This is a genomic window from Afipia sp. GW822-FHT04G07 (genome assembly GCF_058800765.1).
The window spans coordinates 1-113,378 of record NZ_JBXAMP010000001.1 but is presented as its reverse complement, the minus strand read 5'-3'; the positions used below and the strand labels follow the sequence as shown (position 1 = coordinate 113,378).

At 59.4% G+C, this 113,378-nt stretch carries 111 protein-coding genes and 4 pseudogenes (1 of these 115 running past the window's edge); 21 read left to right on the top strand and 94 right to left on the bottom strand.

Going from position 1 to position 113,378, the window contains the following annotated elements; translation table 11 throughout:
* Together AC1RKJ_RS00575 and AC1RKJ_RS00570 are read right to left on the bottom strand one after the other, a co-directional pair.
* On the bottom strand, positions 1–1,679 hold the 5' portion of the coding sequence (locus tag AC1RKJ_RS00575) for a circularly permuted type 2 ATP-grasp protein (RefSeq protein WP_492788976.1). 829 nt of this gene lie to the left of the window's left edge; only the first 1,679 of its 2,508 coding nucleotides appear in the window; its start codon is at positions 1,677–1,679; its stop codon lies off the left edge, out of view.
* Positions 1,680–1,730: 51 nt separating this feature from the next.
* A complete protein-coding gene (locus AC1RKJ_RS00570; RefSeq protein ID WP_492788975.1) occupies positions 1,731–5,054 on the bottom strand; it encodes a transglutaminase family protein in 3,324 nt (1,107 codons plus the stop codon).
* Positions 5,055–5,368: 314 nt separating this feature from the next.
* On the opposite strand from AC1RKJ_RS00570, the gene cynS reads away from it, so the two are divergent.
* The gene (cynS, locus tag AC1RKJ_RS00565; protein ID WP_492788974.1) at positions 5,369–5,857 is read left to right on the top strand and encodes a cyanase; all 489 of its coding nucleotides are present in this window, start codon (positions 5,369–5,371) and stop codon (positions 5,855–5,857) included.
* Between the two features lie 3 nt (positions 5,858–5,860).
* Here the strand turns inward: cynS and otnK are convergent, their stop codons facing one another.
* From otnK to ltnD, 3 genes are read right to left on the bottom strand one after another with little or no spacing between them, the layout of a single operon-like run.
* Positions 5,861–7,135, bottom strand: coding sequence for a 3-oxo-tetronate kinase (otnK, locus tag AC1RKJ_RS00560; protein WP_492788973.1), 1,275 nt, complete (start codon positions 7,133–7,135; stop codon positions 5,861–5,863).
* The gene (gene otnI, locus AC1RKJ_RS00555; RefSeq protein ID WP_492788972.1) at positions 7,132–7,929 is read right to left on the bottom strand and encodes a 2-oxo-tetronate isomerase; all 798 of its coding nucleotides are present in this window, start codon (positions 7,927–7,929) and stop codon (positions 7,132–7,134) included. Before otnI ends, otnK begins: the two co-directional genes overlap by 4 nt.
* 37 nt (positions 7,930–7,966) lie before the next feature.
* The gene (ltnD, locus tag AC1RKJ_RS00550; RefSeq protein ID WP_492788971.1) at positions 7,967–8,866 is read right to left on the bottom strand and encodes an L-threonate dehydrogenase; all 900 of its coding nucleotides are present in this window, start codon (positions 8,864–8,866) and stop codon (positions 7,967–7,969) included.
* Positions 8,867–9,004: 138 nt separating this feature from the next.
* Between ltnD and otnC the strand changes: the two genes are divergently transcribed.
* The 3 genes from otnC to AC1RKJ_RS00535 all read left to right on the top strand — a co-directional run bounded on the left by otnC (position 9,005) and on the right by AC1RKJ_RS00535 (position 11,615).
* Positions 9,005–9,661, top strand: a complete 657-nt coding sequence (gene otnC / locus AC1RKJ_RS00545) for a 3-oxo-tetronate 4-phosphate decarboxylase (RefSeq protein WP_492788970.1) — start codon at positions 9,005–9,007, stop codon at positions 9,659–9,661.
* 240 nt (positions 9,662–9,901) lie between these two features.
* Complete coding sequence (locus tag AC1RKJ_RS00540) at positions 9,902–11,182, top strand: PQQ-dependent sugar dehydrogenase (protein ID WP_492788969.1); 1,281 nt, start codon at positions 9,902–9,904, stop codon at positions 11,180–11,182.
* 103 nt (positions 11,183–11,285) lie between these two features.
* Complete coding sequence (locus AC1RKJ_RS00535) at positions 11,286–11,615, top strand: c-type cytochrome (protein WP_492792607.1); 330 nt, start codon at positions 11,286–11,288, stop codon at positions 11,613–11,615.
* A gap of 18 nt (positions 11,616–11,633) precedes the next feature.
* Here AC1RKJ_RS00535 and pip read toward each other — a convergent pair whose 3' ends face one another.
* The 12 genes from pip to pstS form a co-directional block, all read right to left on the bottom strand.
* Complete coding sequence (gene pip, locus AC1RKJ_RS00530; RefSeq protein ID WP_492788968.1) at positions 11,634–12,629, bottom strand: prolyl aminopeptidase; 996 nt, start codon at positions 12,627–12,629, stop codon at positions 11,634–11,636.
* Complete coding sequence (gene pqqE / locus AC1RKJ_RS00525) at positions 12,619–13,836, bottom strand: pyrroloquinoline quinone biosynthesis protein PqqE (RefSeq protein WP_492788967.1); 1,218 nt, start codon at positions 13,834–13,836, stop codon at positions 12,619–12,621. Before pqqE ends, pip begins: the two co-directional genes overlap by 11 nt.
* Complete coding sequence (gene pqqD / locus AC1RKJ_RS00520; protein WP_492788966.1) at positions 13,833–14,147, bottom strand: pyrroloquinoline quinone biosynthesis peptide chaperone PqqD; 315 nt, start codon at positions 14,145–14,147, stop codon at positions 13,833–13,835. The genes pqqE and pqqD overlap by 4 nt, the downstream gene beginning before the upstream one ends.
* A complete protein-coding gene (gene pqqC, locus AC1RKJ_RS00515; RefSeq protein WP_492788965.1) occupies positions 14,147–14,911 on the bottom strand; it encodes a pyrroloquinoline-quinone synthase PqqC in 765 nt (254 codons plus the stop codon). Before pqqC ends, pqqD begins: the two co-directional genes overlap by 1 nt.
* Positions 14,908–15,834, bottom strand: a complete 927-nt coding sequence (gene pqqB / locus AC1RKJ_RS00510) for a pyrroloquinoline quinone biosynthesis protein PqqB (protein WP_492788964.1) — start codon at positions 15,832–15,834, stop codon at positions 14,908–14,910. Before pqqB ends, pqqC begins: the two co-directional genes overlap by 4 nt.
* A 149-nt stretch (positions 15,835–15,983) precedes the next feature.
* A complete protein-coding gene (gene pqqA / locus AC1RKJ_RS00505) occupies positions 15,984–16,064 on the bottom strand; it encodes a pyrroloquinoline quinone precursor peptide PqqA (RefSeq protein ID WP_009031067.1) in 81 nt (26 codons plus the stop codon).
* A gap of 149 nt (positions 16,065–16,213) precedes the next feature.
* Complete coding sequence (phoB, locus tag AC1RKJ_RS00500) at positions 16,214–16,915, bottom strand: phosphate regulon transcriptional regulator PhoB (RefSeq protein ID WP_492788963.1); 702 nt, start codon at positions 16,913–16,915, stop codon at positions 16,214–16,216.
* Positions 16,916–16,945: 30 nt separating this feature from the next.
* Positions 16,946–17,662 (bottom strand): phosphate signaling complex protein PhoU, encoded by a 717-nt coding sequence (gene phoU / locus AC1RKJ_RS00495; protein ID WP_492788962.1) that lies wholly within the window; start codon positions 17,660–17,662, stop codon positions 16,946–16,948.
* 26 nt (positions 17,663–17,688) lie between these two features.
* Positions 17,689–18,516 carry a phosphate ABC transporter ATP-binding protein PstB gene (pstB, locus tag AC1RKJ_RS00490; RefSeq protein WP_492788961.1) on the bottom strand — a complete coding sequence of 276 codons (828 nt, stop codon included), beginning with the start codon at positions 18,514–18,516 and terminating at the stop codon, positions 17,689–17,691.
* Positions 18,513–19,358 (bottom strand): phosphate ABC transporter permease PstA, encoded by an 846-nt coding sequence (pstA, locus tag AC1RKJ_RS00485; RefSeq protein WP_492788960.1) that lies wholly within the window; start codon positions 19,356–19,358, stop codon positions 18,513–18,515. The genes pstB and pstA overlap by 4 nt, the downstream gene beginning before the upstream one ends.
* Before the next feature lie 61 nt (positions 19,359–19,419).
* Complete coding sequence (pstC, locus tag AC1RKJ_RS00480) at positions 19,420–20,409, bottom strand: phosphate ABC transporter permease subunit PstC (protein ID WP_492788959.1); 990 nt, start codon at positions 20,407–20,409, stop codon at positions 19,420–19,422.
* Between the two features lie 127 nt (positions 20,410–20,536).
* Entirely contained in the window at positions 20,537–21,547 is a 1,011-nt protein-coding gene (gene pstS, locus AC1RKJ_RS00475; protein ID WP_492788958.1) for a phosphate ABC transporter substrate-binding protein PstS, read from the bottom strand.
* Positions 21,548–21,965: 418 nt separating this feature from the next.
* On the opposite strand from pstS, the pseudogene AC1RKJ_RS00470 reads away from it, so the two are divergent.
* Positions 21,966–22,702: pseudogene (locus AC1RKJ_RS00470) on the top strand (SDR family oxidoreductase).
* A 69-nt stretch (positions 22,703–22,771) separates the two neighbouring features.
* Here the strand turns inward: AC1RKJ_RS00470 and fdhF are convergent.
* From fdhF to AC1RKJ_RS00450, 4 genes are all read right to left on the bottom strand, one after another.
* Positions 22,772–25,537: a formate dehydrogenase subunit alpha gene (gene fdhF, locus AC1RKJ_RS00465; protein ID WP_492788957.1), complete on the bottom strand. Its 2,766-nt coding sequence runs from the start codon at positions 25,535–25,537 to the stop codon at positions 22,772–22,774.
* On the bottom strand, positions 25,534–27,243 hold the full coding sequence (locus AC1RKJ_RS00460; protein WP_492788956.1) for an NADH-ubiquinone oxidoreductase-F iron-sulfur binding region domain-containing protein: 1,710 nt from the start codon (positions 27,241–27,243) through the stop codon (positions 25,534–25,536). Before AC1RKJ_RS00460 ends, fdhF begins: the two co-directional genes overlap by 4 nt.
* Before the next feature lie 182 nt (positions 27,244–27,425).
* Positions 27,426–27,800: a gamma-butyrobetaine hydroxylase family protein gene (locus AC1RKJ_RS00455; RefSeq protein WP_492788955.1), complete on the bottom strand. Its 375-nt coding sequence runs from the start codon at positions 27,798–27,800 to the stop codon at positions 27,426–27,428.
* A complete protein-coding gene (locus AC1RKJ_RS00450; RefSeq protein WP_492788954.1) occupies positions 27,797–28,036 on the bottom strand; it encodes a sulfurtransferase TusA family protein in 240 nt (79 codons plus the stop codon). Before AC1RKJ_RS00450 ends, AC1RKJ_RS00455 begins: the two co-directional genes overlap by 4 nt.
* A 188-nt stretch (positions 28,037–28,224) precedes the next feature.
* Between AC1RKJ_RS00450 and AC1RKJ_RS00445 the strand changes: the two genes are divergently transcribed.
* A complete protein-coding gene (locus tag AC1RKJ_RS00445; protein WP_492788953.1) occupies positions 28,225–28,380 on the top strand; it encodes a hypothetical protein in 156 nt (51 codons plus the stop codon).
* A gap of 3 nt (positions 28,381–28,383) precedes the next feature.
* Here AC1RKJ_RS00445 and AC1RKJ_RS00440 read toward each other — a convergent pair whose 3' ends face one another.
* The 12 genes from AC1RKJ_RS00440 to AC1RKJ_RS00385 all read right to left on the bottom strand — a co-directional run bounded on the left by AC1RKJ_RS00440 (position 28,384) and on the right by AC1RKJ_RS00385 (position 39,697).
* Positions 28,384–29,640, bottom strand: a complete 1,257-nt coding sequence (locus AC1RKJ_RS00440) for a molybdopterin molybdotransferase MoeA (RefSeq protein ID WP_492788952.1) — start codon at positions 29,638–29,640, stop codon at positions 28,384–28,386.
* A gap of 4 nt (positions 29,641–29,644) precedes the next feature.
* On the bottom strand, positions 29,645–30,172 hold the full coding sequence (gene mobB / locus AC1RKJ_RS00435; protein ID WP_492788951.1) for a molybdopterin-guanine dinucleotide biosynthesis protein B: 528 nt from the start codon (positions 30,170–30,172) through the stop codon (positions 29,645–29,647).
* Between the two features lie 84 nt (positions 30,173–30,256).
* Entirely contained in the window at positions 30,257–31,267 is a 1,011-nt protein-coding gene (locus AC1RKJ_RS00430) for a formate dehydrogenase subunit gamma (protein WP_492788950.1), read from the bottom strand.
* 79 nt (positions 31,268–31,346) lie between these two features.
* On the bottom strand, positions 31,347–31,943 hold the full coding sequence (gene fdh3B / locus AC1RKJ_RS00425; RefSeq protein ID WP_028348819.1) for a formate dehydrogenase FDH3 subunit beta: 597 nt from the start codon (positions 31,941–31,943) through the stop codon (positions 31,347–31,349).
* Between the two features lie 14 nt (positions 31,944–31,957).
* The gene (locus tag AC1RKJ_RS00420) at positions 31,958–34,924 is read right to left on the bottom strand and encodes a formate dehydrogenase subunit alpha (protein WP_492788949.1); all 2,967 of its coding nucleotides are present in this window, start codon (positions 34,922–34,924) and stop codon (positions 31,958–31,960) included.
* A gap of 13 nt (positions 34,925–34,937) precedes the next feature.
* Complete coding sequence (locus AC1RKJ_RS00415; protein ID WP_492788948.1) at positions 34,938–35,150, bottom strand: hypothetical protein; 213 nt, start codon at positions 35,148–35,150, stop codon at positions 34,938–34,940.
* 40 nt (positions 35,151–35,190) lie between these two features.
* Entirely contained in the window at positions 35,191–35,976 is a 786-nt protein-coding gene (locus AC1RKJ_RS00410; protein WP_492788947.1) for a Cro/CI family transcriptional regulator, read from the bottom strand.
* A 114-nt stretch (positions 35,977–36,090) separates the two neighbouring features.
* Complete coding sequence (locus tag AC1RKJ_RS00405; protein WP_492788946.1) at positions 36,091–36,804, bottom strand: DUF3306 domain-containing protein; 714 nt, start codon at positions 36,802–36,804, stop codon at positions 36,091–36,093.
* Complete coding sequence (locus AC1RKJ_RS00400) at positions 36,801–37,310, bottom strand: DUF3305 domain-containing protein (protein WP_492788945.1); 510 nt, start codon at positions 37,308–37,310, stop codon at positions 36,801–36,803. The genes AC1RKJ_RS00405 and AC1RKJ_RS00400 overlap by 4 nt, the downstream gene beginning before the upstream one ends.
* Positions 37,311–37,341: 31 nt before the next feature.
* The gene (locus tag AC1RKJ_RS00395) at positions 37,342–38,364 is read right to left on the bottom strand and encodes a DUF6352 family protein (RefSeq protein WP_492788944.1); all 1,023 of its coding nucleotides are present in this window, start codon (positions 38,362–38,364) and stop codon (positions 37,342–37,344) included.
* A complete protein-coding gene (locus AC1RKJ_RS00390; RefSeq protein ID WP_492788943.1) occupies positions 38,361–38,933 on the bottom strand; it encodes a DUF6505 family protein in 573 nt (190 codons plus the stop codon). Before AC1RKJ_RS00390 ends, AC1RKJ_RS00395 begins: the two co-directional genes overlap by 4 nt.
* A 5-nt stretch (positions 38,934–38,938) precedes the next feature.
* On the bottom strand, positions 38,939–39,697 hold the full coding sequence (locus AC1RKJ_RS00385) for a biotin/lipoate--protein ligase family protein (protein ID WP_492788942.1): 759 nt from the start codon (positions 39,695–39,697) through the stop codon (positions 38,939–38,941).
* Between the two features lie 140 nt (positions 39,698–39,837).
* Here AC1RKJ_RS00385 and AC1RKJ_RS00380 point away from each other — a divergent pair, with 140 nt between their 5' ends.
* From AC1RKJ_RS00380 to mobA, 4 genes and pseudogenes are all read left to right on the top strand, one after another.
* A complete protein-coding gene (locus AC1RKJ_RS00380; protein WP_492788941.1) occupies positions 39,838–41,877 on the top strand; it encodes a 4Fe-4S binding protein in 2,040 nt (679 codons plus the stop codon).
* A pseudogene (locus AC1RKJ_RS00375) lies at positions 41,825–42,769 on the top strand (Mrp/NBP35 family ATP-binding protein); the annotation flags it as partial. The gene AC1RKJ_RS00380 and the pseudogene AC1RKJ_RS00375, both read left to right, overlap by 53 nt.
* An 81-nt stretch (positions 42,770–42,850) precedes the next feature.
* The gene (locus AC1RKJ_RS00370) at positions 42,851–43,702 is read left to right on the top strand and encodes a formate dehydrogenase accessory sulfurtransferase FdhD (RefSeq protein WP_492792606.1); all 852 of its coding nucleotides are present in this window, start codon (positions 42,851–42,853) and stop codon (positions 43,700–43,702) included.
* Positions 43,695–44,327 (top strand): molybdenum cofactor guanylyltransferase MobA, encoded by a 633-nt coding sequence (gene mobA, locus AC1RKJ_RS00365; RefSeq protein ID WP_492788940.1) that lies wholly within the window; start codon positions 43,695–43,697, stop codon positions 44,325–44,327. The genes AC1RKJ_RS00370 and mobA overlap by 8 nt, the downstream gene beginning before the upstream one ends.
* A gap of 10 nt (positions 44,328–44,337) precedes the next feature.
* Here mobA and AC1RKJ_RS00360 read toward each other — a convergent pair whose 3' ends face one another.
* The 6 genes from AC1RKJ_RS00360 to AC1RKJ_RS00335 form a co-directional block, all read right to left on the bottom strand.
* Positions 44,338–46,287 (bottom strand): molybdopterin biosynthesis protein, encoded by a 1,950-nt coding sequence (locus AC1RKJ_RS00360; protein WP_492788939.1) that lies wholly within the window; start codon positions 46,285–46,287, stop codon positions 44,338–44,340.
* A 10-nt stretch (positions 46,288–46,297) separates the two neighbouring features.
* Positions 46,298–47,422 (bottom strand): molybdopterin-binding protein, encoded by a 1,125-nt coding sequence (locus AC1RKJ_RS00355; RefSeq protein WP_492788938.1) that lies wholly within the window; start codon positions 47,420–47,422, stop codon positions 46,298–46,300.
* A gap of 132 nt (positions 47,423–47,554) precedes the next feature.
* Positions 47,555–47,728 (bottom strand): hypothetical protein, encoded by a 174-nt coding sequence (locus tag AC1RKJ_RS00350; protein ID WP_492788937.1) that lies wholly within the window; start codon positions 47,726–47,728, stop codon positions 47,555–47,557.
* Between the two features lie 141 nt (positions 47,729–47,869).
* Positions 47,870–48,706, bottom strand: a complete 837-nt coding sequence (locus tag AC1RKJ_RS00345; protein WP_492788936.1) for an ABC transporter substrate-binding protein — start codon at positions 48,704–48,706, stop codon at positions 47,870–47,872.
* Between the two features lie 17 nt (positions 48,707–48,723).
* Entirely contained in the window at positions 48,724–49,446 is a 723-nt protein-coding gene (locus AC1RKJ_RS00340; RefSeq protein ID WP_492792605.1) for an energy-coupling factor ABC transporter ATP-binding protein, read from the bottom strand.
* Between the two features lie 2 nt (positions 49,447–49,448).
* The gene (locus AC1RKJ_RS00335; protein WP_492788935.1) at positions 49,449–50,141 is read right to left on the bottom strand and encodes an ABC transporter permease; all 693 of its coding nucleotides are present in this window, start codon (positions 50,139–50,141) and stop codon (positions 49,449–49,451) included.
* 86 nt (positions 50,142–50,227) lie between these two features.
* On the opposite strand from AC1RKJ_RS00335, the gene AC1RKJ_RS00330 reads away from it, so the two are divergent.
* A complete protein-coding gene (locus AC1RKJ_RS00330; protein WP_492788934.1) occupies positions 50,228–51,121 on the top strand; it encodes a substrate-binding domain-containing protein in 894 nt (297 codons plus the stop codon).
* A gap of 137 nt (positions 51,122–51,258) precedes the next feature.
* Positions 51,259–52,536 carry a c-type cytochrome gene (locus tag AC1RKJ_RS00325; RefSeq protein ID WP_492792604.1) on the top strand — a complete coding sequence of 426 codons (1,278 nt, stop codon included), beginning with the start codon at positions 51,259–51,261 and terminating at the stop codon, positions 52,534–52,536.
* 16 nt (positions 52,537–52,552) lie between these two features.
* On the opposite strand, the gene AC1RKJ_RS00320 is transcribed toward AC1RKJ_RS00325, so the two are convergent.
* From AC1RKJ_RS00320 to AC1RKJ_RS00290, 7 genes are read right to left on the bottom strand one after another with little or no spacing between them, the layout of a single operon-like run.
* Complete coding sequence (locus tag AC1RKJ_RS00320) at positions 52,553–53,269, bottom strand: ABC transporter ATP-binding protein (RefSeq protein WP_492792603.1); 717 nt, start codon at positions 53,267–53,269, stop codon at positions 52,553–52,555.
* 4 nt (positions 53,270–53,273) lie between these two features.
* Positions 53,274–54,020 (bottom strand): ABC transporter ATP-binding protein, encoded by a 747-nt coding sequence (locus tag AC1RKJ_RS00315; protein ID WP_492788933.1) that lies wholly within the window; start codon positions 54,018–54,020, stop codon positions 53,274–53,276.
* Positions 54,017–54,967, bottom strand: a complete 951-nt coding sequence (locus AC1RKJ_RS00310) for a branched-chain amino acid ABC transporter permease (protein ID WP_492788932.1) — start codon at positions 54,965–54,967, stop codon at positions 54,017–54,019. The genes AC1RKJ_RS00315 and AC1RKJ_RS00310 overlap by 4 nt, the downstream gene beginning before the upstream one ends.
* Complete coding sequence (locus AC1RKJ_RS00305; RefSeq protein ID WP_492788931.1) at positions 54,964–55,839, bottom strand: branched-chain amino acid ABC transporter permease; 876 nt, start codon at positions 55,837–55,839, stop codon at positions 54,964–54,966. Before AC1RKJ_RS00305 ends, AC1RKJ_RS00310 begins: the two co-directional genes overlap by 4 nt.
* A 38-nt stretch (positions 55,840–55,877) precedes the next feature.
* On the bottom strand, positions 55,878–57,161 hold the full coding sequence (locus AC1RKJ_RS00300; RefSeq protein WP_492788930.1) for an amino acid ABC transporter substrate-binding protein: 1,284 nt from the start codon (positions 57,159–57,161) through the stop codon (positions 55,878–55,880).
* Between the two features lie 58 nt (positions 57,162–57,219).
* Positions 57,220–58,038 (bottom strand): alpha/beta fold hydrolase, encoded by an 819-nt coding sequence (locus AC1RKJ_RS00295; protein WP_492788929.1) that lies wholly within the window; start codon positions 58,036–58,038, stop codon positions 57,220–57,222.
* A 15-nt stretch (positions 58,039–58,053) separates the two neighbouring features.
* The gene (locus AC1RKJ_RS00290) at positions 58,054–58,614 is read right to left on the bottom strand and encodes a cupin domain-containing protein (protein ID WP_492788928.1); all 561 of its coding nucleotides are present in this window, start codon (positions 58,612–58,614) and stop codon (positions 58,054–58,056) included.
* 345 nt (positions 58,615–58,959) lie between these two features.
* Between AC1RKJ_RS00290 and AC1RKJ_RS00285 the strand changes: the two genes are divergently transcribed.
* Positions 58,960–59,637 carry a TetR/AcrR family transcriptional regulator gene (locus tag AC1RKJ_RS00285; protein ID WP_492788927.1) on the top strand — a complete coding sequence of 226 codons (678 nt, stop codon included), beginning with the start codon at positions 58,960–58,962 and terminating at the stop codon, positions 59,635–59,637.
* Here AC1RKJ_RS00285 and AC1RKJ_RS00280 read toward each other — a convergent pair.
* From AC1RKJ_RS00280 to AC1RKJ_RS00220, 13 genes are all read right to left on the bottom strand, one after another.
* Complete coding sequence (locus AC1RKJ_RS00280; RefSeq protein ID WP_492788926.1) at positions 59,614–59,745, bottom strand: hypothetical protein; 132 nt, start codon at positions 59,743–59,745, stop codon at positions 59,614–59,616. The two genes, AC1RKJ_RS00285 and AC1RKJ_RS00280, sit on opposite strands and share 24 nt — an antisense overlap.
* Positions 59,742–61,262 (bottom strand): FAD-dependent oxidoreductase, encoded by a 1,521-nt coding sequence (locus AC1RKJ_RS00275; protein WP_492788925.1) that lies wholly within the window; start codon positions 61,260–61,262, stop codon positions 59,742–59,744. Before AC1RKJ_RS00275 ends, AC1RKJ_RS00280 begins: the two co-directional genes overlap by 4 nt.
* 39 nt (positions 61,263–61,301) lie before the next feature.
* Complete coding sequence (gene folE / locus AC1RKJ_RS00270) at positions 61,302–61,931, bottom strand: GTP cyclohydrolase I FolE (protein WP_492788924.1); 630 nt, start codon at positions 61,929–61,931, stop codon at positions 61,302–61,304.
* A 252-nt stretch (positions 61,932–62,183) separates the two neighbouring features.
* The gene (locus AC1RKJ_RS00265) at positions 62,184–62,954 is read right to left on the bottom strand and encodes an ABC transporter ATP-binding protein (protein WP_492788923.1); all 771 of its coding nucleotides are present in this window, start codon (positions 62,952–62,954) and stop codon (positions 62,184–62,186) included.
* On the bottom strand, positions 62,951–63,763 hold the full coding sequence (locus AC1RKJ_RS00260; protein ID WP_492788922.1) for an ABC transporter permease: 813 nt from the start codon (positions 63,761–63,763) through the stop codon (positions 62,951–62,953). Before AC1RKJ_RS00260 ends, AC1RKJ_RS00265 begins: the two co-directional genes overlap by 4 nt.
* On the bottom strand, positions 63,760–64,737 hold the full coding sequence (locus AC1RKJ_RS00255; protein WP_492788921.1) for an ABC transporter substrate-binding protein: 978 nt from the start codon (positions 64,735–64,737) through the stop codon (positions 63,760–63,762). Before AC1RKJ_RS00255 ends, AC1RKJ_RS00260 begins: the two co-directional genes overlap by 4 nt.
* Positions 64,738–64,767: 30 nt before the next feature.
* Positions 64,768–65,592, bottom strand: coding sequence for a 3-oxoadipate enol-lactonase (pcaD, locus tag AC1RKJ_RS00250; RefSeq protein ID WP_492788920.1), 825 nt, complete (start codon positions 65,590–65,592; stop codon positions 64,768–64,770).
* A gap of 9 nt (positions 65,593–65,601) precedes the next feature.
* Positions 65,602–66,069 (bottom strand): SRPBCC family protein, encoded by a 468-nt coding sequence (locus tag AC1RKJ_RS00245; RefSeq protein WP_492788919.1) that lies wholly within the window; start codon positions 66,067–66,069, stop codon positions 65,602–65,604.
* A 9-nt stretch (positions 66,070–66,078) separates the two neighbouring features.
* The gene (locus tag AC1RKJ_RS00240) at positions 66,079–67,056 is read right to left on the bottom strand and encodes an amidohydrolase family protein (RefSeq protein WP_492788918.1); all 978 of its coding nucleotides are present in this window, start codon (positions 67,054–67,056) and stop codon (positions 66,079–66,081) included.
* A gap of 11 nt (positions 67,057–67,067) precedes the next feature.
* Positions 67,068–69,464, bottom strand: coding sequence for a xanthine dehydrogenase family protein molybdopterin-binding subunit (locus tag AC1RKJ_RS00235; protein ID WP_492788917.1), 2,397 nt, complete (start codon positions 69,462–69,464; stop codon positions 67,068–67,070).
* Positions 69,461–70,042 (bottom strand): (2Fe-2S)-binding protein, encoded by a 582-nt coding sequence (locus AC1RKJ_RS00230; RefSeq protein ID WP_492788916.1) that lies wholly within the window; start codon positions 70,040–70,042, stop codon positions 69,461–69,463. The genes AC1RKJ_RS00235 and AC1RKJ_RS00230 overlap by 4 nt, the downstream gene beginning before the upstream one ends.
* Entirely contained in the window at positions 70,039–70,926 is an 888-nt protein-coding gene (locus AC1RKJ_RS00225; protein ID WP_492788915.1) for an FAD binding domain-containing protein, read from the bottom strand. Before AC1RKJ_RS00225 ends, AC1RKJ_RS00230 begins: the two co-directional genes overlap by 4 nt.
* 6 nt (positions 70,927–70,932) lie before the next feature.
* Entirely contained in the window at positions 70,933–71,259 is a 327-nt protein-coding gene (locus tag AC1RKJ_RS00220) for an NIPSNAP family protein (RefSeq protein ID WP_492788914.1), read from the bottom strand.
* Between the two features lie 295 nt (positions 71,260–71,554).
* Here AC1RKJ_RS00220 and AC1RKJ_RS00215 point away from each other — a divergent pair, with 295 nt between their 5' ends.
* The 4 genes from AC1RKJ_RS00215 (at position 71,555) to AC1RKJ_RS00200 (ending at position 75,833) form a co-directional block, all read left to right on the top strand.
* Complete coding sequence (locus tag AC1RKJ_RS00215; RefSeq protein ID WP_492788913.1) at positions 71,555–72,928, top strand: aminotransferase-like domain-containing protein; 1,374 nt, start codon at positions 71,555–71,557, stop codon at positions 72,926–72,928.
* A 102-nt stretch (positions 72,929–73,030) separates the two neighbouring features.
* Positions 73,031–73,774, top strand: a complete 744-nt coding sequence (locus AC1RKJ_RS00210; RefSeq protein ID WP_492788912.1) for a sulfite exporter TauE/SafE family protein — start codon at positions 73,031–73,033, stop codon at positions 73,772–73,774.
* A gap of 41 nt (positions 73,775–73,815) precedes the next feature.
* The gene (locus tag AC1RKJ_RS00205; RefSeq protein WP_492788911.1) at positions 73,816–74,790 is read left to right on the top strand and encodes a Bug family tripartite tricarboxylate transporter substrate binding protein; all 975 of its coding nucleotides are present in this window, start codon (positions 73,816–73,818) and stop codon (positions 74,788–74,790) included.
* Between the two features lie 143 nt (positions 74,791–74,933).
* On the top strand, positions 74,934–75,833 hold the full coding sequence (locus tag AC1RKJ_RS00200) for a LysR family transcriptional regulator (RefSeq protein WP_492788910.1): 900 nt from the start codon (positions 74,934–74,936) through the stop codon (positions 75,831–75,833).
* A gap of 99 nt (positions 75,834–75,932) precedes the next feature.
* Here AC1RKJ_RS00200 and AC1RKJ_RS00195 read toward each other — a convergent pair whose 3' ends face one another.
* The 11 genes from AC1RKJ_RS00195 to AC1RKJ_RS00145 all read right to left on the bottom strand — a co-directional run bounded on the left by AC1RKJ_RS00195 (position 75,933) and on the right by AC1RKJ_RS00145 (position 85,916).
* The gene (locus AC1RKJ_RS00195) at positions 75,933–76,799 is read right to left on the bottom strand and encodes a Bug family tripartite tricarboxylate transporter substrate binding protein (protein WP_492788909.1); all 867 of its coding nucleotides are present in this window, start codon (positions 76,797–76,799) and stop codon (positions 75,933–75,935) included.
* A gap of 167 nt (positions 76,800–76,966) precedes the next feature.
* A complete protein-coding gene (locus AC1RKJ_RS00190) occupies positions 76,967–78,208 on the bottom strand; it encodes an amidohydrolase family protein (RefSeq protein ID WP_492788908.1) in 1,242 nt (413 codons plus the stop codon).
* Positions 78,205–78,564, bottom strand: coding sequence for a hypothetical protein (locus tag AC1RKJ_RS00185; RefSeq protein WP_492788907.1), 360 nt, complete (start codon positions 78,562–78,564; stop codon positions 78,205–78,207). The genes AC1RKJ_RS00190 and AC1RKJ_RS00185 overlap by 4 nt, the downstream gene beginning before the upstream one ends.
* On the bottom strand, positions 78,551–78,916 hold the full coding sequence (locus tag AC1RKJ_RS00180) for a Rieske (2Fe-2S) protein (RefSeq protein ID WP_492788906.1): 366 nt from the start codon (positions 78,914–78,916) through the stop codon (positions 78,551–78,553). Before AC1RKJ_RS00180 ends, AC1RKJ_RS00185 begins: the two co-directional genes overlap by 14 nt.
* A gap of 387 nt (positions 78,917–79,303) precedes the next feature.
* On the bottom strand, positions 79,304–80,863 hold the full coding sequence (locus AC1RKJ_RS00175; RefSeq protein ID WP_492788905.1) for a class I adenylate-forming enzyme family protein: 1,560 nt from the start codon (positions 80,861–80,863) through the stop codon (positions 79,304–79,306).
* 7 nt (positions 80,864–80,870) lie between these two features.
* On the bottom strand, positions 80,871–81,287 hold the full coding sequence (locus tag AC1RKJ_RS00170) for a Zn-ribbon domain-containing OB-fold protein (RefSeq protein ID WP_492788904.1): 417 nt from the start codon (positions 81,285–81,287) through the stop codon (positions 80,871–80,873).
* Between the two features lie 2 nt (positions 81,288–81,289).
* A complete protein-coding gene (locus AC1RKJ_RS00165) occupies positions 81,290–82,459 on the bottom strand; it encodes a thiolase family protein (protein WP_492788903.1) in 1,170 nt (389 codons plus the stop codon).
* Positions 82,460–82,461: 2 nt separating this feature from the next.
* Complete coding sequence (locus AC1RKJ_RS00160) at positions 82,462–83,256, bottom strand: enoyl-CoA hydratase/isomerase family protein (protein WP_492788902.1); 795 nt, start codon at positions 83,254–83,256, stop codon at positions 82,462–82,464.
* A 33-nt stretch (positions 83,257–83,289) separates the two neighbouring features.
* Positions 83,290–84,045: an ABC transporter ATP-binding protein gene (locus AC1RKJ_RS00155; protein WP_492788901.1), complete on the bottom strand. Its 756-nt coding sequence runs from the start codon at positions 84,043–84,045 to the stop codon at positions 83,290–83,292.
* The gene (locus AC1RKJ_RS00150; protein WP_492788900.1) at positions 84,045–84,902 is read right to left on the bottom strand and encodes an ABC transporter permease; all 858 of its coding nucleotides are present in this window, start codon (positions 84,900–84,902) and stop codon (positions 84,045–84,047) included. Before AC1RKJ_RS00150 ends, AC1RKJ_RS00155 begins: the two co-directional genes overlap by 1 nt.
* Positions 84,903–84,920: 18 nt before the next feature.
* Positions 84,921–85,916, bottom strand: a complete 996-nt coding sequence (locus tag AC1RKJ_RS00145) for an ABC transporter substrate-binding protein (RefSeq protein WP_492788899.1) — start codon at positions 85,914–85,916, stop codon at positions 84,921–84,923.
* A 228-nt stretch (positions 85,917–86,144) separates the two neighbouring features.
* Here AC1RKJ_RS00145 and AC1RKJ_RS00140 point away from each other — a divergent pair, with 228 nt between their 5' ends.
* Positions 86,145–87,077: a LysR family transcriptional regulator gene (locus AC1RKJ_RS00140; RefSeq protein WP_492788898.1), complete on the top strand. Its 933-nt coding sequence runs from the start codon at positions 86,145–86,147 to the stop codon at positions 87,075–87,077.
* A 130-nt stretch (positions 87,078–87,207) separates the two neighbouring features.
* Here the strand turns inward: AC1RKJ_RS00140 and AC1RKJ_RS00135 are convergent, their stop codons facing one another.
* From AC1RKJ_RS00135 to AC1RKJ_RS00085, 11 genes are all read right to left on the bottom strand, one after another.
* Positions 87,208–88,014, bottom strand: coding sequence for an enoyl-CoA hydratase/isomerase family protein (locus tag AC1RKJ_RS00135; protein WP_492788897.1), 807 nt, complete (start codon positions 88,012–88,014; stop codon positions 87,208–87,210).
* Between the two features lie 31 nt (positions 88,015–88,045).
* Complete coding sequence (locus AC1RKJ_RS00130) at positions 88,046–89,596, bottom strand: AMP-binding protein (protein ID WP_492788896.1); 1,551 nt, start codon at positions 89,594–89,596, stop codon at positions 88,046–88,048.
* Positions 89,589–90,110 (bottom strand): (2Fe-2S)-binding protein, encoded by a 522-nt coding sequence (locus tag AC1RKJ_RS00125; RefSeq protein ID WP_492788895.1) that lies wholly within the window; start codon positions 90,108–90,110, stop codon positions 89,589–89,591. The genes AC1RKJ_RS00130 and AC1RKJ_RS00125 overlap by 8 nt, the downstream gene beginning before the upstream one ends.
* Entirely contained in the window at positions 90,107–90,919 is an 813-nt protein-coding gene (locus AC1RKJ_RS00120; protein ID WP_492788894.1) for an FAD binding domain-containing protein, read from the bottom strand. The genes AC1RKJ_RS00125 and AC1RKJ_RS00120 overlap by 4 nt, the downstream gene beginning before the upstream one ends.
* Positions 90,916–93,906 (bottom strand): xanthine dehydrogenase family protein molybdopterin-binding subunit, encoded by a 2,991-nt coding sequence (locus AC1RKJ_RS00115; RefSeq protein WP_492788893.1) that lies wholly within the window; start codon positions 93,904–93,906, stop codon positions 90,916–90,918. The genes AC1RKJ_RS00120 and AC1RKJ_RS00115 overlap by 4 nt, the downstream gene beginning before the upstream one ends.
* A gap of 136 nt (positions 93,907–94,042) precedes the next feature.
* Positions 94,043–94,885, bottom strand: a complete 843-nt coding sequence (locus tag AC1RKJ_RS00110; RefSeq protein WP_492788892.1) for an AraC family transcriptional regulator — start codon at positions 94,883–94,885, stop codon at positions 94,043–94,045.
* A 13-nt stretch (positions 94,886–94,898) separates the two neighbouring features.
* The gene (locus AC1RKJ_RS00105; RefSeq protein ID WP_492788891.1) at positions 94,899–95,666 is read right to left on the bottom strand and encodes an ABC transporter permease; all 768 of its coding nucleotides are present in this window, start codon (positions 95,664–95,666) and stop codon (positions 94,899–94,901) included.
* Positions 95,663–96,493: an ABC transporter ATP-binding protein gene (locus tag AC1RKJ_RS00100; protein WP_492788890.1), complete on the bottom strand. Its 831-nt coding sequence runs from the start codon at positions 96,491–96,493 to the stop codon at positions 95,663–95,665. Before AC1RKJ_RS00100 ends, AC1RKJ_RS00105 begins: the two co-directional genes overlap by 4 nt.
* Positions 96,494–96,504: 11 nt before the next feature.
* Positions 96,505–97,548, bottom strand: coding sequence for an ABC transporter substrate-binding protein (locus AC1RKJ_RS00095; RefSeq protein WP_492788889.1), 1,044 nt, complete (start codon positions 97,546–97,548; stop codon positions 96,505–96,507).
* 59 nt (positions 97,549–97,607) lie between these two features.
* Entirely contained in the window at positions 97,608–99,026 is a 1,419-nt protein-coding gene (locus AC1RKJ_RS00090) for a UbiD family decarboxylase (protein ID WP_492788888.1), read from the bottom strand.
* 38 nt (positions 99,027–99,064) lie between these two features.
* On the bottom strand, positions 99,065–99,673 hold the full coding sequence (locus AC1RKJ_RS00085) for a UbiX family flavin prenyltransferase (protein WP_492788887.1): 609 nt from the start codon (positions 99,671–99,673) through the stop codon (positions 99,065–99,067).
* Between the two features lie 129 nt (positions 99,674–99,802).
* On the opposite strand from AC1RKJ_RS00085, the pseudogene AC1RKJ_RS00080 reads away from it, so the two are divergent.
* Together AC1RKJ_RS00080 and AC1RKJ_RS00075 are read left to right on the top strand one after the other, a co-directional pair.
* A pseudogene (locus AC1RKJ_RS00080) lies at positions 99,803–99,967 on the top strand (LysR family transcriptional regulator); the annotation flags it as partial.
* Positions 99,968–100,084: 117 nt separating this feature from the next.
* Positions 100,085–100,771 carry a LysR family transcriptional regulator substrate-binding protein gene (locus AC1RKJ_RS00075; RefSeq protein ID WP_492792602.1) on the top strand — a complete coding sequence of 229 codons (687 nt, stop codon included), beginning with the start codon at positions 100,085–100,087 and terminating at the stop codon, positions 100,769–100,771.
* Here the strand turns inward: AC1RKJ_RS00075 and AC1RKJ_RS00070 are convergent.
* The 12 genes from AC1RKJ_RS00070 to coxB form a co-directional block, all read right to left on the bottom strand.
* Entirely contained in the window at positions 100,768–101,475 is a 708-nt protein-coding gene (locus tag AC1RKJ_RS00070) for an ABC transporter ATP-binding protein (protein ID WP_492788886.1), read from the bottom strand. The genes AC1RKJ_RS00075 and AC1RKJ_RS00070 overlap by 4 nt on opposite strands.
* Complete coding sequence (locus AC1RKJ_RS00065) at positions 101,475–102,215, bottom strand: ABC transporter ATP-binding protein (protein WP_492788885.1); 741 nt, start codon at positions 102,213–102,215, stop codon at positions 101,475–101,477. Before AC1RKJ_RS00065 ends, AC1RKJ_RS00070 begins: the two co-directional genes overlap by 1 nt.
* A complete protein-coding gene (locus tag AC1RKJ_RS00060; RefSeq protein WP_492788884.1) occupies positions 102,212–103,231 on the bottom strand; it encodes a branched-chain amino acid ABC transporter permease in 1,020 nt (339 codons plus the stop codon). The genes AC1RKJ_RS00065 and AC1RKJ_RS00060 overlap by 4 nt, the downstream gene beginning before the upstream one ends.
* The gene (locus AC1RKJ_RS00055; protein ID WP_492788883.1) at positions 103,224–104,117 is read right to left on the bottom strand and encodes a branched-chain amino acid ABC transporter permease; all 894 of its coding nucleotides are present in this window, start codon (positions 104,115–104,117) and stop codon (positions 103,224–103,226) included. Before AC1RKJ_RS00055 ends, AC1RKJ_RS00060 begins: the two co-directional genes overlap by 8 nt.
* Positions 104,118–104,222: 105 nt before the next feature.
* Positions 104,223–105,392, bottom strand: a complete 1,170-nt coding sequence (locus AC1RKJ_RS00050; RefSeq protein WP_492788882.1) for an ABC transporter substrate-binding protein — start codon at positions 105,390–105,392, stop codon at positions 104,223–104,225.
* 499 nt (positions 105,393–105,891) lie between these two features.
* Positions 105,892–106,323 (bottom strand): c-type cytochrome, encoded by a 432-nt coding sequence (locus AC1RKJ_RS00045; RefSeq protein ID WP_492788881.1) that lies wholly within the window; start codon positions 106,321–106,323, stop codon positions 105,892–105,894.
* A 68-nt stretch (positions 106,324–106,391) separates the two neighbouring features.
* Positions 106,392–106,685: a GYD domain-containing protein gene (locus AC1RKJ_RS00040; protein WP_492788880.1), complete on the bottom strand. Its 294-nt coding sequence runs from the start codon at positions 106,683–106,685 to the stop codon at positions 106,392–106,394.
* Between the two features lie 32 nt (positions 106,686–106,717).
* Complete coding sequence (locus tag AC1RKJ_RS00035) at positions 106,718–107,098, bottom strand: cytochrome C oxidase subunit IV family protein (RefSeq protein ID WP_492788879.1); 381 nt, start codon at positions 107,096–107,098, stop codon at positions 106,718–106,720.
* A gap of 10 nt (positions 107,099–107,108) precedes the next feature.
* Entirely contained in the window at positions 107,109–107,834 is a 726-nt protein-coding gene (locus tag AC1RKJ_RS00030; protein ID WP_492788878.1) for a heme-copper oxidase subunit III family protein, read from the bottom strand.
* A 15-nt stretch (positions 107,835–107,849) separates the two neighbouring features.
* On the bottom strand, positions 107,850–108,554 hold the full coding sequence (locus AC1RKJ_RS00025) for a cytochrome c oxidase subunit 3 (RefSeq protein WP_492788877.1): 705 nt from the start codon (positions 108,552–108,554) through the stop codon (positions 107,850–107,852).
* Positions 108,551–110,326, bottom strand: a complete 1,776-nt coding sequence (ctaD, locus tag AC1RKJ_RS00020) for a cytochrome c oxidase subunit I (RefSeq protein WP_492788876.1) — start codon at positions 110,324–110,326, stop codon at positions 108,551–108,553. Before ctaD ends, AC1RKJ_RS00025 begins: the two co-directional genes overlap by 4 nt.
* 79 nt (positions 110,327–110,405) lie before the next feature.
* On the bottom strand, positions 110,406–111,239 hold the full coding sequence (coxB, locus tag AC1RKJ_RS00015) for a cytochrome c oxidase subunit II (protein ID WP_492788875.1): 834 nt from the start codon (positions 111,237–111,239) through the stop codon (positions 110,406–110,408).
* A gap of 650 nt (positions 111,240–111,889) precedes the next feature.
* On the opposite strand from coxB, the gene AC1RKJ_RS00010 reads away from it, so the two are divergent.
* Positions 111,890–112,780 (top strand): DUF2189 domain-containing protein, encoded by an 891-nt coding sequence (locus AC1RKJ_RS00010; RefSeq protein WP_492792601.1) that lies wholly within the window; start codon positions 111,890–111,892, stop codon positions 112,778–112,780.
* A gap of 495 nt (positions 112,781–113,275) precedes the next feature.
* On the opposite strand, the pseudogene AC1RKJ_RS00005 reads toward AC1RKJ_RS00010, so the two are convergent.
* Positions 113,276–113,378 (bottom strand): annotated as a pseudogene (locus tag AC1RKJ_RS00005) (protocatechuate 3,4-dioxygenase subunit alpha); the annotation flags it as partial.

The window sequence follows — 113,378 nt, the reverse complement described above, 5'->3', positions numbered from 1 at the left end:
TTGCCAGGCTCCCGTAATGCGCCGCCCAACGCGCGCACTAGCCGCAACGTGGCTTCGGCGCGCTCAAGATAACGCCCGAGCCAGAACAGATTGTCCGCAGCACGACTCGGCACCCATCCGGCGATACGCTTGATACGAACAGTATCGCTCGGCGGCAGCAGCGTGGATGTGGCGACTTCCTTCTCGGATACCACCCAGACATCGGCGGCGCGCGCGCCCTCGCCCATTGAGACAGCCCGCGCGTCGGGCTGATCGGCGATGCGACAGAATCCGCCCGGCAAGATAGTCCAACCGTTCGGCGTCGCCGCAGCGAACACGCGCAGCACAAACGGGCGCGGCGAGATATGCCCGTTGTCCCATACCGGCGTGGTCGAGAGGCGCACCATCTCTTGCCCGACGTAATCAATACCGCGCTTGCCGATGGCCTCGACCAGTCGCGCGCGCTCGTCCTTTGAAAGCGACGCGGCGACAATCGGACCATGTCCAAGAAAACCCGGAACAGACTGGCCGTAAGCGCCCTCGATCGCCATTTCGTCCAGACGAGACAGAACGTCCTCGCGCGCAGATTTTTGCCCGCACCACCATGTCGCGATGTGCGGCATCTTCAGCTCCTCGCCGAAGAAGCGCTGGCTGAGACTCGGCAGGAACCCGAGCAGCGTCCGCGCCTCCATCACGCCGGAGCCCGGCATGTTGGCGACCGCGACGCCTCCTTTTCGCAGAACATCGATCAGACCCGGTACGCCGAGCATGGAACGCGCGTCGAGTTCGAGCGGATCAAGAAAATTCGAATCGACCCGTCGCAACAACACATCAAGACGCTTCAGGCCGGCAACCGTACGGACGTGCAGCCGGTCCTCGCTCACCGCGAGGTCGTCACCTTCCACCAGCAGGAAGCCAAGATAGCGCGCGAGCGTCGCGTGTTCGAAATAGGTCTCGCTGGAATTTCCCGGCGTCAGCAGCCCGATGCGCGGCTCGTCGCGGTCGGAAAGCCCGCGCAAATTTTCACGAAATGCCTCGAAGAACGGCGCAACGCGCTCGATATTCATCGACGTGTAGAGGTTGGTCAGCGCGCGCGACAGCACCAACCGGTTCTCGAGGGCATACCCAGCGCCGGACGGCGCCTGCGTCCGGTCGTTGAGTACCCACCAGCGCCCGTCAGGACCCCGGCCGATGTCGGCGGCGTAAAGGTTGAGATACTGCCCGCCCGGCGGCTTCACTCCGCAAACCGATCGCAGATACTCGTTGCTGCCCGCGATCGCAGCGGCCGGTAGCGCACCATCCGCAACGAGGCGGCCCTCGCCATACAAATCCCGCAGGATCAGTTCGAACAGCTCCGCACGCTGCGCGACGCCTTCGGAAATCTGTTTCCACTCGCCCTCGTCGATCAGCAGCGGCAAATGACTGAGCGGCCATGAGCGGTCGGCGGACTCGCCGGGTGCGCGGTAGGTGACGCCCGCATCGCGCATGTGCTGGTCAGCAGAGGCAAAGCGGCGCTCGATCTCGCCCGACCCAAGTGCGGAGAACGCGTCGAAGAACCGCGTCCAGACCTCCCGGGGCTCACCCCTGGCATCGATAAACTCGTCCGGAATCCCGGGTAGTGGCGCGTAGCCGCGGGTGCAGTCCAGAAGATCGTGCTGCCCCGCCCGCGCCCTTGTGTCCCCGCCGTCCAGATTGGCCATTCCGACTCGCCTTTTGCTTCCGCAGCAACTTCGCCGATTATTGCGGTGGCCTCAATGCAGGAGTGGCGTCCGAAGGTCGAGAGTTAAGGGAAATTCGAGGGATCGCTCCACGGCGGGCGCCTCAATCCGGCCCGGCGTATGGCCATGGGCCTGGAATCGGGCCAGCCGCCGCGCCTCGGCCTCGTAGCTGTTGACCGGCTTGGTCTCATAGCTCCGGCCGCCGGGATGGGCGACGTGATAGACGCACCCGCCTAGCGAGCGCCCGTTCCAGGTGTCGATGATGTCGAAGGTCAGCGGCGCATGAACCGGAATCGTCGGATGCAGACCGGATGACGGCTGCCAGGCCTTGAAGCGAACACCCGCTACAGCTTCTCCGGAACGCCCGGTGTCCGTCATCGGCAGCCGGCGGCCGTTGCAGGTGATGACGTGCCGTCCTTCGACATAGCCGCTGACCTTGACTTGCAAGCGTTCGACGGACGAATCGACGTAACGCACCGTGCCACCGCCCGAGCTTTCCTCGCCCAGCACATGCCACGGCTCCAGCGCCTGACGCAATTCGAGCGTCACGCCGCCATGCTGCACACTTCCGAACACCGGAAAGCGAAATTCAAGTTGCGCCTCGAACCATTCCGGCTCGAAATCGTAACCGGCCTGTTTCAAATCCGACATAACGTCGTTGAAATCTTCCCAAAGAAAATGCGGTAGCATGAAGCGGTCGTGCAGCGTCGTGCCCCAGCGCACAAAGCGGCCATCCTGCGGCTCGCGCCAGAATTTCGCGATGAGTGCGCGGATCACGAGTTGCTGCGCGAGACTCATGCGCGCATCCGGCGGCATTTCGAGCGCACGAAATTCGACAAGACCGAGACGCCCCGTCGGACTATCCGGCGAATACAGCTTGTCGATGCAGATTTCCGCCCGATGAGTATTGCCGGTGATATCCACCAGCAGATGACGGAACGTGCGATCCACCAGCCACAACGGCACCTTTTCGCCCTTCGGCGGAATCTGCGCGATAGCAATCTCGAGTTCATAGAGCGCATCGTGCCGCGCTTCATCGATGCGCGGTGCCTGACTGGTCGGACCGATGAACATGCCCGAAAACAAGTACGACAACGACGGATGTCGCTGCCAATACAGCACCACGCTCTTGAGCAGATCGGGCCGCCGCAGGAACGGCGAGTCCGCCGGCGTGCCTCCGCCTATCACGACATGGTTTCCGCCGCCGGTGCCGGTGTGGCGTCCATCGATCAGAAAACGGTTCGCACCGAGCCGGACATGCGCCGCTTCCTGATAAAGGCTGAGGGTCGTATCGACGATCTCGCGCCAATTCTTCGCCGGATGAATGTTGATCTCGATCACGCCGGGATCAGGCGTCACCTTGATGACCTCGACGCGCGGGTCATAGGGCGGCGCATAACCTTCGACATGCACCTGAATCTGCATGTCCTCGGCTGTGGCCTCCACCACCGCAATCAACTCGAGGTAGTCCTCCAGCTTTTCGACCGGCGGCATGAACGCGCACAGGATGCCGTCGCGGATTTCGATCGACAGCGCGGTGCGGACGCCACCCTTCCCGCCGGCCTGCTGCTCCTGAACGAACTGACGTGGCGCGCCGTCAGCCAGCGCGCCGCCGTCGAACACTGGGGGCTGCGCAACGGGTTCGGATTGCGGTGCCCCGAAAGCCGGCAACTCTCCCCGTTCCTCCATGGGATCCTGCTCAACAACATACGGATAGTCCTCCGGCGGAATCCATTGCAGTGAATTCATCGGCAGCCGCAGCCCAAGCGGGGAATCGCCCGGCGTCAGAAACAGATTTCCACGCCGCAGATTCCACTTCTCGCTGCGCCAGCGGCTCGTGGCTTTCGCGTTCCAGCGCTGCACCGGCAGCACGAAACCGCGCGGCACGTTAAGCCCTTGCTGAAACACCTGCGCCATACGTGAGCGCTCTTCCGGATCGGCCAGTTTGGAGTCGCTCGGATCGACGTTGCCGGGAAGACTGTTCTCCTTGAGCAGCCAGTGCGCCTGATCTTCGTAGGCCGGAAGCACATTGCCCGCATCGACGCCGAGCTTTTGGGCCACTCCGGCGGCGAATTTTTCCGCCTGCTCGATCTTCGCCGAACGCGGTCCTTCCATCGGCGCGATCAAGTCGGGATTGCGCCAGATCGGCACTCCATCCTTGCGCCAGTAAAGTCCGAACGCCCAGCGCGGCAGGCTTTCGCCGGGATACCATTTGCCCTGTCCGTAATGCAGCAAGCCTCCCGGCGCGAAACGCGTGCGAAGACGCCGAATAAGATCGTCCGCGATGCCGCGCTTGGTCGGGCCGACCGCGGCCGTATTCCATTCAGCGGATTCCAGGTCGTCGATCGACACGAATGTCGGCTCGCCGCCCATGGTCAGCCGCACGTCATCGGCCTTGAGGTCAACATCGACCTTCTCGCCAAGCGCGTCGAGACGCTGCCACGAACCGTCGGAGAATGGTTTGGTGATGCGCGGCGCTTCATTGACGCGCGTCACCTTCATCTCGAATCCGAAATCGGCATTGGCCGCGCTGACCCCGCCGCTGATAGGCGCCGCAGTCCGATAATGCGGCGATGCCGCGACCGGAATGTGCCCCTCGCCGGTGAGCATCCCCGATGTCACGTCGAAGCCAATCCACCCCGCGCCCGGCAGATAGACTTCCGCCCAGGCATGCAGATCGGTGAAGTCGGCCTCGACTTCGCGCGGGCCTTGCAGCGGATCGATGTCCGGGCGCAACTGAATGAGATAGCCGGACACAAAACGCGCCGCCAATCCGAGATGACGTAACGCTTCGATTAACAACCATGCCGAGTCGCGGCATGATCCCGCACCGGATTTAAGAGTCTCTTCCGGAGTCCAGACACCTGGGTCCATACGGACGATATAATTGATTTTCTCGCGCAGCTTCGCGTTCAGATCGACGAGAAAATTCACCGTACTCGGCGCTTCGCGCGGAATACCGGCAAGGTATTCCGCGAAAAGCGGCGTCGGCACGCTTGTCTTCAGATACGGAGCGAGTTCGTCGGCAAGATCTGGTGGATATGCGAATGGGAACTTCTCAGCATATGGCTCAACGAAGAAATCGAACGGATTGACCACTGCCATATCGGCAATGAAATCCACCTCGATCTTGAATTCACGCGTGGGCTCCGGAAACACGAAACGCGCGAGCCAGTTGCCCTGCGGGTCTTGCTGCCAATTGACGAAATGTTTTTCGGGCAGAACTTTCAACGAATAGCTGGAGACTCGCGTGCGCGTGTGCGGTGCGGGACGCAAGCGGATGACCTGCGGTCCGAGGCTGACGGGCCGGTCATACCTATAGTGTGTGACATGATGCAGGGCGACGGTAATGGACACGACGCGACAACCTCGATGGCTCGTTTTTTGAGCAGAACATCTGCGCAAGCCTCTATCAAGCGCTAACAACCGGCATGAACTGCCTAACCCGGTGGCAAATCGGGGTTTCGTGCTGAAATCCCGAGCGGTTTGAGTCGCGATTTCACATGGCTGACTTTGATAATCAAAGTTCCACGGCAGCCTGTCCGGCCGAATACGCAGGGTTCATGTCATCTGGTCACTGCTCAGGACGCGATGTGGCGCACCAATCAGCTCTTGGCATGTGCCTTGCGTGATGGATCGAAGCATTCCGGCATCAACCAAGGAGACAGGCCATGAAGCGCTCAGACCTCACGGAGAAGCTGCTCGACATCAAACGCGAGAAGGGCTGGACCTGGAAACACATTTGCGAGCAGATCGGCGGGCACTCGGATGCGTTGATCGTCGGCGCTATTCTGGGCCAGATGAAACTGACCAAGCCACAGGCCGCCAATGCGGCCGCGCTGTTCAGCCTCTCCAAGGCGGAAACCGCGATGATCAACGAAGTTCCCATGCGCGGTGACGGCACGCCAATGCCGCCGACCGATCCCTTGATCTACCGGTTCTATGAAATGGTCATGGTGAATGGACCAGCATGGAAGGCGCTGATCGAGGAGGAATTCGGCGACGGCATCATGTCCGCCATCGACTTCGATTTCACGATGGAACGTGTCGCTAATCCGAAGGGCGATCGCGTCAAGTTCGTGATGACGGGAAAATTCCTGCCGTTCAAATATTACGGCGCGACCGGCAACAACATGGAGTACGGGTTCAAGGAAGATTGAACACTACGGCATCAGACGGATTGCGTCGTTGAAGAAATCCTGACCACCAAAGTTTCCGGATTTCAAGGCCAACACAGCCTCGCCCTTGCTCCAGCCGACACAACGAAGCACCGGCACGCCGGCGGCGATTTCCGGTCCCACCAGAAACGCCGGAATGCCGAGGCGATCGACCACGGCGCCCGACGTTTCGCCGCCCGCGATCACGAGACGCCGCACACCCGCGGCGACAAGTCCTTCGCTGATCGCGGCCATCGCCTGCTCGATGGCATGACCCGCCGCATCGCGGCCATGCTTCGCCTGCAAGGACGCCACCTGATCCGGCGTCGAACTGCTGGCAATCAGGATCGGCCCCTTCCCAAGATGCTCACGCGCCCAGTTCAGCGCGCGGTCGGCTTCCGCTCCACCCGCTACGATCTTCTCCGGGTCGAGCCGCAGCACCGGCATCGATTTTTCTGCCTGTACGATCTGCGTCAGCGTCGCCTGCGAGCAGCTTCCGGCGAGACAGGCCACAGGACCGCCGATAGCTTTCTCATTAACGGACGATGAGGTTTTCTTCACCCTGCCCGACGTTATCAATCCGCGCGCCAGCCCAAGTCCCATTCCCGATGCGCCGACCGACAATCGATGGTCGAGCGCGACCTGACCGACAATTTCTAGTTCTGGATCGAACACCGCATCGATGATGGCTGCGCCAATCCCCTGTTTCGTAAACTCCGCGAGGCGCGCGCGGATTGCGGCCGCTCCCTTCCCCACAGTCGCAAGATCGACAAGACCGACGTTGGATTTGCTTTGCCGCGCCAGCACCCGCACCAGATTGGAATCGTGCATGGGATTGAGTGGATGATCCTTCAACGGGCTTTCGTTCAGCGGCACGCTGCCGACGAACAGATTGCCTTGATAGACTGTCCGCCCCGTTCCCGGGAACGCCGGCGTTACCAGCACAATGGCGTCACCGGATTCGGCGCGCAGTGCATCCATCACCGGTCCGATATTACCGGCATCGGTGGAATCGAACGTCGAACAGATCTTGAACAGCACATGCTGGGCGCCTCGCGCACGCAGCCATTTATCTGCTTCTCTCGACCGCGCGACAGCTTGAGAAGCCTCGATGGAACGGCTTTTCAATGAGACAACAACAGCGTCTACATCTGGCAGCGCCAACGCATCGTCGGGCACGCCGATGGTCTGCACCGTGCGAAGGCCACAGCGTGTCAGCGTGTTGGCTAGATCGGATGCGCCGGTATAGTCGTCGGCGATGCAGCCTAGCGCCAACGTCACGCGCGCGCTCCTTTCTTAGCCTTGGCCGCGTAAGGCGCGAACCAGCCGAGACCTTCAACGGTATCGCCCTTTGGACGATACTCGCAGCCAACGAAACCATCGTAACCCAGCCGGTCCAGTTCATCGAACAGGAACGGATAGTTTAACTCTTCGCCGCCCGGCTCATTGCGCGACGGCACGCTGGCGATTTGGATATGCCCGATCATGGGCATCATCTTGCGCAGCGCCATCGTCACGTCGCCGTGGACGATCTGCCGGTGATAGATATCGAACTGCAGTTTCAGGTTCGGAATTTTCAAATCCTCGATGACGCCCGCTGCAAAATCGAAATCGTTCAGGAAATAGCCCGGCACGTCACGTGGATTGATCGGCTCAATCACGAGAGTGATGCCTTCCCTGCCAAACGCCTCGGCCGTCCACGCCACTCCGCGGCGAAATGAATCTACCGCCTTTGGGTCGAAGCGATCAGCGATTCCCGCCATCAGGTGCAATCGCTTCACTCCCGTCGCTTTAGCGTAAGGCAACGCCTGCTTGACGCTCGCCTGCAAGTCAGCAAAGCGATCGGGCAGAGCTGCAAAGCCTCGCTCGCCCTCATTCCAGTCGCCGGGGTAAAGATTGAACAGCGCCTGCGTCAGGCCATTGCGATGCAGGCGCTTTCCCACGTCGTCAGGCGAATGTTCGTAGGGGAACAGAAACTCCACCGCCGTGAAACCGGCTTTCGCGGCTGCATCGAAGCGATCGAGAAACGGCACTTCGTTGAACATCATGCTGAGATTGGCTGCAAAGCGGGGCATCGGACATTTCCATTTTCTTGATTACGATAGTCGGGCGCTATTCACCCGGCAATTTCGTTCCCGTCACACGGGCATACATGCGCGCCACCGATGCGTCATCATCGCGGCCCATGCCTGCGGCCGACGTCATCAGAAACATCTGGAGCGCCGCGGCCGACACCGGCACCGGAAATTTCGCGGTACGCGCCATGTCCTGAATAATGCCGAGATCCTTGACGAAAATATCAACCGCGCTGCGCGGTGCGTAATCGCCGTCGAGCACATGCGGTATCCGGTTCTCGAACATCCACGAATTGCCCGCCGACGCAGTAATCACTTCATAAACTTTACGGATGTCGAGACCTTGCCTCGCGGCGAACGCGATAGCCTCGCTCGCAGCGGCGATATGCACGCCGGCGAGCAACTGGTTGATCATCTTGAATGCTGCGCCCTGTCCTGCGGCGTCCCCAAGTTCATAGAGCTTCGCGGACATCGCATCGAGCGCGGATCGCGCCCTGGAAAAAGCCTCCTTGCTGCCGGAAGCAAGGATTGTCAGTTCGCCCTCAGCGGCGCGCTGAGCTCCGCCGCTGATCGGCGCGTCGAGATAATGGCGGCCGGTGGCTTCAAGCTGCTTCGCAAGGCGGCGCGCGACGTCGGGATCCATCGTCGCAGAGGAAATGAACACTGCGTCTTTCGGCAACGTCTCGGCAGCGCCCTGCGCGCCGAACAAAATGGTTTCGGTCTGCGACGCATTGACCACGACGCTGACGACAGCGTCGGCGTCACGAGCGGCGTCCGCCGGGCTCGATGCCGCCCGCCCGCCCTCGGCAGCAAATCTGGCGACTGTCTCCGGCGTCACGTCGCAGCCTGCGACATCGAACCCGGCGCGCTTCAGCGACAGCGCCATTCCGAAGCCCATTGAACCGAGACCGACAACTCCAATACGTCCAACGGGCATATGATCTCCCAGTTTGTTGCGTGCTCGCACATTTGGCGGCGGGCGGTTGACCGCTTGGTAGCATGCCCCGCGGTGTGGCCAAAATGGCGTTTGAGCCATGCCCGAAACCGTGGGAAAAGCGAACGCAAAGGATGACCAATGACCGAAACCAGGCTCCGCGAGGAGATTTGCCTTTATGGACGCTCGCTCTTTGAGCGCGGACTGACGCCGGGGTCATCCGGAAATATCAGCGTCCGGCTCGACGACGGCGGCTGGCTGGTTACGCCGACCAACGCATCCCTCGGCTTCCTCGATCCCGCACGCATTTCGCGGCTGGATTCCTCCGGCCATCTGCGGTCCGGGGACGCTCCCACCAAGGAGATTCCCCTCCATGCTGCGCTTTACGAGACGCGAAGCACCGCACGAGCCATCGTCCACCTGCACTGCGCCCACTGCGTTGCCGTGTCGATGCTGCCCGAGATCAATCCGCAAGCCGCGCTGCCAGCGCTGACGCCCTATTATGTGATGCGCTGCGGCGCAACGGCCCTGCTGCCTTATTACCGTCCGGGTGACGCGACGGTGGCTGACGCCATTCGCGGGCTCGCCGGAAAATACGCCTGCGTGCTGCTCTCCAATCACGGGCCCGTGGTTGCAGGCGAATCTCTCGAAGCGGCCGTTTTCGCCACGGAAGAACTGGAAGAAACCGCAAAGCTCTATTTAATGCTGCGCGGGATGAACCCGCGCGGCCTCACGCCCGATCAGGTTTCCGATCTTGCATCGACGTTCGGAATTTCACTGCCCGATAAGCCATCATGATCGTCACGATCTGATACAACTCCGGTCTCCGTATGCAGTCGAAGAAGCCAAACGCCTCGCGGCTTTCGGCCCTAATGTCGCACCCGGTCTCCGCCACAAATCACGATCACGCGATGGCGTTTTTCAATGCTGCACCGCCAGAATGATTTGCGCGCGGCTCACCTTGCGTCGTCACAAACGTGCGATAGGCTCACGCCCGTAAAACGTCAAAAAAATCGAACCCCCGGGAGGATTAAGATCATGTTTTACGCTTTTAAGCATCATGCGCTGAATTCGGTCGCCGTCGCAGCGTTTATCTGCGCCTCGGCGATGTCGGCTTCGGCCCAAACGCAAAACAATAACAACCTCGACAAGCTCGGCAACTTCCAGAAGACCGGCGTCACGGAAATCCCGACCGTGCCGCAGACTGGCCGCAAGGTCGATGCGATCAAGGCTAATCTCGCCAAGATCAAGCTCCCGCCGGGCTTCAAGATCGGCCTCTACGCGTTGGTTCCGGACGCGCGGCATATCGCCGTCGGCCCGCAAGGCGTCGTGACGTTCGTCGGCACGCGCAAGAGCAAGGTTTACGCCGTCACCGATCGTGGCAAGGCGGGCTTTGCGGAAGAGGTCAAGGAATTCGCGCCCTCGGTAAACTTCACCATCCCGAACGGTGTCTGTTTCTCCAAGGACGGTTTCCTCTTCGTCATCGAGCAAAATCGCATTCTCAATTTCCCCGCTGCGGAATTCTTCTATGAAAGCCCGGACATCGCGGTCGCCGTGGTGGTCCCGCAAGGCGAATTGATCCCGAAGGAAGACGAGAGCTTCAACCATACCGCGCGCGTCTGTCGCGTCGGCGCAGACAAGAAGATCTACGTCTCGCTTGGTCAGCCCTTCAACGTGCCGGCGAAGGACAAGCTCGAAGGTTTCGCAAAGCACGGCATCGGCGGCATCATCCGGATCGATCAGGACGGCAAGAACCGCGAAGTTTATGCTAGCGGAATTCGCAATTCGGTCGGCATGGACTTCAACCCCAAGAACAATCAGCTCTGGTTTACGGACAATCAGGTCGATGGCATGGGAGATAACATCCCTCCCGGCGAACTGAACCGTATCACGCAGGCCGGACAGAACTTCGGCTTCCCCTATTACGGCGGCGGCAAGGTTCGCACTACCGAGTACAAGGCCGACACGCCGCCCGCCAACGTGACCTACCCCGAAGTGGAGATGGACGCACATGCCGCCGATCTCGGCATGACGTTCTACAACGGCAAGTCGTTCCCGGCGAAGTATCGCGGCGGCATCTTCTCCGCCCAGCACGGCTCCTGGAACCGGACTGATCCCGTCGGCGCACGCGTAATGTTCACCTCGCTCAAGGCTGACGGCAGCGCGGACAAGACGGAAGTCTTTGCGTCCGGCTGGCTGACGCCCGACGGCGAGTATACGGGGCGGCCGGTGGATATTGCCACGCTGCGTGACGGCTCGTTGCTTGTTTCCGACGATCTTGCCGGAGCGCTGTATCGCATCACCTACGACGGCAAGTAAGCGTCGGGTTCAATATCAAGAATCGCCGCGAGACGGATATCCATCTGTCTCGCGGCGCAATATCAATGGTGCTCCAACGCCTGACGACGCAAGGGAAAAAGAAATGATCGTGCGCACAGCCCTCGCCCTGCTTGTTCTGGGGACAGCCGGGTTGACGGACCCGGCTCATGCTGCCGACGCCAAGGCCGGACGCAAGAAGGCGCAAATGTGCGCGGCCTGTCACGGCATCGACGGCATTTCGAAAATGCCGATGGCGCCGAATATTGCCGGGTCCCCCGCGATGTATATTGAAAAACAGATGAAAGCTTTCCGCTCGGAGGAACGCAAAGACGAAACCATGAGCGTTGTCGCAAAGCCGTTGTCTGACGCCGACATCGCGGACCTCGCCGCGTGGTATTCCGGACTTGAGGTCAACGTGACGCTGCCAAACTGAGATTCGCGCAACAGAGATCTAACGCGCGCGGGTAAAATAGTAGGCTAGGTCGTTGATCGCAGCAACAACAGCATCCCTCACCCCAGGATCATACAAAGAGTGCCCCGCGGCCTCGACCATCCTCAATTTCGCATCGGGCCAAACCGCCATCAACGCATGAGCGGTCGACGGCGGACACAGCAAATCGTAGCGGCCCTGCACGATGATCCCGCGAATGCCCTTCAACCGTCCCGCATTTTCCAAAAGTTGTCCGGGTTTCATGAAACAATCGTTCTGAAAATAATGGGCCTCCATGAATGGCGTAGACGGAAGACCGCGCCTCACATCGTTCACAGCGGCAATATCCAGCCGGGTTTTGGCAGGCTTGTGCTCCGACAGAATGCGCTCGGTGTCGTGCCATGCGCGGGACGCGGGCCCATGCACAGTCGGATCAGAATCGAGAATATGCTGCCAATACGCATCTAGTGGCCGATCACGGTCCTCGGGCTGCAACACTCCGATAAAATCCTCATTCAATTCTGGATAGAGGCGCGGCAGGTTTTTGAGGAAGGCGCTCTCCAGTTCGCTGCGGGTGCCGAGAAACGTCGCGCGCAGGACGATACCGCTGACGCGCTGCGGATGCGCCTGTGCGTAGGCCAGCGCCAGTGTCGCGCCCCACGATCCACCAACCACAAGCCAACGTTCGAAGCCAAGACTTTCGCGGATCGCCTCCATATCCGCGATCAAATGCGGCAGCGTATTCGCCTCAAGCGATCCTTTGGGACGGCTTCTGCCCGCCCCGCGCTGATCGAACAGCACTGCATGAAACCGAAGCGGATCGAACAACCGCCGATGATCGGGTTGGCAGCCGCTACCGGGGCCGCCATGCAAATAGACCGCGGGAATGCCGTCGGCGCGGCCGACTGTTTCGACGTAGATTTCGTGACCATCGCCCACCGACAGATGCCGCGCGGTGAGCGGCGCAAAGCGATCGGATTTGCCTGGTGTCGTGATGTCCGCGGCGTCAGGCTCCATGTTTATCAATCTCGCGTGTGTCGGTCTCAAGCGTGCCGCCCGCGAAGTTGCGATAGATGAAGCGGCGGCTGTCTCCCACGGATTCTCTCATAGCCGTTTTGAAAATCTGTTCGTGTGCAGGCGACAGCGCGCAGGCGGGATCGGTATTGCCAGCATTGCCCGTCAGCGCGAAGGCCTGGCAGCGGCAGCCGCCGTAGTCGATCTCCTTGAACTCACAACTCTGACACGGCTCGGGCATCCAGCCGGTGCCGCGATAGCGATTGAAGGCTTCGGAATTCTGCCAGATCCAGGCGATGGAATGATCGCGCACCGATTCAAATTTCAGGCCGGTAATGGTTTCAGCCGCATGACATGGCAGAATTTTACCTGACGGTGAGATGTTGAAGAACTGCCTTCCCCACCCGCCCATGCATTTCTTTGGGCGCAACGCGTAGTAATCCGGCACCACATAATCGATGGCGAGGATGCCCTTCAGCCGCACCTCGGCTTCCTCGACGATACGGGAGGTTTCGTCAATCTGCGCGATGGTTGGCATCAGTGCCGCGCGGTTTTTCAAGGCCCAGCCGTAGTACTGCACATTGGCGACTTCGAGCCGGTCGGCATCGAGATCGACCGCCATCTGGATGATGTCCGCAAGCTGACACAGGTTCTGTCGATGCATGACCGCGTTGACCGTCAGCGGTAGTCCGAGCTCTCGCGCCCAACCTGCGGCCTCGATCTTTTTCGCGTGCGCATCTTTCAGCCCCGCGACACGGTCGGCGACGCTCTGCTCGCTGCCCTGAAAGCTGATCTGAACATGGCACAGCCCAGCATCGGCCAATGCAGTCAGCTTTTCCTTCGTAAGCAGAACCGCCGAGGTGATGAGGTTCGAATAAAGCCCGACGTCGGTTGCGTGCTGAACGATCTCTGCGAGATCCTTGCGCGCCGTCGGCTCGCCACCGGAAAAATGGATCTGCAGCACGCCAATCGCGGCGAGTTCGCTCAGCACCCGCTTCCATTCGTCGGTGGAAAGCTCCGCGCCGCCTCGCTCCAGTTCTACCGGGTTCGAGCAATACGGACATTGCAAAGGGCAGCGGTGGGTCAGCTCGGCCAGAACAGCCAGCGGAATCCCGAATGTTTCGGCCTGCGATCTGCGCTGCTCCAGCACCGCCAATCCATCGGCTGGATCGGCGCGAACCGGAGAAGCATCGGTGAGCGTCGGGCTCATGACTTCGGATCCTGTGCCTCTGCAAGAAATCCCTTTTCGGCGAGATCCCGCAGCATGGCCATTACATCAGCGCCGATCATCCCGCGATCGGCAGCATACTTTGCGGCAAGCACATCGATGATCTGATCGACGTTACGGACGCCATCGCAGAGTTGCAAAATCTCTACCGCAATCTCGTCCGGCGCAAGTACGCGCTCCGGCACCAGGATCACCCAGACCTGCCGCGCTTCGTCGAACTTCAGCCTGGCATGACGCGCCAGCACGGGCCTGCTCCCTTCAGTTATGTCGATCCGCCGGCTTCGCAATGCCATCAGCCGCGCTCCGGCACGAAAGCACCCGGCGGAATATGGCCGTCGACATAGGCATGATAGAGCGCGTCGAGCTGGACCCAGAGCACGTTGGTCTTGAAAATCAACGCATTGCAGACAGCTTCGCGCTCTTCGGGTGTTTTTGCGTGCCGCTTGACGAAATCCAGCGCAAAATTGGCGTCGCGCGGCGCCTGCTCCATGCGCCGCTTGAAGTAACTCATGATGTTCGGATTGATGAAGTCGTAGTGCGCGAGCATTCCCGAAATGCGTTCCTCATGCAGGTTCGGCGCGAAAAGTTCGGTTAATGAGGACGCAATGGCTTCCAACGGCGTCTTGTCGCGAACGAAATGGACGTAGGCATCCACCGCGAAGCGCGTAGCAGGCAGAATTCCCTCGGCGGATTCGACATAAGCGCTATCGAGGCCGAGCCCTTCGGTCAGCTTCAACCAGCGCTCGATACCCCCTTCGGTGCCGACGTCGCCATCGTGGTCCTCGATGCGGTGTCGCCATTCGAGACGAATATCGCGGTCGCGAAAGCGCGAAATCACCACCGCGTCCTTGATGGGAATGGAGCTCTGATAATAGTAGCGGTTGAGCGCCCAGGCCTGAACCTGCCCCTTGTTCAGCTTGCCGCCGTGAAGCAACCGGTGAAACGGATGCAGATTGTGATAGCGCGTCGCGCCGATACCGCGCAGCGCAACCTCAAGGTCCTCCGCATTTGCAAGCGGCGTACCTGTCTTCAATGCAAATACGCTCGTCGCGATCAAATGGTGATCTCCGTGCCATCCGAAGGAATTTGCCAGCCGGCGCGCTCCACGGCTTCGCGCTCGGCGGCGCCCGGCAGCAGAACCGGATTCGAATTATTGATGTGCAGGAAAATCTTGCGCCCGATGCCGAGATCCTCAAGCCCGGCGATCACGCCCTGTTCACCGGAAATGGCCATGTGCCCCATGCGTTGACCGGTTTTGGTGCCAAGGCCGGCCGCGATCAATTCGTCGTCGCGCCACAGCGTACCGTCAAAGAAAACCAGAGACGCGCCGCGAAGGCGCTGCCTGAGATCGGGGGTGAGCGCCGCGCAGGCTGCGAGAAAGTAGAGATGTTCCCCGCTTGCCTTGTCAGTGATCCGCAATCCGAGCGTATCCCCCGCCTCATCGCCGTCGATAGGAAAGGCTGCCCCTTCCAGATACCAGGCGCGCTTGCCCGGCGCGGCAAAGGGAAGAATTTCGAGACCAGACGGTGAGCCGTCAGGAAGCTTCGGTTCGAACGGTTTATCGAATTCGACAGCCTCGCGCCGCACGCGCGTCTCATCGAGCACGTTGAAGATGCTGTTCGACTTGAGAATGGAGAGCACACGTGGGTGCGCGTAGATCGAAAAAGGCGAGCCCTCGCGCATCGACAACAATCCGGCGACGGCATCAACCTCACCATTGGTCAGGATGACGCCTGCGACAGGACTGTGGCGCAGATGACCGGCCTTGGGATGAAGCTGCGGCGTCGAAATCAATTGCTGACGCAAGTCAGGCGAGGCGTTGACCAGAAACCAGTGCTCACCGTCGGCGCTGACCGCAATCGATGTCTGAGTCGACTGCAATTCCGGATGCGAGCTGCGCGCCAGGCGGCAGACATCGCAGTTACAATTCCACTGGGGTACGCCCCCGCCCGCCGCAGCCCCGAGAACGACGACGCGCATGAGGGAGCTCCGTCCTCGATTCGATCTCATAAGGGGCAGCGCCGCAGACACAAGAAAACCCGGCCTCGCGCCGGAAAGCCTTCACATATGAAGGAATTCCTAGCGCAAACCGGACCGCTTAGCCGCGAGCCTGATAACGAGAATGCCGCTTACTTGCGCGCCGCGCAGGCGTACATGTTGATTTCCATGCCGACCGGCACTTCGACAATCTTGGGGGTCTTCCAGGCCATTTGCGGTCTCCTTGCCCATTGCATGACGGACTTCGTGCCATCATCACCATCGAAGCTACCACGGAGTTCGATTTTGGCGCCACGAAACTTGGATGCCGCCCGCCACAAAAATGTGACTTCGCTGCAATGCGAAAGAACCGGAACCAAACTCACTCGGCCTTGGCGAAACGATCATCGAGAGCGTAGCCCGCGCCGCGGACGGTGCGGATAGGGTCCGACTCGCGGCCCAGGTTCAGCAGCTTCCTCAGCCGACCGATGTGTACGTCAACCGTGCGCTCGTCGATGTAGATGTCGCGTCCCCATACGCCATCAAGCAGCTGTTCCCGGCTAAACACGCGGCCTGGGTGCTCAAGAAAGAACTCCAGCAGGCGATATTCGGTAGGGCCGAGATCGATCGGCCGGCCCGAACGCGCAACGCGACGCCGGTCGCGGTCCAATTCGATGTCGCCGAACGCCAGAACCGTCGCAAGGCGTTCGGGACTTGCACGCCGCAATAGGCCTTTGACCCGCGCCAGCAGCTCGGGAACCGAGAACGGCTTGACGATGTAATCGTCTGCGCCGGTCGCAAGTCCCCTCACCCGCTCGCTTTCCTCGCCGCGCGCGGTCAACATGATGATCGGAATCTGCTTGGTCTCCTGCCGCGCGCGCAGGCGGCGGCAAAGCTCGATTCCCGACAGGCCGGGAAGCATCCAGTCAAGCACGATCAGATCTGGGATATGCTCCTTAAGCCGCGTATCGGCGTCATCGCCGCGGGCCACGGTCTCGACGTCGTAACCCTCGGCGTCCAGATTGTAACGAAGCAGCGTCGTCAACGCCTCTTCGTCTTCGACCACAAGAATGCGGGCGCTCATGAGCGGTCCTTCAATTCATCATCCTGCAAGTTAGCTGCCTGACGCGGCCGTTGCAAAGTTCGTCATGTCGCCCTTCGGGCGCTGATCGAGCATCTGCTGGCCTTCGATCATATAGAAAACCGTCTCGGCAATGTTGGTCGCGTGATCGCCGATACGCTCGATGTTCTTGGCGCAGAACATCAGGTGAATACAGAACCCGATGTTTCGCGGATCTTCCATCATGTAGGTCAGAAGCTCGCGGAACAGCGAGGTGCAGATCGCGTCGACCTCCTCGTCGCCCTTCCAGACCGTCATCGCAGCCGGCAGATCGTGTGCCGCATAGGCGTCGAGCACTGATTTCACCTGTGACTGCACGAGATCGGTCATGTGCTCCAGGCCGCGGATCAGCTTCAAAGGGTGAAAATCGCTGTCCAACGCCGAAACACGCTTGCCGATATTCTTCGAGAGATCCCCGATCCGTTCGAGGTCAGTCGCAACACGCAAGGAACCGACGATCTCGCGCAGATCGACCGCCATCGGCTGGCGGCGCGCGATGGTCAGCACGGCACGCTCCTCGATCAGATGCTGCAGTTTGTCGATCTCGACGTCGGCGGCGACGACGCGCTTGCCCAGCGCAACGTCGCGCCGGATCAGCGCATCGACAGAATCGACGATCTGTCGCTCAGCCAGGCCACCCATCTCGGCGACAAGCCGGTTGAGTTCCTGAAGGTCTTCGTCGAACGCCTTGGCGGTATGATCTGAACCCATGATTTGTCTCTCCCGCGAAATGCGCGTCAGCCGAAACGGCCAGTGATGTAATCCTGCGTCCGCCGATCTGTCGGCGACGTAAAGATCTTGTTGGTATCGTCGAATTCAACCAGTTCGCCGAGATACATGAACGCGGTCTTGTCCGACACACGCGCCGCCTGCTGCATATTATGCGTCACAATGGCGATTGTGTAATCTTCCTTGAGCTCCTGGATCAGTTCCTCAACCTTGGCGGTGGAGATCGGATCGAGCGCCGAGCAAGGCTCGTCAAACAGAATCACTTCCGGACGGACGGCGACCGTCCGTGCGATGCACAGGCGTTGCTGCTGACCACCCGACAGGCTGAGGCCGCTCGCATTTAGCTTGTCCTTGACCTCGTTCCAGAGCGCACCGCCCTTCAACGCGGCTTCGACACGACCGTCCATTTCGGATTTGGAGATTTTCTCGTACAGGCGAATCCCGAACGCGATGTTTTCGTAAATGGTCATCGGGAACGGCGTCGGCTTCTGGAACACCATTCCGATCCGCGCGCGCAGCAGGTTGAGATCGAGCTTCGGATCGAGAATGTTGGTCGTATCCAGCATGAGCTGGCCTGTCGCGCGCTGGCCCGGATAAAGATCGTACATCCGGTTGAATATCCGCAACAGGGTCGACTTGCCGCAGCCCGATGGACCGATGAACGCAGTGACGCGGTTCTCGCCAAGGGCAATGTTGATGTTCTTCAAGGCGTGGTGCTCGCCGTAATAGAAATTCAGATCGCGCGCCGTCACCTTGGGCCGCGCGTCCAGCTGGCCGGCCAATCCCGGCGCGTGCCCACGAGGAAGGTCTACGCTGACAGAAAGCTGCTCGCTCATTTCGATGTCCTCTCGGCGCCAAGGATGCGCGCGCCAATGTTAAGGGCAAGTACGGTCAAGGTGATAAGCAAAGCCCCGCTCCATGCGAGCTGTTTCCAATACTCATAAGGGCTTTGGACGAAGTTGTTGATGGTCACGGGCAAGTTGGCCATCGTCTTGGTGAGATCGAGACTGAAGAACTGATTGCTGAGTGCGGTAAACAACAGCGGCGCGGTTTCGCCGGCGACGCGTGCGGTCGCGAGCAGAACGCCGGTGATGAGACCCGAACGTGCGGCCCGATAAGCGATGCGCTTGATAACGAGCGAGCGCGGCAAGCCCAGCGCGGACGCGGCTTCACGCAGTGGATTGGGAACAAGGCCAAGCATGTCCTCAGTAGTACGCACCACGACGGGGATAACGATCACGGCCAGCGCCAGCGTACCTGCCAAAGCCGAGAAGCCGCCCATCGGAATGACGATCGCGCCGTATACGAACAGACCGATAATGATCGACGGCGCGCTCAGCAGAATGTCGTTGATGAAACGGATCACCGAGGTCAGCCGGTCGTGCTTGCCGTATTCGGCGAGATAGGTACCGGCAAACAGCCCGATTGGCGCACCGATGCCGACGCCGAGGACGGTCATGATGATCGAGCCGACAATGGCGTTGAGCAATCCACCTTCGGTCGATCCCGGCGGCGGCGTGTTCTCGGTAAAGATCTGAAGATTCAGACCCGCGAGACCATTGTAGAACAACGTGAACAGGATCAGCGCGAGCCAGGTGACGCCGAAAAGAGCGGCCCCAAGGCAAAGAAATCGCACCACGATGTCGGAGCGGCGGCGGGAGGCATAAATCGGGTTCATGACATCACCTGAAGAGGCATGATCTTGTCGGAAAACCGGTGTCCACTTTTCCGGATCATGCCTAGTTTCCCGCCTTCTTTTCGAGACGCATCAGCATCAGCCGGGCTGCTGCCAGCACGAAGAACGTCAACACGAACAGCAACAGGCCGAGCAGAATGAGGCCCGACTGATGGAGTCCGTCGCTTTCGGCGAATTCGCTGGCAATGGCCGCCGAGATTGTCGTGCCGGGCGCAAACACCGATGAAGATATGCGGAACGAGTTTCCGATAATGAAGGTCACCGCCATCGTCTCGCCTAGCGCGCGACCGAGCGCCAGCATGATGCCGCCGATCACACCGACCCGCGTATACGGGATGACGACGTTGCGGACCACTTCCCACGTCGTGCAGCCGACGCCGTAGGCCGCTTCTTTCAACACGGGCGGCACTGTCTTGAACACGTCGACCGAAATCGACGTGATGAACGGTAGCACCATGATTGCCAGGATCAACGCAGCGTTGAAAAGGCTCAAATAGGACGGCGGACCCGCGAAAATCGTGCCTAGGACCGGAACACCTTCAAAGATCCGGATCATGAAAGGCTGGAACGTGTTCGCCAGAAACGGGCCGAGCACGAAGAAACCCCACATGCCGTAGATGATCGACGGAACGCCAGCCAGAAGCTCGACCGCCATGCCGATGGGCCGGCGCAGCCATTGCGGGCAAAGCTCGGTCAGGAAGATCGCGATGCCGATACCGACCGGAATGGCGATCATCATCGCGATGACCGACGTCACCAGCGTGCCGTAGATCGGACCGAGCGCCCCGAGAACCGGTGGGTCTGCGGACGGCGCCCAGCGCTGCGTCCACAGGAATGCAAATCCGTATTCCTTCATCGCCGGCCATGCGCCCGCGATCAGAGAGAGAATGATGCCGCCAAGAATGAGAAGCACCGCGAGCGCACAGACCCGGGTTGTCCAGTAGAAGGCCTTGTCGCCGAACTTGAATGCGCTCAGGGCTCTCGCGCGATCGTAAGGCCCGGCTGCTTCCATAGAGGTGCTCTGAACGGCCATTTCTGCCACGCTGGTCCCCTGTCCCATTCACTCTAGTTCAGTCTGCCGGAAGCCACGCGCTCTGATCGGCGTCCGACGTCATCAAAGAAAACGGAGGAGAGGCTGGCCTCTCCTCCGGGACGCTTGCTTAGCTCTTGATGTCCGCTGACCAGGTCTTTTCAATCAGCTTGACCACGGGCTCCGGCATCGGGATGTAGTCGAGGTCTTCAGCCATCTTGCCGCCCTTCTCGAACGACCACTTGAAGAACTTGATCGCTTCCGCGGATGCAGCCTTATCGACCGGGGTCTTGTGCATCAGGATGAAGGTTGCGGCGGTGATCGGCCATGAGCCTTCACCCGGCTGGTCGGTCAGGATTACATAGTAGCCGGGAGCCTTGGCCCAATCGGCATTGGACGCAGCAGCCTGGAACGAAGCGACGGTCGGCTGAACGGTCTTGCCGGTCTTGTTGATCATCGCGGCGTAGGTCAGCTTGTTCTGCTTGGCGTAGGCGTACTCAACGTAACCAATCGAGTTCTTGGTCTGACCGACGTTGCCGGCGACACCTTCATTGCCCTTGGCGCCGACGCCGGTGGGCCACTCGACGGCAGTTCCGAGGCCGACCTTGGCTTTCCACTCCGTGTTGGCTTTCGACAGATAGTCGGTGAAGTTGAAGGTCGTTCCCGAACCGTCCGAGCGGCGCACCACCGTGATGGCATCGGTCGGCAGCTTGAGCTTCGGGTTCAGCTTAACGATCGCCGCGTCGTTCCACTTGGTGATCTTGCCGAGATAGATATCGCCGAGCAGTTCGCCCGAGAGCACGAGTTCGCCCGGCTTGATGCCTTCGAGGTTCACGACCGGCACGATCGCGCCCATCACCATCGGCCACTGGATCAGGCCGTCCTTCTCAAGCTGCTCAGCCTTCAGCGGCGCGTCGGTCGCGCCGAAAGTCACCGTCTTGGCCTGAATCTGCTTGATGCCGGCGCCCGAGCCAATCGACTGATAGTTCAGGCCGTTGCCGGTCTCTTTCTTGTAGGCGTCAGCCCATTTCGAATAGACGGGGAACGGGAACGTCGCACCCGCGCCGGTGATGTCCGCGGCAAATGCCGACGTCGATGCGGCGACAAGGCCAGCAGCAACGACTGTTTTAATGAAATTCACTGGGTCTCTCCATCGTGTGAGCGGGTGCACAATCATCAAAGCTTGCTTCCCGAGGCCGTCTCTTTAGAGGTCCGGCATAGAGCTTTTATGGAGGTTGGATGACAGTCGTGTGACACCATGTGACGGCACATATTGCCGGAGAGGAAACCTAAACATCATATTGAAATAACTATCAAAAATAAGATTTAGCTGATCTGCTCATTGTATTGGCGGCAAGGACTTTTTAACAACTGTGAATGCCTCTCCGCGACACGCATTCGCCCTCAGCGTTACGTTGATCGTGGTCAAGTCGAAGGCCTGGCAGACGAAAACGGCGTTCAGTTCGGTCGGGGCCAAGCGAACCGACAGTCAGATTGTTCACCGGCAGAAAATGGACATAGTCCCGCGAACCGGATGAAGCCGGGGATGGAGATCAGAAATGACCAAGACGTCCAAGAAGGTTGCAATCGTCACCGGAGCTTCGCGCGGAATCGGCGCTGCGATCGCCGAGCGGCTCGCCAGGGACGGCTTCGCGTCATCAACTATTCAGGCAGCCAGGCTGAAGCGGAAGCACTCGCCCACAAGATCGAAGCTGCGGGCGGCAGCGCCCTCTCGGCGAAGGCCGATGTCAGCGACCCTGCCGCTGTCGGCCGGATGTTCGATGCGGCGGAAGCGGCGTTCGGCGGCGTCGACGTGCTGGTGAACAACGCGGGCATCATGACGCTTTCCAGCATTGCGGACGCGGATGACGCAGCATTCGACCGGATGATCGCCATCAACCTGAAAGGCACCTTCAACGGCCTGCGCGAAGCCGCAAAACGGCTGCGCAACGGCGGACGCGTGATCAACTTCTCGACGAGTGTGGTTGGAACAAAGCTTGAGAATTACGGCATCTATGCCGCGACCAAGGCCGCTGTCGAAACGCTGACCGCCATCCTTGCCAAGGAAATGCGAGGCCGCAACATCACGGTTAATGCCGTAGCGCCCGGCCCGACCGCCACCGATTTGTTCCTGAACGGCAAATCGCCGGAGCTCATTGAACGTCTCGCAAAGATGCCGCCGCTGGAGCGGCTCGCTCAGCCGAGCGAGATCGCCGGCGTTGTGTCTTTTCTGGCAGGCCCCGACGGCGGCTGGATCAATGGTCAGGTGCTCCGCGCCAACGGCGGCCTCGTCTGATGGCCGCCTCGGCTCAGAAGGTCGTGTGGGAATCATAGCCGTTGCCGCGCCTCGCGCGGCGCAGGCCTGCTATTCCGCCGCAGTGCGCAGTTCGGCGCGCTCCACCTTCACCGCGCAGAACTTGAACTCCGGAATTTTTCCATACGGGTCGAGTGCCGGGTTGGTCAGCAGGTTCGCGGCCGCTTCGGCGTAGCAGAACGGCATGAAGACCATGTTCTCCGGCACGTCCCGGTCGGAACGAATCTTGACCTCGATGGCGCCGCGGCGAGTCTCCAGCCGGACGAAATCGCCGGGCCACACATTGAGCTTGCGCATGTCCTTCGGCGACATGAACGCTGTTGCCTCAGGCTCAATGCTGTCGAGAACTTCGGAGCGTCGGGTCATTGAGCCGGTGTGCCAGTGTTCGAGAACGCGGCCGGTGGAAAGAACCATCGGATAGTCTGCGTCCGGAATTTCGTCCGGTGCAGTGACACGCGCTGGCACGATCTTGCCGCGGCCGCTCTGGGTCGGGAAGCCGGTGGTGAAGATGATCTCGTTGCCGGGCTTGAACGGATCGTCGACCGGATAGGTCACCGCACCCTCGCGCTCCAGCCGCTCCCAGGTAATATTCTTTAGCGATGGCATCAGACTTGCCATCTCGGTGAACACATCGGCGGGACCGGCATAATTCCAGTCGCATCCCATGCGTTTGGCGATTTCCTGGATGATCCACAAATCCTGACGTGCATCGCCAGGCGGCTTGATGACCTGGCGCGCGATCTGCACGCGGCGGTCAGTGTTGGTGAATGACCCTACCTTCTCGGCAAACGCCGACGCAGGCAGGATGACGTCGGCATGGAATGCCGTTTCGGTCACGAACAGATCCTGCACCACGAGATGCTCTAGTTTGGCCAGCGCCTCGCGGGCATGTTGCAGATCCGGATCGGACATCGCCGGGTTCTCACCCTCGATGTACATGCCGGTAATAGTGCCGGCGTGGATCGCGTCCATGATCTCGACAACGGTCAGTCCCGGAACCGGATCGATCTTCTGTTCCCAAACCTTCTCGAACGGCTCGCGCAAGTCGATGCGGCCGACCGGCTGATAATCCGGCAGCAGCATCGGAATGAGACCGGCATCGGATGCGCCCTGCACGTTGTTCTGGCCGCGCAGCGGATGCAATCCGGTTCCCGGACGGCCGATCTGTCCGGTGGTCAATGCCATCGCGATCAGGCAGCGCGCATTGTCGGTGCCGTGGACATGCTGGCTGACGCCCATGCCCCAGAAAATGATCGACGACTTCGCCTTGGCGTACATCCGCGCGACTTCTTTCAGAGTCTCCGCAGGAATGCCGCAGATCGCCTCCATCTTCTCGGGCGGGAAGTCCTTGATCTTCTCCTTGAGGTCATCGAAGCCTTCGGTATAGCCCGCGATGTATTGTGCATCGGTCAGCCCTTCGGTGACGATCGTGTGCAGGATACCGTTGAGCATCGCCACGTCGGCACCCGGCTTGAACTGCAAATGCATTGTCGCATGACGCGACAAGGCTTGCCGGCGCGGATCCATGACGATCAGCTTGGCGCCCTTCTTCACGGCGTTCTTGATGAAGGTCGCGGCGACCGGATGATTCACCGTCGGATTGGCGCCGATGATGATGATGACCTCGGCATCGGCGGCGGCGGAAAACGGTGCGGACACCGCGCCCGAATTCACGCCTTCCATCAGCGCCGCCACCGACGAGGCGTGACACAGCCGCGTGCAGTGGTCGACATTGTTGGAGCCGAAGCCGGTGCGCACCAGCTTCTGGAACAGATAGGCCTCCTCGTTCGAGCCCTTGGCCGAGCCAAAACCGGCCAGCGCCTTGGCGCCCTTGGTATCGCGAATTTTGGTAAGACCATTCGCGGCGATATCGAGCGCCTCTTCCCACGACGCTTCACGGAAATGCGTGAACGGGTTCGCCGGATCGACCTGATCGGTTGAACTCTTTTCGGCGTTCGGCAAACGCACCAGCGGCTTGGTAATGCGATGCGGATGGTGAATGTAATCGAAGCCGAAGCGGCCCTTGACGCAAAGCCGGTTGTGATTAGCCGGGCCATCGCGCCCCTCGGCATAGACGATCTTCTCGTCCTTGACCTGATACGTCACCTGACAGCCGACGCCGCAGAACGGACAAAGCGAATCCACTTTCTTGTCGGGGTAAACCGTGCGGGTCTGGTTGGCGTCGAGGTATGCCGACGGCATCAGCGCGCCGGTGGGGCACGCTTGCACGCATTCGCCGCAGGCGACGCAGGTCGACTCGCCCATCGGATCGTCGAAATCGAACACGATCTTGGCGTCGTGATTGCGGTACGCCATGCCGATGACGTCGTTGACCTGAACTTCGCGGCACGCGCGCACGCACAGCCCGCACTGAATGCAGGCATCGAGATTGACGCTCATCGCGGGATGGCTGCTATCGCCGGCCCAGCGATCATTGGCGGGGAAGCGGCTTTCTGTAACCTCGACCTTGTCGGCCCAGTTCCAGAATTTGGAGTCGGGATCGTGCGAGGTTTCACGCGCCGGCTGATCGGCGACCAGAAGCTCCATCACCATCTTGCGGGCGGAGACGGCACGCGTGCTGGCTGACTTCACCTTCATGCCGACATTGGGCATACGCTTGCAGGAGGCGGCGAGCACGCGCTCGCCTTCAATCTCGACCATGCAGGCGCGGCAGTTGCCGTCGGCGCGGTAATCCGGTTCAGGCGAATAGCACAGGTGCGGGATTTCCGTCCCCTCGCGCTTTGCAACCTGCCAGATGGATTCACCTGGCGCCGCTTCGACCATTTTCCCATCAAGCTCGAACTGAATCTTGCTCATTCTGCAGCTTCCTTGGGCGCGAACTCATTTGGGAAATATTTGATGACGGTGGTCAGCGGATTCGACGCCGCCTGACCCAGACCGCAGATGGATGCATCGCGCATCGCCTGACTCAATTCATCAAGCAGGTCGCGGTTCCAGACGCGCTGTTCCATCAGCGTCGCCGCCTTCTGTGTTCCAACCCGGCACGGCGTGCACTGGCCGCAGCTCTCATCTTCAAAGAAACGCATCAGGTTCAGCGCGGCGTCCTTGACCTGATCCTTGTCGGACAGGATGACGACGGCGGCGGAACCGATGAAGCAGCCGTATTTTTCCAGCGTGCCGAAATCGAGCGGGATGTTGTCCATCGACGACGGTAGAATTCCGCCCGAAGCGCCGCCCGGCAGATAGGCGTGGAACGTATGTCCATCGGCCATGCCGCCGCAGAATTCATCAATCAGCTCGCGCACCGTGACGCCTGCGGGCGCGAGTTTCATGCCGGGATTTTTCACGCGGCCAGAAACCGAATAGCTGCGCAGACCGTGGCGCTCGTTGCGCCCCTGCCCCTGCCACCATCCGGCACCTTTCTCGACGATATCGCGCACCCACCACAACGTCTCAATATTGTTGATCAGCGTCGGCAATCCGAACAGACCGACCTGAAACGGGTATGGCGGCTTATGGCGCGGCAACCCGCGCTTGCCTTCGATGCTTTCCAGCAGCGCGGATTCTTCGCCGCAAATATATGCGCCCGCGCCCCGGCGCAGATGCAGCACGGGTCCGCCCGCTGGCAGCTTCTTGATCTCGCGTTCGATGATTTCGCGCGACGCCGGATATTCGTCGCGCAGATAGATATAGACATCGGTCGCTTCGACGACATGTGCGCCGATCAACATGCCTTCGATGAAGCGATGCGGATCGGTTTCGAGATAGTAGCGATCCTTGAACGTACCCGGCTCGCCCTCATCGCCATTGATCGCCATCAGGCGCGGACCGGGCTCGCCCAGTACGGCACGCCATTTTCGGCCGGTAGGGAAACCAGCGCCGCCGAGACCGCGCAGCGACGCGTCATCGAGCGCCTTCAGCAAATCCTCTTTTGGCATCGCGCCGGAGCGCAGCTTGTTCAGCAGCGCATAGCCGCCGTTGGCGACGTAGGACTCGTAATCGACGTATTTTGGCAGATGCGCATGCGTGTCGCCGCCTTTCACCGCGGCCAGAACGCTCTCGACGCTCGCATGATCGACGAAATGATGTCCGACTTCCGCAGCCGGCGCGGTGTCGCAACGCCCGACGCAGGGTGCGCGGACGACACGGACGCCGGGACCTGCGTTCTTCTTCAATTCGCTCAACAGCGTTTCCGCGCCGAGCATCGCGCAGGTGAGAGAATCGCAAACGCGGATGGTCAGCGGCGGCAGATCCGGCTGGCCTTCCTTCACAACGTCAAAATGCGCATAGAAGGTCGCGGTCTCGAACACCTCGGAAAATGCCAGTTTCATCGAGTCGGCGAGTGCCGCGAGATGGGCCGCGGAAATCTGGTTGTACTTGTCCTGGATAAGGTGGAGGTACTCGATCAGCAGGTCGCGCTGCCGGGAGCGGTCGCCAAGTAAAAGCTCAATTTCTTCAGCCGCTTGCGGATCGATTTGCCGACCTTTCGGTGTCGATTTTGCGCGCCGGCGGCCCTCACCCGGATGGTCGAATGCCTGAACTTTCTGGACGCCGTGGCTCATTCGATTGTCTCTTCCCCAAGGTCTTCTTAGCCTCGGAGGATAGGGCCTGGCATTCAATATGCCAAGAATTATTCCAAGGTTTGTGCCTCGGCATCACGCCGGTTGCTCCGCTGTTCCGCAATATGAAATGAAATTCCGGTGGTCACGCTTGCCTGCGGTGTGCCGCCGCACATCACACATCGCTAACGAACGCCGGGCTTGTCGCGATTCAGATTTTTCGCGGCCAGATCGTCGAGATAGTTTTGAAAGCGCGTTTCGGCATTGATCCCGAGATCGTACAGAAAGGCCCAAGAATAGATCCCGGTATTGTGCATGTCGTCGAAACCGATCCGCACCGCATAATTTCCGACCGGGTCGACCGACAGAATAGCGACGTTGCGCTTGCCGCCGACGGTTTTCCGCTCCGCCTCGGAATGGCCCTGCACTTCGGCGGAAGGGCTGGTGACACGAAGCAACTCCGCAGACAGGTCGAAACTGGCGCCGTCATCAAACGCAATACGCAGCGAGCGCCGGTCTTTCGCAAGCCGAATTTCCGTTGGCCAGACGGGGCCGCTCAAGCGACAGCCCCATCCATCTTTTCGATCAGGAACACGATTCGTTTTTCGGCGCGCTCGGTGATTTCGACGCGATCTCCGGTCTCCCGGATCAGGTTCGGAATATCGATGACCGACAGTGGATCGGTGCAATGCACCTCCAGCCGTTCGCCCACGGTCAGCGCCTTCAGCGCCTTGCGCGTCTTCAATACCGGCAGCGGGCATTTGAGCCCTGTGAGATCGAGTTTGGTCATGGCCATACCCCTCAATGGCGGAGGCGCTATTCGCCGTCAACGGCCCCATGCGACGCATCTTGCGATGCACCATTTTAGAAGGCCTTGCACGTTTCGTTTGATCCGGGACGTGCGACGAAAGCGCGGCTTGCTTTGCTCAGTGCCGACGCCCAAAATGGAACCGGAACAAGTGATTTGTCGGGGGAAAACGTGTCATGAGAATCTTCATCGTCGCACTGGTTTTCGCGGGACTTTCCGCAGCCGCCGTGTCGGTGCTGCTCAACACGTTTCAGGAGCCCGGCTACGTCGCGTTCACGACAAGTGGCGCTCGCGTTGGCGATCCCGGCCACAACCTGGTCGGGCCGAGCTGAGCATTAAACCAAGCTTGAGTAGTCCATAAACCCGACGATCTGGCCGGGGTTGACCATGGCGATCTCTTCACCGAGTTCGACCAGCCCGTCGGTATCCACCAGCGAGGAGAGAAGGCCAGCGCCCTCTCGCGGAAACTTCACCGCCTCCAGCGCGCCCTCGCCGCTTTTGCGCAAACTGACCCTGACATACTCACGGCGGCCGATCTTCTTTGTGTAACTAAAGGCGGCGCGCACCGGCATCGGTATGGGCTTCTTTTGTGCCGTCCCGGCCAGCGCCAGAACAGTCGGACGAACGACGTAGGTAAACGTCACGAAGCTTGCCACAGGATTTCCTGGCAGACCGATAAACGGCGTGCCGCCGATGATGCCCATCGCCACCGGGCGGCCCGGCTTGATTGCCATACGCCACAGCACCAACGTGCCTACGCTCTCCACCGCGGCTTTGACGTGATCTTCTTCTCCCGTGGAGACGCCGCCCGACGTGACGATGAGATCGTGACGGGCGGCGGCCTCCTTCAAAGCGGACGCGAGAGAAGCGCGCTCGTCGCGCAAAATGCCGAGATCGCTAACTTCGCATCCAAGCCGCTTCAGCATCGCCGTCAGCATGAAGCGATTGGAGTCGAACAACTGGGCAGCGCCGCGTCGCGCGCCGGGCGACACCACTTCATTGCCGGTCGAAAATACGGCAACGCGCAACCGGCGTCTCACATCAACGCGAGTTAACCCCAATGCCGCGATGAGAGCGATGTCTTGCGGCCGCAACTGCCGCCCCGCCAACAACGCATCATGGCCCTCGGGAATATCCTCGCCCACGGGCCGCACATTGGCGCCCGCCTTGAGGCCGGGCGGCAGCACGACTTTGCCTGTCCCATCGATCTGCACATCTTCCTGCATGAAGACCGTGTCGGCGCCCGCGGGCATCGGCGCACCAGTGAAAATGCGAACCGCTTCGCCGGGAGCGATTGCATTCAAACCTGACGACCCTGCCTGAACGCGTCCGGACACTGAAAACGCCTGCTCGCCTGCGCGGGGCAGATCGGCGCTGCGCACCGCATATCCATCAACGGCTGAGTTGGTGAATGGCGGCAACGCCAGCGGCGCTCTGATGTCTGATGCGAGGACACGGCCATCGGCGTCAGCAAGATCGGCCCATTCGGTCTCCGTTACCGAGCTGACGCGGGCCGCGATCGTGGCAACGGCGTCATCGACCGACATCATCGGACCGCCGAACGCGAAACAATCATCGGAGAGTTGGGCCATATCGTCAGGCTCCCGCGGCCTCTCGCACGGGTAAATCTTCAATACGCACCGCCAAGGCTCGCATCATGCGCGCGATCGCTGCGATGTCATCGAGATGAGCCGATGGCAACCTCGTTTCGACCGAAATATCGGCGGCCACACCGACGATCGTCGTATCCTTCGGAAACATCAGCGGCTTGCCATTCGCGGCGCGATGAACCTCGATCTTGGGATGCGGATCAGCCTTGAAGCCCTCAACGATCAGGAGATCCACCGGCGACATCCTCGCCAGCAGCTCGGCGAAGGGAGGCTCAGGCGCGCCACGCAATTCGTGCATCAAGGCCCAGCGGCGTCCCGACGAAATCAGGACCTCGGTTGCGCCAGCCTGCCGATGCAGCCAGGAATCCTTGCCGGGAACATCGACATCGAAATTGCTGTGGGCGTGCTTCATCGTTGAGACACGCAAACCTTCGGCGATCAGATGCGGGATCAGCCGCGCAAGCAGCGTCGTCTTGCCTGCCCCGCTCCACCCCGAAAGACCTATCACCTTCATGCCGCACTCCAAAAACTCAAAGAGACCGCCCGACCATGCCGGACAGTCCCTTTATATAGATATGCGCCTGATCGATAGCTTGAATTATTCGGCTGGCATGGGCCGCGTGCTGCCGGTATCGGGCGCACGGCCCTTCGCCTGCTCTTCCTCGACCCAGAGAGAATGATGCTCCTTGGCCCAGTTGAGGTCCACCTCGCCCGTACCCATGGCATCGAACGCGCCTTCCATGCCGACCGTCCCGATATAGATGTGGGCCAGCATGGCAGCGATAAAGAGCATGGCGATCACAGCATGGATGACCGTCCAGAACTGCAGCGCCGTGACGTTGGCGGGGATATAGGGGAACAGCAGGAACCAGCCCGACAGCGACATCAGCACGCCGCCGATCATCACGATCCAGAAGATTCCCTTCTGACCGGCATTGAAGCGCTTGGCCGGCGGATGCTCGCCGTTCTTCAACATACCGCCGCCCTTCCTGATCCATACAAGATCAAGCTTCCCCGGAATGTTATCCTTGATCCAGATCAGGAACATGATCACGAGGCCGAGCATGAAGGGGAATGCCAGGTAGTTGTGAGCAATCTTGCCCCAGGCCGTCAGCGTCGAGAACGCTTCCGCGCCAAACAGCGGCAGGATCAGCACGCGCCCGAAGCTGATGTTCAAACCGGACAGCGCAAGAATGATGAAACAGGTCGCCGTCAGCCAATGCGTGAACCGCTCGAAACTGGCAAAGCGAAGAATCTTGATGCCGGAAAATCCGTGTTCGACGCGAACACGCCCGCGCACGGCCAGGAAGATCGCGAGAAGAGCCAGCATCCCGATGATAGCGACACCGCCGATGATGGGCAATTTGTGACGCTGAAAATCGCGCCAGTCGCGACCGGCGGGCTGAATCAGGCTCGACGCCATCGGGTCCGGAATAGTGATCCTGCCGGTGATCTTGTCGCCCTCTTTCAGCGCCTTGAGAAGCTGGTCTTCATGCACGGCATCGGCGGTAGGCTTGAAGGACAGTTGCGCCCCTGCCGGCTGCGCAAGCACAAACAGCAGCGCCAGAGCGGCACATAGGGCCTTGAGGGTTGAGAGCGAGATCGACATCGGTACGACCTTCCAGTTTCCGTTCAAGAAAGACCTGAGCATGATGCGAAGGCCACTGAACGGCCTTCGGCAACCTGCCCTAGCCGGTCGGTGAATCGCTGTAGGCTGTCTTCCAACCCCACATGCCCGACCCGTAGCCACGCTTCATCACACGCTCCTTGTAGATTTCAGCGATGATGGCGCCGTCACCTGCGAGCAGCGATTTGGTCGAACACATTTCGGCGCAGATCGGCAGCTTGCCTTCGGCCAGCCGGTTGGCACCGTACTTTGCGTATTCGGCCGGGGTGGAGTCTGCTTCCGGACCGCCCGCGCAATAGGTGCACTTGTCCATCTTGCCGCGCGAGCCGAAGTTTCCAACCTTCGGATACTGGGGCGCGCCGAACGGGCACGCATAGAAACAATATCCGCAGCCGATGCAGAGATCCTTCGAGTGAAGGACGACGCCATCCGCCGTGGTGTAGAAACACGACACCGGGCAAACGGCGGCGCAAGGCGCATCCGTACAGTGCATACAGGCCATCGACACTGAGCGTTCACCGGGCTTGCCGTCATTAATGGTGACGACGCGCCGGCGGTTGATGCCCCACGGCACCTCGTGTTCGTTCTTGCAGGCCGTCACGCAGGCGTTGCACTCGATGCAACGGTCGGCATCACAAAGAAATTTGACGCGAGCCATCTTCTATTCTCCTCTCACGCCGTTTGGATCTGGCACAGGGTCGCCTTGCCCTCGTGCATACCGGTGACCGGATCGTAGCCGTAGGTGGTGATCGTGTTGACGCTTTCACCGAGCACGATCGGGTCTGCGCCCTTCGGATACTTGGAGCGCTGATCAACACCCTGGAACCAGCCCGCGAAATGGAAGGGCATGAACGCTACGCCCTTGCCGACGCGATCGGTGACCAGCGCCTTGACGCGTGCCTTCGATCCGTTTTCCGGGCCCGTCACCCAGACCCAGCCGCCATCCTTGATGCCTCGTTCGGCGGCATCGGACGTATTGACCTCGACGAACATGTCCTGCTGCAATTCAGCAAGCCAGCGGTTGGATCGCGTTTCTTCGCCGCCGCCCTCATATTCCACCAACCGTCCAGAAGTGAGGATGATCGGGAATTGCTTTGCAAGTCCCTTGTCCACCGCCGCCTTCTGAATCGAGAAGCCGAGATTGGCCATGCGGAACTGGCGTCCGTCAGGACGTGTCGGATACTTCGCAACCAGCTCAGGACGCGGTGTGTAGATCGGCTCGCGATGGACCGGCACCGGATCGGGAAGATTCCACGCCACCGCGCGGGCCTTACCGTTGCCATACGCCATCACGCCATGCTCGAGCGTGACCCGGATGATGCCGCCGGACAGATCGACTGCCCAACCCACGCCGTCCGGATTGTTGCCGCCGATCTTGTTGATGGTGGCAAGTTCAGCTTCGGTGAGGTCCTTGTCCCAACCGAGCTTCTTCAGCACGCCATAGGTAAACTCCGGATAACCATCGGTCAGTTCCGAGCCCTTGCTGTAGGAGCCTTCGGCCAGAAGATTGACGTTCTTCACCGAACCGTCGGCTTGTTTTTCTTCGTACACCACACCGAAGCGCGCGCGGAACGTGCCGCCGCCATCCTTCGCATGAAGGTTCGTGTTGTAGAGCGTATGTGTTCCCGGATGCTTGATCTGCGGCGTACCCCAGCACGGCCACGGCAGGCCGTAATAATCGCCGCCGATCTCCGGCTCATCCTTCTTGGCCCGTAGCGTCACCAGGTCGAACTTACCCTGGTTCTTCATGTGCGCCTTGAGGCGCTCCGGCGACTGTCCGGAATAGCCGGTCGAGAAGCCACCACGATTGATTTCCCGCAGCACGTCTTCCGGGATCGGGCGATTGTTTTCCACCTTGATGTTCTTGAACATCGGGTCGGCGAAGCCGAGCTTCTTCGACAGCCGGTAGATGATTTCGTAATCGTCTTTCGATTCGAAAATCGGTTTGACGATCTGCTCGCCCCACTGGAGGGATCGGTTCGAGGCTGTGCGTGAACCCGACGTCTCGAACTGGGTACACGCGGGCAGCAGGTACGTGCCGTTCTTGCGCTCGGAGATTGCTGCGAAGGTGGTGGGATGCGGATCCGCGACCACCAGCAGTTCGAGCGCTTCAAGGCCCTTCACCATTTCGGTCATTCGCGGGATGGTGTTGCCACCGTGCCCCATGATGACGACACCCTTCACGGTGTCGCGCTGATCGACATCATCGGGCTTGGCAAGCGTCGCATCGAACCAACGGGTCCACGGGATGCCCGGCAATTCCATGTTCTGCTTGCGGGTACGGGCCGGACGTCCAGCCTTAGCAGGCACCTCATCGAAGCGCGCCTGCAGATAGTCGTAATCGACCTCCCAGACCCGGGCCCAATGCTTCCACGCGCCTTCGACTAGACCGTAATAAAGCGGCAGCGACGTGATATCGAGGCCGATGTCGGTTGCGCCCTGCACATTGCAGTGGCCGCGGAAGATGTTGGCCCCTCCTCCGAACACACCGACGTTGCCCGTGGCGAGAAGCAGGTTGCAATAGGCGCGGACGTTCGCTGTGCCGACGGTGTGCTGCGTGCCGCCCATGCACCAGATAAATGTGGACGGACGCACCTTTGCGAAAGTCTCCGCGACCTTCTTCACCTGTTCACCGGGGATACCCGTGACCCGCTCGACTTCTTCAGGCGTCCACTTCGCGACTTCGGCGCGAATCTGGTCCATCCCGTAAACGCGTTGAGCGATGTATTCCTTGTCTTCCCAGCCATTGGCGAAGATGTGATGGAGCATGCCCCAGATCACCGCGATGTCGGTGCCGCTGCGGAACCGGACATATTCCGTTGCGTGCGCGGCGGTGCGCGTGAAGCGCGGATCCAGTACGAAGACGTTGGCGCGGTTGATTTCCTTGCCGGTCAGAATGTGCTGGAGCGATACCGGATGAGCTTCGGCCGCATTCGATCCCATGAAGACGATCGTCTTCGAGTTGCGAATATCGTTGTAGGAATTGGTCATGGCGCCGTAGCCCCATGTATTGGCTACGCCGGCGACCGTCGTCGAGTGACAGATGCGCGCCTGATGGTCGATCGAGTTGGTGCCCCAGAACGCGGCGAACTTGCGGAACAGGTAGCCGCCTTCATTGGAGAACTTGGCCGAACCGAGAAGATACACGGAGTCGGCGCCGGACTTGGCGCGAATCTCGAGCATCTTGTCGCCGATTTCATTGATGGCCTGATCCCATTCGATCTTCTGCCATTCGCCGTTGACCAACTTCATCGGGTATTTCAGGCGGCGGTCGCCGTGCACCAGTTCGCGAACCGACGCGCCCTTGGCGCAATGCGAACCCCGATTGATCGGGCTATCCCATGCCGGTTCCTGGCCGACCCAAACGCCGTTCTGCACTTCGGCGATCACCGTGCAGCCCACCGAACAGTGTGTGCAAACGTTCTTTTTGATCTCGGTCGGCGCGCCGACAATCTTCGGACCGGCCTGCGCCTTGCGCACCGATCCGAGCGGCGACAATCCGATCGCAGCGCCTGCGCCCGCCACCAAACCGGAACGGCGCAGAAACGTGCGGCGATCAAGAACGCCTGAAGCCAGTCCAGCGGCGATACCCTGCAACCGCGCGCGTCCGGCCGATCCTTCTTTTCGCTTGATCAACATGTGCGTGCTTCCATCAATAGCGGTTGACGCGATAGTAGTCCTTGACGTGAGCGGTTTCCTTGTAGCGGGCCTTGACGCGCTCGGCCTGCGACTCGTCCGCTTCAGCTTCGCTGCTCGCCATCGGCACGACCGCAGCGGCAGCGACGGCCGATCCGCCCATCATGAAGAACCGGCGGCGGTCGAGCCCCTTCGTGTCGGGCATCTTGATCTTGGACGGTTTGCTCATCGCGATCTCCTTCCAGTCGATTCCGTTTTGCGTTCCCGCTTCACTCGGACAGCGTGAAAGCTTCTGATTCCAGTTCCATAAAGACGCGCCCGACGCGGCCGACCGCGCGGTAAAATTTGGCGGATTGCGACATCTCGAGATCGGCAAACATTCGCGCCGCCCATGGCTTGAGATGCCGCTCGAAAAATCGTGCCTGCATGGCGAAGTCCGCATCGAACTCCCCGCGAGCGAGACCGGCCATGACTTCAAGCAGGATCGCGATGTGATCTTCCGGCTCGCGCGACAGTCCTGCTCGCTCGATTCCAAGCAAATCGAAGTCTTCACGGACGCGCGCCAAGGGACGCTCGTGAAGAAAGCCGGTCAGATAATACGAGGCGTAGGGCAGCAACTCGCCGCGACCCAGACCAATGAACAGATCGAAAAATTCCCTGCTGGCCGCGTGCCCGTCCATCTCGGCCGCTGTGGCCAGTTCGACATGGGCCATGCCGAGATCAGACGCGTCGCCTTTGATCGTTGCAACGCGCGAAAGCGTTTCCGTGTCGGGCGCCTTGCCGAGCAACAACGAAAGCAACCCGTACTCTGCAGCGCGAAGCTGATCGATTTCATCAATTTTAGATGTCGATAACACGTCAGCCCCCGCTGATCCGTAGAGATCGGGACGAAGGATGAAACGCGGAACGCTGGTGAGCGCCTCGATAGTCAGGACTCGTTCCGCTGGAATGCGCGACCAGGCCGAAATCGAAGGCTGCGAAATACCCACAGCTCTCGCCAGCGATGCAACACCGCCTGCTGCTTTGATTGCCTGCTCTAAACCGGCGTCCCGCATGGTGCGAACCGAGTTCCCCCCACCCGTGCCTTCAAACGAGGCATCTTCGTTCACTAGAACTGTTCTAGTTCTAATGTGTACCATAGGCTCGTCCTATGTCTCGAAGACTTTTGTCTAAACCCTTGGTTTTGCAGTGCCATGTCGTCGCACCTCTTGCTGCGGTGCACCGACTCCGTCGGATGCAGCACTTCGCGCATTTTCAACCGGCGTATGCTCGGAGTGTGGATCATCAACCGATGCGGGAGCTGAAGCGGTTGCCGCTGCGGACAATCTCACCTGCTGAAGCGGTAAATCCGGCTGAGGATTTTGCAGCGCATCAATATCGACGGACTCGCCGGCGGCATCACTCAGGGGCTGGATCTCCGGTTCTTGCGGAGTGGCAGCAGCCGAATCACTACCCATGATCTGTAAAACCATTTTCGCGATGTCCGTCCCGGCCGCGAGCTCGCTGTTTCCCGGCACACCGCCCGGCGTGTTCCAGTCGTAGGCGTAGTCCAGCGCCGGATTGACGTAGTTGCGGATCGCAGGATCCAGCGCCCACGATTTTCGCAGAGCCGCGTTTCGCAAATGCTCCGGAACGCCCTTGCGCAAGAACCCGGTGATGTCGGTGGTCTCCGTGACGTCCTCGAGTTTCGGCAGGCTCGAAAGATCGAATTCCTCTTCGGCAACGCTTTCGGCAACCGGCGCAGGTAACGCTTCCGCCTTTTCATCGGCCTTTGCAGCCGGATCCCCGGCAGTCGGCAGTTTCGCCTCCTGCTTGCGTTGCGACCAGCGCGACAGGAAGCTCTCGCCACGATCCTTTTCGCCGCCTTTCTCATCCTGGCTCATGTGTCATCCTTCCGCTCGACGGATGGATCGTAGTCGGGCTTACGGTCAACATTCGCACGGTCGCGCTTACGCTTGTGGAACACCTGCTCGACATGGAATTCGTCGACAAACGCGGCGATCCACGACGCAATATCCGGCGGCATCGGAACCGTACCGATGACATCGATGCCGCTCTCGAACATCGCTTCGCCTTCGGTCGGATCGGCGGTCACCTTCGTCAATTCAAGCTCGGGACCACCGTCCTGCCGCCGCAGCGCAATCCATATCCTGGGGGTGCCGTCGGCAAGATTGTCGCGGTAACTGGCCGTATCCGTGCTGAACAACTCGATCGTCGCGCAGCCGGCATAGTACAGCGTCGCATCGCCCTCGCGAGACAGCACCGTCCACGGCGCAGTTGCCGGCACATGCTCGAGAATCGTCACAGGCGACCACATATGGTCGATCCAGGGATTATCGATTGTGCGGCGGCGCAGCACGACGCCAACTTCGCGGGACACCTCGGTCATCGTTATTGCTGACCCTCCCGTTGCCGGTCACTCACGCGACGTTCGCAGCGGACGCGAGCGGCAGGCCTGCCACTAGATTTTGCGGCTTCAGGCGCACCACCTTGTCCGCATCCATCGCCAGAATGAGATAGATCGGTTTTGCACCCACACGTTCATCGACAAAACGCGCATCATCAAAGGTCAGGCGGATTAACGCGACGATCCGGCCTGCTGCATCCGCGCCCGGTGTATCGCCGTTCCATAGAGCATTTCCGATCCGGGTGCCTTCGCTGTCGAGGCCGACAAACCAGCGCCAATCGCGATCCTCGATCGACGCGACCGTTTCAGCCTTCACCGTGACGCCGAGAAGATGAGCGATCCAGCGTTCGATCACGCGGCAAAGTCCGTCGCGCGCCTTGGGATTGCCGCCGAGATTCATGACCATCGCGTGGGCATCCGAGCGCGACCAATAGGTCCACGCGTTGTCGTCATCCATAACGTCGATCTCGCCAAAAGCCTGCTGCGGCTGCAGCATCGCGGTCAATGGCGAGGAATGGATGTCGTGTTGTGCGTTGTGCTGCGCCTCCACGACTTCGGCGTCGGCCAACAGCAGCGAGCCTTCATGAATCGTGGCCTTCTGGCTGCGGTAGAATAGTTCCGCTGCGCGCAGCACATAGGGATCTTCACAGCCCTCAAGCGCATTTCGCAGGATCAGGTGGCACAGTTGCGAGAGAAAGATCGGCGGCAGATCGCTCGCGCCCTTGCGTGCCAGCGACACATAAACGGCCTCAAGCGAGGGCGCCGCGAGAAGCCGGTCGCGAAACGCCATCATGAACGTCCAGTTCTCGCGCGCGTCGGCGTCGGCAAGCGCCGCAATGTCCGCTTTGGAGACCGGCCGAAGCGGATCGGCCAACAGACCGGCGTGCAGCTTTCGTTCAGCGTCGCAGGCGTCATCGGGCGGCATCAATTCCGGTCGCGCGAGGTACGCCATGATCAGTTCAGGGGTCGCAATCAGCCCGCCGTGATCGGCACGGCGCGTCAGGTGGTGACCCGACGCCACCCAGAATTCTCTCATGTCCGATCCGCCTTGATACGATTCGTGTTGTCCAGTCCGAGAAGATCGACCTCTTCGACCGGTTCGTCGCCCTCAATCTCATGGAAGGTAAAGGCCGGTGCATGATGGTGCAATCGATCCGCACCCCGCTCCGTTTCGCGCGGCTTCAGTGTGCGGAAGCGCTCGCGGATCTCACCGTCTTCAACGCTCCGTTGCACCGCCAGAATCGTCTGCGGCGGGTGATCGCACAGGGAAGCAGCAAACGCGACTTCCTCCTCTGCCGCAGCCCTTGCGGCTTCGATATCCGGCGCGCCGAATGTCGCCACAAGCTGCGCCGCCAGCCGGTCGATGACGGCCAGCAATTCAATCTCGGTTGCTTCGGTAACGACGGCCAATGTCGACCAGCCGAGACTGTCGATGCCGAGAAAGCCGGATCGCAGTGCGACCCGCTGTTTTTGTCCAAGCGCAGCAGGATCACTGTTCCAAAACACGAACGCGCCCGACACGGCCCATTCGCCGGGCTCGGCTGCACGCTCGAACACAAACGTGTCCGATGGATCCAGCCTGATCGTGCGCGGAAGTTTCATCATCCGCCTCACCCCATCTTCGGAGCGCGATACTCCGAATCGTACCACCCCACCTTTGCGAGGCCTTCGACGAGGCTACTTCGCCCCGGCGGTTCCTTCGGCGCGGACGTCTTGACGAGCAAATCGCCATTGACGTCGATCCCTCGCCGTGCGCCGGCGGTATCCTTGGCAAGCCGCTCCAGGTAGTCACGCGCCACCGGATCGAAGCCGCGCTCGTTCCATTGATCGAATGCCGTCATGAGATGCCGAGCGAAACTGCCGATCATCGCCTCGGTATCCACCATCTCAAATCCTTCGTTCAACAGCGCAACTCCGCCCGCCGCTTCCGCTTCCCCGACATGTGCCATGTCCGCAGCGCGCAACATGACGCCGAGCACCAGCCACTCCGGCACGTCCTCCTCGCCACAATCTTTTGGCCAGCCAAGCCGCACGCCACCGAGCACACCGCCGTCGAACAGGATCGTATCCGGCCACGTAAAACTCACCTGACGCTCTGGCGGGCAATGGACCGCAATGGCATCCGCAGTCGCATTCATGCCCGCAAAGAATGCCCGGCGTGCCGACACCAGCGGCTCGTCCGGTTCGAGCACAACCGCGAACTCGACGAGATCGTAGCGCCGGACCCAAACCAGCGTTCCGGCACCGGCTTCGGCCGCAATGTCGCAGCCATGGGCAAACGCGTCTCCGTACTCGCGAAGCGATACGAGCGTATAGCCCGGAGGCAGATCGAGCGGCGGTTCTGCCCGCGCAGTACGCGAAACCATCATCGCAGAAAAATTCCCTAAGCTCTTTGTATTTGGGCAGTCTATGCTATCTCGGTCAAGGTGCCGGTGCTTGCGCTGATGGCACCTGCAGCACCATATTGTGAGATAGTCGCGCGGCTGAGGAAGGTTCAAGGTCGTAGAGTATGAATGGCGCAAAGTCCCGCCTTCTGATTTGCAGTTGCGAGAAGACCATGCCACTCGACGCGCAAGCGATCGGGCGCGGCTGTGCGGCCAACATGTCGCAGGCGAACCAGCTCTGCGGACTAGACCTCGGACAGTTCAAGGCGGCTCTCGCCGAAGGCGAGCAGATCACCGTGGCCTGCACCCAAGAAGCGCCGCTGTTCAAGGAGGTCGCCGAGGACTTCCCGCAAGTTCCGCTCACCTTCGTCAACATCCGTGAAACCGGCGGCTGGTCGAAAGACGCCGCAGCGGCCGGACCGAAGGCCGCCGCGCTCATAGCGGCGGCCTCGGAAGAGATGCCGCCAATCTCGCTGGTCACGCTGGAGAGCGACGGCGTCGCGCTGATTTATGGCTGCGACGACGTCGCCATCAATGCGGCCAGGCGCCTCGCCGATCGTCTCGATATCACCGTTATACTTACCAAGCCGGGCGACCTGACACCGCGCGCCGTCAATGAGTTTCCTGTCCTGAAGGGGACGATCCGTAACGCGCGCGGCTATCTCGGGAAATTTGAGCTCGCTATCGACGACTATGCTCTGCCGTCGCCATCCTCGCGCAACAAGCTGCTGTTTGGAGCCTCGCGCAACGGCGCGACCTCGACATGCGATCTCATTCTCGACCTCAGCGGCGGCCTGCCGCTGTTTCCGGCTCACGAGTTGCGGCCCGGTTATTTGCGCGCTGATCCGCGCGACCGAGCGGCTGTCGAGCGCGCGATTGCGGATGCAGGCAATCTCGTCGGCACCTTCGACAAGCCGCGCTTCATTCATTTTGAAGAGTCGATCTGCGCGCACTCCCGCTCCAACATTACCGGCTGCACGCGGTGCCTCGATGTGTGTCCGACCGGCGCGATCACATCGAACGGCAATGCCGTCGCCATCGATCCGAACGTGTGCGCAGGCTGCGGGTCATGCGCGTCGGTATGTCCAACCGGCGCGGCGTCCTATTCGCTGCCCAGCGTCGACGCCTTGATGCGGCGATTGCGGACGTTGCTCCAAACCTATCGCAAGGCAGGCGGAGAAAACGCCGTCGTCTTGTTTCATGACGGAGATCACGGCGAACCGCTCATCGGTGCGCTCGCGCGGTTCGGCGACGGCTTGCCGGCAAATGTGCTTCCGGTCCGCGTCAATGAAGTTACGCAGCTTGGGCCTGAAGCTATTGCCGCCGTCTTCGCCTTTGGTGGCGCGGGCGCCGCGTTGCTGACGCGAGCGCAGCCCCGGCATGAGACAGCCGGATTGCATCGCGCCGCTGATATGTCGGGAACGATCGTTGCCGCAATCGGATTCGGTGAAGGCATTGTCCGCGTGATCGAGACCGACGACCCCGATCAATTGCGCGCGATGCTCGACGCCATGCCTGCCGGCATCGCGAGCAGCACTCCCGCGAATTTCATGCCGCGCGGCGCAAAGCGCGGCGTGCTCGAGACGACATTCCGGGAACTGCATCTTGCTGCCCCCTCGCCTGTCGACGTCGTGCCGCTTGCGTCCGGCGCTCCGTTCGGCGGAGTGCAATTGAACGTCGAAGGCTGCACGCTTTGCCATGCCTGCGTGACCGCGTGCCCCACCCACGCGCTCTCGGATAATCCAGACCGCGCCATGCTGCGCTTTACCGAAAGTCTTTGCGTCCAGTGCGGGCTCTGCGAGTCGACTTGCCCGGAGGATGTCATCACGCTGGAACCGCGCCTTGATTTTCAGGCCTGGAATGCGCCGCTGCGTGTCTTGAAGGAAGAAGAGCCGTTTCATTGCATCGCCTGCGGTACGCCGTTCGGAACCCGGAGTTCGATCGAGCGCGTGCTGTCGAAGCTGCAGGAAAAACACTGGATGTTCGAGGGCGCCAATGCGCGGCGGCTCGATGTCATCAAGATGTGCGCGGATTGCCGCGTCGAGGCCGTCGTCAACGAGAGTTTCGACCCGCACGCCGGGCCGCAGCGCCCGCCGGTGATGTCGACCGAGGACTATCTGCGCGCGCGCGAAGCCAAGAAGAACGATCCGTTCGGATCGCAGTAAGCTGACGCGCCCGCACGCATCATCGATCAGGAGACCGGATTTGCCCGTCACCCATCCTACCCCGCATGCCCCCGCGACATCGAAAGCCTCGGGAATTCCCGGCGTCAAACATGTCATCGCTGTGGCTTCCGGCAAGGGCGGCGTCGGCAAGTCGACAACGTCGTGCAATCTCGCTCTCGGTTTCGCAGCAATCGGATTGAAGGTCGGGCTTCTCGACGCCGACATTTACGGACCGTCGCAACCGAGGCTGTTTGGTTTGCGCGGAAAGCCGCGCCTGCTGGGTCCGCGTATGCTTGAGCCAATGGAGCGCTTCGGCGTCAAGGTGATGTCGATCGGCTTTCTCGTCGAGGAAGACAACGCCATGATCTGGCGCGGGCCGATGGTAATATCGGCCATCACGCAGATGTTGCGCGAAGTCGCATGGAATGACCTCGACATTCTGGTCGTCGATCTGCCGCCGGGCACCGGCGACGCGCAACTGACCATGTCGCAGCAGACGCCGCTGGCCGGAGCGGTCATTGTCTCCACCCCGCAAGACATCGCACTGATCGACGCGCGGCGCGGCATCGAGATGTTCAAGAAGGTCAACGTGCCGCTGCTGGGACTGATCGAGAACATGTCCAGCTTTTGCTGCCCGACCTGCAACCATGTCACGCCGATTTTCGGCCACGGGGGCGCGCGGCTTGAAGCCGAGAAGCGCGGCATTCCTTATCTGGGCGAAATTCCGCTCGACATGGCGATCCGTCAGACGTCGGACGACGGACGCCCTATCGTCGCGACCGACCCTGAAGGCGTTCACGCGAAGCACTATATCGACATCGCCCGCCGGCTCTGGACGTCCGTCACCACCGGCATTGCGGCGAGGCCCGCGCCGCGTATCGTGATCGAGTAAGCCATGACCGAAACACGGATCAAGTCCGGGACCGCGAAATCCCAAGAGCTAAAGCTGAAAGGCGTGTCCGCGCCGCGCGTAATGCCGGACCCGAAGAATCCGCGGCTGACCGAGCGTGTCACCGGCATCGACCAGACCGGCGCTCCGGTTGAGATCAGTGTGCCGGTCGAGCGCCCACTGACGCTTTATCTGAACGCGCAGGAAATCGTCACGATGATGACGATCAACGATTATCCCGAGTATCTCGCGCTCGGCTACCTGCTCAATCAGAACATGCTGAAGCCGGACGACGTCGTGACGGAGGTAGTCTACGACGACGATCTGCAGGTGGTGGTGGTCTACACCGAGCACGGCACCAATTTCGAAGAGAAACTGAAGAAGAAAACGCTCACCTCCGGCTGCGCGCAAGGCACAGCCTTCGGCGACCTGATGGAGGCCATCGAGGGCGCATCCCTGCCGCAAGCCGAGTTGCGTACGTCATGGCTCTATCAGATGACCCATGCGGTCAACACCGCGCCTTCGCTCTATCTCGAAGCAGGCGCTATCCACGGTTGTGTGCTGTGCAAGGAAGGCGAGCCGATCTGCTACATGGAGGACGTTGGACGCCACAACGCGGTCGACAAGATCGCGGGCTGGGCCTGGCGGCACAACGTCGATGTCGCCGACAAGATCATGTACACGACGGGCCGTCTGACCTCCGAAATGGTGATCAAGACTGTCCGCATGGGCATTCCGATTCTGGTCTCGCGGTCCGGGTTCACGGCGTGGGGTGTCCAGCTCGCACGGCAAGTGGGACTGACGCTGGTCGGCCGCACCAAGGGAAAGAGATTTATCGCGCTTTCCGGGCAAGAGCGGATCGTGTTCGACCAGAACCTCGCCTTCGTCGCAGAAGAATCCCCGCGCCATCGTCGCAAAGGCGGCGACGATGACTGACGATCGGCCATCGACGCTTGGCGTGCTTCTCGCTGGCGGCCTCGCGCGGCGCATGGGCGGCGGCGACAAGCCGATGAAAACCATCGGCGGCCGCACCATTCTGGAGCGCGTGATCGCGCGGCTTGCGCCGCAGTGCGACGGGCTCATCCTCAACGCCAACGGCGATCCGGTTCGTTTCGCCTCCTTCGGATTGCCTGTCGTCGCGGATACCGTTGAAGGATTTGCGGGGCCTCTTGCCGGGGTGCTCACGGCGCTCGACTGGGCTGTGGCGCACAGGCCGGATATCGAATGGGTTCTCAGCGCCGCGACGGATTGCCCGTTCCTGCCGCGCGATCTCGTTGTGCGATTACAGCGCGCACGGACCGAGGAAGGCGCGCAACTCGCGGTCGCTGCCTCCGGCGATCAGATCCACCCTGTGATCGGACTATGGAACGTCGCGCTGCGCGGCGAACTGCGTCACGCGCTGGTGGCAGAAGACATGCGCAAGATCGATCGCTGGACCGCTCGCTATAAACTCGCGACGGTGACGTGGCCGACCGATCCGCTCGATCCATTCTTCAACGCGAATACGGTCGAGGATATCGCGGAAGCAGAGCGGTTCGCTGCGCTCGACAGAGGCGCGTGATCCGGATGAGTTACGCCGGCCGGAAACCCACCTGCTCCAGCGTCCCTTGCACATCCGGCGAACTGAGCGCGCGGAGAAACGCCTGAACCGCAGGGCGCTGCTTGCGCGACGTCACGAGCGCGAAATCGTAATGCTCTTCGGCAAACGGAATAAATCCAAGTCCCGCCGCATGAGCGACGGGAGCAATGGTCATGCCCCAGTCGGCACGGTTCTGAGCCACAGCGGCCGCCACCGCATTGTGCGAGCGTGGCTGGTTCCAGTAGCCGTCCGGCCGTGCTTCGCCCAGCAGGCGGTCGATCAGAATGCGGGTGCCAGCGCCCTGATTACGGTTAACCATCAGGCATGACGGGTCTTTCAGCGCGGCCCGCACCGCGTCTTCCACGCTCAGACCTTCAAAACGCTTGTCGCCTGCGCGGTACACGATGCCCTGCATACGCCGGTAGCCCGGCACGAGTTCGAGCCCCCCCATAAGAAACGGCGTGTTGTATGTGTCGGTCTTCTCATCCAACAGGTGGATGGGTGCGAGATCGCATTCGCCGCGCCGCGCCGCCGCCAGTCCGCCGAGACTTCCCACCGAGATCGAACGTACGGACAGACCGGCACGCGCCAGTGGTGCTGTGATCAGATCCAGCCCCGTGCAATGGCTGCCGACGATGACGAGATCCGGCACACGCACATGCGGCGTGAACAACGAGACCTCCGCTTGTGTGCCTGCTGGCATCTGTTCGGCGAGTGCGTCGATCTTCAAGAATCCATCGGCCTGAGCGAACGACGTGATCGCGCCAGAGCCCTTTCCGGTCGGATAGGCAATCAATCCGTCGTCGCCCTCGACCAGAGAGACCATCACGAATTCCGTGCGGCCGAGTTCGGAAGCAACCCGCACCGGCACTTTCGCCGTCACCCGCGCATCGTTGCGGGGTGGCAAGCCGGCGAGACGGCGCAACACCGGCACGATCATGTCATGGAAAGTGAACATGGCCGACGTGGGAAACCCCGGCAGGATGACGACGGGCTTGCCGTCGCATACCGCGAGGCACAGCGGCTTGCCAGGCTTCAGCGCGACGCCATGCGCGACAATGCCGGGCTTGCCAAGCCGCGCGACGATACGATGGGAAACGTCGCCCTCGCCTTTCGATGTCCCGCCCGACAGAATGAGCATGTCGCTGGTTGCCAGCGCCTCGCGCATCACGGCTTCGAGCTTGTCCTCATCGTCGGGAAATGCGCCGAGAAAACGCGCTTCGCCGCCATTCTCCGACACGGCCGCCGTCACGATCGCGCCATTGGTGTCGAAGATCGCCGCGGGACGCAGCGGCTGGCCGGGCTGTACCAATTCGTCGCCGGTGGACATAATCGCCACCCGCGGTTTTCTCACCGCCGGGACACGCGCAACTCCGGATGCCGCGAGCATTCCGATCTCACGCGAACCAATCAGCGTTCCCGCGCGCAGTAAAACCTCGCCCCGCGCGATGTCCGATCCCGCATAGGACACGAACTGGCCGGGTGACGCCGAGCGTCTGATCTCAATTGCGTCACCTCCTGCGGGTTGCGTGTGTTCCACCATCGCAATGGCGTCGGCGCCGCGGGGAATGGGACCGCCCGTTGCAATCGGCGTCGCCGTGCCTTGTGTCACCGGCAGTCGCGGCGCGGTGCCGCAAGCAATTACCTCATCGTTCAAACCCAGGCGAACCGGCAGCGCTTCGCCTGCAGACGCCAAATCGGCGGAGCGTACGGCAAAGCCATCGACATTGGAGCGATCGAACGGCGGCACATCGACGGCCGCCACGACATCGTTCGCCAGCGCAAGCCCGAGCGCATCGGCCAGCGCGAGATCGTCTGCCGGCAGATCGCGCGGGAACAGTGCAGCCTCAAAGCGTGCAAGCGCATCCTCACGCGACAGGATCGTCAGAAATTGATCCTGATCGACGTTTGCATTGTTTGACGACGCCTTCGGCTTGATCATCGTGAAAGTCTCACATCATGTCGCGAAGAGAAAACGCGCCGACTGTTGTCCCGGCTGCATAGCCCTCACTGTCTCCCGGCACGGCGAGCCATGCGTCAGCGCGGGCGATTGCCTCAAGGGAGAGTTGTCCAACGGCAACCGGCATCCAGGCTTCATCCAATTTTTCCAGCAAGACGATCTCCGCAACACCGATAGACGAGGAAATCTTACGCGCAAGCGGCCGGATAAGTTCTCGTCGCGGCGACCTCGCCGTGAGCCGATCCAGCACCGGCTGAACCAGTACCAAACACGCAGCCAGCGCCTGATCGGGAGCGCCTGGAACAGCGATCACCGGCGTCGAGCCGATCATTCCAACTGCCGCGGTGCGCCCGGGCTGGAGTGCAAGTCCATGAATCAAACGGGCTCCATGGACCGCCAGCGCGTCGATCGTTGAATCGGTATGGCCGAGGCCGGTGCCGCCCACAGCTACAATCAGATCGTAAGCGTCGCTCTCCACAGCGGCGGAAATGCTGGACGCATGGCGTCTCTCTGCCTGCAAGACGACGGCACGCGCACCGGCAGCTTTCGCAAATTCAAAAATGAATTGCGAGGATGCGGTATTGCCATCGCCGGACGGCACATTGATCACGCCCATACGCGGAGATCGAACCGGAATGCGATCGAGCCCGGCGGCACGTACTGCAAGCAGATCGAACGCATTCAACCGCTGCCCCGGTGCGATGATCGAACGCCCGGCGGCGATGTCGTCCCCCGCCCGACGAATGCCATGACCGGGAACAGACTCAGCGAGAACCTGAAACATCGGTCCAAGCTCTTCAACCAGATCGGCATCGAGCACGCAGTCACAGTGGGCTGGCATCCGATCGCCCGCCTCAACCCATACCGGCGAGGCGGCCAACGGCAGTGGCGAGTAGGACGATGCGCCGACAATATCCTCGGATCGCATTGCCCAGCCGTCGGAGACCGCGATATTGAACGCCGGATGCGCCAGTTGCAGCGGCGCAATTACAGCCGCAATGCTACCGACAGAGTCCGTAACAGATACAACGACAGGTTCAACCGGGCCCACGCAGTCAAGCAGCAAATGAAGGGCAACATCGAGCGGGGTCAGCGCAGCCGGCAAACGCTGTGTCATCTTGACGCTCGATAGCGGATCGTTCTGCAAAGCATCAACAGCGCGCACCGGGGAACCATCTCAAGCATGGCACGTTGGAGAGGACGTTTCATTCATTCCTTTTACACCCACACAGAGGCTCAAAATGCGCACTCAAATCATCGTTGCTGCCTTTGTGGCACTGTTCGCCGCAACGCCCTCGCCGGCACAAACACCAGCCGCTTCCGACAAGCCCGAAACGAGCTGCAACACCACATCGTCGGCAGGCACGACTTCCGGCAACGCCAAGACCGGTGATACGTCGATGGGCGTTGAAAAGAGCGCCATCCTACCATCCGCAGGCGGACACGCAAATTCCGCCGCTCCCACGGTGCAAAGCGACGGAAAACCGATGGCAGTGCGGCCCGACTGTCCGCCCGAAACCAAGAAGTAAGACAGCCGCTTCAATTTGCGTTCTGAGCCCTCTCCTCAGGACGCCTTTTTCTCGGCATTCGGGAAAAACAGCTGCTTGCCGTTGACCTGATAAGCCGCAATGGCGCCCTGGCCTTCCGTTGACAGGATCCAGTCAATGAAGCTCTGGCCGAGATCTTTTTTGACAGTTGGGTGCTTCTCGGGATTCACCAGGATAACGCCATACTGGTTGAACAGCCGCTTGTCGCCTTCGACCGCGATCACCAGATCGCCAGGATTCTTGAAGGAGAGCCAGGTGCCCCGGTCGGAAATCACATAGGCATTCATCGCTCCTGCCGTATTGAGCGCGGCGCCCATGCCCTGCCCGATTTCGCGATACCACGGACCTTTGGTTGCCTCGATATCGACGCCCGCCTGCTTCCACAGCGCAAGTTCAGCCGAATGCGTGCCGGATTTGTCGCCGCGCGAAACGAACGGCAGTGCTTTTCCCTGAATGGTTTTCAGTGCGGCAACGATATCCTTCGATCCGCCGACGCCGGCCGGGTCGCTTTTCGGGCCGATCATCACGAAGTCATTGTACATGACATCGAAGCGCTTTACGCCGTGCCCCTCGGCGATGAATTTTTCTTCCTGCGACTTGGCATGCACAAAAACAACGTCGGCATCACCACGCCGCGCCGTGTCCAGCGCCTGCCCGGTGCCCTGCGCGATCACCTTCACCTCGATCCCGGTTTTGGCCTCGAACAAGGGCAGGATGTGACCGAACAAGCCAGAATCCTGCGTCGACGTGGTTGATGCCACCACGATGGATTTGTCCTGCGCGGAGACCGGCGTTGCGAATGCCACCGCGAGCAGCGAGAGCGCAACGGCAAAAGATGCTGATCGATGTTTCATAATGTGTCCTTTCGAGTTCAAACAACGAGATCGCCGCGCACGAAAGCCGCAGCCTCCGGCGTTGACGGATTTTTGAGAAAATCTTCCGCTGGCGTCTGTTCGCACACCGCGCCACGCACCATGAAGACAACGTCGCCCGCAAGGCGCCGCACCTGACCGAGATCGTGCGAGGCCATTACGATCTTGATGCCCGACTGCGCAGCGCTCCGAACAATCTCCTCGACGCTGCGCGTGGCCGCGGGGTCGAGACTCGCGGTTGGCTCATCGAGCAGAAGCAGTTCGGGGTCGCGCGCCAAGGCGCGCGCCAGCGCCAGTCGCTGCTGTTCGCCGCCGGACAGCCGACGGGCGGGACGCATTGCCAGGTCCGACAGGCCCACACGCTCCAGCAATTCGGCAGTGCGTGCCGCCACCTTCTCAAGCGGATAGCCGGCGTGGGTCAGGCCATACGCGATGTTAGCGGCCGCAGTCCGGCGCAACATCACTGGCCGCTGAAACACGAAGGCGCGGCGCGTCGGTTTCCTGTCGGCGCGGCCGCCCCATGTAATGCGGCCTTCGGTTGGCACCGCAAGTCCCATGCACAAGCGCAACAAGGTGCTTTTGCCAGCGCCGTTCGGCCCGACCACAAGCGTCGGTGAACCCGACGCCAATGTCAGCGTGAGACGATCGATGATCGTCGTAGCGCCGGCGCGCACCGTGACACGATCGAACGCGACTGGAAGATCTGTCACCGGCGCCCGCATGGTCATCCCGCCTGCCGTTCGGACCAGATTCGTGCGCCCCAAGCCGCTGCGTTGATCGCAAGCACGATCACCACGAGGATCATGCCCAGACCGAGTGCGAGCGGCAGATTGCCCTTCGAGGTTTCGAGCGCAATCGCCGTGGTCATAGTGCGGGTGAAGCCCTCTATATTGCCGCCGACGATCATCACAGCACCAACTTCCGCCGCCGCGCGTCCAAATCCCGCGAGCAGTGCGGTCAGCAGACTGAAGCGCGCATCCCACAGCAGCGTCGTGACGCGACCGAGGGGACCGACATCCATCGCCGACAATTCATCGCGGTATTCGATCCAGAGATCTTCAATGGTTTGGCGCGTCAGGGCCGCGATGATCGGCACGATCAGGATCGCCTGCGCGATGATCATCGCCGTGGGCGTGAACAGGATGCCGAGGTTGCCGAGCGGTCCGGACCGCGACAGCAACAGATAGACCGCAAGACCGACCACGACCGGAGGCAGTCCCATGAACGCGTTGACGAGCACGACGATCGCGCTTCGTCCCGGGAAGCGCATCAGCGCGAGCAATGCCCCCAGCGGCAACCCGACGACCGCCGCCAGCACGACCGCAGAAAGGCTCACGGCCAGCGACAATTTGACGATGGCGAACAGCGTCGCATCGCCGCTCGTGATCAATTGCCAGGCGCTCAGCCCGTCCAGCATGATTTTCCTCCCAATGCCTTGTCCTGCATATTTTTCAGTTATGTCAACGAATTGAATTGAAACAGCAATATGCATATAAATGCAGGATGGATTTCCTGACCACAAGCGAGGCATCCGAGTACCTGCGGCTTGGCGAACGCAAGCTCTATGAGCTTGTGGCTGAAGGCGCGATCCCCTGCACCAAAGTGACGGGCAAGTGGCTTTTCCCGCGCGAGGAACTCGATCGGTGGGTGCTGTCAGGACTAATGCGGCCGGCCGGAATGGCCCCAGCGGATGCGCCTTTGATCGTCGGCGGAAGTCAGGACGCGCTCCTCGAGTGGAGTTTGCGCGAGTCCGGCTCCGGGCTGGCGACGCTTGTTGAAGGAACGGAGAGCGGCGTCGGCCGCGTGCTGCGGGGCGAAGCAATTGCTGCCGCGATCCACTTCCACACGGAACAAGACACGCCGAATTCTGGCAACGACGCCAATATTGCAGCAGTGCGCGCGATACCAAGTTTACACGATGCCGTGCTGGTCGGGTTCGTGCGCCGCGAACAAGGCCTCTTGCTCCAGCCGGGAAATCCGAAAAAGCTCATGAGTATCCCTGACGTTCTCGCGTCCGGAGCCACGATCGCCATGAGGCAAGCGGGCGCAGGCGCACAAATGCTGCTCGGTTCATTGCTCAAGCAACATGATGCGAAGCTGAAGGATCTGCGCCGACTCGATCCGCCGTGCCTGACCGGACCTGATCTCGCGACAGCCATTCGCGCGGGCGAAGCCGATTGCGGCATCGCGACGCGCGCGGCCGCCAGGGCTGCCGGTCTCGATTTTATGCCACTGCTTTGGGAAAACTTCGATCTGCTGATGCGGCAGCGTGCTTACTTCAAGCCTGCGCTGCAAGCGCTAATGACCTTCATTGCGCAACCTGCCCTCAAACAACGCGCGGACGATCTCGCGGGCTACGACACCGCACCGGCCGGCAAGATTCGCTATTTCGCCTGACATTGCGGCTTTCGCCGCATATCCGAACGCTTCCGTATCGGTTTATTGAACCTGATTTTCGTGCTTCGATACGCGTTGCCTAGAGGGAACCACGCGTGCGGAACGCTGACGGGCATGTCAGAAACTATCGGCTTCACGTGCTGCTGATAATCGGCGCGCTGATTGCATCATTCAGCGCGGCGCCTGCTGTCGCCCAGTTGCGAGGCCATGGCGGGCCGGTCCGGGCGTTGTCGATTTCACCCGATGGACAAACACTGCTGTCGGGAAGTTTCGACGGCAGCGCAATCCGATGGTCGCTCGGTCGCGACGCTGCCGAACAGGTTTTCCGGTTTCACGCTGACGCCGTCAACGCTACCGCCCTGCTGAGGGACGGGCGTGCCGCGACCGCCGGCGCGGATGGCCGCATCGCGATCTGGAGTTCGGGCAAACAGCAGCCTGACATCGTGCTTGATGGCCACACCGCGCCGATCGCCGCACTTGCGCTGTCACCTGATGGCGCAACCCTCGCTTCGGCATCGTGGGATCATACCGTGCGGCTCTGGCCTCTCACCGGCGGGACATCGCGGATTCTCGAAGGCCACACGCAGAACGTCAACGGCGTCGCGTTCAGCGTCGACGGCAAGACTCTCATCAGCGTGAGTTACGACCTGACCGTCCGCATTTGGCCACTCGACAGCACCGCCGCCCCGTCCATCACCACCCTGCCCGCGCCGCTCAATTCGGTCGTCGTGTCCGACGACGGCGAAATCGTCACCGCCGGCGCAGACGGCAAAGTTCATTTTCTCGACCATGCAGGCAAATCTGTAGGCGAGGTCACTGCAGGGCCGATCCCCGTGATCGCGATGGCGATGTCAAAGGATGGCGCGCTGCTCGCAGCCGCCGATATTCGGGGATCGGTCGCGATTATCGACCGTAAGGCGCGGACGCTTGCGCGCAGGCTGGTTGGACCTGGACTCCCGGTATGGTCAGTCGCGTTCATGCCGGACAACGGTACGCTTCTCACCGGCGGCACCGACAGCATGATCCGGCGTTGGAATGCGCTCACGGGCGAGCCTGTCGGAGCCACCATTCAGAAAAGTCCGAACGATCCGCTTGCCGCTTACGCCGGTGATCGTGGTGCTGAGATTTTCCGTGCCTGCGTCGCCTGCCACACGCTCACGCCGGATCAGGGCAACAAGGCGGGCCCGACGCTGTCAGGGATCTTTGGGCGCAGGATCGCAACCCTGCCGGACTACAATTTCTCGGAGCCGCTGAAAAAACTCGACATCATCTGGACGCCGGAAACGGTGTCGAAACTTTTCGAGATCGGACCCGCAGCCTATACACCCGGCACCAAAATGCCCGAGCAAGTCATCGGCTCAGACGACGATCGCAAGGCGCTGGTTCAGTTTCTCGCACGCGCGACAAAAAAGTAAGCAAAGCAAGCCACGCCTACAGCCCGAGATAGAGCTTCCGGACGATATCATTGTCCACGAGCTCGTCGCGGGTTTTGCCTTCAAAGACGATCTTTCCGTGGACCAGCACATATCCACGATCGGCAATGCGGCTGGCCTGGCGGAAATTCTGTTCGGCCATCAGAATTGTCAGCTTGAAGCGATCCTTGAGATCCTGAATTTTATCGATCATCCGGGCGACATAGATCGGCGCCAGGCCAACCGAAGGCTCGTCGATCAAAAGGATCTTGGGCGACGACATCAGGGCGCGCGCCAGCGCAAGCATTTGCTGCTCGCCACCGCTCATGCTCCCGGCCAATTGGTTGAGCCGCTCCTTGAGTACCGGGAACGCATCGAAACAATACGACAGGTTGCCTTGCATTTCGCTTCGCGCGGCCTTCCGGTTTGCGCCCAGCATGAGGTTTTCTTGAACGGTCATCTTTGGGAACAGCCGTCGGCCCTCCGGCACAAGACTGACACCAAGGCCGGCGATCTGATCGGCCGAACTTCCGATAAGCGAATGGGTTTCTCCTCCGAGAGTCGCGACAATTTCGCCGGCTTCCGGACGCACCAATCCCGCGATGCTGTTTATGAGAGTGCTTTTCCCGTTGCCATTGGTCCCCAACAAAACAACCGTTTCGCCGGGATTTACCGAAAGCGAAACTTTGGTGAGAACCCGGTTGCGCCCATAGCCGGCATCAATTTCATTGATCATCAAACTATTCGCCAAGATACGCCCTCTCTACCTCGGGAAGGGAAAGTACCTCCTGCGGATTTCCGTCGGCCAGCTTCTGCCCGGCGACGAGCACCACAATACGCTGAGAAAACTTCGTCACCGCCTTGATGATGTGCTCGATCATCACAATCGCCACTCCATCCTTGTTGATGGAGAACAGCAAATCCAGAACTTCATCGACTTCGCTGTCGGAAAGCCCTGCCATTGCCTCATCCGAGAACAGAATTCTCGGCTTGGCTGCCATGGCTCGGGCCAACTCGAGTTTGCGCATATCGACCTGCGTCAGCGACATCGCCGGCAAATCAGCCTTCTTGCCGAGACCTATCGCTTGCAGGATTTCCCTGGCCTCGTCTTGCGCCCGCGCCAGGTCGTAAACCTTCCCATCCTGCGACGGGCGCGCATAGGCGATAGGCACCAGGATGTTCTGGATGACGCTCATGCTCTTGAAAGGACGCGGCAGCTGGAAGCTCCGCATCAATCCCATTCTCGCGCGCTTATGCGCGGCAAGGTTGTCGATGACCTGTCCATCCAGAATGATCTTTCCGGCATCCGCCCGGATCGTTCCGGTGAGAGAATTCACAAGCGTACTCTTGCCTGCACCGTTCGGGCCGATAACACCGATACGTTCGCCCGGCTTGATGTCCAGATCGAACGATTTTAACGCGGTGAAACCGCCGAACTTCTTTTCCAGCCCACGAACGGAGAGCAGCGCTTCTTTCGATTCGCTCATTGTCCCGCCCTCTTCCGAAGACTGGAAATCAGACCAAGGATCCCATTCGGCGCGACAGTCACAAAAACCAACAGCAGGACACCGACAACAAGCAAATTGAGCGAGGACGAAATGGTGACGGTCGCGAGTTGCTGGATCGACCCCAGCAAAATGGCGCCGATCACCGGGCCCGGCCAACTCGCCATCCCGCCGATAATGGGCATGGCAATGCTGTTGACCGTGTAGCTCAGACTGAATGCCGATGTCGGTTCAACGTAGGTCAGGTAATATGGAAGCGGCGCGCCGGCCATTCCCATCAGCGCACCGCTCACGGCCGTGGCAAACAGCTTGAGCTTGAACGTCGGCACGCCGCAAGCCTCGGCCGCGGTCTCGTCGTCCCTGATCGTTGCCAGACCGACACCGATCGTCGAACGGCCGATGGCCCGCGCGACGCTTACTGCGAACATCGCCAGCACCAGCATGATGGCAAAAAGATACTGCGCATAGTTCTGAAAGAACGCGATGCTTGCCGGACGCAGGACGTAGGCGCCTCGCGAACCTCCGACGTAGGACCAGTTGACGACAAGCGTCTGGAGGACAATGGCGAGCGCCAGCGTTGCGATCGAAAAGAAAATGCCCTTGAAACGCATCGTCATGTACCCGGTCAGCAGACCGAGAATGCCCGACATCAATCCACCGATCACCACCAACAGCGGAAGCGGCAGTGACGTCAGCTTTGAGATGACGATTGTTGAGTAGGTCCCGACAGCCATGAATGCAGCGGTGCCAAAGTTGATGTATCCGGTGTAACCCGCAAGAATGTTCCACGCCGTTGCGAGAACGACGTACTGCAAAATGACGTAGCCCGCGAAGTAAGCGTAGTCATTTCCCACCAGATGCGTTGCCAGGAAAATGATGGCCGTAACTGCGAGCAAACTTACATAAAACCAAGTTGCCCTCACGGTCATCTCCCAAACAGGCCGGCGGGCCTGAACCCGATGACAACGAGCAGCACACCAAAGGCCAGCGCTGGAGACCATGACGGTCCCCAGAACACCGCAGTAATGCTTTCGGCGACCCCGAGAAGAAGCCCTGCTATCAAGGTCCCAGACACGCTTCCCATGCCGCCCAGCACACAGATGGCGAATGGAATTCCGACGTAAAGCCACATGATCGATGGCTCAACCGGTTGAATAACGATCAGCAGCGACCCTGCAATCGTCGCAAGCGCGACAGAGACGCCAAACGCGATCGACTTCACGCGAACCGGATCAACCGCCATCAGGCGCAGCGCCACATGATCCTGGGAAACAGCCCGTGATGCCCTGCCGAAGAAGGTCAAGGACAAGACAAGCTGAACGGCGACGACCAGAAAGATCGAGATGGCGAACGGAATCGTCATCCGGAGGGGAAAATCCATTCCGGCGACAACAGGTGTTACATCCTGATAGGCCGTCTGAACCGTCCGGTAATCGACGCCGAATCCAAGAATCAGCGACACTTCGATGACGAGCATGATTCCGAAGAAGAACGCGAGCCCGCGCAACGAGTCGTCGCCCCGTTTTTCAAAACTCTCATGATAGAACCGATAGAGCAGCACCCCCGCGACGAATGCCAAGGGGCTGGCCATGAATCCGGCAACGATCGGATCGATCCCGAAGGCGGTGTTGATGGTGTACGCGATATATGAACCGGTCACGATGAACGCAGGGTGAGCAATGTTGACGACGTCGAGCAATCCGAAGGAGATCGTCAAGCCCAGCGTCATCGCCGCATAGAAGCCTCCCAGAAGGAGGCCCGCTATGACGGCGTTTGCTATCAGATCGGCAGAGATAACCATTACGCGCTACCCCGCCCACCGGAATCCATGACGCATTCTCATTTGGCGTCCTGGAATGGGACGCGAGGAGTCCCGGACTTCAGTTCCGGCGGATACAGGATGGCATGGGTACCTTCCTTGCGGAACTGATCAATGCTGTTGTCGGTAACGCCCTGATACTGAATGAGCAGAACACGGGCTTTATCCCATTCGCCGTTCTTTGCGAACTTGATCTTGCCCACAACGGTGTCGAAGGAATTCTGATGAAGCGTCGCAGCGAGGGCCTTTTGGTCAAGCGAGCCTGTCTTTTCCACGGCTTGACCGAGGATCTGGGCGCCTGCGTAAACGAACGGAGGCACGTAGAAGCCCAGTGGATCGACGCCCTGCGATTGTGCTTCCTTCTCGTAACGCTTGATGAAGTCCTTGATGCCGGGGAAGTTCAGCGTCGGTGACGGAACGTAGAGTTCGTAGCCGACGACGCCGTTCAGCAGCGGACCGAGCTGCGTCTTAATGGCTGCGAACTGCAGGCCGACAGCGCCGCCGCCCAGCAGCATCGTCTTCAAGCCGACTTCACGCGCGGCCCGGATCATTCCCACCGAGTCGGGCGGATAGGATCCCATGAAAACGAGGTCAGGGCTGCTCGCCTGAATCGACCGGACAATCGACGCGAAGTCGACGGTGTTCGGCGGATAGGACCGATCATAGACAATCTTCAGACCGTTCTTCTTTGCAATCGCGCGCGCAGCATCGACGGTCACTTTGCCGAATTCGGCATCGGCACCCACGAGAGCAATCGTCTTGGGCTTGGGATCGAGCTTCATCGCAACATCGAAGAAGCCGGTCGGAATCGCCGAGGCCGATTCAGGCCCCATTGGCATAATCTGGAAGTAGCGATCGTAATTGAACTGATCGTTCACACCGACGCCGAACAGGCTCATCATGCTGTAACCGGCCTGCATCACAACGGGCATCGCCGGCGCGATCAGGTTCGTGCCGTAGGGCGAGAAAACGAGATCCACCTTATCGACACTGATGAGCTTGGTGTAGATGCCTGGGACTGTCGAAGGGTTGCTCTGATCGTCGTAATAAACCAGATCGACTTTACGTCCGAGCAGTCCGCCCTTGGCATTAATCTCCTCGGCCCACATCTTGATCGCGAGCAGCGCTGCCTTTCCGTTCGAGGCGATGCCGCCGGACAAGGCCATGCTGAAGCCAATCTTGATCGGATCAGCAGCGCTCGCGGGCGCCGAAACTGCCATCGCCGACAAGGCAACGCAGAGAATTTTAAACCCGTTGGACAAGCGTTGCTTGCCCGCATCCAGCATACTGAAAAAACGTGTCACGTGCTTTTCCTCCCCTGTCAATTCTTGCAATTTTGAGGCACGCCTCTTTATCAGGCGCTTAGAGATACATGGACCGCAGCGTCTCGCCGTAGACCTTCTCGTTGAGAATATGCGGATAGTGACCGCCAGTTCGCAGCGTTCGCAGCGTTGCGCCGGCGTATCGTGCGCGGACGGCCTCTCTCATCGATGGGCCGACAACCGGATCGTCGTCGCAGTCCAGCACCGTCAATTTCGAAAGCGCCAGATTGAGTTTCGGGCACGGTTTCGCTGTAACGACACCGACCACCCTGCCCTTGAAATTTTCCGCAGATTGCCGGCCTGACAGCATATCGAGTTGCAGGCTGCGGAGCTCGCTCGCCGGCGCCTTGGAAACAGCATCTTTCCAGGCAAGCTGTAATTCCTCGGCGCTCGATTTCAAGATCCATTCCGGGTTAAACAGCGGATTGGCGAACAGCCCGGACGGCTCGACGAAACTGTTGCCGATGGTCAAGGTTTCCAACCGGTCTGCATGGGACACACCAAAGAACTGCGCCCAGTATCCGCCATACGACGATCCCAGCACGTGCGCCTTGGGAAGCTCGATGTGATCCATCAACTTGCCGAGCCCATCCGCCAGCCGCTCCGGCTCGGATATTCCGGGATAGGTCACCGCGATCATGCGGATATCGCGGCGTGTGTCGGAAAGTTGCTTGTAGAAGACCTCACATGTACCGAGCGCACCGGGCAGCATGATCACCGGGACACCGCTGCCCCCGCTATCGACCCATGACCACTCGTGATCTTGAATTCGCAATACCTGAATTTGCGCCGTGAGGTGCCACGGCGGAACGCCGTTGGCACCATCACTCGCAAGACCGGTCAGATCCGAATTCGCCATCTGGGATCGCATTCGTTACGGCTTCTTCCAGGCGCCTGCGGCTTCCAGTGTCGCCATTGCTTCATCGGTGAACTCGGCTTTGGGACCGTTGCCTCCGATAACGAACATAAGGATCGATTCCTCGTTCGGATCGCCAGCCGTAATGTTCTCAAACCGCCGCGCGACACCGGGAGGAAACGACACAACGTCGTAAGGACCGACGTCGACAAAATCGACCTTGCCGTTTTCGTCTTCCCAGCTGCAGCGCCACGTCCCGGTCATCGGGATGAATGTCTCGTTGGTATCGTGATTGTGCATCATCGGCCCGTTGTTGGGCTTGGCGCGGCAGTACCCTAGATTAAAGCCTTCAGAGATCTTGATAGCCGCGAGACGAGACGCATCGTCACCAACGGGCGACGTGACGGCTCCACCCTCGCCCTTCGGAGGCTGAAAACCGATGACGTTATAGAGCGTGCGAATGCAGCCCTGCATCTTGCTGTCGGGAAGACCACCATCCGAGCCCTTCAAATCCTTGAAAAACGCGACGCGCTTCATCATTTCCGCGCGCGGGAGACCAGCTCTGGGCAGATGTTCCATGGTTCTTTCCTTTCTTGGCTTCGACTGATGTGAACGGCGAAGATGAGCGCGAGCACACCGCGCCCTGCATACATAACGCACGGCAACATCCGCACCGACCAAAGTCCGGATTTTCCGCCTTGCGCTATTTCTGGTGGTGGCTTGTTCTCGCTCCTGATCGTTTCCGTCCGCTGGCGACGTTTGGCCGATGTCTAAATCGGCTGTCGTCCATTATTGGGCATTTGCCCATTTGTTGCATTCTACTTTTTCCTTGTCAACATCCGAGTGGTATTTCTCGGTCAGTCGATTAAGAGAGTTCGGGGCATCACCAAGCATGCGAGCCCGTTCAACTTGAGCAAAGCGTCGATGAAAAAAACTGCAGCCAAGCCAAAGCGGCCCACGAAGAAACCCGTCAAAACCGAGCGTGTCCGGCTCGATCCAGAGCTCCGTGCGCAACAGATTCTGGATGGTGCGATTTCCTACTTCGCCGAACGTGGCTTCGAAGGGCAGACCAGAGAACTCACGACGCGTCTCGGCATTTCAAAAGGTTTGCTGTACCGATATTTTCCCGGCAAGGACGCGTTGATCGACCGCATTTACGAAGAAGTATTCATGGGGCGCTGGAGCGCCGACTGGGATGCGCTGATAGCAGACCGCTCAATCCCACTACCCGCTCGCCTCCGACAATTTTACGTCGAGTATGCAGCGCGGATGCTGCACAATTACCAATGGGTCCGCATCTATCTTTTGTCGGGCCTCGCCGGCGCATCGATCAACAGGAAATTTGCAAATTTCGTCGCGGAACACGTGTTCAAGCCGGTTATCCGGGAGCTTCGCCACGAGTTCAAATTGCCTGACATCACGGCGCTACCGGTTTCGGAAACCGAACTGGAGCTGATGTGGGGTTTGCACGGAGCCATCTTTTACATTGGCGTTAGGAAATGGGTCTATCACGTGGATATTCCCAAGGATGCGGAAGGCGCCGTGTTGCTGCTGGTCGATGGCTTGTACGCAAACGCATCAAAATTGATGATCAGCAAATAAATCAATACGATCGTGAGGAAGACTCGCGACGCAGTCTTCCGGTTCAATATCAAGCGCGGCAACTTCATCGCAGCCGAACTGCTGGACCGGCGCTTCGCCAGCAATCAATCTGACCGCTCCATCGCGATCTCCGCATGCAAGCTTGCGAGGTCGCGGAATATGGACGCAACAGCCAGAACACGCCCCTTTCGTTTGTATCGCAGCACGCAATCCTTTGCCTTGATATCGCCGTCGACCACGATCTCGTCCCAATGTTCGGCGTGGCCGACGTAATTGATCGGCACGTCGTAGTGCTGGCTCCAGAAGAACGGCACCGCGTCAAAGGTCTCGCGTGCTCCAAGCATATTGCGCGCGGCGGTCTGTCCCTGGCGCTGGGCCACCACCCAGTGTTCGACCCGGACATTCTCACCGGAGTGGGGATCAGGCCATCGCGCGATATCACCTGCAGCGTAAATTCCGGAAACGCTCGTTTCCAGATGCGCGTTCACCGTGACGCCGCGATCGAGCGCAAGGCCCGCGCCCTCGGCCAACGCCAAGCGAGGCCGTACGCCGATCCCGACAATCACCATGTCCGTCGCGAGAACCTTGCCGCTTTTGAGCGTTGCGCGCTGGCCGTCGATTGCGGCTACAGTATCCTCGAGATGAAAAACGACACCATGTTCCTCGTGTAACGCACGAACGAAATGGCCCATATCAGAGCCGAGGATGCGCTCCATCGGGATCTTCTCCGGAGCGACGACGTGAACCTCGATCCCGCGCGTGCGCAGCGCAGCCGCCGCTTCCAGCCCGATAAAGCTTGCCCCTATGACAAGCGCCCGGCGGGCATTTTTGGCGGCCTCGATGATGGAGCGGCAATCCGCGAGCGAGCGCAATGTATGAACATGTGGCAGCTCTGCGCCGGGAATCGACAACCGCACAGGCTCTGCACCGGTCGCCAGCAGCAACCGGTCATACTCAACGGTCTCGCCGTTGCTTACGACGACATTGCAGGCTTTGGTGTCGATGGCGGTGACATGAGTATCGAGGCGCAATGTAATGCCGACGTCGTGGTAAAAGTCATCCGGCCGCAGCGGCATCCAATTCTCGGGCGCGCTGCCGGCAAGATAGTCCTTCGATAAATTAGGCCGATCTACCGGAGCCGACGCCTCTCCGCTCAACATGACGATGCTGCCGGCAAAACCCTGACGCCGAAGCATCTCCGCCGCGGCAAATCCCGCCGCACCGCCACCGATGATGACAATCTTGTCCGGTACATCGATCAGCGCTTTGCCGACCGGCCTGTGCGGCTGAAGCTTCTCCCGGACAAAAACATGTTCGTCCCTCTGTTCGACACGCCAGCAACTGAGCGCGCTGAATGCCGGCGCGCGCGTGGCTTCGCCCGTCCGCAGATCGAAACAGGCGTGATGCCAGGGACATCGTATACTGCTGCCGACCACCACCCCTTCTGCCAGCGGGCCGTGATAGTGGCTGCAATGAGCATCTACGGCGAAAATCTCTTCGCCGGTTCGCACCAGCAAAACATCCTGATCGCCAACATGCCCAAGCAACTTTCCGTCTTTGAGGTCTGCAAGAGCAATACCGCCGGCGAAATCAGGACCACTTGGCTTGGCTTGCTCTTGTGTCATGGTATCTCTCCTTAACTGCCGACCCTGGCGGAACAGACGTTATCCTGCCTGCTCGACCGACAGCCCGATGAATTCCTGACGGGTGAGCGGATTGTCGCGGAAGCAACCGAGCATCCGGCTGGTCACCAGATCCGTATCCGGCTTGTGCACGCCACGTGTCGTCATGCAGTGGTGCGATGCCTTGATGATAACGCCGACCCCCTGCGGCTTGAGGACTTCATTGATCGTATTGGCGATCTGCGCCGTCATCTTTTCTTGAATCTGCAATCGCTTGGCATAGACCTCAACGACCCGTGCGAGCTTGCTGATACCAACCACGCGACCGTTTGGAATATAAGCCACCCATACCTTGCCGATAATCGGCGCCATGTGATGCTCGCAATGGCTCTCGAAACGAACCCCTCGCAGGCTGATCATTTCGTCGTAACCTTCGATTTCCTCGAAGGTCTTTTGCAGGATTGCGACCGGGTCCTGACTGTAACCGACAAAAAACTCCTCGAATGCGCGGGCGACGCGACCGGGGGTTTCGACCAGCCCGTCCCGCTCCGGATCATCGCCGGTCCAGCGTATGATGGTCCGGAAAGCGGCCTCGACATCGGCGCGGTTTGGTCGTTCGGTCTCCGCCGGCAAGGGTTTGACCCGTTCCAGCGCCTGCACATTTGAACTCATGAAGACATCTCCTGTTACCGGCGCCGGAGCGCCAGTGAGTTGATATGTCTTGGATGGTTCGTGAGCGGAAAGGTTCCCGGCCAAATAGCCAGCAGTTGACGGCTCAATCCGATAAGGCGCGCAACCGGTCGCCGGGTCAAGAACCCGGCGCCGACACTATGTTGGCGTAGACAATGGCGATCGCCGACGGATTTCGCCGCCGGCTTATTGCAACTACACCGGCATTTCGGGTGAGTGAAGCGCCGCCCCGGTCTAGATCGACAGAACTTCCGAGATACGCTCACGAATGCGTTGGCGGTCTTCGGCGCCGGTCGCTGCAGTAAAGCTTACGTCATAAGCTATCGTTGCCGGCCGCTTAAGAACGATAATGCGGCTGCCGATTTCCAGCGCTTCTCCAATATTGTGCGTAATGAATACCGCAGTCTTGCCGTTTTCCCTGACGAGCTTCACGAACTCTCCCCGCAACCGCTGAGCAGTCATTTCGTCGAGAGCGGAAAACGGCTCGTCGCAGAGAAGAATGCTCGCATTGGTCGCGAACGCGCGCGCAATCGACACACGCTGACGCATGCCGCCGGAAAGAGCATGCGGATAATCGTTCTCGTGACCGTTCAGCCCCAGTTTCGTGAGCCAATGCTGGGCGGCCTCCCGGCGCTCCGCCGCAGGTGTGTCGAGCATCTCCAGACCGAGCTCGACATTCTGAATTGCCGTTCGCCAGGGCAAAAGCCGATCGTTCTGAAAAACGATGGCGATCTTCCCGCGAAACGAGTCGAAATCGGAAAACGGATTCCGCCCGCTCACGCGCACGTCACCGCTGGTCGGCTCAGTCAGACCCGCGATCATGTTGAAGATGGTCGATTTACCGCAGCCAGTCTTGCCGAGGATCGCCAGCATTTCGCCGGGCTTGACATCGAGGTTGATCCGGTCGACGGCGCGATAGCCCCCTTTCGTCCCCTCGATGCCAAAGACCTTCGAAACATCGTTCAGATGGATCGTGGCGGCGGTCGCGTTTTGAGTCGCAATCATAGTGCTCGCTCCGAAGCAGCGCGGTAGCGGAAAGCTACATTCTCGATCAGCGTCAACGACGCCTGAACGATCAGGACAAAGAAAACGAGTTGCAACGTCCAGGCCAACGCACCGGCCATGTCGAACAGTTGCTGCTGCTGGAGCAATTGATAGCCTACGCCGCCGGTCGCGCCGACGAGCTCTGCAACGACCACAACGCGAGACGCGTTACCGAGATTCACTTTCCATGCAGTGAGGATTTCGGGAAGAATAGCCGGAGCAACCATAACGCGGAACAGTTTCAACCGCGTGGGACGAAAGCTAAACACCATCTCCATCAGATCCTTCGACATCGCGCGCAGTGCGCCAAGAATCTGAAACGCAAATGCCGGAAGTGTGGTCATGACCATAATGAAGAAAATCCGGAACTCCACACCATGAAACCAGATGATGGCGAACACGACCCATGAAAGCGCTGGAATGCCCTGGAAGAGAGACAGAATTGGCGACAGGAACTTGTCAACGGCCGACGACCGCGCCATCAGTAGCGCGAGAACGCCGCCGATGACGAATGCTCCCGCCAGTCCAGCCAGAATTCGCAGAACCGTGGCAAGGACGTCAGCAAATAGCGTACCGCTGGAAAGAATTTCCAGACAGCGCCAGAACACCGTGACCAGCGACGGGAACAGGAAGCCCGGAAAGAACAATGACGCAAACTGCCATAGCGCAATCACCACCGCAAACGGGAGGATCGACGCACCAAGGCGCTTCGCCGCAGAATGCAAGCGGGCTGACAACGGCGAACTTATTTCCAAGGTCTGGTCGCTCACTTACCCTGCCTCTTGTAAATCGTCGCTGGAGTCGGATCGGCGTTCAGGAACGCAATCGATTTTCCGGCGGAATAAACCGAGTTGATCTCTTTCTCGACATCGGAAGCCCATTTAACATTCATTCCAAGCCGATCGTTCGCCTTGATCAATTCGCTGATCGCTTTCTGATCCTCAGGCGTTCCTTTAGCGGCAATTAGCTTCGCGGCTTCATCCGGATGAGTTGCAACCCATTCGGCGGCTTCCTTGTAGGCGGCGAACAGCTTCTTCACGAGTTCCGGATTCTTTTCAGCCCAGGCCACATGCGCAGCAACACCGAGATAGGGAATATTGCGGCTGCCGGTGAATTTCTTCCAGCTGTCGGCAATGCCAATATCGATCGTCTTGATGGTCGTTCTTTTTGATAGCAGAGTCGTATACGCCGGCTCCCAGAGCTGGATCGCCGCTGCGCGATCAGCAAGCGCGTAGCCTATGAGACCGGGCGTTGCAGTATTGACCACCGAAAACTTGGACGTGTCGGCGCCAGCCTGACGGGCGAACCAGTCAAACATGACGTAATTCGTCGTTCCCTTCGCCGCGGCAAGATCCTTCCCTTCCAGATCTTTCAATGTCTTCACTTCCGGTCGCGACGTCACGACCGCGCCCCAGAAGTCAAAGAGGTTGAAAAGGTACGTCACCTTGACGCCGCGCGTGTCAGCGAGACCCACAGTCAGCAGAGCGGCGCTGCCGCCCAATTGAAACTCGCCGGAATTGAACTGCGCGGTGTAGGCATCCGGCGTGCGTTCTTCAAATTTGATGCGCAGGCCATGCTTTTCATCCAGCTTCTGCGCCTTAATAACTGGAGGCAGAAATGCACCCAGCGACGGTGCACCGAAGACAACAATGGAAAGTTCTGCGGGAGCTTGCGCGCGGACAGGCGTCGCGACGGCTAACATCGAAACGCAGGCTAGGCTCGTGAGAACATTGCGGGTGATCATATTCATTTCTCCAGATCGATCTGATGACTTTTAGGTCTTATCCGTTGCTTTGATAAGTGTCAGAAAGTCGCGGACAGCTTCAGCAAAGGCATCCGGAGCTTCGACACACGATATGTGAGCGGCATCGAGAGTTACGAGATCAGCTTGTGAAATAGCCGCGACGATTTCTTCAGCGCGCGACGGAGGTGTCGACGGATCGTGTTGTCCTGCGATTACCCTCACCGGACACGAAATCCGGAGGAGATCGGGCAATACATTCGCGGACGCAAGAACCTCGCAGCAGCCGGCATATCCAGCCGGCGACGTATTCCCGATCATCGCGGCAAGATCGGCAACGCGCAGTGCATATGCCTCGCGATACTTGGCCGTCACCCAGCGCTCCAGAGAGGGCTCCACGAATGCGGCAACGCCACTCGACCGCGCGGTCGCGGCGCGATCGCGCCACATCGTTTCGGGCGGGAAATTCGCAGCCGTATTCGCAAGTATCAACCCGCTCACGCGGTCAGGCGCATGAATGCCGAGCCACATCGCGGTCAGACCGCCGAGTGAAACGCCGCAAACAACGGCCTTCTGAATCTTCAGCGCGTCCAGGATCGCAAGCACATCTTTGCTTAACGTTTCAATCGAGTAGCCATTCTCAGGCGCATCGGAACGCCCATGTCCGCGGGTGTCGTAACGCACCAGGCAGGCATGTGCCGCCAACCGATCGGCAACCTCATCCCACATTCCATAAGAGGCTGCGAGCGAGTTACTGAAGACGATGACGGGTTTATCCAAAGCTCCCGATACGCTCACAGCGAGCCGAACACCGGCTTCAACCTCCACACTGTGCATATCGCGAATGGCAACGTTCATATCCGTTTCCTACTCAGCCGCGCCCTGGGCCGGCACATCGAACTCCTTACGAAGCGCGGTGAAGAATTTCCCAACAAGATGTTTCGATACGCTTCCCAGAATGCGCTGGCCTACGCCAGCGACAAGGCCGCCGATCTCGCCGACACCCTGATAGGTCAATTTGGATACGGTCGGGCTCTCCGGGGTAATCTCGAAGCGAGCCGTGCCACTGCCATGCCCAAGCGTTCCTGCACCGGAGACCTTGATGCTGCAGGTCTTGGGTGGCTCCTTGTCCGAAAGCGCAATCTCGCCCTCGAACGAACCGCCCACGGCGGCGACGCGCAACTGCATGTCGACCTTGTAAGTGTCGGGCGAAATTTCGGTCATGCTCTTGCAGCCTGGAACACAGCGCGTCAGCACGACGGGATCGTTGAGTGCGACCCAGAGCGCTTCAACAGAGGCCTGGATTGTTTCGGTGCCGCCGATATCGAGTTTCATGGTATGTCCTCAAATTCCGAAAAGACGTTGAGCAAGGCCGCCATTGATGGATGCCCGCTCTGAATCCGAAAACTGCGTATCAGCTACGATCTTGAGCGGCGCCAGATCGCCGATCGGAAATGGCATGTCGGAGCCCATCATGATCCGGTCGGCGCCAACAACGTCAGCGAGGAAACGCAGCGTGCGCGTATCCTGAACGATGGTGTCGTAATAGAGCGTGGCAAGTGCTGCATCAGGGTCGCCGAGCTTGTCCTTGTCGAGGGAGTAATTGCGCCGCAACCGGCCGATCACGTAAGGCAACGCCGCGCCACCGATACCAGCGACGATCTTCGCCTTGGGATAACGCGTGACGGCGCCTGAATAGATCAGCCGCGACATGGCGATCAGCGTATCGGTGATCCGGCCGACGGCGTTGGCCATGCCGTAGTCGTGAACACGGTCATCGCCGCTCTCGAAAACCGGATGGATGAAAACAATTGAACCTAGTTCGTTCGCAGCTTCCCAGAACGGAATCAACGTCGGATCGTCGAGCACGCCACCTTTTCCCTTCGGCTGGGTGCCGATCATGGCGCCCTTGAATCCCGAAGCATGGGCCTCGCGCAGCACTTCTGCCGCAAGCGCACCATTCTGAAGCGGGACCGTCGCCAACGGAACAAACCGGGGCTCGTTTTTGGCGGCCTGCGCGAGATGCGAATTGATCAGCCGCGACCAGCGCGCACCTTCTTCCGCGGGCGTCTCATAGGCGAACATATCGAGCCAGCCGCCGACAACCTGTCGCTCAACCTTCTGCGCATCCATCCACTGCAACCGTGCCGGCAGATCGCTAAGCGGCTTCGACACCGGCCGCGTTGGCTTACCGCCTGCAAACGAAAACCCGAGGCTTCCGCCCTCCTCGATTAGGCGAACCGATGGAAAGTTCGCGGCCTGTGAGCGGATCGCATCCAGCAGGCTTGGAGGAACGAGATGAGCGTGGCAGTCGATAATCATACAGCCGGTCCTTACTTTTTGTTTTGTTTGGCCACCGCAACCGCATCACTGATGGCGGAAATGCGAATCGGGAGCTTGGAGAACGAGATGTCGAGGCTACGCACGGCATCGTTGATGGCGTTCGATATTGCGGCCGGTGCGCCGAGGTAGCCGCTTTCGCCGGAACCCTTTTGTCCGAACACGGTGTACGGAGACGGCGTGCAGTGATGCACGATTTCGACCTTCGGAATCTCGTGTGATGACGGGAGCAGGTAGTCCATGAAGCTTTGGGTCAGCATTTGTCCCTCGCCGTCGTAGACAAACTCCTCGAGCAACGCCGCTCCGATACCGTGAGCAATGCCGCCCAGCGTCATTCCCTTCACGATGTGCGGGTTTATGACGGTGCCGCAATCGTGACCGATGACGTAGCGGCGAATATCCGGTTTTCCGAGAACAGGATCGATCGCGACCAGGACAACGTGAAACTCGAACGAGTGACACGGATACATTTGCACCCGTCCGTTTTCCGGAAGCTTGTCCCCGGTCGGAACCTGCATCACATGCGTGGTTTCAAGTCCGGGCTCCATGCCTTCCGGAAGCAGATGAAAGTTGCGGTGAGCAATGTTGACGAGATCAGCCCAATTCAGCTGACTGGAGCCTTTGGTGGCAACCACACTGCCCTTTGCGTATTCTACTTCGTCTTCCTTGCATCCAAACTGATGCGCGGCGATTTTGACGAACTTCGCCTTTAGCTTCTGCGCCGCGTGGAATGCCGCACCACCGAGCATGATGGCCATGCGGCTGCCGACCGGCGTGTTGGAAGGCAGTGACGCCAGCGAATCCGGACGTACAACGCGGATGCTGTCGGGGTCGATTTCCAGAACCTCGCCGACGACTGTGGCGACGAGCGTTTCATGGCCCTGCCCGGCAGATGTCGTGTGAATCGTGACCGTGACGAAGCCAACACCATCGATATTGATGCGGCAAGAATCCATCCACGTCGTCGTGGTGTTCTTCTCATTCAGCAGTGGCTCGAAGGAGGAGTTTCCACCGCTCGGCTCAAGACACGCGGCAATACCGATTCCCGCGAGCATTCCGGACGCCCGCAGCCGATCACGCTCTTTCTGAAGCGCAGTGTAATCGACGTGCGCGAGAACCTTCTCCACTACCGTGTGATAGTCGCCGCTATCATACCGCGTGCCGCTTGGGATCAGATACGGAAACTCGTCCTTGCAAATAAAATTGCGGCGGCGAACTTCGACAGGATCGATCCCGATTGCGGCGGCAACCTTGTCGATTGCCGTTTCAATTGCGTAGTTCGTCGGCGACTGACCGAAGCCGCGCACAGCTTCCTGTACGGCCTTGTTCGAGGTCACCGATTGCGCGCGATACTGCACACTGTTGATTTTGTAGGGCCCGACGATAGCGCCGATCGGCTTGCCGAGCTGGAAAGGCGCCCGGCCGGCGTAGCCGCCGGCATTGTCCAGCGCCCGCATCTTCATCGACTTGACGATGCCCTGATCGTTGAACGCAATATCGACATCGAAGATGCGCTCTGGGCCGTGCTGGTCGCCGCCGCGCATGTTCTCAAGCCGATCCTCGATCAGCCGAACGGGACGGCCAAGCCGTCGCGAAAGATGCGAAACGAGAACGGTATGCTTGATGCCTCGCTTGACGCCGTAACTGCCGCCGACATCGACGTCCTGATGGACTCGAACGTTATTCGCCGGAATTCGCAGCGCGCGCGCAATCTGATCCGGATACTTCGGCATCTGAATCGAGGCCCAGACGTCCAGAATTTCGCGCCACGGATCCCAGGATACCGCCACCCCGAACGTCTCGATCGGCACGGTCGAATTTCTGCCCCACACGACGCGGAAAGACAGATGGCGCGGGCTTTCGGCGAAATCCTTTTCAACCTCACCCCAGACAAACGTCTTGTCGAGCAAAACGTTCGAACCATGTTCTGGATGAACAGGAGGACTATCCGGTTTGATCGCTTCCTCGGCGTCGATCACAAAAGGAAGCGGCTCATAGCTCACGCGAAGCTTCTCGGTCGCGTCCTCCGCTTGCGCGCGGGTTTCCGCCACCACGGCAGCGACCCACTCGCCCGCATATCGGGTCTGGCCAACGGCCAATGGATAGCGTTTCACGTTTGGCGTATCGAGGCCGTTCATTAGCGGATCGACTGCCGCTGCCAGTTCCTCACCCGTCAGAACGTAGTGGACACCCGGCATTGCCATTGCGGCAGAACTGTCGATCGAGAGAATGCGAGCCGAGGGATACTGCGAAGGCAGGATCGCGACGTGTAGCATACCCTCCAGGGCAATATCACCGACGTAGTGGCCACGGCCTACGACGAAGCGGCGATCCTCGCGAACGCGACGATTGGTCGATACGAAACGGAAGGCTGACGGATCCGCGCTCATTTCGGGCCCTTTCCCGGCGCATCAGCCGCAACTTCGAGAACGCCCTCTTCCGGCGCATCGTGGCCGGGCGCATTTCCATCTAGCGCGGCCTTGTTGGCCCGAAGCACATTCGATTTTCTCAGGCGATCGGCCGCGAACTCGACTGCCTCTATGATCTGCCCGTAACCCGTGCAGCGGCAGATGTTCCCGGAAATCGCCTCGACGATGTCTTCGCGGTTGACGTCATGCGTCCGCTCAAGAAGCGCGTGCGCTGTCAGGATCATGCCGGGCGTGCAATAACCGCATTGCATGCCGTGGGTTTCGCAAAACGCATCCTGTATGACACTCAGTTCTCCAGGAGAGGTTGCGACACCCTCAATTGTCGTGATCGCATAGCCGTCGGCCTGAACCGCGAACATCAGGCAGGAGCGCACCGGCTCGCCATCGAGCAGCACGGTGCAGGCGCCGCAAACGCCATGCTCGCAGCCCGCGTGCGCGCCGGTCAGCAAGAAATCATCTCGCAACGCATCCAGCAGCGTCTTTCGCGGCTCGACATCGCCGGCGCAACGCAACCCGTTGACGTTGAGTTCAATCTTCATCGGGCTCCTCCTCGGACTTCCTGGCCCTTCGCACGATCATGCGCATCTTCCAGCGCCCGCGCACAAAGAGTGGCAGCAACGCGGCTGCGATAGCTCGCTGTTGCATGCAGATCGCTGGTCGCCTCGAGATCGGAAACGGCAGCGGCTATCGCATCAGCCAGCGGCTTTGCTTCCAGACGCGTTCCGAGCAGTGACGATATATCAAGTTTAATAGGCCGGTCGCCGACGCCGCCAATTCCGAGCGCCACGTCAATGCATCGCCCCTCCTCGTCGAGCGCGATCTGTGCCGCCGCAGAAACGAACGCAAAATCGGACCGGCGCGCGCTGATTTCGTGAAACCCGACACCAATGCGCTTATGCGTCCAGACGGGGAAGCGGACCGCGCTGAGACATTCACCCATGCCGATCGTGGTCAGCATCGGACCGATAAAGAAATCGTCCGCCGGTGTGGACATCGTCCCATCAGGGGACGCCGCTTCGATTTCAGCGCCGAGCGTCACGGCAACCAGCGGAATTTCTGCGGACGGATCAGCATTGGCAATCGAACCGCCGACAGTGCCGCGATTGCGGGTCGGAGGATGCCCGACCCATGGGAGAGCCAAGGCAAGCAATGGCACCGATTTCCGGATCAACGGATCGTTTAGCGCCAGCGCCTGCCGCGTCGTCGCCCCTATCACAATCGACCCATTGTCCTCACGGATGCCTGAAAGCTCTTTCAGCCGCAGAATATCGACCAGCCTCGCCGGCCGGGCGAGGCGCATGGCAAGCATGGGCACAAGTGTCTGCCCGCCCGCTATGACACGCGCATCTTCATCCGCGGCGAGCAACTCGCACGCCTCGGCAAGTGAGCTTGGTCTGACGTAATCGAATGACGCAGGTTTCATAATTCCTCAGCCGAGCAAGGGACCGGCAAAAGCGGGCGACAGCACCGATATGGTCTGTTTCTTGAGAAGCGGCCCATCGATCTCGCTCGCCTTCTTGACCGCAGCCCACTCGCTGTCGGCTCCGAATGCGGCCCATGCCGCCTTCCGCGCATCTTCGCTTGAAAACCGCGTTATGTAAGTGAGGCGCTCGTCTTCTTCTGGCGCAACGAATGCTCCGACGAGTTCGATGCCATGACGGGGAAAGAATTTCGCCGCGACCTCATCCTGGAAACGTTTGCGCATCGCTTCAGCGCGGCCTTCCACGGCCTCATAAACCCGAATTTCATAAACCAAGACGCTCTCCCAACAGCCAGGCGGTTCGTGCCGCCGTTAGCCAGCAGCTTTCGACGCGAGGTAAGAATTCGCGGTGGTCATTGTCAAATTAAAAATGAAGCAATTCGCCAATTTATGCTGATTTGAGACTGGTACAATTCTGGATTGATATATAAACATACGATTTTAGTGGCTCCAAACGATGAAATTTCGCATTGTAGCGCCTGTTGGTAGGTCACATTGAAAGGTTTTCCGAATTGTACTATTCGACAATGCTGCGACGATTTGACCGTCGTAGATCATTCACGGGAAGCAAATGAACGATTGGGTACCAACCCTCCCCCCCAATGGCGGACCGCGCTATCTCGCGTTTGTCGATTCTCTTGAGGGGGACATCGCGAGCGGCCAGATCAAGCCGGGCATGCGGCTGCTACCCCAGCGTGAGATGGCCCAGCGGCTTGGGCTCAGCATCGGCACGATCTCGAAAGCATACTCCGAAGCAGAACAGCGCGGCCTCATCACCGGCGAGGTTGGACGCGGCACCTTCGTGCAGCGCCGGAAACCCGCACAACGCAGCGGCTATGGTTCTGGCGACGCAACGATCAATCTCGCGCTGAACGTTCCTCCCTACACTGGTGAAGACGAAGTCATCGCCTCGGCTCTTGCCGAAATTGCCGCGCAAGGCGAAATGACCAACCTGCTCGGCTACCTGCCACATCAAGGCGTCAAGCGTCACCGCGAGGCGATGGTGATCTGGCTTGCATCGTTGGGAGTTACGGCCGATCCCGATGAGCTGTTCATCACGCACGGAGGTCAACACGCCATCTCCGTTGCGCTCAATCTGGTGAGTTCGCCCGGAGACGTCGTTCTCACAGAACGATTTACCTATTCAGGGATGATCGCATTGTCGGCGCAGAACGGCTATCGGCTGCACGGCGTGACGGCCGATGCTGACGGCCTCATTCCCGAAGAACTCGACCGCGCGTTCAGCGAAACCGGCGCCAAGGTCCTGTTCTGCATGCCGACCTTGCAGACACCAACAGGCGCCACGATGTCGGAAGCGCGCCGCGACGCCATCGCCGAAATCGTTCGCAAGCATAACGCATATTTGCTTGAGGACGACGCCTACGCATTCCTTTTCGAAACAGCACCTCGCCCGATCTCCGTGCGGATCCCGGAACGCAGCTTTTATGTCGTGAGCTTTGCGAAATGCCTCGCTCCGGGACTACGCATCGCGGCGATGATCGCGCCCGCTTCGTTTCGCGACCGTTGCAACAACGCTATACGGGCCACGGGATGGATGGCCACGCCCGTCATGGCCGAAGTCGTTACAAGACTCATTCGCGATGGCGGCCTGATCCGTCAGGTGAAGCGTAAGCGCGAGAAGGCTGCCGTCAGGAATGAAATCGCAAACAGGATTCTCAGCGCCTGGTTGCCGCCGATCTCGTCTTCTCCCGGATTTCATCGTTGGCTTCCGTTACCCGCGGGCCGCACATTGAATGCGCTCGTCACCCAAGCGGCCCACGCCGGAATTACGCTCGCGCCACCCGGCGCCTTGCAGCAAGTCGAGCGTGGAACGCTTGGGATTCGAATTTGTCTTGGGCATCCCTCCACGGAAGCCGACCTCGAGAAAGCAATGGTCGAGATCAAACGCATCCTCGAAATGACGGAAACAATATCCTTTGTCTAACTGAGCAAGCCATCACGGCGGCGGCGAACCAAGCCCACACAACAAAAAGCAACGAAAACGGCGAAGCCAACAATCGCCGATCAGGCAGGGAACATAAAAACAATGGAGCCGTTTGCGCTTGTCGCGCTCGTCGCGGCAACATTTCTACTCGCCGGCCTCGTGAAGGGTGTCGTCGGGATGGGATTACCGCCCGTTGCCATCGGCATCATGGCGCTTGCGATGCCGCCGGCGCAGGCCGCTGCGCTGGTTCTCGTGCCCGCCTTCGTGACCAACATCTGGCAAATGATGTCGGGACGAAATTTTCTTGCTATCGTCAGGCGGCTTTGGACGGTTGAAGTCTGCATTTGCATCGGCGCCTGGCTATGCGGGGACATCCTGACGACGCAAACATCCAAGCTGCCGGGATTTTTGCTTGGCATCATGTTGATGGTGTACGCCGTTTACGGCACGACCTCCGCGACGCCGCGGATTTCTGAACGCTACGAGCCGTTTCTGTCTCCCATCATCGGCCTGATCACCGGCGTCATCGTCGCGGCAACCGGCCTGATGGCTATTCCCCTCGTTCCTTATCTGCAGGCAATCAATCTCGAGAAAGAAGAATTGCTGCAGGCATTGGGGCTCTCATTCTTCATCTCGGCCCTTGCGCTGGGGACCGTTCTCACAAGCGCGAGTATTTTCCGCAGCGATACAGCGCTGATGTCGGCGCTTGCGCTGCTGCCGGCGACAGCGGGAATGGCCATCGGCCGCTACTATGTCAGCCGGATATCGGCCGCGACCTTCAAACGCTGGTTCCTGCTCGCAATGTTCCTGATCGGGTTGGCCTCATGCATTCAGGCAATTCGTTGATGCATCGTCTCAAAAACCAGAAACTCATGGGGAAGAACCAGATGTTACGCAGGTTAGCAATCGTCGCAACAGCAGGCCTTTTGGCGCTTGGCAATGCCGCCCAGGCCCAGGAATGGCCGACACGGCCGATCACCATGATCAACCCCTTTGCGGCGGGCGGACCTAATGACGTCCTTGCGCGGTTGTTTGCGCAGCGGATGGGTGAACTCCTTGGCCAGCCTGTGGTTCTGGAAAATGTTGGAGGCGCGGGCGGAATGAATGGCGCGGACCGCGTCGCGAAAGCGCCGCCCGACGGCTATACCTTTCTGCTTGGCACCGTCGGAACGCAGGCTCAAAACCAGAGCCTGTTCAAAAAGCCCGCGTACAATTCCGTGACGGACTTTGAACCGGTTGCCCTTATCGTCGAGGCGCCTCTCGTGCTGGTGGCTCGCAAGGACTTCCCGGCGAAAGGCATGAAGGAATTCGTCGCCTACACCAAAGCCAACGAAAGCAAGATGCAGTTTGGATCAGCCGGCACAGGATCGGCGATCCATCTCGGCTGCGTGCTGATGAATTCGGTGACGGGTCTCAACGTCGTGCACGTACCTTATCGCGGGGCCAATCCTGCGATGCAGGATCTGATGAGCGGCCGAATCGATTACCTCTGCGATATCGTCACGACCGCGAAGGCTCAGGTTGACGGCGGCACGGTACAGGCAATCGCCATCCTGACCAAGGAGCGCTCGCCTGTGCTTCCGAACGTACCGACCGCTATCGAACAAGGATACGATGTCGAGGCGTATACGTGGAACGCATTTTTCCTTCCCAAGGGAACACCAGCCACCATTGTCGAAAAACTGAACAAGGCAACGGTCGATGCAATGAAGACACCGGCAGTGCGGGAGAAGCTCGAAAGCGCCGGCCTTCGATTTGTTTCGAACGATCGGACAACACCGGCCTATCTCGGCAAGTTCGTCACGAGCGAAATTGCGAAGTGGGCTGCCCCGATCAAGTCCAGCGGTATTACGGTCGACTGACGGTCTTATCGGATACCGGTCGCGAAGCTCAAAAAATTCAGCCATTCGGCCAAGCGGCTTCGCGACCGCACGACCCTTGAAGCAGGATGTTTCCGCCTGACTGCTCGGCACATCGATCCAGTCTGACGAGGAAGGGTATCGAAATGATCGAACTTCGCCAGTTCAAGCAATTCATCGCGGTGGCAGAGGAATTGAGTTTCCGGCGCGCCGCGGAACGGCTCAATATGGCGCAGCCGCCATTAACCGCAACAATCAAACGCATCGAGGACGAAATTGGCGCAGTTCTTATCGAACGAACCAACCGCATCGAACGCCTGACCGAAGCTGGCCGTGTCTTCCTCGATGAAGCGCGCAAGACTGTCGATCAAGCGGAGCGCGCCCTGCTGGCGGCACAACGCGCCGGCGCAGGCCTCACTGGAATGTTACGCGTGACGTTCGTTGCCAGCGCGGCTCGCGAGTTACTGCCGTCAATCTTGCTGCGATTTCGAGAACGTTATCCCGCAGTCAAGCTTGAATTGCGCGAAGCCATGACAACGCAGCAACTCGCGTCCCTGGCAAACGATGAAAGCGATCTTGGCTTTGTCATCCCTCCCCTTGAGGATGCCAAAAATCTGACGGTCGAGGTCATCGCCCGCAACCGTCTCGTCGCCGCTCTGCCCGAGAGGCACCCATTAGCGATGGCGAGCCAGATAACCCTTGCGGATATGTCCCAGGAATCCTGGATTTTATTCGCTGCTCGCCAGGGCCCGGGCCTGCATCGGATCATCCACGCGGCTTGTTCAAAGGCCGGGTTCACACCGAAGATCGGACAGGAGGCACCGCAGATGGACACGATCGCGAACCTGGTCGCCGGCGGAATGGGTGTTGCTTTGGTATCGAGAGCGCTCGCAACGAGCGGCCGCAAGGGTGTCGTGTTTCGGGAACTCACCGGACCCGGAACCCCGGTCGAATTTGAATTGGCGATCGCCTACCGGCATTCGTCCCCTGCCTTGGACGCTTTCGTAGCCGCGACCCGACTGCATGCGAAAATGATCGCGTTATAAAATTCGGGCTGGCCGGGACCGAAGGAATGCGTATTCCTCCGATCCCGATCAACCGCAGTCAGATGTCCGCCGATGCGCGGGATCGGCATTCCCCGGGCGTCATTCCGGCGGAATATTCGCCTTCTTGACGACCTCGCCCCAACGCGCGATCTCACTGTCTACGAAAGTGCGAAACTCCTCGCCGTAGAGGTCGCCGGGTTCAACACCCATCTCGGCAAATCTTCGCTTGGCTTCCTCGGACTCGTTAACTTCCTTCATTGCGGCGACCAGCTTCTTGTAAATGGGTGACCCGTTGGCTTGAGGCATGTAGATGCCGAACCAGGCCTGCACATTGAAGCCCTTCAAGCCCGATTCATCGAGCGTCGGAACATCCGGAAGCAACGGCGAACGCTTCAGACCGGTCAAGGCAAGAACACGCACCAGCCCGCCCTTGGATGCGCTCACCACAGTCGGGAGCGAATCGAACAACATCGGAATATGTCCACCGATGAGATCGTTCATTGCAGGCCCGTTCCCCTTATAAGGAACATGAACAATATCGACACCCGCCATCTGCTTGAACAGTTCTCCCGACAAGTGATTGGCGCTCCCCGTGCCGGCCGAGCCAAACGAATACTTGCCCGGATTCTTTTTGAGAATCTCGATCAGTTCCTTGACGTTCTTGGCCGGGAAATTGTTGGTCACCAAAATCGCGTTGGGAACCGCCGCGACGAGTGCAATCGGAGAGATATCCTTTTTCGTATCGTAAGGAATGCTCTTGTAAAGGCTCGGTGTAATCACGTGATGCGTCGCCGTGAGAAGAAGGACCGTGCCGTCAGCGGGAGATCGCACCACGGGTTCCGTACCGATGATACCGGAAGCACCCGGCTTGTTCTCGATATACGTCGTCACCCCAAGCTTCTCACCTAGTATCTTGCCGACCACGCGCGCAAGCACGTCGGTCGGGCCGCCCGCAGAGAACGGCACGATAATACGGATCGCATTTCCCGGAATCTCCGGCCCCTGCGTACTTCTCGCTTCGCCTGCGCCTAAAAGAAATACAGCTAAAACCGCAACAAGAGCCCTTCGCATTGTCATCCCCCGGATGTTGTTTGTACTTTTTGTTGATTATGTTCGATGTTCGTCACGCAGGATCACGCCGTGATGAGCTTCTTGACTGGCGTCGGATCCAGATTGAAAAGTCGGGCCGCATTCAACCCAAGAATGTTTCTTTTCGCCTGCTCGTTGAGGAACGGCAGATCGCAGATTTCCTGAGGAAGATCGAAATCGAAGTGCGGCCAGTCCGATGAGAACATCAACTGGGTTTCCGCCTTGATCATCTCGAACGTGTTCTCAAGGGCCTTCGGATGCGTCGTTTCCATCGGCTGCGTCGTGTAGAAGCAGTTCGTATTCATATATTCGCTCGGCATACGCTTGAGCTGCGGCGCCTCGGACGGCCGCATGAGATACTGATCATCGAGCCGCTGCATCAGGAAGGGAACCCACGCCAACCCGCTCTCGACCCACATCGTCTTGAGTTTTGGGAATCGTTCGGGAATGCCGTTCAAGATCCAGTTGGTCATATGCACCATGTTGCACCAGGCAAAACCCAACGCGTGCATGCCAAGAAAGCGATTGACCGTGGCCAGCGAGGGATCCTGCCAGTGATAGCCGGCATGGAAGGCCAGAGGCTTCCCGGTCTCCTCGATCATGGAGTACAGACGCATATATTCGTTGCTGTGAACCGGCTTGTATCGCGTGCTGGTAACGCAAAATCCGATCACGCCTTTATTATCGCCAAACTCCTCGACGGCGCGTTCCGCCTCTTTCGGCGTATTGAACGGCAGATAGATCAGCGTTTTTATCCGGTCCTCTGCGGATAAAATTCTCTCGCCCATCCATCGATTGTAAGCGCGGCCGAGCCACACTTCCATTTCGGTTTGCGGATGCATTCCGAGAAACAGCATAGGCGTTGGGAAAACGACCATATTGTCCACGCCGAGCGAATCCATCGCGCGTCGCGTCAGGGTAACGTCGCGGTGGACGTCGGTTTCCTCCACGGTTTCGCGTTGATCGTCCTGATGCGGAATGCGCCCGCCCACAGACTGGTAACGCAGGCCGAGATCACCGTTCAAACCAAACGGCGGCGCACCGATCCGCTCCGCCTGATAACGCATCGCGTTATCGCGAATAACCGGATCCTCAATGTAGGTGACGACCTCTTTCCACGAAACCGACTCGACGTGGTGTGCGTCGATATCAACGACAAACCAGTCCTGCAGTCCGCGCTTGACCGCATTCCGTTTCGCGTGGGCAAGCACATCGCGCGTATCGGTATAGACATCAATCTGCTGTGTGGCTGCGTACTGCGGCCCGACCTTCTCTCGAACATTCATGATTTAGCACCCGGGTAGTATGTGTCTTCGTCCGGCCGTCGGCGATACCAAAGCGCAAGCTCCACTGGGCCGAGATGCAGAGCGCGAAGCATTTCCGAGACGGCTGACAGCAACTCCGTCGGCGTCATTTCGCTGTCGCGCTCACCCGCGATCGGCGGAAATGTTCTTTCCTCGCCATCGGACTTCGCAACATAAAGGCGAATGGCCGCCGTGAGTATTTGCGCAACGGATTCGTCGGACACACGATGAGCTTCGCCGCTTTCGACCAATTCCCGCGACGCGCGCAACAGGTCAGGAGCCAGCGAATCGATCCATCCGTACTGGTCGTTACGCCGATCGGCATTAGACTCGGACATAGATTTCTCCATCCCTGATTGTCATATCTGCCTTGCGCAGGCGGACTCGCGGGTTTCCCTGATGGCTACCGGTCTTGATGCTGTATTCGTAGCCGTGCCACGGGCAGACGATGTTGCTTTCCGTCTCGTCGTATTCCATGGCGCGCACCGTATGGTCTTCCGCGACAGGTTCGAGCACCCGCTTCATGATGCGGCCCTGGCAGACAGGGCCCGCACGATGTGCACAACGATTGTGCCAGGCGTAAAACTCGCCATCGATCTTGAAGACACCAACTTCCATGTCACCGCAAACAATCACCTTGCGGTCACCGTTGTTGTAGTCTGCAACCTTCCCCGCGCTGTATTCGTGCATTAATTGCCTTCCTTCGACCGACTCTCACGGCGATCCGACGCCACGCAGATTGCGCATGGGCGAACCGCTCGCGCGCATTAGCGAGTTTATATTCATTCTAGATTTTCAGCGGGCAATAGCGCGTTTCTGAAGGAGCGATACATCACGCATATCGCGGAAATCCGCTCAATACGGCGCGGTTAAATCGACAGAATTGCGTTCAATTGGAAAGCCGGGCTTAATCGCCACGCCGGGCGAACGCGCCGCTGATGGAATGTGGATATCAAAAGCCACACTCCCCCATTTCGATCAAATATCGCTGCCTTGTGCTTCGGTCTGAAGTCCGACCTCACAACTCTGCCTCGCACGAGCTACGATATTGCTGCGAAGAAACTCACTCGAACAAAGTCAAGCGCTTCTTTCCACAGACTCGGGGCTCTTGACGAGCTCGGTTGCCTGATCGCGCAATTCTCGCTTGAGCACCTTGCCAAGTGAGTTTCGCGGCAGTTCATCCACGATGAATATGTACTTTGGCTTTTTGTATCCCGCGACCAGTCCGCGAACATGCTGGGCGACCGAGGCCGGCGTGGGAGCACTTCCTTGCGCCCGTTCGATAAAGGCCGCGACAGCTTCCCCAAAAATTTCGTCGGGGACACCGACGACAGCGGCGTCCGCTATATCGGGATTTTGCAGGAGTGCCTGCTCGACTTCCTTTGTGTAGATATTAAAGCCGCCGCTCAGCACCATGTCTTTCTTGCGGTCGACGATATAAAGATAGCCGTCCTCATCGGCTTTCGCGACATCGCCTGTCTTGATCCAGCCGTCTTCGATCGCTTTGGCGGTTTCGTCCGGCCGATTGTAGTACCCCCGCATCACGGAATAGCGGCCAGGCTCGCCGACACGGACGAGAAGCTCGCCCGCTTCGCCAGTTTTCACTGCATCGCCAGCATCGTCCACGATACGCACCTCGACGCCCGGCGTCGGCCGGCCAATGGATGCGGCATGATCGAACTGCTCCTCGTGCGACAACGAGGTCACCCCACCCACTTCGGTCATGGCGAAGAACGACACCAGCCGGACATTGGGGAGGAGCGCAAGGAACTGCCGCTTCAACTCAACCGGAAACGCCTCACCGGTGACGACAATACGCCGAAGCGAGGCGCACTTCGCGGGATCAGCCTTGATCTCGGGAAGCATCATACGGCAGACGGTGGGCACCATGCCCAGCACCGTGATCTTCTCACGCGCGATGGTCTCCACGGTCTGTCGCGGATCGAACTTCTTCATGACGACGAGTGTGCCGCCAAGGGTCATCGAGTTCGCAAGCCGCGCAAAGCCGGTGCGGTGCGCCAATGGCGTAGTGACCAGATAGTGATCATCCCGCGAGATACCCCACTCCACCGCATTGATGAAACAATGCTGGGTAATGATATTGGAGTGGGTGATGATCGCGCCTTTCGGCTTACCCGTCGTACCGGACGTGTACATGATGACCGCGTCGTCAGACTCGATCGACAGCGACGGCAATGGTGCCACCTTCGACGCTCGCAGACTGTCATAAGAAATTGCGCCCGCAACGCTGCCCTTCCCGATCGCGATCCGGATCGCTTTTGGATTGGAATCGAGAACCTCATGGATGGAATTGCCCGGGCTCTCAAACGCGATAGCGAACGGCTGGCTGTCGGAGCAAATATGTTGCAGTTCGTGCGACGTGAGGCGCGTCGTAACGGGAACGACGATCGCGCCGAGCGAGAACGCCGCATAGAACAACTCGATGATTTCCACCCCGTTATTGAGAAACACCACGATGCGGTCACCCGCACCGAGGCCCTGCTCTTTCAACCCGCTCGCGACCCGACGGATTCTTCCGTCGAGATCGCGATAGGCGATCCGCTCGTTTTCGCAAACGAGCGCGATCTTGTCAGGATAGCGGACGGCCTGCGCGCGCAGGACGGTTTCCAGCCTCATAGTTCACCTAGCCCAATTTGAACGCGGGATAATTGATGTCGTCTCCGAGCTTATCCCACGCAACTTCCACGCGCTGCCCGATAGCGACCTTGTCAGGATCAGCTCCGAGAATATTGCCAAGAATGCGCACGCCTTCGTCGAGTTCAACGGTCGCAAGCGGCAGCGGAAGTCTACCATCGAGCCCCGGTCCCGGAACCCGGATGACCGTGTAGGCGTAGATCGTGCCCTTGCCTGAGACTTCACGCCATTCGAGATTGCGACTGCCGGTGTAGATGCTGACGGGCCGCGGATAGTGCTGAAACTTTCCGGTGTCCTTGCAGTATTGCAGGACTAGCTTGCCCTGCTTGGCGCCGTCCCAGAAAGCCTGGGTATCGACGTAGGTAGACGGCTTGGGGACCGCACGTCCCGTTTTTTCTTCTGCCATGGTCAGGCCTCCAGGATCATAGCGGCGCTGGTTCCCCAGTTCCGCGCGTAAGGGATAACGCCGATACCGGTGATCAGCGCGTTCTTCGGATTACTGACCTGACGGCCGCCGCCTTCGCCAAACATCTGGCGCACAGCTTCAGCAAGGTTCAATCCGCCGCTCGCCAGACCGGGTTGGCCCGCAGAAATCTGGCCGCCGCCGGTGTTCAACGGCAACGTGCCCTTGAAAGACAAATCGGTGTCGAGTGTGTAGTCGCTACCCTGCCCCCGCTTGCAGAAGCCGAAGTCTTCGAACTTCATCATCACGGCGATGGTGAAATCGTCATACGGCTGGAACATCCGGATGTCCTTCGCCGAGAGGCCCGACTGCTTGTAGACCTTGGGCGCAATTTTCGAGAACCCGGTTTCGGTGATATCCGGACAGGATTGGTTGCCGTTGACGTTCGTGATTTCCGCGTAAGCCGTCGGATACACCATTTTCTTGATGCCGAGGCTCTTTGCCTTGGCTTCGCTCATCACCAGAAAGGCATTCGCGCCATCGCAGAACATGACGCAATCAAGCAGCTTCAACGGATCGGCGATGACGCGCGACTTGTTGTAGTCGTCCATCGTGATCGGTGTCTTGAATTTCGCGTAAGCGTTTTCGTTATGAGCAGCGTGTGCACGCTGGGTGATAGCGATCTTGCCCAAAGCTTCGGATTTGATGCCATATTGATGCTGATAGCGGCTCATCAGAAGGCCGAAGGTCGCTGGCGGCCCCTGCACGCCTGGCGGATCCTGGAACTCCGGGCGATAAGCTCCGTAGTTCGCACGCCATGACGTGCTTGGCGCATCGGCCGATAGCACGACCACAACTTCGCAGTGGCCATCGCGAATGGCCGACGCCGCGCGCGCCACACCGCCCGTCGCGGAGCAGCCACCGGTGCCGCCGTAGTTCAGCCACGTCGGCGACAAGCCAAGCGCTTCCGTCATGTAAACGGCGAAAAACGGATTTGGCGCTTCGCTGAGAGGACATGTTACGGCCAGGCCGTCGATCATATCCTTCTCGATCCCGGTCGCCGCCAGCAACTTCGCCAACGCCTCACCTCCAAGATCGTAGGCACTCCGTCCCGATTTGAAATCGATGGCCGTTTCCGAATAGCCGGCGATTACGATGTCGCGTTTTTTTGTCATGTTTATTCTCCGCGGAACGCTGGCGACCGCTTTTCACGGAAAGCCTTGAGGCCTTCATCGCGGTCCTTGGTGAAGTAAAGCAGGAAGGATGCATCGCCCTCGGCCTCGAAGCCGTCGGGGAGCGACATGTCGACACCGCGGTCGATGACGGATTTTGTCATCATCACCGAGATCGGCGCATTTTCGCTGATGCTTTTCGCAATCTCGCGCGCCTTATCGATGGCCTTGCCCTGTTCGGTGACATGATTGACGATGCGATAGCGCTCAGCTTCCGCAGCCGTGATGCGACGGCCGGTCCACATCAACTCCTTGGCGAGCGGCTTGCCGATCAGTCGCGGCAATGTCTGAGTGCCACCACCGCCGGGCATCATGCCAAGCTTGATTTCAGGCAAACCGAATTTCGCGTTCGCGCCCGCGACAATAATGTCGCCAACCAGTGCGAGTTCGAGACCGCCGCCCAATGCGAATCCTTCGATCGCCGAAATCAGCGGCTTTGTGAAGGCACCGATCTCGCGGAACAACCGGTTCACTTTTCGATTACGCTTCCGGAATCGGTAGAAGTCGAAATAGCCGTTTTCCTGGATCTGAAATTCGCTGGTGTCGATGCCGGTGCAGAAAGCCTTGTCGCTTCCGAGCAGGATGACGGCGCGAACATCGCGTTCGTGCTCGACCTCGCCCAGAATTCCGAGAATTTCTTCCGCGGTCTGTTCGCGCAGAGAATTCAGTTTTTCCGGACGGTTAATCGTGATTTCGACCCATCCATTCTCGCGCTTAAGAATAACGTCTTGATAGTTCATCAGATCGGATCTCCAGGCTTCTCGTTTATTGTCCTAATGTTCGGATTCGTCTTCACCACCCATGGCGGAAGCGATTTGTGCGTGAAGTTCGGCTATCTTTTTTGGATCGGCACGTGCCGCGTCGTCGATCCGGACTTCAAGCGCGATTTTGGCAGGCTGACTGAGAACGATGGCACGGTCGGCCATTTCCAGCGCGTCATCGATTCGATGCGTAATCAAAACGCACGTTTTGTTGAACTCGCGAGCTATCTGATAGAAATCCCGGCGCAGCGCCCTCGATGTCACATGGTCGAGCTGACTAAATGACTCATCGAGAAACACGATCTCTGGATCTATCGCCAACGCGCGGGCCAGCGAAACGCGCTGCCGCATTCCGCCCGAAAGCTCGTGAACATATTTGTCATCGGCATCTTCGAGACGGACCCGCCCCAGCCAATCTTTCGCACGCTTGCGTGCTTCGGCTTTTGATTTTCCAAGAATGAGAAGCCCAAGCTCTGCATTCTCGACTGCGGTTCGCCAAGGCAACAGACGATCAGTCTGAAAGCTCACCGAGAGTCGGCCTTTCAACTCCTTGAAGGAATCGTATGGATCAACACCCGCCACCCGCACAGTTCCATCGTTCGGTGCGGTTGTGCCCATGATCAAATTCAAGACGGTGCTTTTCCCAGCACCGGTCTTTCCCAACAGAACAACGATTTCTCCGCGCTGGACGTTCAGCGACAGATTATCGACTGCGAGATATGAGCCGAAGGTCTTGGTGACGCCGCGCACTTCAATGAGATTGCTCATTATCGGACCGTCGCCTCCGCACGCCAGCGCAACACAATCTTCTCGATCCCGCTAACCGCGGATTGAAGAAGCAAATTGAGAATCACAAGGAAGAAAGTCCACGCGAGAACCTGATCGATCCGGAACGTCGATTGAGCAAGATTCATTCGCGCGCCTACGCCGACAGCGGAGGCAACGAGCTCCGCGAAGATCACCATGCGGATCGCATAGCCGATGACCGACTTCGTGGTCAGAAAGATGTAGGGTACGATGTGCGGCAGGATCAGATACCGAAGGACCTGCCAGCGTGAAGGCCGAAAGCTCTCGATCATATCGACGTAGTCTTTGGACAGCGCCCGCACACCTTCGTAGACATTGAGGGCATAGAACGGGAGAAGAATCACGAGCAGAATAAAGAAGATGCGGGTTTCTGGATTTTTGAACCAGAACACGGCAATCAGCATCCACGACAGCGCCGGGATCCCAGTGTCGATCACGACGATCGCTTTAAGATAGGGCCTCAGCCGCGGCAGCATTCCCATCGCAAGACCGAGCAACACGCCAACAGTCATGGCGACCGACACAGCGATGGCAAGGCGCACCAGCGTGATGGCGACGTGATAGGGATCCGTGAAGAAAAGTTCCCGCGCCGCATTCCAGACGGTGATCGGCGACGGCATGATATAATCCGGCACGTATCGGCTTGTGATCTCCATCGCAATGAGGATGAGGACCACAACGACACATGTCGCAAAGAGATCGCGCCTGCTTTCGGGATTCTTGCGCGGCCCCATCGACATCGAAAGAGGCTTCACGATCTTCCGTTCGGCGGGACGAACCGCGTCCGACGCTTTCTCTGCTTTAGCAACTGCTGACATCTTTTCGATCACGCCGGTTCAGACTGCGAAAAAATTATCGTCGACAGGTTTTGTAAGCAGCCCGTTGCGAGCAAGAAATTCGCTCGCCTTCACAACGGTGTTACGCGACGCGGCGTCCGACATCGGCTTGTAGTTGAACGATAGGCGTTTCGATTCCATGGCCTGCTTCAGGATGTCGTTGGGCACCCCCGTCCTGCTGCCGAAGAGATCAACTGTCTTCGCCACGTCGGCATTGATGCCTTGCAGGCACTCCTTGAACATGTTTCCGACCTTGGCAGCGATTCCGGGATGCTTGTCGATCAGCTCCTGCCGAATTCCGACGCCGAAATAAGGCAGGTCGCCCGCGCCCTTTGCAATTTTGTGATAGGCGTCACCCGCCTTGAAGATCACGCGAAGATCCGGCTTCTTGATCAGGCCGGTCGTGATGTTCGGCTCCCAGGACAACGCCGCGTCGGCACGATCCGCCATCAGGAGCGTCACCGACGCAGCCGGGTTATCGACGTTCTGAATCGTGGCATCTTTTTCGATATCGAATCCGTTGGCTTCCTTGATCAGCGCCTTCACCATCCGATAGGTGCCGGTCGACTGAAGCGCTGCAATCGTCTTGCCCTTGAGTTGCGACACATCGCTCACGCCGGTCTTGGGCGCGAGCAGCGCGATCATGTTGGCGTCGGTGATGGTGCAAAGATATTTGATCGGCACGCCGGCTTGATATCGGGCGGCGAAGGTGTCCCAGCTTCCGATGCAAACGTCGTAATTGCCTGCGACGAAATCGTTGTAATACGTCGAAACCGCCGTGTACGGCATCGGGTCCGGCATGGTCAGACCGTTCTTCTGGCCAAGCTTGTTGGCGAGAATGAACTGAACCGGAAGTACGGTGAAGCCGGGCTGCAATGACGCCCAGCGCACCGGCACTGCCGTATCGGCCGCAGCCTTTCGAACGCTCGGCGACAGCATCAGCGATGCGGCCGCCGATCCGGCAACGAATCCCCGCCGTGTGAAAATGCCTTTCATATTTCCCTCCCGTGTTCGCGTTTGATTTTCGCGTGTCTTTTTTCGGTGTTGTCAGGTGCCCGGGGCACCTTTCGCCAACGCCTGATGTTCGTTGGAAATCACTCTAACCTTGCCAAAGCCGGGACAGTGGCGCATTTTGAACCCGCCTTTGTTCCAGATATGGGACGATAAGGTCATTCCACAGCCTGTTACCGCTGGACTGACCGATTCATGCAGGTGTCCGGTTCCATGACCAGAAAACTCGATCTCAACGCGCTGTTGCTGTTCTTCGAAGTCGCAAATGCGGGGAGCATCAGCGCCGCAGCCAAAAAACTCGGTATCCCGAAGTCGACGATCAGCCGGAAACTCCAGTTCCTCGAGGATCAGGCTGGCGCGGTGTTGTTCAAGAAAGGCAGCCGCAAATTGACGATCACCGACGTCGGCCAGACGCTCTTCGAGCATTGCGAACGCATTGCGTCCGAAATCGACGAAGCCGGGCTCGGCACCGCGCGCGCGCAAACCGAGTTGCGCGGAACACTTCGAGTCAGCATGCCGGTCGACTTCGGCATCGGATGGCTCAGCAGCGCGATCGCCGCCTTCGCGGTAAGTTATCCCGACATTCACCTCGTGATCGACGCCAACAGCCGCTGGGTCGATGTGTCGGTGGAGCCCTATGATGTCGCTGTACAACTCGGTCCCCTGCCCGAAACGCAAGGCCGGACGTGGCATCTGGCCAGCATTACACGAGGGGTCTATGCGAGCCCGCAGTTCCTGGAACGAATGGGCGCACCGCTGAACATCGAGGATTTCGGTCGCTTCGATTGCATCGTGACCGAGCACCAGCGCGCGGAAGGCGTCTGGAATTTCCGCAGCGGCCTCGGCGCCAAGATCATCAACGTGGCCGGGCGTATCACGGTCAACCACATCGGCATCGCGCGTGAACTGGTAATCGGCGGAGTTGGTCTCGGCATACTGCCGAATATCATGTGTCAGAATGACATCAGGTCGAAGCGCCTGGTCCGCGTGCTGACCGACTGGGAAAGTCCAACGCTTGAAGTTTCCGCAACTTTCCCCGGCAAGCGGAAAGAATCGCGACGGCTGAGGACGTTTCTCGATTTCATGGCGCGAAAACTCAAGATCGAGGAGAACCCGCGGCCCGTCGGCATGGCAGTCGATAGATAAACTCGGACGCAAATGATGCGGAAGCGCTGTCCTGCCCTCGACCAGATTTTCAACATGGAACGGCATATCGAAATCCCGAAGGCGTTAGGCATTGCGGCGAGCCGCAATGCCTAACGCATAGAACTGGGGACTAGCGGCCGATGAACTTCGGCGGACGCTTGCCGTTGAAGGCTTCGACACCTTCCTTGAAGTCCTCCGATTGCCGCAAACGGCTGTAGCAATGGCCTTCCAGTTCGATCGCGATGGCCAATGTCGAGTCCTCGGTATCGTTCAGGAGCTTCTTCGCGGTGCGCTGAGCCAACGGCGAGAACGTGCGAAGTTCCTCGACTAGCTTGTCCGTCGCCTTTTCCAGATCGGCGTCCGGCACGCATTCGGTGGCAATGCCCCATTCCTGCGCCTGCTTGCCCGGAATGCGCTTCGAGCGCATCACGATGTCCTTGGTGCGCGTGATGCCGATCATTTTCTGCAGGCGAGCCGATCCGCCGGATCCCGGAATCTGACCGAGCTTCTGCTCAGGTAACGCATAGAACGCAGTTTCGGAAACCAACCGGAAATCGCAGGCGAGCGACAGTTCGAATCCGACTCCGAAGCAATAGCCCCGGTTCGCGACGATAACGGGCTTGGCGCAACGCGCGGGCGCGGCAATATTCCATGCGAGCTTCGAGACATGCTCCGGAGTGGCTTCCATGAAGCCGCCGATATTTCCGCCGCTTGAGAAATGCTCTCCAACCGCACGGATCACGATCACGCGAACGCGCGCATCCTCATCCAGCGTTTCGAAGACCAGACGCAGTTGATCGCGCTGCGGCATGGTGACGATATTGTACGGCGGCCTGTTGAGAATGATATCGGCGCGTTCGTGAGCTTCATCAAGCTCAACCTGAAAGCCGTCGAGCTTTCCGAGACGCGGATCGACAAACGAGTAAGGGGACGGCATATCGTTACTTCCTTCTGTTGAACTGGAAAATTCAGGCCGCGCTGGACGGCGGAGATCGCTCAAGATCATATTCGCCGGCGACAAGCAGCCTGCGCAGCAGCTTTCCGACCGGCGATTTTGGAATCGCGTCGACAAACACAAAACGGCGTGGACGCTTGAAATTAGCCAGACCTGACGTTTGGCAGAACTGTTCAAGATCGCTTTCCGTCACGGTCGCGTTGCGCTTGACAAAAGCGGCAACGATCTTTCCCCACTTTTCGTCGGGAAGGCCGACCACAGCCACTTCGGAGACGGCAGGGTGAAGCGAAAGACAACTTTCGATCTCGACCGGAGATACATTCTCGCCGCCGGTAATGATCATGTCGTCGACGCGACCGGTCACGAACAGATCTCCGTCTCGGTCGACGAACCCGGTATCACCGGTAAAATACCATCCCTCGCGCAACGACTTTGCATCCGCGTCCGGACGGCGCCAATAGCCCTCAAAGGCCTCGTCGCTCGCGAGCAGCGCGATGATCTCGCCTTCCTCATCCACGTCTGCGACCTGCGTAACGGATCTCGCATTCAGCTTCACCACTCTGATATGCTGATTGATCCCCGCTTTGCCCGCAGACCCTGGCTTGGCGATTGCGTTTTGATCGATAGTGAATGTGTAGATTTCCGAACTGCCATAGTGATTGACGAACAGGTCCGGCTTGAAGAGTTCATCAAGCTTCCTGAGCAATCCATCGGTCATCGAAGCGCCGGCAAAGCCAAGCTTGCGAACCGACGATACATCCGTCTTGGCGAAGGCATCGTGGTGAACGAGATCGTGATACAGCGTCGGCACCAGATAAAGATTGTCGATCTTTTCCTTCTCGATGATCGCCAGCGCTTGGCGTGAATCGTAGCGTGGAAGGCAGACGAACGTGCCGCCAATCAGAGACATTGCGATCAGCGAACGAACGCCCATCGTGTGGTAGAGCGGCATCACACCGAGCGTCCGCTCTTTCCGACGATAGAGATTCTGGGCAACGTGCGCGACGCCGGCCGCACGCTCCGCGCGATGACGGCGCGGCACACCCTTGGGTTTCGACGTCGTACCGGATGTATAGAGCATGATGGACCAGGCATCCGCGCTGACGCGCGGCATTGCGTCCGGCGCATTGCCGGCAATCATGCCGTCGAACTGCATCGTTTTGCTGTTGTTCGGTGCGCGATCGACAGTGATACATCGAAGTCGATGTGCAAGCTTCGAACCTTGCACGGCCTCGGCTGAGACATCCTGATAGACGATCGCGCAGGCCTCTGAATTTTCAATGCAGTAATCTACCTCATCAGGTTTTGCGCGCCAGTTGATCGGCGTTATGACGATACCGGCCAATTGGCACGCCCAATGAAGGGTCGCCGCTTCCCAGCGATTTTGCAGCACGGTCAAAACATGATCGCCCGGCTTGAGACCGATCCTATCAAATGACGCAACCAGCGCAGAGATGCGGGCATACCACTCGCGATACGTAAGACGCAGGCTACCATCGACAATGGCGATGGCATCGGGATCGCGTACAACGCTGGCAATAAAACTACTTCCGAGATCAAGCATCTATCTTCTCGCTCCTTGATACTTTTGCGAGTTCTGCTGCGGCCTCAAGCGCGGCCTTTATGATCGGCGTGTAGCCGGTACAGCGGCAGAGATGGCCACTGAGAAGGTCGCGGATTTCACTTTCGCCTGGCGACGGGTGGTGGCGCAGGAAATGATCCAGCGACATGAGAATGCCGGCTGTGCAGAAGCCGCATTGCAACGCGTGGTTCCGCCGGAATGCAGCCTGCAGAACACTAAGCCTGTCCATCGCCGGCGCGATACCCTCGACGGTGCGGACATCACAGCCGTCTATCTGGACCGCAAGCGTGAGGCATGCTCTCGCCATCGCGCCATCGACGGTCACCGTGCAAGCCCCGCAAACGCCGTGCTCGCAACCCACATGCGTGCCCGTCGCCCCGATCTGCTGCCGCAAGAAATCCGTCAGCAGCAAGCGCGGCTCCGCCTCCCCTTCGGTGGCGTTTCCGTTGAGCGTAAAGCGGACCGGATGGCGGGCTTCCGATTTCAAACGCGTCATTGCAGAACCTCGCGCACCAGATCGCGCCCGATATTGCGAACGAGATCGCGGCGATAGCGTGCCGTTGCGTGAACGTCATCACGTGCTTCGAGTTCATATGCGAAAGCGTTCAGTGCATCATCGAGGGCGCTACCCTCCAGACGTGGCCATTCCCGCGCCGTCGGCACGTCGGCGACGCCGCCGACCGAAAGGCGTACTCCTGTCTTCGTGGCGACGGCCGCACACGCCACGATGGCGAAATCGCCGTGCCGGCGTGAAACTTCGCGAAATGCGCATGGCGCCGTTCCGGCAGGAAACGATACCGCCTCGATCAGTTCGTCATCGGCCTTGTCCGTAGCCATCATACCGGCGAAGAAATCCTTTGCGGCGACACGCCGGCGCTTCTTCCTGCTGCGCAGGTGAACTTCGCCTTCGAGTGCAATCAGCATGAGCGGCAGCTCGGCGCTGGGATCGGCATGAGCAATCGAACCGCAGACCGTACCGCGACTTCGAGTCTGGGCGTGTCCCGTCCACGGCAACGCGAGCGAAATGATGGGTAACGTTGCCGCAAGTTGAGGCCACGCCAGCAGCGCCGCCTGACGGACGCCGGCCCCGATCGTCACAGTCCCTGCCTTCGCCTCGATACGGCCGAGTTCTTCAAGCCGCATGATGTCTATCAGCACCTTCGGTTTCGCCAGCCGCATATTCAGCATCGGCATCAACGATTGGCCGCCAGCGATGATGCGTGCGTCGCTACCATCGCTCGCAAGCGCATCCAGCGCCTCACCCAGCGAGTCAGCGCGAACATAGTCGAAAGCCGCCGGCTTCATTCGGCTCTCCCAAGGAGACGCCGCAGCCGGGCAAGAATCGACAACGAGCCGCTGCCGGGGTTAGTGCCTCCGGCCTGACGCGCGAGTGCCGCAAAGAACTGTCCGATGATGACCTTGGTGGCACCATCGAGCAGACGTCCGCCGATGCTGGCGACCTTGCCGCCGATCGCAGCGTCGTAAACATAATGCATGACGGTGCCGCCCTGGCCGTCAGGCGTCAGCGTGATGCGGCCCTCGCCTCCGCCGAATCCAAGCGCGCCCTCGGCAGTGCCGCCGAGCGTCACGGCATGCGGCTTGTCCAGATCGGTCAGTTTCACGTTGGCGCGGTATCGGCCGCTCACGGGACCGATACCCAGCGTGACGTCAGCGCGAAAATGCGTATCGGATACTTTTTCAACACTTCGGCAGCCCGGAATGACGGCTTTCAATGTTTCCGGATCCAGCAGCATGTCCCACACACGCTCCGGCGGCACGCTCACCGCGGCGCTGCCCTCACCGCGCAAGCGCCGATCCCCTGCCTTCGGCACAGCCGAAGATCGGCCTGCAGGCGCGACGGGTTCCGCACCGCGGACAATCTCCGTCAGCTTCGCAGGCACCAGCGGCAGGGTCAGGTCCCTGACGTTCAGCGCGTCAGCGACTGCATTGGCGATGCAGACCGGCGTCGACATGCAATTACCTTCGCCCACGCCTTTTGAGCCCAATGGCGTGAACGGCGACGGCGTTTCCATATGTAGAATGACCGGATCCGGGACCTCCATTGTCGTCGGGAGCAAATAGTCAGCCAACGTGCCGGTCAGATAGCTTCCGTCAGCACCATAGGCATATTCTTCGTAGAGCGCGGCGCCTAGCGCTTGCGCGAAGCCGCCGCGAATCTGCCCGTCCACCATGCCGGGATGTAGAATGGTGCCGCAGTCATGCATCGTCACGTAACGGTCGATGCGCGTTTCGAGTGTGGTTCGATCGATTTCAACGCCGCAGAAATCGAAGATGAACCCATGACACAGCGACGAGTTGACGAGATCGTTGTCGTCCGGCGGCGTCAGTTCCGGCGGAGTCCAGAACACTGTTTCACGAATGGTATCGCCGACGTCATCGGGCAGCGAACCGGGAGACCAGTGGCTGAGTGCGGCGAGGCGCGAGAACGCAATCTTGTTTTCCGGATTATGTCTCGACGCAACGACGCCATTCGAAAAGATGATGTCTGAAACTTCGACGTTAAGTTGACTGGCCGCAATACGCGCCAATTTGGCAGCGAGGCGTTCCGCCGCCAGCTTCGCCGTGCCTGCAACCGCCGGCGCGAAACGGCTGGCGTAATTTCCCGAGGCGATCGACCATGCATCTTTCGCCGTATCGATCTCGGTATTGACGCGAATATCCTGCGGCTGGAGGCCGAACACGTCGGCGACCACTTGTGACAAGACCGTCCGATGCCCCTGGCCCTGCGGGACCGACGCGACATGAATCGTGACCCCGCCCACGGGATCCAGTCCGATTGTTGCCGTTGCTTGTGCGCCGTTCTTCGGTCCGGCCTTTCGGCGTTCCTCGGCCGTGAGGACTGTCGAGATATAACCCATGTTCGACACGCTGGGCTCGACCACCGCAGTATAGCCGATACCGTAGAGACGCCCCTCCGCACGCGCCTTATTCTGCCGCTCCTTCAGTTCGGCAAGTCCTCCCTCTCGTGCGCCGCGGATCAATGCCTCTTGATAATTTCCGGAATCCAGAAGCGCGCCGGTCGCGGTGCGGTATGGAAAGGCTCCGGCCGGAATCAGATTGCGCCGGATCACTTCGAGCGGATCGAGCCTGAGTTCAACCGCGATCCGGTGCACAAGCCGTTCCAGCGCGAAATACACTTGCGGCCCGCCAAAACCGCGATTGAGCCCTGTGGGCGTCTTGTTGGTAACGACAACGCGGTTTCTCACCGCCACGTGACGGATGTCATAAGCTCCTGTGAGATTGCCGTGCATGCGGTAGAGCGTCGCCGGCTCAGGTGCGCGCAAATGTGCTCCGCAATCCTCAACCTGATCCCAATCCAGCGCGAGGATCACACCGTCGCCGCTCACTGCCGCTTTGATCGTAGTGGCGCGGTTGGTTGCCGATACCGATGCCGTCAGATGTTCAAGGCGATCTTCGATCCACTTCACGGGGCGACCGACTGCGCGCGACGCCGCAGCGATCAAGACGATGTAAGGGAAGATTCCCTGCTTGACGCCAAAGCTGCCACCCGAATCCGGCGGCGTCCGCAAGCGCACCCGGTTGCCTGGAACCTTGAGCGCGCGGGAAATCACAGCATGAATACTGAAAGGCCCCTGGAAGTTGGCCAGAATGTCGAATGCATTCTCCGCGGGATCATAGTCCGCGATCAATCCGTAGGTTTCGATCGGGGTACATGAGTTGCGCGGATAGGTAATATCGACCGAGATCTGATGCGCAGCTTCGGCAAACGCACGCTCGGGGTCGCCGTAACGGAAGCGCCGGTCGCTCGCGACGTTACCGTTGAAGCCATCGTGCAATACGGGCGCATCCGCTGAGAGCGAAGCAAGCGGGTCAACCACCGCCGGACGCGGGCTGTATTGCACCTCAATCAGGTCGAGCGCGTCTTCCGCGAGATAGCGGTCGGTTGCGACGACAACGGCGACGGGCTCGCCCACGTAGCGGACACGTCCGACCGCGATCGGCCAGCACTCCACCGGAGCTTTCACGCCAACGACAAGACTCGTGGTCATCTTCTTGATGTCGTCGCCGACAAGCACCGCGCGCACGCCCGCGGTTTTTGCCGCAGCCGACGTATCGATGGCGACAATATCGGCATGGGCATGAGGTGAACGCAGGATAGCGGCGTGCAATGTGCCCGGCCGCGTGCCGAGATCATCGATGAAGCGGCCGCGTCCCGTGAGCAGCGCAAGGTCCTCGACGCGCTCAATCGACCGGCCGACCCAGGGACGATTACTATCGAGGTCCGATGCCGATGTGGCGGATTGCGCCATCCTGAAAATCACTCCCGATCGCGCTTGTTACGCCGCGCGTGCGAGTGTTTTTCCGCCAGAACGAAAGACAAACCATACCGGCACTTCTCACGACTTACCAAACCGTCTCATTTGATGACGGCTGTGCGTTGCAGCATCAACTCGCGAGCCGCGAAACGTTTCGGAACTCACGGGGACCGACACCTGCATGGTTGCGGAAGAAGCGCGTGAAGTGTGCCGGCTCTGCAAAGCCAAGACGCTCACCGATCTCGCCGATGCTTGCGTCCTGATGGAGAACAGCGTCGAACGCCTGCTCCATGCGCACAACATTGAGATACACCTTCGGGGGCAGCCCGATCGATGACTCAAATAGCCGGAAAAAATGTGCCCGGGAAAGGCCGGCTTCCTTCGCAAATTTGTCGATGTTCGTTGTGCGGCCAGCTTCAGCCCGCATCGCTTCCGCGGCACGCCTGATCCGCCAGTCGCGGCCTGGGACATTCATTTCCCTGATCGATGCCGGGAAACTCCGCCACGGCGTAAAGCGCTCGATGACCGCGATCATGAGATCGGACAGCAGCGCCTCGTGATTGGAAACACATTCCGGCCTGGCCATCATATCGGTCGCAAGCCCCATGCTCAGTTCCCGAATGCGCGGCGAGACCTCGCCCGCAGGATTGCCGAAAAACCCGGGTGAGCCGCTCGCGACCCACCCCGGCCGGAACTCCATCAGCCACTGCGGCTCGACGTAGAGGGCCAGGATCAGCGTGCGGGGGCGTTGAGGATCGTGAACATAGGCATGCGGTTGCCAGCCATCGACCAGAACCGCGCTGGTGTCCGTCAGGGGGTAAACCTTGTCGCCGACTGCAAACTGGGTATCGGCGCCCTCCACCTTCAGCAGAACGTGGCAGTGCGGATGCGCATGCCGCACCAGCGAACAATCCATATCCAACAGCGCTACCCTGCCGAACGCACCATGCGCGATACGCAACGCTGTAGACATTTGAGCCTCCCGCTCAGCCGCTGGATTTCCACGGAATCAGCCACCGCTCGATCTGGTCGAGTATGACGGAGAAAACAAAACCAAGAATCGCGATAACAAGCAATCCTACATACATCGTATCGACCGTCAGGACCTGCCATGCGTTCCAGATCATGAACCCTATACCGTCGTTGGCGGCGACCATTTCGGAGATCGCGATCAGGATCAGCCCCATTCCCATGGCGAGCTTGACCCCCGCCATAATTGACGGAAGCGCGCCCGGCAATGCGATGGTCCGGAAAACCTGCCACTTGCTGGCGCGGAAATTATGGCCGACGTCGAGATAAATGCGGTCGAGATTGACCACTCCGACCAGCGTGTTGATGACGATGGGATAGAAAGCGCCAAGCGCCACCATGACCACCTTCGACATCTCGCCCAGGCCGAAGATCAGCAGCACCAGCGGCAGGATCGCGCTTTTCGGGATCGGATAGGTCGCCGAAATCAAGGGATCGATGGCGGCGCGAAGCGGCCGCGAAATCCCCATCGCTAGCCCGAGCAGCAGGGCCGGAACGCCACCGAGCAACATGCCAAGCGCAAGACGCCGCAAGCTTGCGAGCGTATTCGTCACCAGTTCTCCCGATGCAAGCAGCGCACCCACCTGATGCATGATGCTACTTGGCGGAGGAAAAAACCGCACGTCGATCAGGCCAAAGCGTCCTGCGATTTCCCATGCCGCCAATAGCAAAAGCGGCGTCACGAGTCCGATGACTCGCTCAAATCCTTTCGCTGTAGCGTTCATGAGGGATTTCCCTCCAGCTGGCGCGCGCGGTTAACTTCCTCACGAAGCTGCTCCCAGATATCGAAGACAAGCTCACCATATTCAGGCTTCTGCCGTAGCTCCATCACGTTCCTCGGACGCCCGAACGGCACATCGATGAGCGCTTTCGTGCGCCCGGGATTTGCGGTCATGACCATGATGCGATCGCCGAGCGTGACAGCCTCATCGACACTGTGAGTGATGAAAACCACCGTCTTCTTGGTTGCTTCCCAAATTCGCAACAGCTCTTCGTGCAGCAGGAGTTTGTTCTGTTCGTCGAGCGCAGAAAACGGCTCGTCCATCAGAAGGATTTCGGGATCGTTGGCGAACGCGCGCACGATCGAAACACGTTGCTTCATGCCGCCGGACAACTGGTGCGGATACCGATCGCGAAAGCGCCAAAGCCCGATGCGCTCCAGCCAGAGGCGCACGGTGTCCATCACCTCGTTCTCCGCGACCTTTCGCATGCGAAGGCCATAAGCGGCATTGTCGTAGACCGTCATCCAGGGAAACAGAGAGTCGCCCTGGAAGATCATGGAGTTTGTCGGGCGCGATGGATCCACCTGGCGGACATCGACCTTGCCTTCGCTTTCCCGGTCGAGACCCGCGAGAATCCGCAGCAGCGTCGTCTTGCCGCAGCCGCTCGGCCCCACGATGACAAAGAACTCCCCCTGCGGGATGTCGATCGTGATCCCGTCGAGCGCAACAAAGCCGCCAGTCCCGAAATACTTGCGCACTCCGTACAGGGAAATCTGCGTGGCCTGTGACTGTGGCGCCGCTCGGTCGTGAACTACGCGAATGGTCGACATCAAATTGTTTCCTAACGCGGCTTGTAGGGGCCGAATTGCTTGACCGCGCTCTCCACGAAAGACATGTCCACCACATCACTGACCGTAACGGGCTTCTCGATCTGGCCCTGCGAAACATAGAATTTCAGATCGTCGTCGAGACTTTGCGTATTCACCGATCCATCCGGCGAAATGCCGTTCGGCACCATCGTGTCGAACATCTTGCGATCCGTCAGGCCCGTGGTCTTCATAATGAGATCGACGACCTCCTTGGAGCCCGGGCCGTTGAACAATCCCTTGCTGGTCGCATCGTTATAAATGCGCGACGCCTTGACATAGGCATTCATGAACCGCTGCCCGACGTCGCGGCGTTTCGTAAGCATGTCGTTGCCGTAAAGCAGAACCGCCACCTGCTGGCCCGGATATAGCGTAACGTCAGACAGCCGGACCGCGACGCCCCTCTCGATGGCTTGCGAGGTGGACGGCTCCGTCGTGATCGCGCCATCGATCGCCTTTGAACTCAGCGCGAGAACCTGCTGCGGATAGCTCATGTTGACGTTCTCGGCGTCCTTGTAGGTCAACCCGCCCTTTGTCAGCGCCACCGCCAGTTTGGCGTTCGTCGCAGATCCCGGGCCAGCCGCTGCAAGTTTCAACCCCTTGAGGTCGGAAAGCGTTTTGACCTTGCCGGAATCGACCAGATCCTTGCGGACGATCAACGGCATGTAATCGTACGTCGGGGCCGTGGAACCTTTGTCCGCGACGATCTTGACGCCGATGCCGCGCGACACGGCGTTAAACAGACCGGCTGAGGAAGCGCCTGCACCGATGTCGATCTGCCCTGCCGCGAGAGGCGCGATCATGCGCGGTCCGGAATCGAAGGGAATCAATTCGACGGCGAGCTTCTGCTCGGCGAAAAATCCCCGCTCCTGCGCGATGTAGAAGACAACGTCGCTGATCACCTTGTTGACCCCGACCTTGACCTGATCGACGCCTTGCGCATGCAATGCACCGGTGCCGCTCATCAATGCCGCGCAAGCCAAAGCTGCGCTTCGCAGCAGGTTTCGTCTGTTCATCATCTCTCTCCCAATATCCCGGCTTTGTGCCAGTGTGTTAGCTTCCAGATATCGCGGGCGCGTTAACCCGTCACAATGCGCGCAAACGCAGCCTTCGGATCGCCTTGCAGAATGCTCGGCAGATCGACATCTTCAAGACCCTTCACATGGATGCGCTTGAACACCATCGGCTCGGCCTCGACCGGCTTGGTCGCATCGATGCCCATCTTGGCGCTGATGCCTTCATCGCTTGACGGATCGAGCTTGGAGCCTTGGGCACCGGAAACCACGAACAGATCGCGATCCGCCTGGAACCGTGTTGCAATGGCCCATTCGATTTCGTTCGGATCGTCGATGTTGACGTCCATATCGACGACCACGACCTGCTTGAGATCGTAATGACCGCCGAACGCACCCATCAGGATGTTCCTCGGCTCGCCGTTATTGGTCTTCTCGATCTTGACGACGAGGTGATAGCGGCAAGTGCCGCCACGCGTCAGCCGCACATCACGGACGCTGGAAAAGCTGCGTTGCAGGTGTTGGAGCAGCGTGGCTTCGCGCGGAATTTCCCCGAGTACCAGATGCTCCATACCGCCGCCCACGATGGTATGGAAGATCGGGCTCTTTCGATGCGTGATGGCATCGACGTGAATAACCTCGCGGTTGGCGCGCGGTCCGTAATACTGCGGAAATTCGCCGAACGGCCCTTCAGGCTCGCGAACCTTGGGCAGAATGCGGCCCTCGATGACAATCTCCGCGTGTGCCGGCACTCGCACATCGTTGGTTAGGCACTTCACCATCTCGATTGGACGGCCGAGCAGCGCGCCGGCAATCTCCATTTCGTCTTCATCGACCGCGGCAATTGCCTGCGAGGCAAGAATGCAAGCCGGGTGCACACCGATGACCAGCGCGATCTCTAATGCTTCTCCGGCCTGCTCCGCCATCTTGAAGTAATGCAAGGTATGGCGCGGCAGCAGCAGCACACCGATGCGATCCGGGCCGCTGACCTGGCAGCGATGAATCGAGACGTTCTGAACACCCGTCTTGGGATTGCGCGCGATCAGAAGCGCTGCGGTAATGTAGGGGCCGCTGTCGTGTTCGTTGTGTTTCGGAATCGGCAACTGCTTCAGCAGATCCACGTCGCGATGAACCACTTCCTGCGCAGCGGCATTCTTCACCTCGACCCATGGCAGCGGGTTCCGCACGGCTTCCTGAAAATGCGACAACAGTTGATCCGTCGGAATGCCGAGAGAATCCGCGACCCAACTCCGGTCGGCGAAGATGTTCGCGACAACCGGGATCGGATGCTGGTCAGGTGACGGAAAAAGCACCGCGCTGTCGTTCTCAAGCCTCTTGGAAACCGCAGCCAGTTCATCGATCAGGGAAACCCCTGCCCGCGCGACAGCGAGGCGATCCGTTGCCGCAAGCTGCTGCAACCAGCTTCGCAGATCCGGCTCCGCGTTGTGACCGGTCATTGCATGAATGCCACTGCTCTTTGTCATTTTCCCTCTGGAGATTTTCTTCTTGAATGGCGTCTAAATCAGGTCGCGTCGCGCACGGGGCGGCGCTTGAGCGCAGGTGTTTCACCCCAACGCTCGACAACGCCCACATCGATGTCGAAAAGATCGAGCGCGCGTCCGACCGTGTGGTCGACCATGTCGTCGAGACTGTCGGGCTTTGCATAGAACGCTGGCACTGGCGGTGCGATGATCGCGCCCATCTCGGACAGCGCCGTCATGGTGCGCAGGTGACCGGTGTGAAGCGGCGTCTCCCGAACCATAAGGATCAGACGACGCCTTTCCTTCAGCGTCACATCGGCTGCGCGCGTTAGAAGTGTGGTTGTCACACCCGAGGCGATTTCCGACATGGAACGCATTGAACATGGCGCAACGATCATGCCCATGGTCCGGAACGACCCGCTCGAGATCGATGCAGCCATATCGTCGATGGAATGAGTGGTGTGCGCGATCGCCTTCACATCCGCGATCTTGAGCGATGTTTCGTAGGCGAACGTGATCTCGGCGGTTTTCGACATCACGAGATGCGTTTCAACCCCGGCGTTCCGCAGCAATTGAAGCAATCGCACGCCGTACACGACACCTGAAGCACCGGAAATACCGACGATGAGACGTCGTTGCGAAGAAACCATCACCGGCCCGGCCTTAAGGTTTGGAATTTGGCGGCGCTGTGGAGCCAGCCCGCGTGGATTGCCAAAGGCTACGCAGATGGAGCAATCAACACAAATAATAGATATTGATTTTATCAATCACTATAATTGATGATAGAGATCGAGGCGGCTTGTTCCGAGAGGACCCGAATGGACTTCAAGCAGATGCAGTACTTCCTTTGCCTTGCACAGGAAGGCAACGTGACCCGCGCGGCGCGACAGCTGAATATCGTTCAGCCCGCGCTCAGCATGCAGATCGCGAAGCTTGAGCGGTCCTTTGGCAAAAAGCTTTTTCATCGGTCGGCACACGGCGTCTCGCTAACGCCGGCAGGCGAAAAACTAGCAGGCCTTGCAGGCTCGATCATACAAAACGTCGATCATGCGCGCGACGAAATGGCACGCCTGGATGGTAAAATCTCCGGGCGCGTCAGCATCGGGATGATCACGTCCGCCGCTCAAAGCACGCTCGCCTCGTCATCTGCGAAGATCGCCGCGATGTACCCCGAGATCCAGCTTCTGGTCTGCGAGGGCTATACCGACGTGCTGCTCGAATGGGTTCTCGCAGGCCAGCTCGATATCGCTATCGTGAACATGCCCCCGGGGAAGACGCCACAGAAAGCCCGCCACATTCTCGACGAGGAAATGATGCTTGCGCGCGGCCCCATGAATAAAGTCACCCTCCCCGGCGTCGTGCCTTACCGGCGACTGAAGGATCTGGACATCGTCATCCCGTCGCGGCGGCACGGCTTGCGGCGTATTCTCGACGCAACCGCAGCCGAGATCGATATCACCCTGAAACCCCGGCTGGAGATCGATACGCTGTCGGCAGTCTGCGAAGTCGTGGCAACCACCGATCTTGTGTCAGTGCTGCCGGGAATCGCGTTGTATCCGCACCTCGCCGCCGGACGCGTCGAGGCCTACCGTCTTGGCAAGCCGGGAATCGTGAGGACGGTGGCCTGGGTCACCCATCCGCGCCGCATCGTATCGGCCGCAATGTCAGCGGTCATGGAGATCATTTCCAATGATCTTTCAAACGCGGCGACCTCCGCCTCGCGTCTCGTCAAACGAAAGATAGGCTAGACCGCAATCACGTCCATTAGCCGGCTCTTGTCAGCGTCATTTCTGGCGTCTCCCGCCAGGACGACCGCCCCGCGCTCGATCGCGTAAAAGCGATCCGACACGCTGAGCGCGCCACCGACGTTTTGCTCGACGAGCAGGACAATCGCCCCACTCGCTTTCATTTCCTGGATGATCGCGAAAATGTCGGCGACAATCATCGGCGCGAGACCTTCGCTCGGCTCATCGATCAACGCCAGTTTCGGGCGGCCGATCATAATGCGGGCCATTGCAAGCATCTGCTGCTCGCCGCCGGACAGCGTCGTGCCGGCCTGCCGCCGCCGCTCGGCGAGACGCGGCATGCGCTGGTAGATGCGGTCGATTTCCGCATTCTCCTCGGCGCGCGAACGCCCCTTACGCTGCATCAGGCCCAGTTTGAGATTTTCCTCAACACTCAGGCCGGGAAAGATGCGCCTGTCTTCCGGCACAAAGCCGACCCCGTGGCGGCAAACGCCATCCGGTTCGAGGCCATCAAGACGCGCACCGTCGAGGACGATTTCGCCGCCGCTTGGAGCAACCCAGCCCGCGATCGTTTTCATAAGCGTCGTTTTGCCGACGCCGTTGCGCCCGAAGATGCCGACGACCTCGCCGGGGCGCGCTTCCATGCTCACACCCTGAATAACGTGGGAGAGCCCGTAATGAACGTGAAGATTATCGATCTTGAACATCAGGCATGTCCGAAGTAAGCGGCCTTGACGGCCGGATCGGCCCGCACGACGGCAGGCGCGCCCTCAGCAAGCTTTTTTCCCTGGTGCATCACCACGATGTGGTTGGAAATATCCATCACCACACCGATGTCATGCTCGATCAGGAGGATCGTAACGTCGTTCGCCAGATCACGGATCAGCCGTGCCGTATCCGCTGTGTCCGCATGGCTCATGCCCTGCGTCGGCTCATCAAGCAGAAGAATAGACGGCTCGGCAGCCAGCGCCACTGCGATCTCCAGCCGCCGCTGTTCGCCGTGAGAGAGTGCGCCGGCAAGCTCGCCGACTTTAGCAGCAAGTGAGAAGCGCTCGACCAATGCATCGACACGGGCAAGCGCCCGATCACTGCGTTGGACCGGCAGCCATAACCGGCGCGATGGTTCGAGCCGCTGCGCCGCGAGCCTCAGATTCTCAAACACCGTGAGTTCAAAGAACAGGTTCGTGATCTGGAACGACCGGCCAAGGCCGGCTCGCTGCATGAGATGCGGCGGCGCTCCGGTTCGATCCACGTTTCCAAGAACGACACGCCCGGCATTCGGCCGAATGAGTCCGCTGATCAGATTGAACAGCGTCGATTTCCCGGCGCCGTTCGGGCCGATCACGGTGGTAATCGCATTTTTCTCGGCGGCGAAGGAGACACCATCCACAGCACGGATTCCGCCGAACGCGACGCCGAGGTCGTGAACCTGAAGCACAGCCGTCATCGCCCGCCCCCACCCAGCATGCGTTCAATAGATGGCCGGATCAGTCCCATCAGGCCCTTCGGCAGGAAGATCACGACAGCCATGAACATCAGGCCGATGACGATCAGATGATGTTCGGTCATCGAGCCAATAACGGATTTCAGCACGGTCAGAATGACGCTGCCGTACAGCGCACCGGCCAGCGTACCGACACCGCCGGTCACCACCGTGATCACCGCATTTCCCGAGGTGCTGAAGAACAGCAATTCCGGCGAGACGAAACCACGCAGCATCGGATAGAGAGCACCCGACAAAGCGGCAACCACAGCCGAGAGGATATAGGCCGCCACGCGGGCGTTGCGGGTCGAGTAGCCAAGAAACGGGACGCGGCGCTCGTTCGCGCGCAGCGCGACTAGAATGCGCCCGAACGGCGTATCGAGGAGATAGGCACTCACCAGATACAGCATGACGATGAAACCAAGCGTGAAGATGAAAAACCCCGCTGGCGAATTCGACATCACCGTGCCGAAACCGAGATTAACGGGCACGATCGGCACGCCTATCAACCCGTCCGACGCTCCGAGCGAGCGGGTATTGTAGACAGCGCGCGCTGCAACCTGCGCGAGGCCGAATGTCACCAGCGCAAAATAAACCCCGCGAACACGGTTTGCGATCAATCCGGCGACAGCCCCCACAATGAGCGAGACTGCCAGCACCGCCCCCATCGCAGCCCAGAAGGACGGAACTTCCTTGAGCATCAGCGCGGACACATACGCACCAAGACCGAAATAGAGCGCCTGCCCAAGCGACAGCAATCCGGTATAGCCCAAGAGGATATCGACGGAGAGCGCTAGGCCGGCGAATATCAAAGCTTCAGTCGCAAGCCGCAGGAAAAACGTGTCGCCCATTGCTGCGCCGATGGCGGCGAAGATCAGGGACGCAGCAACGAACACCGCCACAAGAACATGGCTCGCCCGCATGGCGAGACCGAGACGATCGATCATCGGCTCCTGCCGCACGTGTGCCGGGTTATCCATGACCAAGCCGCCCAAACAGACCCTGCGGCCTAACCACCAGCACGAGCACCATGATGCTGAAAACGATCGGATCGCTCCAGACCGGCGAAACGATCAGGCTTGAGATCGCCTGCACCTGCGTGATCAACAACCCTGCGATCACAGCGCCGGCGATCGAACCCATGCCGCCGACAATCACGACCGTGAATGCGAGAAAGATGAAATCCCGCCCCATGGTCGGAAACACGGAATAGATCGGCGCAAGCAAGACGCCCGCAAGGCCAGCAAGTGCTACGCCAAACGCAAAGGTCCAGGCAAAGACGCGCTTCACGGGCACGCCAAGCGAGGCGGCCATGTTACGGTCGAATGCCGCTGCCCGCACAAGCGCGCCGAGCCGCGTTTTGTTGATGATAACGGCCACACCGCCGACGATGGCGAAACCGATAACGATCAGGAACAACCGGTATGTCGGCAGCAGCACGCCCATCACTTCGACCGCGCCCGAGATGGGCGTCGGGGGCCGCTGCGTGTTCGGGCCGAACACGACCTTCAGCCCTTCCTCGATCACGAGGCCAAGACCGAACGTCAGAAGCAGCGTCGTCACGTGCCGATCTGGCAAATTGAAGACGCGCTGAATCAGGCCGCGCTCTACCGCGTAACCAATAGGCAGCATCAGCAGCGGCACGAGCACAAGGAGTATCCAGAAGCTGACGCCGGACGCCCCCAATGCAAGCGCCAGATAAGCCCCCACGGCATAGAATTCGCCGTGGGACATATTGATGACGTCGAGCAGGCCGAAAATGATCGTCAGACCAATTGCCACAAGAACCACGGCGACCCCGAGAGCCAGTCCCGTGATCATCTGTGGCGCAAGAACGAATTGCCCGTATTCCAACAATCCGGTCATCCGGAACCACCATCCGCCTGTCGATGTTTCAGTTGCTGTGAATTATCCGGCAGCGGGGACGCAACTCAATCAGTTGCCGCCCCACTCTCCGTTGTTGTCGATACGTTAGAAGCGCTTGCAGTCATCCGGTCCGATGGCTTCCTCGCCGCTGACATCGCCAACGATCTTGAACTGGCCACCGCTGACGCGAACGACGTACATCGGCTGGATCGCCTGATGATCGCCGCCGCGCATGGTCTTCTTGCCCTGCGGCGTCATCCACTCGAGGTCTTTCATCGCCGCCCGCACCTTGTCGGTTTCGGTCGACTTCGCCTTCTCGACGGCGGCCTTGTAGAAGTAGATCAGTCCATAGCTGTCGGCGCCGTAAAGATCCGGATCTGATTTGTTCGTCGCCTTGAATGCTTCGACGAACTTCTTGTTCTCAGGCGAGTCGATCTGCGTCGAGTAGCCGACACCGGTACCGAAGCCATCCGCCGCAGCACCAATGGCAGCGATGTTCTGGGACGTCACCGTTCCGGACGCACCGACGACCAGCAGATTTCCAAGAAGGCCGAAATCCTGCATCTGGGTGAGAAGCCGGACAGTATCGTTGCCCGCAACCGACGTGTAGAGCACTTCCGGTTTGGCCGAGCGCAACTGGCCGAAGTATTGCGTATAGTCCTTGCTGTCGAGCGGCGCAAAGACTTCGCCGGCCGACGTTGCGCCGAGGCCTTCGACCGTCTTCTTGAAAGTTGCGACAGTGGAGCGGCCCATTTCATAATCAGGCCCCAGGAAGTAGACCTTTGCCTTTGGCTTCTGCTTGGACACCCAGGCGGCGAGCGCGGTCGACTGCTGACCGGCGCGCGCATTCACGCGGAATACATTCGGCGAACACTTATCTGCCGTGATCGAGTCAGCAAACGACACGGTCGTCGCGATCAGTTTGCCTGCCCGCTCCGCGGTCTGACCGACGGCCAGCGTCGAGCCTGAGTTCACGGTTCCGGTGAGAAAATCGACCTTCTGCACCTCGAACAGCTTTTCAGCCTTCTGCACGGCAACGGACGGATTTGCTTCTTCGTCTTCGAAAATCAGCTGCACCTGGCGGCCCGCGATGCCGCCCGCAGCGTTGACTTCCTTGGTTGCAAGCTCAAGTCCCCAGCGCACCTGCTGACCGATCGGGGAATACGTGCCGGACAACGGTGTAACGACACCAATCTTGATCGGATCGGCGCCAAACGCAGGAGCGGTAAGTGCGGTGGCTGCGAGAAATCCCGCGAGCAATTTTGTTTTGATCATCGGCTCAACTCCCTAAAGGTGATTGGATATCCGCTTTTGCGGATTTATCGTCTTGGTTTGAGTTCACGGATGTTCGCGGAGAACTTTGCGCCGGGAGAACATCTCGAATGGAGATTCTGCCCTGACGCTTAGACCGCAATCATTCAGCGAGAAAAATCGCCATCCATTCAACTGGATTGCTGCGTGATCCGAGCGCGTCTGAAAATTGATGTGTGGCGATAGCCGCCATACCGTCACCTCTCCACAACCGCGCACTTCTCGACGCATGGAGGGCATTTGCCAAAATGCAACGGCGAGCGGCGATACCGTGCGTTCTTACAATTTACCAATCAGTCTCATAAAGTTCGCTGCACCGCAGAATGGCTCAGGGCTTGGCAATGGCGCGAATTTGGCGCGCCATTCAGAACAAAACTATGAACTCATATTTCATTGAAATCGCTATATAACCAGCGAAGCGGCCCACGGCGGCGCCCGCTTGGCAGCGGTAACCGGCTTTCCATCAGCGCAAATAGCTGTGCAGTCGCCTACTTTCGCCAGCAGGCACGACCTCGGCCTTCTTTCCGGTAGCGTTAAACTGCTTGAGATAGGCGACAATATCATCGATTTGCTTGGGATCCTTGAGGCCCGGGAAAATCATCTTGGTGCCCGGCACTTTCGCCTTCGGATCCTTGATGTATTCACGGAAGGTCGCCTCGTCCCAAGTGATACCGGAATTCTTGTTAGCGGGCGAATAGTTGAAGCCTTCAATCGTCCCGGACTTACGCCCGAACAACCCGTTGAGTACAGGGCCGACCGCGTTCTTTGCACTCTCACCGATCTGATGGCACGCTTTGCATTGAGCAAAAACCTTCTCACCCGCAGCTGCATCCTGGGCGGAGGCGGAAACGGTCGAGAGGAATCCTGCTGCGATGGCTAGAACGAAAATGCGCATGTGACCACTCCATGGCTGACAAACGGTACGGCCAAAAAAACGAATCTAAAGCGAGCGCAGTTGGCTGGTCAGCCGAGCGACGTGATGATTTCCCGATAAGCCGCCTCAGGAAATGCCTTCAGGGTCCGCGTCCGAATGTTACCCATCATTCCAAGCTGGAGGTTGAAACGCGCGGCGACTGCATCGTCCGGGGCTTCATAAATCGCGACGATGTCGTAGTCGCCCATGGTCAGGAAAAACAGTTTGAACTCGCCGTCCATATCCTTGAGAGCTTTCTTCGCCGCGTCCAAACGACGTGGCGAGTCCTTCACACTTTGGACGCCTTTGTCGGTCCAGTTTGCAAGCATAACATAGGTGGTCATCGCAGTCCTCCCTGCGCACGAGGCCCCCGCTTCTACGCTCCTGACTTGAAGAACACGATCCGGGTCAGCAGCGTGTAATCCGACTCAAGCACCATGATGGCCACGAAGACCAACAGCGCCAGTGGCGGAAGCAGGATAGCATAACTCAATGCCAGCCGCTCCCAGGCCATATGCATGAAGACGGCAACAATCAAACCGGCCTTCGCAACCATGAACAGCAGGATCAGCGACCAGCGAAGGTATCCGTGAACGCCGAAATAATCGACGAGATAAGAGCAGGCGCTCAGCACAAACAGCCATGCCCAGACCACGAGGTACAGCTTGATCGGATGTTGTTGTCCTTCGGCATGTGCAGCAGCCGGTGCTGCGGCAGGTGCCGCATGAGAAACTCCGTTCATCGTGACTTCAGCCATGTGTGTCACCTCACCACAAATAGAAAAATGCAAAGATAAATACCCACACCAGATCGACGAAATGCCAGTACAGCCCGGTGATTTCGACGATCTCGTAATGTCCCTTCCGGCTCGTGAAAAAGCCGCGCCGCTCGGTGTCGAAATCCCCGCGCCAGACTTTTCGTGCGATGATAATCAGGAAGATCACGCCGATGGTGACGTGCGTTCCGTGGAAACCCGTAATCATGAAGAAGCATGAGCCGAACTGCGCCGCCCCCCACGGGTTCTCCCATGGCCGGACACCCTCCATGATCAGCTTTGTCCACTCAAAGGCCTGCATGCCGACGAACATTGCACCAAACGCAGCGGTCACCAGCATCAGTATCGCGGTTTTGCGGCGATCGCGGCGGTAGCCGTAGTTGACAGCCATGGCCATGGTGCCGCTGCTGCTGATCAGGACGAAGGTCATGATCGCAATCAGAATGAGCGGAATATGATGTCCCGCGATCTCCAGAGCGAAAACCTCACTGGGATTCGGCCACGGTACCGTCGTGGACATGCGCGCCGTCATGTACGACAGCAGGAAGCAACCGAAGATAAAGGTGTCGCTGAGGAGGAAGATCCACATCATGGCCTTACCCCACGAGACGTCCTTGAACGCGCGCTGATCCGAAGACCAGTCGGCGACAATGCCTCGCACCCCTGCAGGCCGCGCTCGGGTTTGTTGTCCGGCGTTTGTCAGCGCAGTTTCAGCCATTGCGCTCACCTCTCCTTATGTCAACAACTGGCGGCAAATGGCGGCAAAATCGTCCGCCCAGCCCGTCAATAACGCAAGCAGGATCAGCCAAACCAGCAGCAGGAAGTGCCAGTACATGGTGCACAGTTCAACGCTCAGGCGCAGCCGCGAAGCTTCGATACCACGCCATGCCTTCGCGGTGGTTCTGCCCAGCACTGCGAGGCCGCCGAGTACATGCAGCCCATGAACTGCGGTGATGAGATAGAAGAATGCATTGGCCGGATTGGCCGTCGGAAGATAGCCGGCGGCGTTGAGCTGCTGCCACGCCAGCAACTGACCAGTCACGAACACAACAGAGGAGATACCTCCCGCAAGCAGACCAATCAGCACATTGTCGCTGTCGTCCCGGCGTGCCGCAACCTGAGCCCATTGCAACGCTGCGCTGCTCACAATCAGAACGCCGGTATTGAACCATAACAACCTTGGCACGGGCAACGAGCGCCAGTCGGTCAGATCCATACGCATCGAGTACGCGCTGATGAAGAGCGCGAACAGCGAGCCGACAACCGCGAGAAACACACCCAGCCCAATTTTTTCCGGCGGCAGTAACGAAGCGCCCCCGCCGGGAAAATCGCCAATCGATCCTTCCTCCAGCCAGGGTTTCGCATTCAGGCGTTGCTGCGAGAGCCACCATCCTGCAATGGCGGCCAATCCAGCCATGAACAGGATGATCGCAGTCATGCGTGAGCTCCCTTCCCTGTTAATGCGGATGGCGGCTCATTCTGCGGGATGAAATCCCGCGCAGCTCCCGGAACGCTGTAATCGTAAGCCCAGCGATACACGACGGGGAGTTCTTTGCCCCAGTTGCCATGTGCTGGCGGCGTCTGCGGCGTTTGCCATTCCAGCGTGGTAGCCTTCCACGGGTTGCCGCCTGCCTCTTTGCCTTTGCGCAGGCTCCAGAACAGATTGAACACGAACATAAGTTGAGCGAACCCGACAACCAAGGCCGCCACGCTCATGAACGCGTTGAGATCATGCGCGGATGCCGGGACGAACGCCGTCTCCCCGATGTCATGATAGCGGCGCGGCACACCCAGCAGACCGAGATAGTGCATGGGGAAGAAAATTGCATAGGCTCCCAGGAACGTGACCCAAAAGTGGACCTTGCCCAGCCAGTCGTTGAGCATCCGTCCGGTGACTTTCGGATACCAATGATAGATCGCGCCAAACACGACCATGATCGGCGCCACGCCCATCACCATATGGAAATGAGCGACGACAAACATCGTATCGGATAGCGGAACGTCGACGACAACGTTGCCAAGGAACAGGCCGGTCAGCCCGCCGTTGACGAACGTAACGATGAAGCCGAGCGCGAACAGCATCGGCACGGTCAGATGGATGTCGCCGCGCCACAGGGTCAGAACCCAGTTATAGACCTTGATGGCTGTCGGGATAGCGATGATCAGCGTCGTCGTTGCGAAGAAGAACCCAAATTTCGGATTCATGCCGCTGACATACATGTGGTGCGCCCACACCACGAAGCTTAGCGCGCCTATCCCGACGATCGCCCAGACCATCATCCGATAACCGAAGATGTTCTTTCTCGCATGCGTACTGATCAGGTCAGAAACAATCCCGAATGCCGGCAGCGCAACGATATAGACCTCGGGATGGCCGAAGAACCAGAACAGATGCTGGAATAACAGCGGGCTGCCGCCGCCGTACTTCATCTGCTGGCCCATCTCCACGAGTGTTGGCATGAAGAAGCTGGTGCCGAGAAGCCGGTCCAGAAGCATCATCACCGAGGCGACGAACAACGCAGGAAAGGCGAGCAGCGCCATCACTGTCGCCGTGAAAATTCCCCACACCGTCAGCGGCATCCGCATCAGCGTCATTCCGCGCGTACGGGCCTGCAGCACGGTCACCACATAGTTCAAGCCGCCCATGGTGAAGCCAATAATGAACAGGATCAGCGACAACAGCATCATAATGATGCCCGCTTCCTGCCCCGGCGTGCCGGAGAGAACCGCCTGCGGCGGATACAACGTCCATCCGGCGCCGGTCGGACCACCCGGAGCGAAGAACGCCGCAACCAGCACCAGCACGGCAAGCAGATAGATCCAGTAGCTCAGCATGTTCGCGTACGGGAACACCATGTCGCGCGCGCCGACCATCAGCGGGATAAGGTAGTTTCCGAAGCCGCCCAGAAACAGCGCGGTGAGCAGATAAATCACCATGATCATGCCGTGCATGGTGATGAACTGGAGATACTGGCTTGGATCGATAAACGAGAATGTGCCGGGAAATCCGAGTTGCAACCGCATAAGCCACGAGAGCACTAGCGCGACCATCCCGATCGCCATCGCGGTGAGCGAGTACTGAATGGCGATGACTTTGGCATCCTGCGAGAAGACGTACTTCGTCCACCAGCTATGCGGGTGATAGAGATCGACCTCTCCCACCTCAGCTGGCGGGATGCGTGCAACGACGTCAGACGGGACATCAACCATCGAAATGTCCTCCTTGGTCTTCCCTCTATTGCGCGAAGAGTTAGCGTCACAGATGTGCGGCGCCTCCTCGTCGGTATTTTCATTCGCTGCCTGTCTTGTAAGTCGCTTTCATAATATTGCGCTGACCAGACAGTTCCGCGAACGTCTGTTGCTGCTCCAGCCACGCATGATAATCTTTCTCTTCCTGAACGATGACCTTGCCCCGCATCTGCGAGTGCGCAAGTCCGCAAAGTTCCGCGCAGAGTACCTCGAACGATCCCGTCCGCGTCGGTGTGAACCAGAAATATGTGACGGAGCCCGGCACCATATCCATCTTGGCGCGGAATTCCGGCACATAGAAATTGTGCAGAACATCGATCGATCGCAGCAGCACCTTGACCGGCTTGCCGATCGGCAGATGCAGATCTCCGTTTTCGATCACGATGTCATCCTGCCCGGCGGAATCCTTGGGGTTCAAGCCAAGCGGATTTTCGGCGCTGACGTTACGCGCGTCGGACGTCCCCATGCGACCGTCCTTGCCTGGGAGCCGGTAGCTCCAGCGCCACTGCTGGCCCATGACCTCGACCTCGGTCGCATCGGCCGGAACCGTGACAAACTGGTGCCAGACGACAAGACCGGGCGCCAACATCGCTCCAACGCCGACCGCAGTTCCGATGGTGAGCCACCATTCGAGTTTCTTGTTTTCCGGCTCGTAGGCTGCCTGCCTTCCCTCCTTGTGATGAAAGCGGAAGACGCAATAAGCCATGAACGCGACGATCGCGAAGAAAACGATGCCCGTGATCCAGAATGTCATGGTGATTGTGTCGTCGATGTAACGCCAGTTTGAAGCAATCGGCGTCCACCACCACGGGCTCCAGAGGTGAAACGCCACCGAGGCGACCGCGACCAAAAGCAGTATGAGCGCTACAGCCATCCCTTGTTCATCCTTGCCTTGTGAGGCTACGGACAAGACTTAAGGCGCATGACTCATGTCGGCATGGATGGCATACTTCAAGCTCGCCATCGCGATGCTGGCCGCCTTGCCCTTAACCGGTCGCAACATCGAACTCGACTTGAGCAATCATCTTGTCGAGTTCAGTTCTGCGAAGACGTCGCGACCGCTGGTGTCAACGAACGATGGGCATTTTACCACTACAGGATGTTCCCCGGCAGGCTTGGTTGTCAATAGACCGGTTTGTCCGATGGCAATGCCACAACGCACTCGCTGCACAATTTACTCGCTGAGAGACTGAACGTGGCAGCCGCGCCGCGATACCGCATTGCAATCGAGCAACACACATAAGCTCGCGCCGCGCAACGGAACATCGACAGCTCATTGCAGGTTGGAACACAGTGTGCAGATGCACAACAGATCTAACAGCACGTGCTATTGTTTTCGAATTGCGCTATGCTGTGCTCTACAGGTCGCGACTGGTTTTGCTTGGCAAAGATCTTTTCGTGAGCTTGGCCGCCTTGCCAGACGTGGTCGCGATTTCTGCGCACGAAGGCGATTGAACGTCGCGGAAAAGGTGACGCCCAATCTCGCCGGTGCAACACATGTGCAAACACATGGAGATTGCGACCATGGCCATACCGTATACCGACACACGAATTGCGCCAGCCGCCGCCCCTGTCGTTCGCAACATTGGCTTCTCCGACCTGCGTGACGCGCTACGGCTCGGCTGGGAAGACTTCAAGGCAATTCCAAGTCACGCGATTATCCTGTGCATCATCTATCCCGTCCTTGGGCTTGTGATAGCCAGGACGGTGCTGGGCTATTCAGTATTGCCGCTCCTGTTCCCGCTGGCCGCAGGATTCGCATTGATTGGGCCCTTCGCCGCGCTCGGTCTCTATGAATTGAGCCGCCGCCGCGAACGCGGTGAAGAGCCTTCAGCGTGGCACGCGTTTGGCGTTCTGAGGGCGCCATCCTTCGGAGCCATGCTCGGACTTGGCGCAATCCTGCTCATCCTGTTCCTGGTTTGGGTCGCCACTGCGAATGCCATTTATGTCAGCATCTTCGGCAACACCCCTGCTGCAAGCATTCCTGATTTCACCTCACGCATTTTTACGACCACGGAGGGATTAACGCTCGTCGTCGTAGGATGCGGCGTCGGCTTCCTGTTCGCTGTTGTTGCCTTATGCATCAGTGTTGTGGCGTTTCCGCTGATGCTCGACCGGCATGCGAACGTGACGGATGCGATCCAGACCTCGCTGCGGGTCGTGATGAAAAACCCCGTTGCGATGGCAGCATGGGGACTAATCGTTGCCGCGCTGCTGGTGATCGGCTCAATACCGTTGTTTCTTGGTCTCGCCGTCGTTCTGCCGGTGCTCGGTCACGCAACCTGGCATCTTTATCGCAAGGCGCTGGAGCCAGATCCAAATCCATACCAGGAACCACCCCGGCCGCCGAAAGGACGGCGCTACGCGGCAGATTTCCCGGCCTCACTCTTCCCGTGGGGCCGCGACAAGCCATAATTCGAAACGAACCATCGGGGACGCACGTTGACGAGCCGGACTGGTTGGCTGGCGACCCAGTGATGATCGGAACAGTCTCCGGCGGAATTCCCTGCTTACAGGGATTTCTAACATTCCAAAACTTCAGAAGACGATTTTTTATCGAAAAACTGCTGCGCTGCAGCGGCTTTCGGGAACTCCCTGCGCGAGTTAACAGGGAAAGAATTTGGCAGATCAGGTAATTTGGAACAAGAACAGCGAATTTTTCCTGCAAATGCAGCCGCATGAGGTTTTCGGCACGCACAGCTGGCTGGCAGTCAATCTGCGAACTTTTCGGACGGATTGCGTCGGAAAACAGAGCAAAATCCACCGCTGCTACGTCGCAAACGTCTCTTCAGAAGCGGGGAAAGACGAACGATCACGTCACAGACCTGCGCAGCATCCGCGCGAGACAATTACGCTGAATGGTTACTGACCGGCCCCCGGCGGCGACGCATTTCGTCTGACTCGAAAACCTCACAGGTCGAAGAACACCGTTTCCTTGTCGCCCTGGAGATGGACGTCGAAGCGGTAAGTCACAGGCTCGCCCGGCTCGCGCGTCGCAACCAGTGTGGCGCGG

Coding starts and splice junctions, on each gene's coding strand:
- AC1RKJ_RS00205 (WP_492788911.1), top strand. CDS start 73,816: ATGTTACGCAGGTTAGCAATCGTCGCAACAGCAGGCCTTTTGGCGCTT.
- AC1RKJ_RS00060 (WP_492788884.1), bottom strand. CDS start 103,231: ATGGATAACCCGGCACACGTGCGGCAGGAGCCGATGATCGATCGTCTC.
- AC1RKJ_RS00405 (WP_492788946.1), bottom strand. CDS start 36,804: ATGAGCCAGGATGAGAAAGGCGGCGAAAAGGATCGTGGCGAGAGCTTC.
- AC1RKJ_RS00190 (WP_492788908.1), bottom strand. CDS start 78,208: ATGAATGTTCGAGAGAAGGTCGGGCCGCAGTACGCAGCCACACAGCAG.
- AC1RKJ_RS00340 (WP_492792605.1), bottom strand. CDS start 49,446: ATGCGGGCGCCGGTGACAGATCTTCCAGTCGCGTTCGATCGTGTCACG.
- AC1RKJ_RS00400 (WP_492788945.1), bottom strand. CDS start 37,310: ATGACCGAGGTGTCCCGCGAAGTTGGCGTCGTGCTGCGCCGCCGCACA.
- AC1RKJ_RS00450 (WP_492788954.1), bottom strand. CDS start 28,036: ATGGCCATGACCAAACTCGATCTCACAGGGCTCAAATGCCCGCTGCCG.
- pqqE (WP_492788967.1), bottom strand. CDS start 13,836: ATGAGCCCGACGCTCACCGATGCTTCTCCGGTTCGCGCCGATCCAGCC.
- otnC (WP_492788970.1), top strand. CDS start 9,005: ATGACCGAAACCAGGCTCCGCGAGGAGATTTGCCTTTATGGACGCTCG.
- AC1RKJ_RS00095 (WP_492788889.1), bottom strand. CDS start 97,548: ATGATGAACAGACGAAACCTGCTGCGAAGCGCAGCTTTGGCTTGCGCG.
- cynS (WP_492788974.1), top strand. CDS start 5,369: ATGAAGCGCTCAGACCTCACGGAGAAGCTGCTCGACATCAAACGCGAG.
- AC1RKJ_RS00345 (WP_492788936.1), bottom strand. CDS start 48,706: ATGAAACATCGATCAGCATCTTTTGCCGTTGCGCTCTCGCTGCTCGCG.
- AC1RKJ_RS00445 (WP_492788953.1), top strand. CDS start 28,225: ATGAGAATCTTCATCGTCGCACTGGTTTTCGCGGGACTTTCCGCAGCC.
- AC1RKJ_RS00305 (WP_492788931.1), bottom strand. CDS start 55,839: ATGGTTATCTCTGCCGATCTGATAGCAAACGCCGTCATAGCGGGCCTC.
- AC1RKJ_RS00295 (WP_492788929.1), bottom strand. CDS start 58,038: ATGGCGAATTCGGATCTGACCGGTCTTGCGAGTGATGGTGCCAACGGC.
- AC1RKJ_RS00110 (WP_492788892.1), bottom strand. CDS start 94,885: ATGTCTACAGCGTTGCGTATCGCGCATGGTGCGTTCGGCAGGGTAGCG.
- coxB (WP_492788875.1), bottom strand. CDS start 111,239: ATGGCTGTAGCGCTCATACTGCTTTTGGTCGCGGTCGCCTCGGTGGCG.
- AC1RKJ_RS00320 (WP_492792603.1), bottom strand. CDS start 53,269: ATGATCAATGAAATTGATGCCGGCTATGGGCGCAACCGGGTTCTCACC.
- phoB (WP_492788963.1), bottom strand. CDS start 16,915: ATGAGCGCCCGCATTCTTGTGGTCGAAGACGAAGAGGCGTTGACGACG.
- AC1RKJ_RS00460 (WP_492788956.1), bottom strand. CDS start 27,243: ATGAGCCACGGCGTCCAGAAAGTTCAGGCATTCGACCATCCGGGTGAG.
- AC1RKJ_RS00085 (WP_492788887.1), bottom strand. CDS start 99,673: ATGGTTTCTTCGCAACGACGTCTCATCGTCGGTATTTCCGGTGCTTCA.
- AC1RKJ_RS00245 (WP_492788919.1), bottom strand. CDS start 66,069: ATGAAACTCGATATCGGCGGCACCGAAACAATCCAGGCCTCTGTTGAA.
- AC1RKJ_RS00100 (WP_492788890.1), bottom strand. CDS start 96,493: ATGTCGACCATTCGCGTAGTTCACGACCGAGCGGCGCCACAGTCACAG.
- AC1RKJ_RS00330 (WP_492788934.1), top strand. CDS start 50,228: ATGGATTTCCTGACCACAAGCGAGGCATCCGAGTACCTGCGGCTTGGC.
- AC1RKJ_RS00010 (WP_492792601.1), top strand. CDS start 111,890: ATGGCCATACCGTATACCGACACACGAATTGCGCCAGCCGCCGCCCCT.
- AC1RKJ_RS00055 (WP_492788883.1), bottom strand. CDS start 104,117: ATGACCGGATTGTTGGAATACGGGCAATTCGTTCTTGCGCCACAGATG.
- phoU (WP_492788962.1), bottom strand. CDS start 17,662: ATGGGTTCAGATCATACCGCCAAGGCGTTCGACGAAGACCTTCAGGAA.
- AC1RKJ_RS00540 (WP_492788969.1), top strand. CDS start 9,902: ATGTTTTACGCTTTTAAGCATCATGCGCTGAATTCGGTCGCCGTCGCA.
- AC1RKJ_RS00050 (WP_492788882.1), bottom strand. CDS start 105,392: ATGATCAAAACAAAATTGCTCGCGGGATTTCTCGCAGCCACCGCACTT.
- AC1RKJ_RS00355 (WP_492788938.1), bottom strand. CDS start 47,422: ATGACACAGCGTTTGCCGGCTGCGCTGACCCCGCTCGATGTTGCCCTT.
- AC1RKJ_RS00140 (WP_492788898.1), top strand. CDS start 86,145: ATGACCAGAAAACTCGATCTCAACGCGCTGTTGCTGTTCTTCGAAGTC.
- AC1RKJ_RS00285 (WP_492788927.1), top strand. CDS start 58,960: ATGAAAAAAACTGCAGCCAAGCCAAAGCGGCCCACGAAGAAACCCGTC.
- AC1RKJ_RS00370 (WP_492792606.1), top strand. CDS start 42,851: ATGCCGGACCCGAAGAATCCGCGGCTGACCGAGCGTGTCACCGGCATC.
- AC1RKJ_RS00130 (WP_492788896.1), bottom strand. CDS start 89,596: ATGCTTGATCTCGGAAGTAGTTTTATTGCCAGCGTTGTACGCGATCCC.
- AC1RKJ_RS00075 (WP_492792602.1), top strand. CDS start 100,085: ATGGCACGCCTGGATGGTAAAATCTCCGGGCGCGTCAGCATCGGGATG.
- AC1RKJ_RS00035 (WP_492788879.1), bottom strand. CDS start 107,098: ATGGCTGAAGTCACGATGAACGGAGTTTCTCATGCGGCACCTGCCGCA.
- AC1RKJ_RS00440 (WP_492788952.1), bottom strand. CDS start 29,640: ATGGCCCAACTCTCCGATGATTGTTTCGCGTTCGGCGGTCCGATGATG.
- mobB (WP_492788951.1), bottom strand. CDS start 30,172: ATGAAGGTGATAGGTCTTTCGGGGTGGAGCGGGGCAGGCAAGACGACG.
- AC1RKJ_RS00135 (WP_492788897.1), bottom strand. CDS start 88,014: ATGCCGTCCCCTTACTCGTTTGTCGATCCGCGTCTCGGAAAGCTCGAC.
- AC1RKJ_RS00385 (WP_492788942.1), bottom strand. CDS start 39,697: ATGATGGTTTCGCGTACTGCGCGGGCAGAACCGCCGCTCGATCTGCCT.
- AC1RKJ_RS00360 (WP_492788939.1), bottom strand. CDS start 46,287: ATGATCAAGCCGAAGGCGTCGTCAAACAATGCAAACGTCGATCAGGAT.
- AC1RKJ_RS00065 (WP_492788885.1), bottom strand. CDS start 102,215: ATGACGGCTGTGCTTCAGGTTCACGACCTCGGCGTCGCGTTCGGCGGA.
- AC1RKJ_RS00275 (WP_492788925.1), bottom strand. CDS start 61,262: ATGACACAAGAGCAAGCCAAGCCAAGTGGTCCTGATTTCGCCGGCGGT.
- AC1RKJ_RS00125 (WP_492788895.1), bottom strand. CDS start 90,110: ATGACGCGTTTGAAATCGGAAGCCCGCCATCCGGTCCGCTTTACGCTC.
- AC1RKJ_RS00040 (WP_492788880.1), bottom strand. CDS start 106,685: ATGACCACCTATGTTATGCTTGCAAACTGGACCGACAAAGGCGTCCAA.
- AC1RKJ_RS00200 (WP_492788910.1), top strand. CDS start 74,934: ATGATCGAACTTCGCCAGTTCAAGCAATTCATCGCGGTGGCAGAGGAA.
- AC1RKJ_RS00150 (WP_492788900.1), bottom strand. CDS start 84,902: ATGTCAGCAGTTGCTAAAGCAGAGAAAGCGTCGGACGCGGTTCGTCCC.
- fdhF (WP_492788957.1), bottom strand. CDS start 25,537: ATGAGCAAGATTCAGTTCGAGCTTGATGGGAAAATGGTCGAAGCGGCG.
- AC1RKJ_RS00090 (WP_492788888.1), bottom strand. CDS start 99,026: ATGACAAAGAGCAGTGGCATTCATGCAATGACCGGTCACAACGCGGAG.
- AC1RKJ_RS00170 (WP_492788904.1), bottom strand. CDS start 81,287: ATGGCAGAAGAAAAAACGGGACGTGCGGTCCCCAAGCCGTCTACCTAC.
- AC1RKJ_RS00255 (WP_492788921.1), bottom strand. CDS start 64,737: ATGATCACCCGCAATGTTCTCACGAGCCTAGCCTGCGTTTCGATGTTA.
- AC1RKJ_RS00240 (WP_492788918.1), bottom strand. CDS start 67,056: ATGATTATCGACTGCCACGCTCATCTCGTTCCTCCAAGCCTGCTGGAT.
- AC1RKJ_RS00350 (WP_492788937.1), bottom strand. CDS start 47,728: ATGGCGCTCTTTTCAACGCCCATCGACGTATCACCGGTCTTGGCGTTG.
- AC1RKJ_RS00105 (WP_492788891.1), bottom strand. CDS start 95,666: ATGAACGCTACAGCGAAAGGATTTGAGCGAGTCATCGGACTCGTGACG.
- ctaD (WP_492788876.1), bottom strand. CDS start 110,326: ATGGTTGATGTCCCGTCTGACGTCGTTGCACGCATCCCGCCAGCTGAG.
- mobA (WP_492788940.1), top strand. CDS start 43,695: ATGACTGACGATCGGCCATCGACGCTTGGCGTGCTTCTCGCTGGCGGC.
- AC1RKJ_RS00165 (WP_492788903.1), bottom strand. CDS start 82,459: ATGACAAAAAAACGCGACATCGTAATCGCCGGCTATTCGGAAACGGCC.
- AC1RKJ_RS00185 (WP_492788907.1), bottom strand. CDS start 78,564: ATGTCCGAGTCTAATGCCGATCGGCGTAACGACCAGTACGGATGGATC.
- pstA (WP_492788960.1), bottom strand. CDS start 19,358: ATGAACCCGATTTATGCCTCCCGCCGCCGCTCCGACATCGTGGTGCGA.
- AC1RKJ_RS00115 (WP_492788893.1), bottom strand. CDS start 93,906: ATGGCGCAATCCGCCACATCGGCATCGGACCTCGATAGTAATCGTCCC.
- otnI (WP_492788972.1), bottom strand. CDS start 7,929: ATGCCCCGCTTTGCAGCCAATCTCAGCATGATGTTCAACGAAGTGCCG.
- fdh3B (WP_028348819.1), bottom strand. CDS start 31,943: ATGGCTCGCGTCAAATTTCTTTGTGATGCCGACCGTTGCATCGAGTGC.
- AC1RKJ_RS00180 (WP_492788906.1), bottom strand. CDS start 78,916: ATGCACGAATACAGCGCGGGGAAGGTTGCAGACTACAACAACGGTGAC.
- AC1RKJ_RS00155 (WP_492788901.1), bottom strand. CDS start 84,045: ATGAGCAATCTCATTGAAGTGCGCGGCGTCACCAAGACCTTCGGCTCA.
- pstB (WP_492788961.1), bottom strand. CDS start 18,516: ATGAGCGAGCAGCTTTCTGTCAGCGTAGACCTTCCTCGTGGGCACGCG.
- AC1RKJ_RS00315 (WP_492788933.1), bottom strand. CDS start 54,020: ATGAGCGAATCGAAAGAAGCGCTGCTCTCCGTTCGTGGGCTGGAAAAG.
- AC1RKJ_RS00430 (WP_492788950.1), bottom strand. CDS start 31,267: ATGTCGATCTCGCTCTCAACCCTCAAGGCCCTATGTGCCGCTCTGGCG.
- AC1RKJ_RS00535 (WP_492792607.1), top strand. CDS start 11,286: ATGATCGTGCGCACAGCCCTCGCCCTGCTTGTTCTGGGGACAGCCGGG.
- AC1RKJ_RS00335 (WP_492788935.1), bottom strand. CDS start 50,141: ATGCTGGACGGGCTGAGCGCCTGGCAATTGATCACGAGCGGCGATGCG.
- pqqB (WP_492788964.1), bottom strand. CDS start 15,834: ATGCGCGTCGTCGTTCTCGGGGCTGCGGCGGGCGGGGGCGTACCCCAG.
- pstC (WP_492788959.1), bottom strand. CDS start 20,409: ATGGCCGTTCAGAGCACCTCTATGGAAGCAGCCGGGCCTTACGATCGC.
- AC1RKJ_RS00030 (WP_492788878.1), bottom strand. CDS start 107,834: ATGGCTGAAACTGCGCTGACAAACGCCGGACAACAAACCCGAGCGCGG.
- AC1RKJ_RS00420 (WP_492788949.1), bottom strand. CDS start 34,924: ATGTTGATCAAGCGAAAAGAAGGATCGGCCGGACGCGCGCGGTTGCAG.
- AC1RKJ_RS00290 (WP_492788928.1), bottom strand. CDS start 58,614: ATGGAACATCTGCCCAGAGCTGGTCTCCCGCGCGCGGAAATGATGAAG.
- AC1RKJ_RS00160 (WP_492788902.1), bottom strand. CDS start 83,256: ATGAACTATCAAGACGTTATTCTTAAGCGCGAGAATGGATGGGTCGAA.
- AC1RKJ_RS00390 (WP_492788943.1), bottom strand. CDS start 38,933: ATGATGAAACTTCCGCGCACGATCAGGCTGGATCCATCGGACACGTTT.
- AC1RKJ_RS00145 (WP_492788899.1), bottom strand. CDS start 85,916: ATGAAAGGCATTTTCACACGGCGGGGATTCGTTGCCGGATCGGCGGCC.
- folE (WP_492788924.1), bottom strand. CDS start 61,931: ATGAGTTCAAATGTGCAGGCGCTGGAACGGGTCAAACCCTTGCCGGCG.
- AC1RKJ_RS00265 (WP_492788923.1), bottom strand. CDS start 62,954: ATGATTGCGACTCAAAACGCGACCGCCGCCACGATCCATCTGAACGAT.
- AC1RKJ_RS00025 (WP_492788877.1), bottom strand. CDS start 108,554: ATGACTGCGATCATCCTGTTCATGGCTGGATTGGCCGCCATTGCAGGA.
- pip (WP_492788968.1), bottom strand. CDS start 12,629: ATGGAGCCTGACGCCGCGGACATCACGACACCAGGCAAATCCGATCGC.
- AC1RKJ_RS00395 (WP_492788944.1), bottom strand. CDS start 38,364: ATGAGAGAATTCTGGGTGGCGTCGGGTCACCACCTGACGCGCCGTGCC.
- AC1RKJ_RS00235 (WP_492788917.1), bottom strand. CDS start 69,464: ATGAGCGCGGATCCGTCAGCCTTCCGTTTCGTATCGACCAATCGTCGC.
- AC1RKJ_RS00175 (WP_492788905.1), bottom strand. CDS start 80,863: ATGAGGCTGGAAACCGTCCTGCGCGCGCAGGCCGTCCGCTATCCTGAC.
- AC1RKJ_RS00225 (WP_492788915.1), bottom strand. CDS start 70,926: ATGAAACCTGCGTCATTCGATTACGTCAGACCAAGCTCACTTGCCGAG.
- pqqA (WP_009031067.1), bottom strand. CDS start 16,064: ATGGCCTGGAAGACCCCCAAGATTGTCGAAGTGCCGGTCGGCATGGAA.
- AC1RKJ_RS00380 (WP_492788941.1), top strand. CDS start 39,838: ATGAATGGCGCAAAGTCCCGCCTTCTGATTTGCAGTTGCGAGAAGACC.
- AC1RKJ_RS00120 (WP_492788894.1), bottom strand. CDS start 90,919: ATGAAGCCGGCGGCTTTCGACTATGTTCGCGCTGACTCGCTGGGTGAG.
- AC1RKJ_RS00230 (WP_492788916.1), bottom strand. CDS start 70,042: ATGAAGATTGAACTCAACGTCAACGGGTTGCGTTGCGCCGGCGATGTC.
- pqqD (WP_492788966.1), bottom strand. CDS start 14,147: ATGGCATTGCGAAGCCGGCGGATCGACATAACTGAAGGGAGCAGGCCC.
- AC1RKJ_RS00415 (WP_492788948.1), bottom strand. CDS start 35,150: ATGAGCAAACCGTCCAAGATCAAGATGCCCGACACGAAGGGGCTCGAC.
- AC1RKJ_RS00070 (WP_492788886.1), bottom strand. CDS start 101,475: ATGTTCAAGATCGATAATCTTCACGTTCATTACGGGCTCTCCCACGTT.
- AC1RKJ_RS00310 (WP_492788932.1), bottom strand. CDS start 54,967: ATGACCGTGAGGGCAACTTGGTTTTATGTAAGTTTGCTCGCAGTTACG.
- AC1RKJ_RS00210 (WP_492788912.1), top strand. CDS start 73,031: ATGGAGCCGTTTGCGCTTGTCGCGCTCGTCGCGGCAACATTTCTACTC.
- AC1RKJ_RS00045 (WP_492788881.1), bottom strand. CDS start 106,323: ATGCGCATTTTCGTTCTAGCCATCGCAGCAGGATTCCTCTCGACCGTT.
- AC1RKJ_RS00215 (WP_492788913.1), top strand. CDS start 71,555: ATGAACGATTGGGTACCAACCCTCCCCCCCAATGGCGGACCGCGCTAT.
- AC1RKJ_RS00410 (WP_492788947.1), bottom strand. CDS start 35,976: ATGCGGGACGCCGGTTTAGAGCAGGCAATCAAAGCAGCAGGCGGTGTT.
- pcaD (WP_492788920.1), bottom strand. CDS start 65,592: ATGAACGTTGCCATTCGCGATATGCACAGTGTGGAGGTTGAAGCCGGT.
- ltnD (WP_492788971.1), bottom strand. CDS start 8,866: ATGCCCGTTGGACGTATTGGAGTTGTCGGTCTCGGTTCAATGGGCTTC.